The 115,343-nt window shown below is 70.9% G+C and carries 100 protein-coding genes, 1 pseudogene and 2 CRISPR repeat arrays (1 of these 103 only partly in view); of the genes and pseudogenes, 28 read left to right on the top strand and 73 right to left on the bottom strand.

The genetic code is table 11. The features are described 5' to 3' along the window. On the top strand, positions 1 to 592 hold the 3' portion of the coding sequence (locus tag BLS56_RS09500; protein WP_091449690.1) for a hypothetical protein. 107 nt of this gene lie to the left of the window's left edge; only the last 592 of its 699 coding nucleotides appear in the window; its start codon lies off the left edge, out of view; the stop codon is at positions 590 to 592. A 25-nt stretch (positions 593 to 617) separates the two neighbouring features. Here the strand turns inward: BLS56_RS09500 and map are convergent, their stop codons facing one another. The 8 genes from map to dxr all read right to left on the bottom strand — a co-directional run bounded on the left by map (position 618) and on the right by dxr (position 10,098). After that, positions 618 to 1,475 carry a type I methionyl aminopeptidase gene (gene map, locus BLS56_RS09495; RefSeq protein WP_091449588.1) on the bottom strand — a complete coding sequence of 286 codons (858 nt, stop codon included), beginning with the start codon at positions 1,473 to 1,475 and terminating at the stop codon, positions 618 to 620. A gap of 82 nt (positions 1,476 to 1,557) precedes the next feature. After that, complete coding sequence (locus BLS56_RS09490) at positions 1,558 to 3,366, bottom strand: penicillin-binding transpeptidase domain-containing protein (RefSeq protein WP_091449587.1); 1,809 nt, start codon at positions 3,364 to 3,366, stop codon at positions 1,558 to 1,560. A gap of 44 nt (positions 3,367 to 3,410) precedes the next feature. Further along, on the bottom strand, positions 3,411 to 4,268 hold the full coding sequence (locus BLS56_RS09485) for a GNAT family N-acetyltransferase (protein WP_175482744.1): 858 nt from the start codon (positions 4,266 to 4,268) through the stop codon (positions 3,411 to 3,413). A 55-nt stretch (positions 4,269 to 4,323) separates the two neighbouring features. After that, positions 4,324 to 4,899 (bottom strand): HNH endonuclease, encoded by a 576-nt coding sequence (locus tag BLS56_RS09480; RefSeq protein ID WP_175482743.1) that lies wholly within the window; start codon positions 4,897 to 4,899, stop codon positions 4,324 to 4,326. Between the two features lie 156 nt (positions 4,900 to 5,055). Further along, positions 5,056 to 6,408: an AAA family ATPase gene (locus tag BLS56_RS09475; RefSeq protein ID WP_228771502.1), complete on the bottom strand. Its 1,353-nt coding sequence runs from the start codon at positions 6,406 to 6,408 to the stop codon at positions 5,056 to 5,058. A 19-nt stretch (positions 6,409 to 6,427) separates the two neighbouring features. Beyond that, complete coding sequence (gene ispG, locus BLS56_RS09470; RefSeq protein ID WP_091449585.1) at positions 6,428 to 7,588, bottom strand: flavodoxin-dependent (E)-4-hydroxy-3-methylbut-2-enyl-diphosphate synthase; 1,161 nt, start codon at positions 7,586 to 7,588, stop codon at positions 6,428 to 6,430. A gap of 21 nt (positions 7,589 to 7,609) precedes the next feature. Continuing rightward, the gene (locus BLS56_RS09465; RefSeq protein WP_091449584.1) at positions 7,610 to 8,833 is read right to left on the bottom strand and encodes a M50 family metallopeptidase; all 1,224 of its coding nucleotides are present in this window, start codon (positions 8,831 to 8,833) and stop codon (positions 7,610 to 7,612) included. Between the two features lie 2 nt (positions 8,834 to 8,835). Further along, positions 8,836 to 10,098: a 1-deoxy-D-xylulose-5-phosphate reductoisomerase gene (gene dxr / locus BLS56_RS09460; RefSeq protein ID WP_091449688.1), complete on the bottom strand. Its 1,263-nt coding sequence runs from the start codon at positions 10,096 to 10,098 to the stop codon at positions 8,836 to 8,838. A gap of 182 nt (positions 10,099 to 10,280) precedes the next feature. On the opposite strand from dxr, the gene BLS56_RS09455 reads away from it, so the two are divergent. Together BLS56_RS09455 and BLS56_RS09450 are read left to right on the top strand one after the other, a co-directional pair. Further along, positions 10,281 to 10,550, top strand: a complete 270-nt coding sequence (locus BLS56_RS09455) for a GlsB/YeaQ/YmgE family stress response membrane protein (protein ID WP_091449583.1) — start codon at positions 10,281 to 10,283, stop codon at positions 10,548 to 10,550. A 106-nt stretch (positions 10,551 to 10,656) separates the two neighbouring features. After that, on the top strand, positions 10,657 to 10,926 hold the full coding sequence (locus BLS56_RS09450; protein ID WP_091449582.1) for a DUF2631 domain-containing protein: 270 nt from the start codon (positions 10,657 to 10,659) through the stop codon (positions 10,924 to 10,926). Between the two features lie 287 nt (positions 10,927 to 11,213). Here the strand turns inward: BLS56_RS09450 and rlmN are convergent, their stop codons facing one another. Then, positions 11,214 to 12,317: a 23S rRNA (adenine(2503)-C(2))-methyltransferase RlmN gene (gene rlmN / locus BLS56_RS09445; RefSeq protein WP_091449581.1), complete on the bottom strand. Its 1,104-nt coding sequence runs from the start codon at positions 12,315 to 12,317 to the stop codon at positions 11,214 to 11,216. A 177-nt stretch (positions 12,318 to 12,494) separates the two neighbouring features. Between rlmN and BLS56_RS09440 the strand changes: the two genes are divergently transcribed. Beyond that, positions 12,495 to 13,181, top strand: coding sequence for a PadR family transcriptional regulator (locus BLS56_RS09440; protein WP_091449580.1), 687 nt, complete (start codon positions 12,495 to 12,497; stop codon positions 13,179 to 13,181). A 51-nt stretch (positions 13,182 to 13,232) separates the two neighbouring features. Here BLS56_RS09440 and BLS56_RS09435 read toward each other — a convergent pair whose 3' ends face one another. After that, the gene (locus BLS56_RS09435; protein ID WP_091449579.1) at positions 13,233 to 13,985 is read right to left on the bottom strand and encodes a class I SAM-dependent methyltransferase; all 753 of its coding nucleotides are present in this window, start codon (positions 13,983 to 13,985) and stop codon (positions 13,233 to 13,235) included. A gap of 112 nt (positions 13,986 to 14,097) precedes the next feature. On the opposite strand from BLS56_RS09435, the gene BLS56_RS09430 reads away from it, so the two are divergent. Further along, positions 14,098 to 14,307 (top strand): VOC family protein, encoded by a 210-nt coding sequence (locus BLS56_RS09430; protein ID WP_091449578.1) that lies wholly within the window; start codon positions 14,098 to 14,100, stop codon positions 14,305 to 14,307. A 583-nt stretch (positions 14,308 to 14,890) separates the two neighbouring features. Next, complete coding sequence (locus tag BLS56_RS09425; RefSeq protein WP_228771501.1) at positions 14,891 to 18,259, top strand: fibronectin type III domain-containing protein; 3,369 nt, start codon at positions 14,891 to 14,893, stop codon at positions 18,257 to 18,259. Between the two features lie 445 nt (positions 18,260 to 18,704). Here the strand turns inward: BLS56_RS09425 and BLS56_RS09415 are convergent, their stop codons facing one another. The 5 genes from BLS56_RS09415 to rpsB form a co-directional block, all read right to left on the bottom strand. Then, positions 18,705 to 19,547: a phosphatidate cytidylyltransferase gene (locus BLS56_RS09415; RefSeq protein WP_228771500.1), complete on the bottom strand. Its 843-nt coding sequence runs from the start codon at positions 19,545 to 19,547 to the stop codon at positions 18,705 to 18,707. A 78-nt stretch (positions 19,548 to 19,625) separates the two neighbouring features. After that, positions 19,626 to 20,183: a ribosome recycling factor gene (gene frr / locus BLS56_RS09410; protein ID WP_091449575.1), complete on the bottom strand. Its 558-nt coding sequence runs from the start codon at positions 20,181 to 20,183 to the stop codon at positions 19,626 to 19,628. Positions 20,184 to 20,227: 44 nt separating this feature from the next. Next, positions 20,228 to 20,959, bottom strand: coding sequence for a UMP kinase (pyrH, locus tag BLS56_RS09405; protein ID WP_091449574.1), 732 nt, complete (start codon positions 20,957 to 20,959; stop codon positions 20,228 to 20,230). A gap of 83 nt (positions 20,960 to 21,042) precedes the next feature. Next, the gene (gene tsf / locus BLS56_RS09400) at positions 21,043 to 21,861 is read right to left on the bottom strand and encodes a translation elongation factor Ts (protein ID WP_091449573.1); all 819 of its coding nucleotides are present in this window, start codon (positions 21,859 to 21,861) and stop codon (positions 21,043 to 21,045) included. Between the two features lie 94 nt (positions 21,862 to 21,955). Then, positions 21,956 to 22,804 (bottom strand): 30S ribosomal protein S2, encoded by an 849-nt coding sequence (gene rpsB, locus BLS56_RS09395; protein WP_091449572.1) that lies wholly within the window; start codon positions 22,802 to 22,804, stop codon positions 21,956 to 21,958. A gap of 351 nt (positions 22,805 to 23,155) precedes the next feature. Between rpsB and BLS56_RS32895 the strand changes: the two genes are divergently transcribed. Further along, positions 23,156 to 24,253 (top strand): M23 family metallopeptidase, encoded by a 1,098-nt coding sequence (locus tag BLS56_RS32895; protein ID WP_091449571.1) that lies wholly within the window; start codon positions 23,156 to 23,158, stop codon positions 24,251 to 24,253. A 213-nt stretch (positions 24,254 to 24,466) separates the two neighbouring features. Here BLS56_RS32895 and BLS56_RS09385 read toward each other — a convergent pair whose 3' ends face one another. From BLS56_RS09385 to BLS56_RS09360, 5 genes are all read right to left on the bottom strand, one after another. After that, positions 24,467 to 25,402, bottom strand: coding sequence for a FliA/WhiG family RNA polymerase sigma factor (locus BLS56_RS09385; RefSeq protein ID WP_091449570.1), 936 nt, complete (start codon positions 25,400 to 25,402; stop codon positions 24,467 to 24,469). Next, complete coding sequence (locus BLS56_RS09380; RefSeq protein ID WP_407640501.1) at positions 25,374 to 26,300, bottom strand: tyrosine recombinase XerC; 927 nt, start codon at positions 26,298 to 26,300, stop codon at positions 25,374 to 25,376. Before BLS56_RS09380 ends, BLS56_RS09385 begins: the two co-directional genes overlap by 29 nt. Before the next feature lie 763 nt (positions 26,301 to 27,063). Further along, entirely contained in the window at positions 27,064 to 27,897 is an 834-nt protein-coding gene (gene dprA / locus BLS56_RS09370) for a DNA-processing protein DprA (protein ID WP_324187507.1), read from the bottom strand. Positions 27,898 to 28,069: 172 nt separating this feature from the next. Continuing rightward, positions 28,070 to 28,852: a DUF5677 domain-containing protein gene (locus BLS56_RS09365; protein WP_139190579.1), complete on the bottom strand. Its 783-nt coding sequence runs from the start codon at positions 28,850 to 28,852 to the stop codon at positions 28,070 to 28,072. A gap of 59 nt (positions 28,853 to 28,911) precedes the next feature. Continuing rightward, positions 28,912 to 29,352, bottom strand: coding sequence for a hypothetical protein (locus BLS56_RS09360; RefSeq protein WP_139190578.1), 441 nt, complete (start codon positions 29,350 to 29,352; stop codon positions 28,912 to 28,914). A gap of 171 nt (positions 29,353 to 29,523) precedes the next feature. On the opposite strand from BLS56_RS09360, the gene BLS56_RS09355 reads away from it, so the two are divergent. Further along, the gene (locus tag BLS56_RS09355; RefSeq protein ID WP_091449566.1) at positions 29,524 to 29,790 is read left to right on the top strand and encodes a hypothetical protein; all 267 of its coding nucleotides are present in this window, start codon (positions 29,524 to 29,526) and stop codon (positions 29,788 to 29,790) included. 187 nt (positions 29,791 to 29,977) lie between these two features. Here BLS56_RS09355 and BLS56_RS09350 read toward each other — a convergent pair whose 3' ends face one another. From BLS56_RS09350 to BLS56_RS09235, 23 genes are all read right to left on the bottom strand, one after another. Next, on the bottom strand, positions 29,978 to 30,487 hold the full coding sequence (locus tag BLS56_RS09350; RefSeq protein WP_228771499.1) for a hypothetical protein: 510 nt from the start codon (positions 30,485 to 30,487) through the stop codon (positions 29,978 to 29,980). Continuing rightward, positions 30,484 to 32,688 carry an integrase gene (locus BLS56_RS09345; protein WP_139190577.1) on the bottom strand — a complete coding sequence of 735 codons (2,205 nt, stop codon included), beginning with the start codon at positions 32,686 to 32,688 and terminating at the stop codon, positions 30,484 to 30,486. Before BLS56_RS09345 ends, BLS56_RS09350 begins: the two co-directional genes overlap by 4 nt. Beyond that, positions 32,685 to 34,493 (bottom strand): hypothetical protein, encoded by a 1,809-nt coding sequence (locus BLS56_RS09340; protein ID WP_091449564.1) that lies wholly within the window; start codon positions 34,491 to 34,493, stop codon positions 32,685 to 32,687. The genes BLS56_RS09345 and BLS56_RS09340 overlap by 4 nt, the downstream gene beginning before the upstream one ends. After that, a complete protein-coding gene (locus BLS56_RS09335) occupies positions 34,490 to 35,959 on the bottom strand; it encodes a site-specific integrase (protein ID WP_091449563.1) in 1,470 nt (489 codons plus the stop codon). Before BLS56_RS09335 ends, BLS56_RS09340 begins: the two co-directional genes overlap by 4 nt. Positions 35,960 to 36,801: 842 nt before the next feature. Further along, on the bottom strand, positions 36,802 to 38,316 hold the full coding sequence (locus tag BLS56_RS09325; protein WP_091449562.1) for a YifB family Mg chelatase-like AAA ATPase: 1,515 nt from the start codon (positions 38,314 to 38,316) through the stop codon (positions 36,802 to 36,804). Then, on the bottom strand, positions 38,316 to 38,672 hold the full coding sequence (locus BLS56_RS09320; RefSeq protein ID WP_091449561.1) for a YraN family protein: 357 nt from the start codon (positions 38,670 to 38,672) through the stop codon (positions 38,316 to 38,318). The genes BLS56_RS09325 and BLS56_RS09320 overlap by 1 nt, the downstream gene beginning before the upstream one ends. Before the next feature lie 171 nt (positions 38,673 to 38,843). Then, positions 38,844 to 39,167, bottom strand: a complete 324-nt coding sequence (locus BLS56_RS09315; RefSeq protein ID WP_018682033.1) for a DUF2469 domain-containing protein — start codon at positions 39,165 to 39,167, stop codon at positions 38,844 to 38,846. A gap of 39 nt (positions 39,168 to 39,206) precedes the next feature. Continuing rightward, on the bottom strand, positions 39,207 to 39,935 hold the full coding sequence (locus tag BLS56_RS09310; protein WP_091449560.1) for a ribonuclease HII: 729 nt from the start codon (positions 39,933 to 39,935) through the stop codon (positions 39,207 to 39,209). An 11-nt stretch (positions 39,936 to 39,946) separates the two neighbouring features. After that, complete coding sequence (gene lepB, locus BLS56_RS09305; protein ID WP_091449559.1) at positions 39,947 to 40,822, bottom strand: signal peptidase I; 876 nt, start codon at positions 40,820 to 40,822, stop codon at positions 39,947 to 39,949. Positions 40,823 to 40,831: 9 nt separating this feature from the next. Next, positions 40,832 to 41,737 (bottom strand): signal peptidase I, encoded by a 906-nt coding sequence (gene lepB, locus BLS56_RS09300; protein ID WP_091449685.1) that lies wholly within the window; start codon positions 41,735 to 41,737, stop codon positions 40,832 to 40,834. Between the two features lie 183 nt (positions 41,738 to 41,920). Beyond that, on the bottom strand, positions 41,921 to 43,540 hold the full coding sequence (gene lepB, locus BLS56_RS32890; protein ID WP_324187506.1) for a signal peptidase I: 1,620 nt from the start codon (positions 43,538 to 43,540) through the stop codon (positions 41,921 to 41,923). A gap of 198 nt (positions 43,541 to 43,738) precedes the next feature. Continuing rightward, positions 43,739 to 44,098, bottom strand: coding sequence for a 50S ribosomal protein L19 (gene rplS / locus BLS56_RS09290; RefSeq protein ID WP_018682038.1), 360 nt, complete (start codon positions 44,096 to 44,098; stop codon positions 43,739 to 43,741). A 131-nt stretch (positions 44,099 to 44,229) separates the two neighbouring features. Beyond that, positions 44,230 to 45,009 carry a tRNA (guanosine(37)-N1)-methyltransferase TrmD gene (trmD, locus tag BLS56_RS09285; protein ID WP_091449557.1) on the bottom strand — a complete coding sequence of 260 codons (780 nt, stop codon included), beginning with the start codon at positions 45,007 to 45,009 and terminating at the stop codon, positions 44,230 to 44,232. A gap of 2 nt (positions 45,010 to 45,011) precedes the next feature. Further along, on the bottom strand, positions 45,012 to 45,536 hold the full coding sequence (rimM, locus tag BLS56_RS09280; protein WP_091449556.1) for a ribosome maturation factor RimM: 525 nt from the start codon (positions 45,534 to 45,536) through the stop codon (positions 45,012 to 45,014). Between the two features lie 25 nt (positions 45,537 to 45,561). Further along, positions 45,562 to 45,801, bottom strand: coding sequence for an RNA-binding protein (locus BLS56_RS09275; RefSeq protein ID WP_091449555.1), 240 nt, complete (start codon positions 45,799 to 45,801; stop codon positions 45,562 to 45,564). Then, on the bottom strand, positions 45,798 to 46,244 hold the full coding sequence (gene rpsP / locus BLS56_RS09270) for a 30S ribosomal protein S16 (protein WP_091449554.1): 447 nt from the start codon (positions 46,242 to 46,244) through the stop codon (positions 45,798 to 45,800). Before rpsP ends, BLS56_RS09275 begins: the two co-directional genes overlap by 4 nt. A 172-nt stretch (positions 46,245 to 46,416) precedes the next feature. Further along, positions 46,417 to 47,172: a LamB/YcsF family protein gene (locus BLS56_RS09265; protein WP_091449553.1), complete on the bottom strand. Its 756-nt coding sequence runs from the start codon at positions 47,170 to 47,172 to the stop codon at positions 46,417 to 46,419. Continuing rightward, on the bottom strand, positions 47,169 to 47,933 hold the full coding sequence (locus BLS56_RS09260; protein ID WP_091449552.1) for a CPBP family intramembrane glutamic endopeptidase: 765 nt from the start codon (positions 47,931 to 47,933) through the stop codon (positions 47,169 to 47,171). The genes BLS56_RS09265 and BLS56_RS09260 overlap by 4 nt, the downstream gene beginning before the upstream one ends. Before the next feature lie 63 nt (positions 47,934 to 47,996). After that, a complete protein-coding gene (locus BLS56_RS09255; protein WP_091449551.1) occupies positions 47,997 to 49,067 on the bottom strand; it encodes an amidohydrolase family protein in 1,071 nt (356 codons plus the stop codon). Beyond that, positions 49,064 to 50,608, bottom strand: a complete 1,545-nt coding sequence (gene ffh, locus BLS56_RS09250; RefSeq protein WP_091449684.1) for a signal recognition particle protein — start codon at positions 50,606 to 50,608, stop codon at positions 49,064 to 49,066. The genes BLS56_RS09255 and ffh overlap by 4 nt, the downstream gene beginning before the upstream one ends. Positions 50,609 to 51,466: 858 nt before the next feature. Beyond that, the gene (locus BLS56_RS09245) at positions 51,467 to 53,848 is read right to left on the bottom strand and encodes a [protein-PII] uridylyltransferase (RefSeq protein WP_091449550.1); all 2,382 of its coding nucleotides are present in this window, start codon (positions 53,846 to 53,848) and stop codon (positions 51,467 to 51,469) included. Between the two features lie 3 nt (positions 53,849 to 53,851). Beyond that, on the bottom strand, positions 53,852 to 54,190 hold the full coding sequence (locus BLS56_RS09240; protein WP_091449549.1) for a P-II family nitrogen regulator: 339 nt from the start codon (positions 54,188 to 54,190) through the stop codon (positions 53,852 to 53,854). Between the two features lie 4 nt (positions 54,191 to 54,194). Further along, entirely contained in the window at positions 54,195 to 55,517 is a 1,323-nt protein-coding gene (locus tag BLS56_RS09235; RefSeq protein ID WP_407640500.1) for an ammonium transporter, read from the bottom strand. Between the two features lie 222 nt (positions 55,518 to 55,739). Between BLS56_RS09235 and BLS56_RS09230 the strand changes: the two genes are divergently transcribed. Continuing rightward, on the top strand, positions 55,740 to 56,402 hold the full coding sequence (locus tag BLS56_RS09230) for a (2Fe-2S)-binding protein (protein ID WP_091449547.1): 663 nt from the start codon (positions 55,740 to 55,742) through the stop codon (positions 56,400 to 56,402). A gap of 9 nt (positions 56,403 to 56,411) precedes the next feature. On the opposite strand, the gene alc is transcribed toward BLS56_RS09230, so the two are convergent. From alc to ftsY, 5 genes are all read right to left on the bottom strand, one after another. Next, positions 56,412 to 57,446, bottom strand: coding sequence for an allantoicase (gene alc, locus BLS56_RS09225; protein ID WP_091449546.1), 1,035 nt, complete (start codon positions 57,444 to 57,446; stop codon positions 56,412 to 56,414). Beyond that, complete coding sequence (allB, locus tag BLS56_RS09220) at positions 57,443 to 58,765, bottom strand: allantoinase AllB (protein WP_091449545.1); 1,323 nt, start codon at positions 58,763 to 58,765, stop codon at positions 57,443 to 57,445. Before allB ends, alc begins: the two co-directional genes overlap by 4 nt. Then, positions 58,762 to 59,991, bottom strand: coding sequence for a DUF6986 family protein (locus BLS56_RS09215; RefSeq protein ID WP_228771497.1), 1,230 nt, complete (start codon positions 59,989 to 59,991; stop codon positions 58,762 to 58,764). The genes allB and BLS56_RS09215 overlap by 4 nt, the downstream gene beginning before the upstream one ends. A gap of 1 nt (position 59,992) precedes the next feature. Further along, positions 59,993 to 61,567: a malate synthase A gene (gene aceB, locus BLS56_RS09210; protein WP_091449544.1), complete on the bottom strand. Its 1,575-nt coding sequence runs from the start codon at positions 61,565 to 61,567 to the stop codon at positions 59,993 to 59,995. 66 nt (positions 61,568 to 61,633) lie between these two features. After that, positions 61,634 to 63,202, bottom strand: a complete 1,569-nt coding sequence (ftsY, locus tag BLS56_RS09205; RefSeq protein WP_091449543.1) for a signal recognition particle-docking protein FtsY — start codon at positions 63,200 to 63,202, stop codon at positions 61,634 to 61,636. A gap of 136 nt (positions 63,203 to 63,338) precedes the next feature. On the opposite strand from ftsY, the gene BLS56_RS09200 reads away from it, so the two are divergent. Next, a complete protein-coding gene (locus tag BLS56_RS09200) occupies positions 63,339 to 64,535 on the top strand; it encodes an anhydro-N-acetylmuramic acid kinase (RefSeq protein WP_091449542.1) in 1,197 nt (398 codons plus the stop codon). After that, positions 64,522 to 66,057: a sodium:solute symporter gene (locus BLS56_RS09195; RefSeq protein ID WP_091449541.1), complete on the top strand. Its 1,536-nt coding sequence runs from the start codon at positions 64,522 to 64,524 to the stop codon at positions 66,055 to 66,057. The genes BLS56_RS09200 and BLS56_RS09195 overlap by 14 nt, the downstream gene beginning before the upstream one ends. A 136-nt stretch (positions 66,058 to 66,193) precedes the next feature. Here the strand turns inward: BLS56_RS09195 and BLS56_RS09190 are convergent, their stop codons facing one another. Together BLS56_RS09190 and BLS56_RS09185 are read right to left on the bottom strand one after the other, a co-directional pair. Further along, positions 66,194 to 67,636, bottom strand: coding sequence for an FAD-binding protein (locus BLS56_RS09190; protein ID WP_091449540.1), 1,443 nt, complete (start codon positions 67,634 to 67,636; stop codon positions 66,194 to 66,196). 73 nt (positions 67,637 to 67,709) lie between these two features. Continuing rightward, complete coding sequence (locus BLS56_RS09185) at positions 67,710 to 68,627, bottom strand: GNAT family N-acetyltransferase (RefSeq protein WP_091449539.1); 918 nt, start codon at positions 68,625 to 68,627, stop codon at positions 67,710 to 67,712. A 73-nt stretch (positions 68,628 to 68,700) separates the two neighbouring features. Here BLS56_RS09185 and BLS56_RS09180 point away from each other — a divergent pair, with 73 nt between their 5' ends. Then, positions 68,701 to 69,018, top strand: a complete 318-nt coding sequence (locus BLS56_RS09180) for a GNAT family N-acetyltransferase (protein ID WP_228771496.1) — start codon at positions 68,701 to 68,703, stop codon at positions 69,016 to 69,018. A gap of 13 nt (positions 69,019 to 69,031) precedes the next feature. Here BLS56_RS09180 and smc read toward each other — a convergent pair whose 3' ends face one another. From smc to BLS56_RS09155, 5 genes are all read right to left on the bottom strand, one after another. Beyond that, positions 69,032 to 72,760 (bottom strand): chromosome segregation protein SMC, encoded by a 3,729-nt coding sequence (gene smc / locus BLS56_RS09175; RefSeq protein ID WP_091449537.1) that lies wholly within the window; start codon positions 72,758 to 72,760, stop codon positions 69,032 to 69,034. A gap of 99 nt (positions 72,761 to 72,859) precedes the next feature. Next, positions 72,860 to 73,666, bottom strand: a complete 807-nt coding sequence (locus BLS56_RS32170; protein WP_091449536.1) for an anti-sigma factor family protein — start codon at positions 73,664 to 73,666, stop codon at positions 72,860 to 72,862. Continuing rightward, positions 73,663 to 74,181, bottom strand: a complete 519-nt coding sequence (locus BLS56_RS09165) for a sigma-70 family RNA polymerase sigma factor (protein ID WP_091449535.1) — start codon at positions 74,179 to 74,181, stop codon at positions 73,663 to 73,665. The genes BLS56_RS32170 and BLS56_RS09165 overlap by 4 nt, the downstream gene beginning before the upstream one ends. A 57-nt stretch (positions 74,182 to 74,238) precedes the next feature. Beyond that, positions 74,239 to 74,553, bottom strand: coding sequence for an acylphosphatase (locus BLS56_RS09160; protein ID WP_228771495.1), 315 nt, complete (start codon positions 74,551 to 74,553; stop codon positions 74,239 to 74,241). Positions 74,554 to 74,758: 205 nt separating this feature from the next. Next, positions 74,759 to 75,247, bottom strand: coding sequence for a hypothetical protein (locus tag BLS56_RS09155; protein ID WP_139190576.1), 489 nt, complete (start codon positions 75,245 to 75,247; stop codon positions 74,759 to 74,761). Positions 75,248 to 75,272: 25 nt separating this feature from the next. Here BLS56_RS09155 and BLS56_RS09150 point away from each other — a divergent pair, with 25 nt between their 5' ends. Beyond that, the gene (locus BLS56_RS09150; protein WP_228771494.1) at positions 75,273 to 75,989 is read left to right on the top strand and encodes a CAP domain-containing protein; all 717 of its coding nucleotides are present in this window, start codon (positions 75,273 to 75,275) and stop codon (positions 75,987 to 75,989) included. On the opposite strand, the gene BLS56_RS09145 is transcribed toward BLS56_RS09150, so the two are convergent. From BLS56_RS09145 to kdpF, 6 genes are read right to left on the bottom strand one after another with little or no spacing between them, the layout of a single operon-like run. After that, a complete protein-coding gene (locus BLS56_RS09145; RefSeq protein WP_091449532.1) occupies positions 75,986 to 76,669 on the bottom strand; it encodes a response regulator in 684 nt (227 codons plus the stop codon). The genes BLS56_RS09150 and BLS56_RS09145 overlap by 4 nt on opposite strands. After that, a complete protein-coding gene (locus BLS56_RS09140) occupies positions 76,666 to 79,182 on the bottom strand; it encodes a sensor histidine kinase (protein ID WP_324187505.1) in 2,517 nt (838 codons plus the stop codon). The genes BLS56_RS09145 and BLS56_RS09140 overlap by 4 nt, the downstream gene beginning before the upstream one ends. A gap of 14 nt (positions 79,183 to 79,196) precedes the next feature. Further along, the gene (kdpC, locus tag BLS56_RS09135) at positions 79,197 to 79,805 is read right to left on the bottom strand and encodes a K(+)-transporting ATPase subunit C (RefSeq protein ID WP_091449530.1); all 609 of its coding nucleotides are present in this window, start codon (positions 79,803 to 79,805) and stop codon (positions 79,197 to 79,199) included. A gap of 1 nt (position 79,806) precedes the next feature. Further along, positions 79,807 to 81,846 carry a potassium-transporting ATPase subunit KdpB gene (gene kdpB / locus BLS56_RS09130; RefSeq protein WP_091449529.1) on the bottom strand — a complete coding sequence of 680 codons (2,040 nt, stop codon included), beginning with the start codon at positions 81,844 to 81,846 and terminating at the stop codon, positions 79,807 to 79,809. Further along, the gene (kdpA, locus tag BLS56_RS09125) at positions 81,843 to 83,492 is read right to left on the bottom strand and encodes a potassium-transporting ATPase subunit KdpA (protein WP_091449528.1); all 1,650 of its coding nucleotides are present in this window, start codon (positions 83,490 to 83,492) and stop codon (positions 81,843 to 81,845) included. Before kdpA ends, kdpB begins: the two co-directional genes overlap by 4 nt. Beyond that, a complete protein-coding gene (gene kdpF / locus BLS56_RS30520) occupies positions 83,492 to 83,578 on the bottom strand; it encodes a K(+)-transporting ATPase subunit F (protein WP_139190583.1) in 87 nt (28 codons plus the stop codon). The genes kdpA and kdpF overlap by 1 nt, the downstream gene beginning before the upstream one ends. Before the next feature lie 427 nt (positions 83,579 to 84,005). Here kdpF and BLS56_RS09115 point away from each other — a divergent pair, with 427 nt between their 5' ends. The 11 genes and pseudogenes from BLS56_RS09115 to cas2e all read left to right on the top strand — a co-directional run bounded on the left by BLS56_RS09115 (position 84,006) and on the right by cas2e (position 93,761). Then, positions 84,006 to 84,308: a hypothetical protein gene (locus tag BLS56_RS09115; protein ID WP_091449526.1), complete on the top strand. Its 303-nt coding sequence runs from the start codon at positions 84,006 to 84,008 to the stop codon at positions 84,306 to 84,308. Further along, the gene (locus BLS56_RS09110) at positions 84,305 to 84,715 is read left to right on the top strand and encodes a ribbon-helix-helix protein, CopG family (protein WP_091449525.1); all 411 of its coding nucleotides are present in this window, start codon (positions 84,305 to 84,307) and stop codon (positions 84,713 to 84,715) included. Before BLS56_RS09115 ends, BLS56_RS09110 begins: the two co-directional genes overlap by 4 nt. A 336-nt stretch (positions 84,716 to 85,051) precedes the next feature. Beyond that, a complete protein-coding gene (locus tag BLS56_RS09105; protein ID WP_091449524.1) occupies positions 85,052 to 87,838 on the top strand; it encodes a CRISPR-associated helicase/endonuclease Cas3 in 2,787 nt (928 codons plus the stop codon). After that, positions 87,825 to 89,447, top strand: a complete 1,623-nt coding sequence (gene casA / locus BLS56_RS09100; protein WP_091449523.1) for a type I-E CRISPR-associated protein Cse1/CasA — start codon at positions 87,825 to 87,827, stop codon at positions 89,445 to 89,447. The genes BLS56_RS09105 and casA overlap by 14 nt, the downstream gene beginning before the upstream one ends. A gap of 20 nt (positions 89,448 to 89,467) precedes the next feature. Beyond that, a complete protein-coding gene (casB, locus tag BLS56_RS09095) occupies positions 89,468 to 90,058 on the top strand; it encodes a type I-E CRISPR-associated protein Cse2/CasB (RefSeq protein ID WP_228771493.1) in 591 nt (196 codons plus the stop codon). Between the two features lie 9 nt (positions 90,059 to 90,067). After that, entirely contained in the window at positions 90,068 to 91,204 is a 1,137-nt protein-coding gene (cas7e, locus tag BLS56_RS09090) for a type I-E CRISPR-associated protein Cas7/Cse4/CasC (RefSeq protein ID WP_091449521.1), read from the top strand. Continuing rightward, positions 91,201 to 91,920 carry a type I-E CRISPR-associated protein Cas5/CasD gene (gene cas5e, locus BLS56_RS09085; RefSeq protein WP_091449520.1) on the top strand — a complete coding sequence of 240 codons (720 nt, stop codon included), beginning with the start codon at positions 91,201 to 91,203 and terminating at the stop codon, positions 91,918 to 91,920. The genes cas7e and cas5e overlap by 4 nt, the downstream gene beginning before the upstream one ends. Beyond that, positions 91,920 to 92,582: a type I-E CRISPR-associated protein Cas6/Cse3/CasE gene (cas6e, locus tag BLS56_RS09080; RefSeq protein WP_091449519.1), complete on the top strand. Its 663-nt coding sequence runs from the start codon at positions 91,920 to 91,922 to the stop codon at positions 92,580 to 92,582. Before cas5e ends, cas6e begins: the two co-directional genes overlap by 1 nt. 2 nt (positions 92,583 to 92,584) lie before the next feature. After that, positions 92,585 to 93,325 (top strand): annotated as a pseudogene (gene cas1e / locus BLS56_RS09075) (type I-E CRISPR-associated endonuclease Cas1e); the annotation flags it as partial. An 86-nt stretch (positions 93,326 to 93,411) separates the two neighbouring features. Beyond that, on the top strand, positions 93,412 to 93,543 hold the full coding sequence (locus BLS56_RS32725) for a hypothetical protein (RefSeq protein WP_267463899.1): 132 nt from the start codon (positions 93,412 to 93,414) through the stop codon (positions 93,541 to 93,543). Then, positions 93,540 to 93,761, top strand: a complete 222-nt coding sequence (gene cas2e, locus BLS56_RS31340) for a type I-E CRISPR-associated endoribonuclease Cas2e (protein WP_175482742.1) — start codon at positions 93,540 to 93,542, stop codon at positions 93,759 to 93,761. The genes BLS56_RS32725 and cas2e overlap by 4 nt, the downstream gene beginning before the upstream one ends. Before the next feature lie 187 nt (positions 93,762 to 93,948). After that, a CRISPR array of direct repeats spans positions 93,949 to 94,712; the repeat unit is 28 nt; unit sequence GTCTTCCCCGCGCATGCGGGGCTGTTCC. An 86-nt stretch (positions 94,713 to 94,798) separates the two neighbouring features. Here the strand turns inward: cas2e and BLS56_RS09065 are convergent. The 7 genes from BLS56_RS09065 to BLS56_RS09035 all read right to left on the bottom strand — a co-directional run bounded on the left by BLS56_RS09065 (position 94,799) and on the right by BLS56_RS09035 (position 99,914). Next, positions 94,799 to 95,986 carry a DUF1700 domain-containing protein gene (locus BLS56_RS09065; RefSeq protein WP_091449518.1) on the bottom strand — a complete coding sequence of 396 codons (1,188 nt, stop codon included), beginning with the start codon at positions 95,984 to 95,986 and terminating at the stop codon, positions 94,799 to 94,801. Beyond that, complete coding sequence (locus tag BLS56_RS09060) at positions 95,983 to 96,312, bottom strand: PadR family transcriptional regulator (protein ID WP_091449517.1); 330 nt, start codon at positions 96,310 to 96,312, stop codon at positions 95,983 to 95,985. Before BLS56_RS09060 ends, BLS56_RS09065 begins: the two co-directional genes overlap by 4 nt. Before the next feature lie 307 nt (positions 96,313 to 96,619). Further along, positions 96,620 to 97,486 carry a bifunctional DNA-formamidopyrimidine glycosylase/DNA-(apurinic or apyrimidinic site) lyase gene (mutM, locus tag BLS56_RS09055; protein WP_091449516.1) on the bottom strand — a complete coding sequence of 289 codons (867 nt, stop codon included), beginning with the start codon at positions 97,484 to 97,486 and terminating at the stop codon, positions 96,620 to 96,622. A 3-nt stretch (positions 97,487 to 97,489) separates the two neighbouring features. Next, positions 97,490 to 98,245: a ribonuclease III gene (gene rnc / locus BLS56_RS09050; protein WP_091449515.1), complete on the bottom strand. Its 756-nt coding sequence runs from the start codon at positions 98,243 to 98,245 to the stop codon at positions 97,490 to 97,492. A 26-nt stretch (positions 98,246 to 98,271) separates the two neighbouring features. Further along, positions 98,272 to 98,454: a 50S ribosomal protein L32 gene (gene rpmF / locus BLS56_RS09045; RefSeq protein ID WP_091449514.1), complete on the bottom strand. Its 183-nt coding sequence runs from the start codon at positions 98,452 to 98,454 to the stop codon at positions 98,272 to 98,274. Between the two features lie 63 nt (positions 98,455 to 98,517). Then, on the bottom strand, positions 98,518 to 99,093 hold the full coding sequence (locus tag BLS56_RS09040) for a YceD family protein (RefSeq protein ID WP_091449681.1): 576 nt from the start codon (positions 99,091 to 99,093) through the stop codon (positions 98,518 to 98,520). Positions 99,094 to 99,188: 95 nt separating this feature from the next. Continuing rightward, complete coding sequence (locus BLS56_RS09035; RefSeq protein ID WP_091449513.1) at positions 99,189 to 99,914, bottom strand: DivIVA domain-containing protein; 726 nt, start codon at positions 99,912 to 99,914, stop codon at positions 99,189 to 99,191. A gap of 161 nt (positions 99,915 to 100,075) precedes the next feature. Between BLS56_RS09035 and BLS56_RS09030 the strand changes: the two genes are divergently transcribed. After that, positions 100,076 to 101,284, top strand: coding sequence for an MFS transporter (locus tag BLS56_RS09030; RefSeq protein ID WP_228771492.1), 1,209 nt, complete (start codon positions 100,076 to 100,078; stop codon positions 101,282 to 101,284). Here the strand turns inward: BLS56_RS09030 and BLS56_RS09025 are convergent. Next, a complete protein-coding gene (locus tag BLS56_RS09025) occupies positions 101,274 to 101,696 on the bottom strand; it encodes a ribonuclease domain-containing protein (protein WP_091449512.1) in 423 nt (140 codons plus the stop codon). The two genes, BLS56_RS09030 and BLS56_RS09025, sit on opposite strands and share 11 nt — an antisense overlap. A gap of 71 nt (positions 101,697 to 101,767) precedes the next feature. On the opposite strand from BLS56_RS09025, the gene BLS56_RS09020 reads away from it, so the two are divergent. Next, a complete protein-coding gene (locus BLS56_RS09020) occupies positions 101,768 to 102,208 on the top strand; it encodes a GNAT family N-acetyltransferase (RefSeq protein WP_228771491.1) in 441 nt (146 codons plus the stop codon). Here the strand turns inward: BLS56_RS09020 and coaD are convergent. Both coaD and rsmD read right to left on the bottom strand, forming a co-directional pair. Continuing rightward, positions 102,205 to 102,702: a pantetheine-phosphate adenylyltransferase gene (gene coaD / locus BLS56_RS09015; protein WP_091449511.1), complete on the bottom strand. Its 498-nt coding sequence runs from the start codon at positions 102,700 to 102,702 to the stop codon at positions 102,205 to 102,207. The two genes, BLS56_RS09020 and coaD, sit on opposite strands and share 4 nt — an antisense overlap. A gap of 54 nt (positions 102,703 to 102,756) precedes the next feature. After that, positions 102,757 to 103,317 (bottom strand): 16S rRNA (guanine(966)-N(2))-methyltransferase RsmD, encoded by a 561-nt coding sequence (gene rsmD / locus BLS56_RS09010; RefSeq protein WP_091449510.1) that lies wholly within the window; start codon positions 103,315 to 103,317, stop codon positions 102,757 to 102,759. A gap of 139 nt (positions 103,318 to 103,456) precedes the next feature. On the opposite strand from rsmD, the gene BLS56_RS09005 reads away from it, so the two are divergent. Then, positions 103,457 to 105,586 (top strand): HelD family protein, encoded by a 2,130-nt coding sequence (locus BLS56_RS09005; protein WP_091449509.1) that lies wholly within the window; start codon positions 103,457 to 103,459, stop codon positions 105,584 to 105,586. A 113-nt stretch (positions 105,587 to 105,699) separates the two neighbouring features. Beyond that, positions 105,700 to 106,094: a CRISPR direct-repeat array (repeat unit 28 nt; unit sequence GTCTTCCCCGCGCACGCGGGGGTGTTCC). Positions 106,095 to 106,290: 196 nt separating this feature from the next. Here the strand turns inward: BLS56_RS09005 and BLS56_RS09000 are convergent. Next, positions 106,291 to 108,609 (bottom strand): ATP-binding protein, encoded by a 2,319-nt coding sequence (locus BLS56_RS09000; protein ID WP_091449508.1) that lies wholly within the window; start codon positions 108,607 to 108,609, stop codon positions 106,291 to 106,293. A 355-nt stretch (positions 108,610 to 108,964) separates the two neighbouring features. Next, positions 108,965 to 112,339 carry a pyruvate carboxylase gene (locus BLS56_RS08995; protein ID WP_091449507.1) on the bottom strand — a complete coding sequence of 1,125 codons (3,375 nt, stop codon included), beginning with the start codon at positions 112,337 to 112,339 and terminating at the stop codon, positions 108,965 to 108,967. A gap of 727 nt (positions 112,340 to 113,066) precedes the next feature. On the opposite strand from BLS56_RS08995, the gene BLS56_RS08990 reads away from it, so the two are divergent. Next, positions 113,067 to 114,638 carry a hypothetical protein gene (locus BLS56_RS08990; RefSeq protein ID WP_091449506.1) on the top strand — a complete coding sequence of 524 codons (1,572 nt, stop codon included), beginning with the start codon at positions 113,067 to 113,069 and terminating at the stop codon, positions 114,636 to 114,638. Positions 114,639 to 115,343 lie beyond the last annotated feature (705 nt).

Genomic DNA, 115,343 nt, shown 5'->3' with positions numbered 1-115,343 from the left:
CGTCCTCGACCTGCTGCCCAGCGTCGTCACCCCGCCGGTCCACCAGCGCCTGATCGGCGCGTTCGCCGACGCGATGTCCGACACCGCGGTCACCGGCCCGCTGATGCTCGTCGGCCACAGCGGCGCCGGGCCGCTGCTGCCCGCCTTCGCCGACGAGCTCGAAGACGTGCGCGGCCTGCTCTACCTCGACGCCGGTCTGCCCACCCCGGGCAAGAGCTGGCGGGACACCGCGCCCGCGAAGCTGTACGAGCGGCTGCGGGAGCGCAGCCGCGACGGCCAGCTTCCGCGCTGGCACCACTGGTTCGACACCGACCCGCTGCCCGAGCTCGTGGCCGACGCCGCGCTGCGCGCCGAGATCGCCGACGAGGCCCCCGAGGTGCCGCTGGCGTTCCTCTCCGAGCCCCGCCCCAGCGTCGAGTGGGACGGACCGGCCGGGTACGTCGCCCTCTCGGCGGCCCACCGCGACGACCTCGCCGCCGCCCGCGCGCTGGGCTGGCCTGCCCGCGAACTCGACACCCACCACCTGGCCTGCGCGACCGACCCGAAGCCGGTCGCCGTCGCGGTGCTGGAGGTGCTGCTCGACCTGGCCTGAGCGCTCAGGGCTGGTCCAGGACCGCTCAGGGCAGAGTCAGGATCTCCGCGCCGGTCTCGGTCACCAGCAGGGTGTGCTCGAACTGGGCGGTCCACTTCTTGTCCTTGGTGGTGGCCGTCCAGTCGTCGTCCCACATGTCGTAGTCGATGGTCCCGAGAGTGATCATCGGCTCGATCGTGAAGGTCATGCCGGGCTCGATGACGGTCTTGTCGTTGAGGTCCTCGTAGTGCAGCACCACCAGGCCGCTGTGGAACGCGCGGCCGATGCCGTGGCCGGTGAACGCGCGCACCACGCCGTAGTCGAACCGCTTGGCGTACTTCTCGATCACCCGGCCGATGACGTTGAACTCGCGGCCGGGGCGCACCGCGTTGATCGCGCGCATGGTCGCCTCATGGGTGCGCTCCACCAGCAGCCGGGCCTCCTCGCTGACCTCGCCCGCGAGGAAGGTGGCGTTGGTGTCGCCGTGCACGCCGCCGATGTAGGCGGTGACGTCGATGTTGACGATGTCGCCGTCCTCGATGACCGTCGAGTCCGGGATGCCGTGGCAGATGACCTCGTTGAGCGAGACGCAGCAGGACTTCGGGAAGCCCCGGTACCCCAGCGTCGACGGGTAGGCGCGGTGGTCGATCAGGAACTCGTGGACGACCGCGTCGACGTCGTCGGTCGTCGCTCCCGGCTTGGCCGCCTTGCCGCCCTCCTGGAGCGCCTGCGCGGCGATCTTCCCCGCCACCCGCATGGCCTCGACGACCTCCGGCGGCTGCACCCACGGGTCGGTGCTGCGCGCGGGCGCGGGACGGTCCACGTACTCGGGACGGACGATGGTGGACGGCACGACCCGGCGGGGAGACTGCTTGCCGGGTGTCAACGGGGCGCGGACGGACATGCCTTCCACCCTAGGCCCTGTCTCGAAGCACCGGCACACGCCAGCCGCGCCGGTGCTTCGCCACAGGACCTGGACCCTCCGGTCAGCCGAGGGCGGCCAGGAACCTCCCCGCGGCCTGCACGGCGGTGCCGGACTGGCCGACATCGGTGAGCAGCACCGCGAACGCGAGGTCGCCGCGGTACCCGACGAACCACCCGTGCGAGTGGGTGCCGTCGCCGAACTGGGCGGTCCCGGTCTTGCCGCGCACGTCGCCGTAGGCCTGCAACGCGCCCGCGGTGCCGCCAGCGACCACCTCGGCCATCATCGCGCGCACCGACTCCAGCACCGCCCCGGGAACCGGCTCCGGGACGGCGTCGGCCTTGGTCTCCACGCCGCGCACCAGCACCGGCTTGGGCACGCTGCCCGCGGCGACCGCGGCCACCACGACGGCCATGCCGAACGGGCTGGCCACGACCTTGCCCTGGCCGAAGCCGTCCTCGGCGCGCTCGACCTTGTTCGCCGCTGGCGGCACCGACCCGGTGATGGTCGTCGCGCCGGGCATGACGTAGTCGATCCCGAGGCCGAGCCGCTTGGCCATGCCGGTCAGCTCGTCCGGAGCCATGGTGACGGCGAGGTCGGCGAAGGTGGTGTTGCAGGAGAACGCGAAAGCGCTGCGCAGCGGGACGACGCCCTTGTCGAACTTGCCGCTGTTGGGGATCTCCCTGCCGTCGACGACGGTGGTGGGCGGGCAGCCCAGCGGCGTCTCCGCGCCGGCCTTCCCGGACGACAGCGCGGCGGCGGCGGTGACGATCTTGAAGGTCGAGCCGGGCGGGTACCGGCCGGTCAGCGCGAGCTGCCCCTGCTTGTCGGCGGGCTCGTTCTGCGCGACGGCGAGCACTTCGCCGCTGGAGGGCTCGATGGCCACGATCATCGACGGCGTCTGCTCGCCCGCGATGGCGCCCTGCGCCGCGTCCTGCACGCGCTTGCTCAGCGCGACCTGCACCGCCTTCGCGGGCTGGGCGGCCTTGGCGAACAGCTCCTCGCCCTCGGCTCCCGCGCTGTCGACGGTGTGCACCCGCCAGCCCGACTTGCCCTCGACCTGGTCCTCGACCAGCTTGCGGATGCCCGGCATCAGCGTCGGGGCGAGCTTGCGGTCGGCGGCCAGCAGCCGCGACTCCGCGGTGAACCGGACGCCCTGAAGCTCGTAGATCAGCGGGCGCACCTTCTGGTAGTCGGGGTCGCGGAGAGCGACCACCTGGTAAGGCTGCCCGTTCACCTTGGCCGCGCCGTCGAGGATGCTCTGCGCGGTGATCGAGGCGTCGATGCCCGACAGCGCCTGGGCGAGCTGCCCGGCGATGGCGTCGGCGTCGCCTGCCTTCGCTGGCTCGAACAGCACCGAGACCACCCGTTCCGGCTGGAGCACCGGCACGCCCTCACGGTCGAGCACCGGCGCCAGCGCGGCCTCGATGCCCCGCACCGCGAGGGTCTGGCCGACGCCGAGCTTCGGGTGCAGCACCGCGGGCTCCCAGTGCACCTTCCAGACGTCGTCCTCGGCGCGCAGGTCGAACGCGCTGTCGTAGGTCCACAACCTGCCCCGGCCGAGGTCCCAGGTGATCTGGAACGCCGCCTTCGCGTTGCGCTGGCCCTCGGCGGCATCGACGTGGCTCACCTGCGCGCTGACCGTCGACGGCTTGAGCGCGCCGCGCACCTTGTCCATCAGCGCCTTCGCCGACTCCGCCGAGTCGGTCTGGGCAGCGGCGGTGCCGGTGTCGCCGCCCGCGAACGCGGCCACGAACTGCGCGGCGGCGTCCTCCGGCGTCGGGTCGGAGCCGAACACGCCGCAGGCGGACAGGGGAAGGAAAGTCACCAGCGCGGCGAGCAGCGCCGCGGGACGACGAAGAGAGGCACGCACGGCCGCAGTATGCCCGCAGACGGGCGGCCGGGGGCGGAATCCGATCAGAACAGCACAGTCGCGTACTGCCCGACCTGGGTGAACCCGACCCGCTCGTACGCGGCCCGAGCGGGAGCGTTGTAGCCGTTGACGTACAGGCTCGCGGTGCGGCCCATGGACGTCACCAGCCGCTGCACCACCGCCGCCGTGCCCGCGGCGCCCAGGCCGTGCCCGCGCCGGTCCGGGTGCACCCACACCCCCTGGATCTGGCCGACCGTGCTCGACATCGCGCCGATCTCGGCCTTGAACACCACATCGCCGCCCTCGAACCGGGCGAACGCGCGTCCCGCCGCGATCAGCTCGGCCACCCGGGCGCGGTAGCTCGCGCCGCCGTCGCCCAGCCGGGGATCGATGCCGACCTCCTCGATGAACATGTTCACCGCGGCGGGCAGGTAGCGGTCAAGCTCGTCCGGCCGCACCGGCCGCACCAGCGAGTCCGGGGTGACCAGCGGCGCGGTCGAGACCGCCATCAGCGGCTGGTCGTCGCGCACCTCACGGGCCGGGCCCCAGTCGGTCTCCAGCTCAGCCCACAACCCCAGCACCTGCTCGGCGGGGCCGACCATGGACGAGCACATCCGCCTGCGGCGCAACGCCCGGTCGGCGAACGCGCGCAACGCGGACCTCTTGCCACGGAGAGGAATCAGGTTCGGCCCCGCGAAGCAGAGCGCGTCGAGCCTGCCGACGGTGCGCAGGCCCCGGATGTCGCAACCCCACACCTCGCCGCCCAGCCGCCACGGGTCCAACCCGACGGACTCGATCCTCGACGCCACCATGCAGGACGCCACGGGATCGGCGGTGAGCACGGCGCGCACCGCCTGACCGTCCCGTTCGTCGAGCAGCCGCGCTCCTGCAAGCCGCAACACGCCCCTAGCGTGCCAGATCACAACCCGCTCGGAAAACCGAGCTTGCCCGTTAGGCCTAGCGCCAAGTAGTCAGCAGGCCGCGCATCTCCGGGTTCCGCAACGGCCCCACCAGGTCCTCATCCTGACCGAAGACGATCTGCGCCCGCTTGGTCGACGCCAGCCGCACCATCGCCTGACACACGTCAGCGAGCGGCTGCTCGCGAATGCAGAGCAGCGCTTCTTCCACGGCCTTCTCGTCACCTCGGCCAAGAGCGCGCCACAGCTCACGCAAGCTCCGACTCACGACCCGCCGGGCCTGCTGCCTGCCTCGGGCGAGCAGTGGCCTGTTCAAGCCGAACACCTCGATGGTCACACGTCCCTTGTCGCTGAGCGGCTGGTACTCGCCAACCGACAGCGCGAGCAGCAAGTGATCGAAGGGATCTTCAGCAGTCGGATCGATCAGCAGCGGATTCCCCTCGGAGTCCACCGGAAAACGATCCCGTTTATGGTGGCTGTTACAGGCGGAACAGGCCAACAAGTGATTCAACCAGTCGAAGGTCCGCCGTGGACTGCGGGACATCGGGTCGAAATGATCGATATCGGTGCCCAGATTATCGCCGCAATACATGCAGTACTGCCGCCCCGGTGCCATCCTCGCCAACGTATCGTGAAGCGATGTCCGCACCGCCGGGTTGGCACGCCAAACCGCCCGCGCCGCCCCGGGCCCGGGGTGCCGCAACGATCTTGGTGGTGCGTTCGGTCAGGCGATTCGCGACACTGGGAGCCAGTTCCAGTCTGGTAATCGAGATCACTCGCTGTTTGCCCCGCCGCGGTCGAGGCGCGCGGTGATCTCACCCAGCCTGGCCACCGGTGAACTGGTCAGGAGTTCCCGCAACTGCTCGTAACGGCGTTCCTGAGCCGCGTCCGCCATGTCCCCGATCACCGCGACTTCGAGTTCGACCAACTCCCGCCGCAGCGACTGCGCCTTCTCCGAGTACGGAGTGTCGAGCCCGAAGAGGTCCGAGAGCACCGCGTCGTCGCCGCTGCCGAACACGATCCGATCATACAGGTCCTGCGGCACCACCACCGGCGGTTCCTGCTGGTCCGGCCCAGGGAGCCGAATAAGTCCACCTGGGTCCGCCGCTTGACAGATATAGGGGCTGTGCGTGGTCACGATGAACTGAATGTTCGGAAAATGCGTCTTAAGCCAGCCACCGATGCGCTTCTGCCACGACACATGCAGATGGGCGTCTACTTCATCGATAATCACGACACCGGGCACAGTGACAGCCACAATACCGTCGCGTTCGTCCACCGGAATGGAACCGAAGGCGTCGTTTATCTGCTTGAGCAGATCGACCACGAGGGCCGCGACAGTTCGGTACCCGTCACTCATCTCCCGCAGCGGAAAGCGGTTCGCGCCATTGCGGACCCACAATCCGTCCGAATCGACGCCTTCGATGTGGTAGTTGTCCGGCAGCAATCCGTCCGACAGGATGGAGAGCGCGACGGATTTGAGTTCCTCAGCCCCTGGGCGCCGCTCCAGCGACCGCAGGTGCTGCTCGATGAGCCAGGCAACGCCCTCCGCCAGGGAAGCGTCCTCGTGGAACAGGCAGACCAGGCGCGCGACTGGACCAGGGCTCGACATCAGCCGCTGGGCGTCACCGGCTCCGCCGACCAACCGGCGGAATGGGCCGTAGGCCGCACAGAACCACCCAGCCAGGTTGTCCTGCCATGGGCCGCGCGCGGCCAGATTCTGGCTTCGAGTAGAGCCGTGCGCGGTGATGGAAGGCTGAACATTGCGGCGAACGATATCGCCCGTGTCGTCGGGGATATGCCAGGCGAGCGCGGCACTGAACTCCCCCTTGCTCGGCGGGAACCCCTTGCTGGCAAACCGATCGTGCGTGGAGTCGAAGGCGACTCTCACGGAAGCAATCGCCTGGCGGTGACCGGAGGCGATCCAGGTGTCGAAATCAGCCACGAGGCTACGCGCGACCCCCGGACCGCTGACGGCCAGGGCGATCGCGCGCAGCAGCGAGGTCTTCCCCGAGCCGTTGCGCCCCGCGATGACCGTCCACCCGGCGTGTGACTGGTCGGGCCGAGTCAGCACGAGGTCCACGTCGCGGGCGCCGTTGAAGCCACGAATGTTCTGCAACGTCACCCGCGACAGGTACATGGCGTCAACTCACCGTGACGATCGGGGCCGTGGCCGCGCCGTCGTCGGGAACCTCCATGTCCTCGGCGATGCGGAGGGCTTCCTCGATGAGGGTTTCGACAATCTGGTGTTCGGGAACGGTCTTGATGACCTTGCCCTTGACGAAGATCTGGCCCTTGCCATTGCCCGAGGCCACACCGAGGTCGGCTTCGCGGGCTTCGCCGGGGCCGTTGACGACGCAGCCCATGACCGCGACCCGCAGCGGGACCTCCATGCCTTCCAGTCCGGCCGTGACCTGTTCGGCGAGGGTGTAGACGTCGACTTGGGCGCGGCCGCAGGACGGGCAGGAGACGATCTCCAGTTTGCGGGGGCGCAGGTTGAGCGACTGGAGGATCTGCGCGCCGACCTTGACCTCCTCCACCGGCGGGGCCGAGAGCGACACGCGGATGGTGTCGCCGATGCCTTGGCGCAGCAGCGCCCCGAACGCGACCGCGGACTTGATGGTGCCCTGGAACGCGGGCCCGGCCTCGGTCACTCCGAGGTGCAGGGGGTAGTCGCACTGCTCGGCGAGCAGTTCGTAGGCGCGGACCATGACCACCGGGTCGTTGTGCTTGACGCTGATCTTGATGTCGTGGAAGTCGTGCTCGGCGAACAGCGACGCCTCCCACATGGCCGACTCGGCCAGCGCCTCCGGGGTCGCCTTGCCGTACTTCGCCAGCAGCCTGGGGTCCAGCGAACCGGCGTTGACCCCGATCCGGATCGGCGTCCCCCGGTCGCGGGCGGCGTGGGCGATCTGCTTGACCTGGTCGTCGAACTTGCGGATGTTGCCCGGGTTCACCCGCACCGCCGCGCACCCGGCCTCGATCGCGGCGAACACGTACTTCGGTTGGAAGTGGATGTCGGCGATCACCGGAATCTGCGACTTCGCCGCGATCGCGGCCAACGCCTCCGCGTCGTCCTGCGACGGGCACGCCACCCGCACGATGTCGCAGCCCGCTGCGGTCAACTCCGCGATCTGCTGCAACGTCGCATTCACATCCGCGGTCACCGTCGTGGTCATCGACTGCACCGAGATCGGGTGCTCGCTGCCCACGCCCACCGACCCCACCCGCAACTGCCTCGTCTTACGGCGCTCACCGAGCACCGGCGGCGGCAGCGTCGGCATGCCGAGCATCACGTCGGGCATCTACTCAAACCTCTCAGGAAATCAACGGCTAATTCGAATGGGGTTCACGATGTCCGCCGTCACGGTGAGCAGCACGACCGCGCCGCCGAGGACGACGAGCACCATGGTGACGCCCGCCAGTTTGTTGTAGTCCACCGGGCCGCCCGGCGCCTTCCCGCGGACCTTGCGCAGGGCGTCGCGGACCTTCTCGTACAGCGTGATGGCGATGTGGCCGCCGTCGAGCGGGAGCAGCGGCAGCAGGTTGAACACGCCGACGAAGAAGTTCAGCGCGGCCAGCATGAGCACGAAGATCTCCCACAGGCCCTGCTCGGCCGCGTCCGCGCCGATGACGCTGGCGCCGACGACGCTGACCGGCCGCTCGGGGTCGTTTTCCGCGCCGCCGATAGCGCGCACCACCGCCGGGATCTTCTCCGGGAAGCGCATGAGCCCTTCCCAGGTCTTGGCGAACATCTCGCCGGTGAAGGAGACCGTGCCGCCGACCGCGGACAGCGCGCCGAACTGCACCATGCCGCCGGGGGCGATCCCGACCGCGCCGACCTCCACGACCTTGTTGTCGTCGCGGTCGGGCACGGACCCGACGGCGGCGCGCCGCACCTGGGCCACGTCGACGGTGACCGTGCGCCGCTCGTCGCCGCGCTGGACGACGAAGGTGTTCTCGCCGCGCAGGTCGCGGACTTTGGTGACCAGTTCGGTCCAGGTCGCCACCGGCTGCCCGTTGACGGCCACGATCTCGTCGCCCGCGGTGATCCCCGCGGCGGCGGCGGGCGAGGGGTCGTTCGGGGAGCACGGGGTGAGCTTGAAGGACTTGGGGTCCTGGCTGGCCGCGGCGCAGTCGGTGCCGCCGACCAGCGGGCGGTCTGTGTAGTTCGGCAGGCCGAGGGTGACGGCCATCAGGTAGAGGATGACGAAGCCGAGGATGAAGTGGGTGATGGAGCCTGCCGAGAGCACCACCACGCGCTTCCACACCGCGTGCCGCCACATCGCCCGCGGCGCCTCGTCCGGGGTCACCGGGTCCAGCGCGGTCATGCCCGCGATGTCGCAGAACCCGCCCGCGGGAATCGCCTTGAGCCCGTACTCGGTCTCCCCCCTGCGGAAGGAGAACAGGGTCGGGCCGAAGCCGATGAAGTACCGCCGGACCTTCATGCCGAACGCCTTCGCGGTCAGCATGTGCCCCGCCTCGTGCAGTGCGACGGACACGCAGATGCCCAGCGCGAAGAGCACGAGGTACAGGAGCCAAACGACCACGGTCAGTTCCTTCCCGGCCCGGCGGAGTCCCGCGAGCCAGTTGTCACCGCGAGGAGTTCTCGCGCTCGAACTCGGGCCCAGTGCTCGGCGGCGAGCACTTCCTCGACGTCCCGCGGCTCGCCGTGCCAGGCGCCTGCGTCGTCGAGTACCCGCCCAATAGTGTCCACAATGGCTGTGAAGGTGGTGTCGCCTCGCAGGAACGCGGCGACCGCCTCCTCGTTCGCCGCGTTGAGCACCGCGGGCAGGCAGCCGCCGGTCTCCCCCGCCGCGCGGGCCAGCCGCACCGCAGGGAACGTGTCCTCGTCCAGCGGCTCGAACGTCCACTGGGTCGCGGTGCTCCAGTCGCACGGGCGGGCCGCGCCGGGCACCCGCTCCGGCCAGGCCAGGGCGAGCGCGATGGGCAGCCGCATGTCCGGCGGGCTCGCCTGGGCCAGCGTCGAGCCGTCGGTGAAGGTGACCATGGAGTGCACGATCGACTGCGGGTGCACCACCACGTCGATGCGGTCGTAGGGCACGTCGAACAGCAGCCGCGCCTCGATCAGCTCCAGCGCCTTGTTGACCAGCGTCGCCGAGTTGACCGTGATGACCGGCCCCATCGCCCAGGTGGGGTGCGCGAGCGCGTCCTTGGCGGTGACCTCGGCCAATTCGGCGCGGACCTTGCCGCGGAACGGGCCGCCCGACGCGGTCAGGACCAGCCGGTCGACCTCGTCGCCCCGGCCGCCGCGCAGCGCCTGCGCCATCGCGGAGTGCTCCGAGTCGACCGGCACCAGCTGCCCCGGCTTGGCCGCGGCCAGCACCAGGGAGCCGCCCGCGATGAGGGACTCCTTGTTGGCCAGCGCCAGCGTGGCCCCGACCTTGAGCGCCGTGAGCGTCGGGACCAGCCCCCGCGAACCGGTGACGGAGTTGAGCACGACGTCGGCCGGGACCGCCTCGATCAGGTCGGTGACCGCGTCCGGCCCGGCGAACACCCTGGGCAGCCGGAACCGCCCCTGCGGGTAGCCCGCCCGCTGGGCGGCGGCGTAGAGCGCGAGTTGGAGGTCTTCGGCAGCGGTCGCCCTGGTCACGGCGACGGCGGACACGCCGAAGCGCAGGGCCTGCTCGGCGAGCAGGGCCGGGTCCGCGCCGCCAGCGGCCAGACCCGCGACAGTGAACCGGTCGGGATTCGCGGCGACCACGTCGAGGGCCTGGGTCCCCACGGACCCGGTGGAGCCGAGCACCAGCAGTGAGCGCCGACGGCTGTCGCCGTGTGCTGTGAAGTCAGTCATCACCGCCATTGTCCCCGACGCCGTGACCAGCCCGGCAGCCGCAGGGGTGCCAGGCTCGGCTGTTCGGCCCAACCCGGAAAAAGTTCCCGCGCGCAGGAGTGAAACAGGGCCGTCCAGGGAATGTCCTCAGCAGCGCGAAAGACCCCCACGAGAGAGGCGGGGGTCATGAGGAAGGAGCTTCGATGGGCATTATCGGCTGGATCGTTCTCGGTTTGGTCGCCGGACTCATCGCCAAGGCCATCATGCCTGGTAACGACCCGGGCGGCGTCATCGTGACCATCTTGATCGGCATTGTCGGCGCCATTCTCGGCGGCTTCATCGGCAATGCGATTTTCGGTGGCGGACTGGGCAACTTCTTCGACCTGCGGACCTGGCTGCTGGCCATTCTCGGCTCGATCATCTTGCTCGCCATCTACCGGGCGGTCACCGGGCGCGGCAGGGCCCGAGTCTGACAAGCGAGACCTGTCACACCGAGGGCGCCGTGGACACCACGGCGCCCTCGGCATGAGCGGGATGTGAAACTATTGACCGCCCCGACCGAACGCCCCAGGAGGACACGTGGCGAGCACCGAGCTCGAGAAGCGGAAGGCCACCGCGCCAGGAGCCGTGAACCCGCAGGACGAGCCGTCGGCCGAGTGGGGCTGGCACGGCTCCTTCCCCAAGGGCACCCTGATCGCCGGTGTGCTGGTCGGGCTCGCCATGTTCGCCATGCTGATCGGCAACCACACCGGGGCCACCGAGGACCTGTGGCTCATCGGCGTCGGCGCGGGGCTGCTGCTCGGCGTGGGCTGGAAGATCCACAAGAACCGCACCGCTTGGCGCAAGTAGGCGCTTGATCCCGCTTGGCCGGGCCTTGGCTGTGTTGGCTGGCTCGATGGGGTGGAGTGGCTTCTTCGGGGCCCCTACGAAGGAAGATCCCGTCGCGGGGAAAGACGGGTGGGGAGCCTTCGGCCCCACGACCACGGCAAGTTCAGGGATCTTCCCTTCACCCCCGAAGAAACCACTCCACCCATCGAGCACCTGGCAGGGCCGGTGCGGTCTGTGGGGGGCGGGTTTGCCGCTCCGCTCCCATCGAGCACTGGGCGAGCGCTGGTGCCGCCTGGCAGGTGCTCCGGTCAGCCCTCAGCGGCTAGCTGGCCGCAGGCCGCCGCGATCTCCTGGCCTCGGGTGTCGCGCACTGTGCAGGAGACGCCCTGGGCGTTGACGCGGCGCACGAATTCGCGTTCGACTGGTTTGGGGCTGGCGTCCCACTTGCTGCCCGGGGTGGGGTTCAGTGGGATCACGTTCACGTGCGCCAGCTGGCCCAGGTGTTTGCGCAGCAGCTTGCCCAGCAGGTCCGCGCGCCAAGGGTGGTCGTTGACGTCGCGGATCAGGGCGTATTCGATCGAGACGCGCCTGCCGGTCTTGTCGGCGTAGGCGCGGGCCGCTGCCAGGACCTCGGCGACCTTCCAGCGGGTGTTGACCGGGACCAGGGTGTCGCGCAGCTCGTCGTCGGGGGTGTGCAGGGAGACGGCCAGGCGGACGCTCAGGCCCTCTTCGGCCATCTTGTGGATCGCGGGGACCAGGCCGACCGTCGAGACGGTGACCGAGCGCTGGGATATGCCCAGACCGTCGGGGGCCGGGTCGCAGATGCGGTGGACGGCGTCGATGACCCTGCGGTAGTTCGCCAGCGGCTCGCCCATGCCCATGAAGACGATGTTGGACAGCCTGCCGGGCTCGCCCAGCGCGCCGTCGCGCAGGTCGGCGGCGGCGCTGCGGACTTGGTCGACGATCTCGGCGGTGGACAGGTTCCGCTGCAGGCCGCCCTGGCCGGTCGCGCAGAACGGGCAGGCCATGCCGCAGCCCGCCTGGCTGGACACGCACAGCGTCACCCGGTCCGGGTAGCGCATGAGGACGCTCTCCAGGAGCGTGCCGTCGTGCGCCTTCCAGAGGGTCTTGCGGGTGGAGCCGTCGTCGCAGGCGACGTGCCGGACCACCGACAGCAGTGGGGGCAGCAGCTCGTCTGCGAGGCGGTCGCGGCTGGCGGCCGGGATGTCGGTCATCGCGGCCCGGTCGGCGGTGAGCCTGCCGAAGTAGTGGGTGGAGAGCTGGTTCGCCCGGAACGCCTTCTCCCCCAACTCGGTCACCGCGGCCCGGCGCTGCTCGGCGGTGAGGTCGGCGAGGTGCCGGGGCGGCAGGCCGCGGCGGGGGGCGTCGAAGACGAGCGGGAGTGAGGTCATGGCCGCTCCATTCTCCCATGCCCGCGTGGGTGCTCCCGCCCGCTCCACCGCAGCGCCCACGGTCGGTTCCGACTATGAACATTGCCCGACTATCGCTGTTGCATCGCGATACGTTCCGATATATCGTTGAGCTATCGCGAGCGTCCGCTTGCGACACCGAACACCTAGGAGTGAAGAATGCGTGTCTCACCTGAGCACCGGCGCGGACCTTGGCGCCGACACGACCGACAGCACCACGGCAGGCCCGGCTTCGCGGGCCACGACCTCGAGTTCCACCCGCGCGAGTTCCACCCGGAGGACCCCATGACCCCACCCTTCCCGCAGGTGCCGCCATTCGGCTTCGGCAGGCACGGGCACGGGCCCGGCCGGGGAGTCCGGGGCCACGGCGGCCCCCGCGGCGGTGGCAGGCAGCGCCGCGGCGACGTGCGCGCCGCCCTGCTCGCGCTGCTCACCGAACGCCCCATGCACGGCTACGAGATGATCCAGGAGATCGCCGCGCGCAGCGGCGGGTTCTGGAAGCCGAGCCCCGGCTCGGTCTACCCCACCCTGCAGCTGCTCGCCGACGAGGGACTCGTCCGCGGCGTCGACGGCGAGGGCGGCAAGCGCCTGTTCGAGCTGACCGAGGACGGCGCGGCCACCGCGGCCCGGCAAGACGGCGCGCCGCCGTGGGAGCAGGTCACCGCCGACGTCGACCCCACCGAGGTCGACCTGCGCACGGCCATGGGCCAGCTCGCGAGCGCGGCGATGACCGTCTCGCAGGCCGCCAGCCCGCAGCAGAAGGCGCGGGCGGTGGACATCCTCAATGAGGCGAGGCGCGCGCTGTACGCCCTGCTCGGCGAGGCGAACACCGCGAGCGATGACTGAGTGTCGACCGGCCGCGCCCAGGGCCCGGGCGCGGCCGGTCGACCAGCGGCCTCAGCCGAGGATCAGACCGGCGGGCTTGCGCCGCACCAGCACCCGGTACCCGACCGGGAACTCCAGACCGGGCACATCGGCGATCGCCCGCGCGGCGACCGGCGCGGAGAACTCGATGCGCAGCACCGCCTCAAGCGTCGCCCGGTCCTCGAACCGCCAGACGGTGGACACCCGGTGCCGGTCGAACCCCTTCAGCTCGAAGAACCGGTCCACCTCGGCGGAGTCGTAGGCGGGCAGGTCCGCCCGCATCCAGCGCCCGTACGGCGGCCGGGCGGCGTCGAGGTCGACGATCACCAGCGTGCCGCCGGGGCGCAGCGCCCGGTCGGCCTCGCGCAGCCCCGGCTCGCAGCCGGGGCCGAAGAAGTAGGCGGTGCGGGCGTGCACCACGTCGAAACTGGCGTCCGCCACCGGCAGCGCCTGCGCCGACCCGAGCCGCACCGCGACGCCCGCCAGCCCAGCGACCCGGGCCTGCCCCCGCTCGACCAGCGGCGGGTGCGGCTCGACGCCGAGCACCGAGGCCGCCCGCTCGGCGAAGCGCGGCAGGTGGAACCCGTCGCCGCAGCCGATGTCGAGGACGTCGCCGGTCCAGTCGCCCAGCCCGGCCAGCAGCCGCCAGATGGCCCCGTCGGCGTCCTGCGCGCGGTTCTCCGCCTCGTAGAGGTCGGGCCAGTGCCAGATGTTGGGACTGGGCAGCACCTCCGCCGCGCGCAGCGAGGTGATCAGCCGCTCCCGCACTCTCGACACCAGCCCCATACCCGCCAGCAAAGCACAGGCCACGCCCCCTTCGCCGCCGCGCCAAACGCGGTGTAGATCACCACCGGCCTGCGGCTGACGAGACCGCCCGATCGGGTTAGCGTCGGTCCCCATGACACCGTCGGACGCGATCAGCGGCTTAGCCGGGCTTCCCGGAGGCACGCCGGAACTCGCCACCCCAGATCCGCTGGCGAGCGGCGAGTTCTACCGGGGTCCGTTCGGCTGGACCTACCGGGAAGACGGCGACGGCTACCGGATGGCCTACGTCGAGGACGCCCCTTCGACTCGCCGTTCGGGCGCGCCGCGGTGCTCCAGGACGTGACCGGCGCGGCGTTCACCGTGCCCGACCGGTCACTGTTGGTGACGGTCGTGCCGGAAGAGGAGATCGGCGCCGAGGTCGACGATCCCTACGCCGATTAACCAACATTCCGTCCGCCTCGTTAATTAATGACCCGCGGACCGCGACGCGGCGAAACAGTACGGACACCCTATCGGCACGGCACCAAAGGCCCACTTTCGCGGAAAATGAGAACAGCGGCCGAAAAAATGTGGTTCCTGTGACAAGAGTCAATCGCCCAGCGCTGCGCTCCTACGCCGTTCGGCGTAGCGGCGGCCGCCCCGGGGAGCAACCAACACCGCGCTGACCAGTCGTTATACCGCCGTTGGCAGAATTGCGGCGCTGACAATCGATCATGCCCAAGTTGACCTGGAATGACAATTTTCAAGTCGCCCAAAACGATACAAAGAAAACTCTTGTCCCCGGGTTCGCCGAGTGGTTGATTTAGCCTTCCGTAGCGTGCTTGTAACACACCTTTCCGCGCGGTGCCGAATTGGGGCAAGCGGCCAGTGAGCCGTAGCCGTGTTCGTCGCGCCCGGGTGTGTGATCGTCAGGGAGGAAGAGTCTCTTGAGACCCAGAAGACCAACCAGAAGGCTGACCACCGGGGTCGCCGTTCTGGGCACCGCGGCGATGGTGGCCGCAGGCATCATGATCGGCTCGGGGACCAGCTCCGCCGCCCAGGGCGAGCTGGCCCAGACTTATAGCTGTCCTCTCCCGCTGATCGGTAACCAGAACGTCAGCGTGAACATCAAGACGACCCAGCCTTCGACGATCACCACGGGCAAGTTCACCCCCCAGATCGAGATCACGGCTGTGTCGAACGCGGGCTCCACCGCCACCCAGGGCCTGCGGCTCGTCGGCGCCGAGAGCATCAAGGGCGTGGCGCGGGCCACCTCGACCGTGAAGCTGCCGGGCAGCCAGGGCGAGCTGACCGTCCAGGTCCCGACCGAGATTCCCAACCAGCCCATCCCCGCGGTCGGCAACGACCTCGTCCTCAACGCCGTGGGCTCCGCCCCGGCGCTGCGGTTCGACGAGCCCGGCACCGCCTCCCTCTCGGTGGACGACCTGGTGCTGGAGATGACCCCGCTGCGGGCCGACGGCACCCCCACCGACCTGGGCACCTTCACCGCCGACTGCACCCCGGCCCCGGGCCAGGACACCCTCTTGCAGACCTACGAGGTGACCGGCCCGTCCGTGGCGCCGGAAGCCACTGTCGGCGTGGGCAACGTCCCGCCGCTCAAGCAGGTCTACTCCTGCCCGTTCCCGCTGATCGGCAACCAGACGGTCACGGTGGACATCAACACCAACGCGCTGCCCACCAAGGTCAAGGCAGGCGAGTTCACCCCGGCGATCGACATCACCGCGGTGTCGAACGCGGGCTCGACCGCCACCCAGGGCCTGCGGCTCGTCGGCGCCGAGACCATCCAGGGCACCGCCCTGGCCACCTCGCTGGTGAGCGCCCCGCAGGGCCACCTCGCCGTCGGCGTGTCGACCGCGGTGCCGAACCAGCCGATCCCTCCCACGGGCAACGACCTGGTCGTCAACGCGAAGGGCGCCGCCCCCGCGCTGCAGTTCACCAAGCCGGGCACCGCGACCCTGTCGGTGCACGACCTGGTGCTGACCATGACCCCGCTGCGCGCCAACGGCACCCCCACGGACCTGGGCACCTTCGTCGCGGACTGCACCCCGACCGACGGCCAGAACAACGTCCTGCACACCTTCACCGTCGAGGGGGCCGCGGACACCGTGGCGCCCACGCAGGTGACCGGGGTGACCGTGGGTGAGACCACCGAGAACAGCATCGCGCTCTCGTGGGCCCCCTCCACCGACGCCGTCGGCGTCACCGGCTACGAGGTCCGCTACGGCAACGGCCAGACCAAGGCGGTCACCGGCACCTCGGCGACCATCGACGGCCTCACCGAGGACACCGAGTACACCTTCACCGTCGTCGCCAAGGACGCCGCCGGGAACGTCTCGGACCCGAGCGCCGCGGTCGTCGGCAAGACCAAGGCAGGCGTTGACGGCGTCAAGCCGACCACGCCCGGCAACCTGCACTCGACCAACGTCACCCAGACCAGCGTCGCGCTGGCCTGGGACGCCTCCAGCGACAACGTGGGCGTCACCGGCTACGACGTGCTCTACGGCAACGGCCAGACCAAGAGCGTCACCGAGCCCTCGGCGACCATCGAGGGCCTGACCGCGAAGACCGAGTACAGCTTCACGGTCGTCGCCAAGGACGCCGCGGGCAACGTCTCCGACGCCAGCGCCCCGCTGGCCGTCACCACCCTGGAAGCCCCGGACACCGAGGCCCCCTCGGCGCCCGCTGGCCTGAACTCCACCGGCGCCTCCGACACCAGCATCGGCCTGGCCTGGGACGCGTCCACCGACAACGTGGCCGTCACCGGCTACGAGGTCCGCTACGGCAACGGCCAGACCAAGGCCGTCACCGAGACCTCGACGACCATCGAGGGCCTCACCGAGGACACCGAGTACACCTTCACCGTCGTCGCCAAGGACGCCGCGGGCAACGTCTCCGAGGCCAGCGCCCCGCTGACCGTCAAGACCAAGCTCGGCCCGGACACCGTCAAGCCCAGCGTTCCCACGGGCCTGAGCGTCACCGGCGTCACCCAGTCCAGTGTCTCCCTCGCGTGGGTCGCCTCGACCGACAACGTGGGCGTCACCGGCTACGACGTGCTCTACGGCAACGGCCAGACCAAGAGCGTCGAGGGCACCGAGGCCACGGTCGACGGCCTCCAGCCCGGCACCGACTACAGCTTCACGGTCGTGGCCAAGGACGCCGCGGGCAACAAGTCCGACCCGAGCGCGGCGGCCAACACCCGCACCGAGCCCACGCCGGACATCACCGCCCCGACCGCGCCGAGCAACGTCCGCTCGACCGACGTGACCGAGACCAGCGTCGCGCTGGCCTGGGACGCGTCGTCCGACGACACCGGCGTCACCGGCTACGAGGTGTTCAACGGCGCCAACTCGGTCGCCACGGTCACCGGCACCTCGGCCACGGTGAGCGGCCTCACCGCCGACACCGAGTACACCTTCACCGTCAAGGCGAAGGACGCCGCGGGCAACGTCTCCGACCCGAGCGCGGGCTTCACGGTCCGCACCGACAAGGAGGCGGACATCGTCAAGCCCACCGCCCCCACCAACCTGACGGCTACCGGCACCACGGACAGCAGTGTCTCGCTGGTGTGGGACGCGGCGACCGACAACGTCGGCGTCACCGGCTACCAGGTGTTCAGCGGCACCGCTCCGGTCGCCAGCGGCGCGGGCACGGCGGCGACGGTGGCGGGCCTGAACCCCGACACCGAGTACACCTTCACCGTCGTGGCCAAGGACGCCGCGGGCAACGTCTCCGAGGCCAGCGCCCCGCTGACCGTCAAGACCAAGGCGCGCGAGATCCCGGACGTCATCAAGTACGGGTACGACCTCAGCGGCAAGACCGTCCTCAAGAAGCTCCCGGGGACCGTCAAGCTGTCGGGCGGCGTCGCGGCGTCGGTGAACCCGGCGACCGGCGCGTTCGAGGCGGACCTGGCGCTCAACCCGACCCACGGCAACTTCCGCATCTGGGGCATCTTCCCGGTCAGCGCGAAGGTCGAGTTCCTCCCGGTCGGCAAGACCACCGGCGCCCTCACCGGCGGCGTGCTCAAGTCGACCTCCAACGTGACCGTCAAGCTGTCGAGGCTCACCCTCCTCGGCTTCCCGATCACCACGGGCTCGACCTGCCAGACCAAGACCCCGGTCAACGTCCCGCTGCAGTCCAAGCCGGGCTTCGACCCGACGGTCGGCGGTCTGCTCACCGGCACCTACACCCTGCCCCCGCTGCAGGGCTGTGGCTCGGTGACCAGCGCGCTCACCGACCTGACCGCCGGTCCCGGCAACACCATCGAGGTGAACCTGAAGGCCAAGCCGACCAGCTGACCTTCACCAGGTAAACCCTGACCTCGTGGCCCCCGCCGCTCTCGCGGCGGGGGCCACTTGGCTTTTCCGGGACCGCTACACGGGCAGGGGCACCCGACAGCTCGCCCGGTCGGCCGCCACCAGCCCGCCCAGACCGGCGAGGTTGTACCCGAGGCCCGCGCTGACGTCACCCCGCCGAGCCACGCGCCCAGGGCGTTGCCGATGTTGAACGCGGCCGCGCTGTCCGGCGGCGCCACGACCCGCCTGGTGAACCGCCTGGAACCGGGGCCTGGTCAGCAGGCACCCGCGCCGGGACGACCGGCGGGGGATCTACACCGAACTCACCGAGGCCGGTTTCGCACTGCTCGACGCCGCACGGCCCACCTACGACCGGGTGCTGGAGGCGACCCTGGCCGAGGCGGAGCGGACACCGGAGCGGACACCGGGTGCCCGCCGGTACTCCGAGCTAGGCGGCGGGAACGAACAGGCCGAGCAACAGGTACGACACCACGGCCGAGGGCAGCAGCGAGTCCATCCGGTCCATCAGGCCGCCGTGGCCGGGCAGCAGCGTGCCCATGTCCTTGATGCCCAGGTCGCGCTTCATCACCGACTCGACCAGGTCGCCCAGGGTGGCCACGCACACCAGGGCCAGCCCAAACAGCACACCCTGCCACCACTGGCCGTCGAGAACGAGCGAGACGGTCAGCGCGCCCGCGATGACACCGGCGACCAGCGAACCGGAGAAGCCCTCCCAGGACTTCTTCGGGCTGATCGTCGGTGCCATCGGGTGCTTGCCGAACAGGACGCCCGCGATGTAGCCGCCGGTGTCGGAGCTGACGACGAGGATGAGAAAGCACAGCACCCGGTTGGCGCCGTCGTCGGGCAGCACGAGCATCGCGGCGAACGAGGCGAACAGCGGCACGTACGCCGCGGTGAACACCGACGCGCTGGCGTCACGCAGGTAGCCCTCGACACCACCGCGCAACCGCCACAGCAGGCACACCAGGATCGTCACCACGAACGCGGCGAGTACCCCGTCGCGGCCGAACGGCCACGACAGCCACACCATCGCCTGGCCGCCCAGCAGCACCGGCCAGCGCGCCACCCCGATGCCCGCGCCGCGCCGCAGCGCCCCGGTCAGCTCCCACGTCGCGACCGCGACCGCGACCGCGACGATGCCGACGAACACGTGCCGGGCGGTCAGCAGGGCCAGCAGCACGCCGCCGCCCAGCAAGACGCCCACGCCGATCGCCGCGGGCAGGTCACGCCCGGCGCGCGAGGCCTTCACCGGCGCGCCGTCGCTCGTCACCAGGGATTCCCCGACAGATCCATGCTCCAGCTCCCCCACGGGCCCGGCCACCATATGCGTTCCTCTTGCGAGCCGAGGTCAGACCTCGAGCAGCTCGGCTTCCTTGTGCTTGACCAGCTCGTCGACCGCGGCGACGTACTTGTCGGTCAGGTTCTGCAGTTCCTTCTCCGCGCGCGTGACGTCGTCCTCGCCGGACTCGCCGTCCTTGACCAGGCGGTCAAGCTCTTCCTTGGCCTTGCGGCGCACGTTGCGGATCGAGATCTTGGCGTCCTCGCCCTTGGTCTTGGCGACCTTCACCATCTCCCGGCGGCGCTCCTCGGAGAGCTGCGGGATGACCACGCGGATGATCGAGCCGTCGTTGCTCGGGTTGACCCCGAGGTCGGAGTCCCGGATGGCCTTCTCGATGGCGTTGAGCTGAGTGACGTCGTAGGGCTTGACGACCGCCATCCGCGCCTCGGGGATCGCGACGCTCGCCAACTGGTTCAGCGGGGTCATCGCGCCGTAGTACTCGACGTGGATCCGGGAGAACATGGCGGGCGAGGCGCGGCCAGTGCGGACCGCGGAAAGCTCGTCTTTGGCCACCGACACCGCTTTTTCCATCTTCTCCTCGGCATCGAGGAGTGTCTCGTCGATCAAGGGTGCTCCTTGTTCCTTCGCCCCGGCGGACCCGCTCCGCCGGGTCACGCTGTGGGCGTACTGACCAGCGTGCCGATCCTCTCACCACGCACGGCGCGGGCGATGTTCCCCTCCGTCAGGAGGTTGAACACGATGATCGGCATGTTGTTGTCCATGCACAGGCTGAACGCGGTCGCGTCCGCCACCTTGAGGTCGCGCTCGAGCACCTCGCGGTGGGTGATGTCGGTGAACATCTTCGCCTCGGGGTTCACCCGGGGGTCGGAGTCGTAGACGCCGTCTACCGCCTTGGCCATCAGCACCACGTCGCAGCCGATCTCCAGCGCCCGCTGGGCGGCCGCGGTGTCGGTGGAGAAGTAGGGCATCCCCACCCCGCAGCCGAAGATGACCACACGGCCCTTCTCCAGGTGCCGCTCGGCGCGGCGCGGGATGTAGGGCTCGGCGACCTGGCCCATGGTGATGGCGGTCTGCACGCGGGTGTCGATGCCTTCCTTCTCCAGGAAGTCCTGCAGCGCCAGGCAGTTCATCACGGTGCCGAGCATGGCCATGTAGTCGGCGCGGTCGCGGTCCATGCCGCGCTGGCTCAGCTCCGCGCCGCGGAAGAAGTTGCCGCCGCCGATGACGATGGAGGTCTGCACGCCGCCGCGGACCACGTCGGCGATCTGGCGGGCGACGGCGAAGACCACGTTCGGGTCGACGCCGACCTCGCCGCCGCCGAACATCTCGCCGCCGAGTTTGAGCAGCACCCGACGGAAGCTGCCGTTAGCGTTCTGAGTCACCGTAGACCCCTCCTCGTGACTATGCCCCGCCCTCGGAAAGCCGAAGGCGGGGCATAACCCTCATCACTGTGTCCCGGCGCGGGTCAGGACTGGCCGACCTCGAACCGCGCGAAGCGGGTCACGGTCACACCGGCCTCGTCCAGAACGGCCTTGACGGTCTTCTTCGAGTCCAGCACCGAGGACTGCTCCAGCAGGACGACGTCCTTGTAGAAGCCGTTGACGCGGCCCTCGACGATCCTGGGCAGCGCGGCCTCCGGCTTGCCCTCCTCGCGGGCGGTCTCCTCGGCGATGCGCTTCTCGCTCGCCACCACGTCCTCGGGGACCTCGTCGCGGGTCACGTAGCGCGGCTTCATCGCGGCGATCTGCATGGCGGCGGCGCGGGCCGCCTCCTCGCCGTTCTCGCCGGTGTACTCGACCAGCACGCCCACCGCGGGCGGCAGGTCGGAGGAGCGGCGGTGCAGGTAGGTGCTGACGGTGCCGGTGAAGGCCACCGCGCGACGCAGCTCCAGCTTCTCGCCGATCTTGGCCGAGAGCGCCTGCACGGCGCCGTCGACCGTGGTGCCGTCGAGGGGGGCGGCCTTGAGCGCGTCCAGCTCGACGGTCCCGGTCGCCTTGACGACACCGGTGATCTTGTTCGCCAACTCCTGGAACTCGTCGTTCTTGGCGACGAAGTCGGTCTCGCAGTTCAGCTCGACCATGACGCCGCTGTCCGCGGCGACCAGGCCCTGCGCGGTGGCGCGCTCGGCGCGCTTGCCCACGTCCTTGGCGCCCTTGATGCGCAGGATCTCGACGGCCTTCTCGAAGTCGCCGTCGGCCTCTTCCAGCGCCTTCTTGCAGTCCATCATGCCGGAACCGGTCAGGTCCCGGAGCTTCTTGACGTCGGCCGCGGTGAAGTTCGACATCGTGCGTTTTCCGTCCTTCTTCGGGTATACGCGCGTGGGTTGCTTGGGTGCCGTGCCGCCGCCCGGACAGCCCGGGCGGCGGCACGGCGGAAGATCAGGACTCGGCCGGGGTGTCGGTCGCGGCGTCCACCGCTGCCACGGCCTGCTCGCCGTCGGCCGCAGCGGTCTCGGCGCCGACGAGCAGCTCCTTCTCCCACTCGGCCAGCGGCTCGCTGCCCGCGCCCACCTCGGGCTTGTCAGCACCGTTGCGCGCACCGGACCGCGCCATCAGACCGGCGGCGGCGGCCTCGGCCACCACCTTGGTCAGCAGCGCGGCGGAGCGGATCGCGTCGTCGTTGCCCGGAATCGGGTAGTCGACCTCGTCCGGGTCGCAGTTCGTGTCGAGGATCGCCACGATCGGGATGTGCAGCTTGCGCGCCTCGCCGACGGCGATGTGCTCCTTCTTGGTGTCCACGATCCAGATGGCGGAGGGGACCTTCGCCATGTCGCGGATACCGCCGAGGGTGCGGTCGAGCTTGTCCTTCTCACGGGTGAGCATCAGGATCTCCTTCTTGGTGAGACCCTGGAAGCCACCGGTCTGCTCCATCGCCTCAAGCTCCTTGAGGCGCTGCAGGCGCTTGTGCACGGTGGAGAAGTTGGTGAGCATCCCGCCCAGCCAGCGCTGGTTGACGAACGGCATACCGACGCGGAGCGCCTCGTTGGCGATGGCCTCCTGCGCCTGCTTCTTGGTGCCGACGAACAGAATCGAACCGCCGTGCGCGACCGTCTCCTTGACGAACTCGTACGCGCGGTCGATGTAGGTCAGCGTCTGCCGCAGGTCGATGATGTAGATACCGTTGCGGTCGGTGAGGATGTAGCGCTTCATCTTCGGGTTCCAGCGGCGGGTCTGGTGCCCGAAGTGCACGCCGGAATCCAACAGCTGCTTCATGGTGACGACGGCCATGGCCGGGTTCGCACCTTTGCTTTCGGGCGTACCGGGCGGGTGAGGCCTGGCACGCGGTGTCGGTTTGTCGCCGCGGACCGGTGGCCCGCCGCCCTGGTGCCGTGCAGACGCCCGGACCCGCTGGTCAAGTGCACCATCGAGACCGCCGGGCGTCGGTGGCCGCGGTCTGAGAACCACGGACGCGCACTGGCACGCGAAGTCGTCCGATGTCGCCACGGGACGCGGGCATAGTGTACGCCCAGGTCCGCCCGGGCAGAGAATCGGAGCCCGAGTTGTCAACAGGCGGCTGGATTCATCCACAGGTCCGAGCACTCCCTGGCACCACCCCACCGCCCCCGGCACAGTCGGGTTATGCCCACAGACCAGCGCGAACACCGAATCCGGACCACCGCCACCAGCACCATCGCGGCGTTGACAGCCGCCTTCCTGACGGTCGTGGCCGCCCCACCCGCCCCCGCCTCGTCACGCCATGGCCCCCAGCACCCCCAGCACCGGCCGCCCACCGGCGTCACGCTCGCCCAGAACCCCGACCCGCCACCGCTGCCCGGCGCGCCCGTTCCCGGCGTCCGGTTCTCCTGGCCGCCGCTGCTGCCCGGCCCGCCCGTTTTCGGCCCGCGGTTCTCTTGGCCGCCGCTGCTGCCCGGCCCGCCCGTTCCCGGGCCGCGGTTCTCTTGGCCGCTGTTCCCACCCAGACCGGTCGCCCGCCCCTTCCGACCGCCCACCACCCCCTACGGCCCCGGCCACCGCGGCGTCGACCTCCCCGGCACCCCCGGCGAACCAGTCCACGCGGCCGCGGACGGCGTGATCGCCTTCGCGGGCCAGGTGGCCACCCGGGGCGTGGTGTCGATCGAGCACGCCCCAGGCCTGCGCACCACCTACGAGCCCCTGACCCCCACCGTCACTCAAGGAACCCGAGTCCGCCGCGGCGACCGGATCGGCCTGCTGGCCCCAGGCCATCCCGGCTGCCCCCAAACCCCCGCGTGCCTGCACTGGGGCCTACGTCGAGGCCAGGAGTACCTCGACCCCCTGATGCTGCTGACAACTCACCACCACGTCCGTCTCCTCCCGCCCCACCCAGGGCCACTCCCCCCACCCGACCCGACCCGCCATCGGCCGAACCCGACTCACATTCCGCCCCACCATGCCGACCCCCGACTCCATCCAACCGACACCCACCTCGCCCCGACCCCTTCTTACTCACCCAACCCAGCCGACACCCACCCGGCTCCACCTCTGCTCACCCAGCCCAGCCGACACCCATCCCGATCCGACCTCTTACTCGCCCGGCCCGGCGAACATCCACCCCGGCCCAAACCCGCTACCCGCCCAGCAAGCACCGCTGTGCGGCGACTGCCTGTTTCACCACCAGCGCGCGGCTCGCCACCCAGCCGCAGCACTCGTTCGTCCGGGTGTCGCTGTGGCCGTCCGCCTTGGCCTCCGGTGGCCTAACCCGCCGCCGGTTGGTGACCGGGCGGACAGGCAGGCGCGTGCGGCAGCGCCTGCGATGGGCCGATGCCACCAGGTCAGAGGTGACTTGGCGGCGCGGCGATGGTGGGCGCGGGCAGGGTGGACAGGGGTGCCCAGCCGGTCCCGCTGGGGCTCGGGCGGCGGTGTGCCGTCGCGGGCGGCTGGTGGTGGGAGGGTCGGTGGTGCTGCGGTGGGTCAGACCTCGGCGGTTTCCATCAGCTTGGCCCGCAGGCGCAGGACGGCCCGGGTGTGCAGCTGGCAGACCCGCGACTCGGTCACGCCGAGGACGCGGCCGATCTCGGCGAGGGTGAGGTTCTCGAAGTAGTAGAGGGTGACCACGACCCGGTCTCGCTCGACGAGCAGGCCGATGGCCTCGGCCAGCTGGCGGCGGTTGTCCTGGTCGACCAGGAGGGCCACGGGGTCTTCCGCGGTCTCGTCTTCGAGGATGTCGGCGAGAGAGTTCGCGCCGCGGCCCGCGGCGGCCAGCTCGTCCAGGGCGACGACGCTGGTGAGCTGGAGCTGGGCGTAGACGTCGCGGAGTTCGCTGACGGTGAGGCCGAGTTCCGCGGCGAGTTCGGCGTCGTTGGGGGTGCGCTGGAGTTTGGCGCCGAGGCGTTCGATGCCGCGTTCGACCTCGCGGGCGCGGCCGCGCACCGTGCGCGGCACCCAGTCCTGGGCGCGCAGGTCGTCGAGGATGGCGCCGCGGATGCGCTGCATGGCGTACGTCTCGAACTTGAGGCCGCGCTCGGGCTCGAACTTCTCGATCGCGTCGACCAGGCCGAAGATGCCGGACTGGATCAGGTCGGAGACGTCCACGTGCGAGGGCAGCCCGGTGCCGACACGGCCCGCGACGTACTTGACCAGCGGCGCGTAGTGCAGGACGAGCCGGTCGCGCAGCGACTGCTCACGCTGCTCGCCGAATCTTCGCCACAGCGCGACGATGCCCGCCTCGACGTCGTCGGCGGTGCGTTGGTCCCCGGGCAGCACGCCGTCCGGCCTGCCTGCCCTGGACAGGGCGGCGTGGCCGTTCACCTGGTTCGCCGGGTCAACCGGTGCGGGCGCCTGGGACGGCCCCGCCGGTGCCCGAGAGCCATCCCCGGCGCTATCGGGAACGGGGGTGGGTTCGGTCATGGATCGCCTTCAGCCGTTCGACGGTCACGTGGGTGTAAAGCTGCGTTGTCGAGAGCGTAGCGTGACCGAGTAACTCCTGGACGCTACGAAGATCAGCACCCCCTTCGAGCAGGTGTGTCGCCGCTGAGTGACGGAGCCCGTGCGGCCCGACGTCCGGGGCCCCGGGCACCGCGGCCACGGCCTGGTGCACGATACGTCGCACGGCGGCCTGATGGAGCCGTCCGCCGCGAACGCCTAACCACACTGCCGGCGGTGAATCGTCCCGGACAAGTGACGGACGGCCCTGACGCAACCACGCTTCGACCGCTATGGCGGCCGGAACACCGAACGGGACTGTCCGCTCTTTGCGCCCCTTGCCCAGCACGCGCACGACTCGGGCACCCAGGTCGACGTCGTCCACATCCAGCCCGCAGAACTCCGACACCCGGACCCCCGTCGCGTACAGCAACTCCACCACAGCATGATCACGCAGCGCGACCGGGTCTTCCTCCCGAGCCCCGGACTCCGCCGCCCGCATCACCTCGCCCGCCTGGTCCTGCCGCAACACCGAGGGCAACGCCCGGTGCCGCCTGGGCGCCATCAGCCGAAGGCCCGGGTCGACCGCCAGCCGCCCCCGCCGGTGCGCCCACGCGGTGAACGTCCGAGCCGCCGCCACCCGCCGAGCCAAGGTCGTCCTCCCCGCACCCGTGGCGCGCTGCGCGGCCAACCAGCCGCGCATGGCGGTCAGATCGAGCCCGACTCCGTCCAGGCTCCCCGCACCCGCGCCTTCGTCTTCCCCTACACCGGAATCCCCCTCGCCGGACCGCCCCAAACGACGTCCCGCCCCGGCATCGGCAAGCGGTGGCCCCGCCGCCCCGCCACCGGGCAGCCCGGAGGAACCCGCCCCGCCCAGGCCCACCCCGTCCCGGGCGAGGTCGTCGGCACCCGACTCCCCTGGGCCCAAGCCGCCGCGGCCCGCTCCCCCGGGCGCCGAGCCGCCCGCGGTCACACCGCCAAAGCCCGCGTCCAGACCCGAGCCGCCGGAGCCCGCCGACCCCGCATCCGACTCGAATCCGCCCGAGCCTGTCAGGCCCGAACCCCGCGCACCAGCGCCAGTCGGCCCAAGACCGCCCGCGCCCACGGGCCCCATGCCCGACGCGCCCGCGCCGGCCGGGTCCGAACCGTCCGGACCGCCAACACCAGCCAGGCCGAGGCCGCTGCCCGAACCCTGACCACCCTGCGCATGGCCGCGCCCAATCAGAGCGGCCTCGCCCACGGGATCGGCGTTCGCGCGCTCGAGGCCCTGTTGGGCGGCGGTCGGGACGGCCGAGGATGGGCCGCCCGGGTGTGGCTGGTCGAGATGCCGTAGCCCGGAAAGCGTTTCCTCTGGCAGGTCAGATTCACCCGATCGTGCCGTCTCTGAACCGGGCAGGACGCCTGGAACGCCGTGCAGGAAGCCCAGCAGGGACACCGCGTCGCCGAGGTAGGCGCGGACTGTGTGGTCGGACAGGTCGCGTTCCAGGGCGAGATGCCGTTCGTACTCGGTCAGGACCGCGCGGACGTGGGCGGGCAGCACGGCGCGGACCCGGTGGAGGTCGGCTCGGGTGATGCGGGTGGACGCGTGCGGCACGCCCTTGACGCTGGGGCACCGAGGGCCCTTGGTCAAGCATCGCCACGCGGTTTCATGATCGGACTCTCGTCCAGCCCTCCTCTCCCCGGGCGGCCAGGCCGGTCAGTTCGAGTTCGGGCAGGAGCGCGCGGACCCGGTCCAGGGGCACGCCGGACTCCGCCGCCACCTGCTCGGGGCTGCGCCCGGCGCGGCCGCTGAGGGCGTCGTGGACGCGCAGCGCCTGCTCGCCGAGTCCGTCGGTCGGCCGCTTCGGCGCGGCGGCGACCGGGGCCAGCTCGCCGATCTGGCCGACCGCCTCCAAGATCTCCGGCACCGAGCACGCGAGCGTCGCGGCCCCGGTGCGCAGCAGTTCATGGCAGCCGTGGGACATCGCCGAGGCGACCGAGCCGGGCACGGCCAGCAGGATCTTGCCCAGCGCAGTGGCTGAGCCTGCCGTGTTGCGGGCTCCGCTGCGCACCCCGGCCTCCACGACCACCGTGCCCAAGCCCATGGCCGCGATCAACCGGTTCCGAACCAGAAATCTGTGCTTCGCGGGCGGTGTGCCCGGGGCGTACTCGCTCACGACCGCGCCCTCCTTGGCGATCCGGTCGAGCAGGGCGGTGTGCGCGGCCGGGTAGCTGAGGTCGACGCCGCACGCGAGGACCGCGACGGTCGTCCCGTGCCCCGCCAACGCCCCTCGGTGCGCCGCGCCGTCGATGCCGTACGCGGCGCCGGAAACCACGGTCACGGACTCCTCGGCCAGCCCGTACCCGAACTCGCTCGCCACGTGTTCGCCGTACGCCGTGGCCGATCTGGCTCCCACCACCGACACCGCGCGCCGGAGCGCGTCGTCCAGCAGCGCGGGGCCGCGCACCCACAGGGCCAGTGGCGGCGCGGCCCACCGCAGGCCGCGGCCGAGGGCGTTGGTCAGGCACAGCAGCGGCCAGGCGGGCCACTCCGGTTCCGCGTCAAGTCTGAGCGTGTTGCGTTGCGATCAGAGGGGCTGGCGGCGTGACAGAGCACAGACCTGGTCCAAGGCGAGGGGCTCGTTGGGCTAACTCTGGTGTGGACCGTTGCGGTCAGGTCCTGTTGTGAAGAACCGGGCGCTCGATGTTGTGGCCGATGTGGTTGCGAGCCAGGGTGATGGCTTCGGTAAGTGGTTGCTCGACGGCAAGCGAGTTGATCGTCAACGCGGCGTGGATCACGCAGACGGCGACGAGCACGAGGTCTGCGTCGGCTGACCTCGTGGCGTGGCTGTGGAGGACGTCGGTCGTGCGATCGACGTGGACGGCCGCACCCTGCGCCGTGGGGTGAATGTGGGCGGACAGCATCCGGTAGGCAATGTAGAAGTTGTGGGCGCCGTAGGCGGTGCAGAGTGAGGAGAAGTCGAGCATCGCCTGCGTGGGGGACTTCGACGGATTAAAGTCTTCTGGGATCGACCAGTGCTGGTCCCGCAGATCGTTGAAGAGCTTGCGGCTGCTCTCGTCTGCCTTCGCCCCGACGGCCGCCATGGCCTCGTCGCCGAGATCGGCGACCCACTGCATGACAAGTGTGTGTTCGAGGATCGAGCGGACGTTCGGGGCGGCTTCGTGGCCCAAGCCCGCGTCGTGGGCAAGCAGGACGAGCTTGCTGCTGCGAGTGATCCACGCCCACCAGCCGAAGACCGACTGGACCAGGTGCTCCTTGTCCGGGTTGACGGCCAACCGCCCGGTTTCGGCCAGTTGACCGAAGGCATCGACGAGAGCCGTGATCGCTCCGCGCGCCTGGTCGTTGGTGACCTCGTTCAGCCTTGCTGTCGCCTGAGCATCCGGTTCCATGGTGGTCCTCTGTCGCTGTTGCGTGGCGCCGTCCAGTTCTTGCATGACAGAGCCGGGCGAGTGTGACCGGGCGAGTGTGACCGGGCTCGTTGAGCCGGCGCTCGTCATCGAGAGTTCTCGATGGCGTCCTCGCCGGATGGGTTCTCGGGCCATGCGTCGAAGTTGGCGTAGATGTAGTCGAGGAGGTCCTCGAAGTTCCCCTCTGGCCCAGCGAACTCGGTGATGCCTTTGGCCACTCGGTCGTAACGGTGGTGCGCTGCCTGCTTGGTGAGGGCGAGCTGGCGACCGATCTCCGACCAACTGGCACCCTCGTGACGTGCCTGCGCGATCAGTACCGCACGTTCGAGTTCGAGTCCCATTTCGATCCAGCGCAAGGCTTCGAGCGCCAGCATGGGGGTCCGTGGCTGGTCGTGGAACTTGAGGTAGTCGTCGCCGAACAAGTAGTTGACGGCCACGCGAAGGGCTTCGCCCCCAGCCGAGTGACTCGCATTGGCCCAGCCTGGGTCGGCAGGCCAGTAGAGGCTCCAGTCGTCACCATGGTTCACCCGGTCAAATGTATTTGACGACTTGCCGTGGGTGGTGTGCGACCCTCTTTGACGAGGACGGCGTGGCTCGTGTGCCGAGAAGGCAAACGGCCCCCGTGTCAGCGGGAGCCGTCTTCGCCCAGTTCCTGTGGTTGGCAGAAAGGGCCGCCTATGACTGTAGGTGTTTCTCACGTGCGGAACAAACCGAATCCCGAACGAGAGAGTCCGGACGACCTGGACTCGCTGTTCGGGTTGCGCACTCTGGTGATCGTCGCTCTGGCGGCCATGGTCGGGCTGTTCGTCGGCCTGGCAGCGGGAGTTCCCGCGGGTTTGGCGGCGGCCGCGGTCAGTCCCGCGACCGGGTTGGTGGTCGGACTGGCCAGCGGCATCGCGGCGGCCTTGCTCGGTGGCTTGACCGCCGCCGGAGCGCTTCACGGACTGGTCCGGCGCGGGCGGTGATGAGGTCCGGGACGCCGCCCTCGTGGCGGCGTCCCGGCCGGATCCTCTCGGCAGCCGGTCAACTGCAACAACTCGTCTCCCTCGCCTGAGGCTCGTCAGTGTGATCGAGACGACTCTTCCAGGCGAGCACGTGGTTCGATCGTGCTCGAATCGCCAGAGGATCGAGACGCTCGTGACGAGCTGCCTGTCAAGGGGGGACCGGGGACGAACGTCGGAGTGCACGGACGTTGCCGTGTTCCTCAGCTGAGGTTCGGAGTTGGTGGTTCTCGACTTCCAGGACGTGGACAACGCGGGCGAAGTGCGCGTTGGCCGTTTTCAGCTCGTTTCGTTCGTGGGTGATCTTCGCGAGGCGAGCGCGGAGTTCGTCGTTGTCGCGATGGAGGTCCTCGGTGAGCGCGGGCCGTGTGTTCTGGGCTATGACCAGGGCGTTGAACAAGTCTTTGAGACCGGTGTGCTTGTGGGTGAGCTTGTTGCGTAGCAGCCCGGCCTCGGCGGCGAGGGACTTGACGGTCAACTTGCCGTCCGAGCGCAGCGGCGTCCCGGCGAGCAGGCGCACCATGGCGTCGGTGATCGCGGTGATCTCCTTGGCGTCGGTCGCGCCGCGGTCGCCCGACGCGTCGGCTGCCTGCGCCAGCAGCCTGCCGACGCTGTCGGCGATCGACCCGGTGCGCGGGCCCGGTTGGTCGAGGTCGGTCACTGTGCAGGCTCCGGACGATCGTGGGGGTCGGGTCGGCCGCGTTCGTGCTGGTCGATGATGCGCAGGAGGGTAAGGCGGCGCTGTCGGTGGCGTTCTCGTATGGGGTGTGGATCGAGACCGGTGTCGATCTCGTCCTGTAGGTGCTCGACCTCGCGGCGGACGCGGTCGATATGAGTGTCGGTGCGGGCGACGTTGACGCAGGCGGTGTTGCAGCGGTCGAAGCTGGGTGTGGCCGTCGAGCGGCCGGGGGTGGCCCTGTCGGGGTCACAGAGCGCGGTCAGTGGGTTGTGGTTGCAGGCGAGCAACGCTTCGTCGTGGTCGAACACGCGCAACCGATGGTTGCCGAGTAGCGCCTTGTGCTGCCGTTCAGTCAGGTGACCACCCTGGTATGTGGCGGTGAACTCGGAAGCCCCGGCGGCATAGCGGTCCGCGGCGGGGCCACTGACGTGTTCCCCCTGGCGCAGGCGCTCGGCGGCCTGGCCGAGGGTATCGACCAGGGTGCGGGCCCGTTCCAGATCGAGGATTTCCATCATGTCCATGCCTGCGCGGGAGCCATAAGCCTCCGACATCGTCAATTGCAGGTGGCCATACTGGATTCCGAGGGCTACTCGGCCGCCGGGCAGGCGGTTGACGAACCACCCGATGGTCTGCCGGAACCGTGACAGACTTATCGGCCCGGCCGGGTCCTCGGGAACGAGTTCGTGGTCGCGAGCGTGGTCACGGGCCAATTCGTTGGCGAAGGCGATGAATCTGCCGACTCGGAAGGCCGCGGTCCTCGTGGTCAGACCGGCGCCCCGCCAGGCTGTGACTCCGCCGGACCTCGCTCCGTGTCCGTCGATCGCGACCGGGAACAAGAGTCCGCCGGGCTCGGTGAGCCGTTCCAGGACGGTGATAGCCGCGGCGACGGGTGCGATGACCGTCCAGGGCTGATCGCGAAGCTCACCAGCGGGGGCGCTGTTGCCCTCGTCGTCGTTGACGCCTTTGAAGTGCAGCCCGGTGACGTGATAGCGGACGATGCCGTCCTCGGAACTCTCGGTTGGAGCACAGCACCCCTGCCGCAGGTGCAGCACTTCCTCGGGCCTCATCCCGGACAGGTAGGCGATCACGATCAGGCAGGCTGTGCTCAGGTGCATGACGAGCATCGGAGCTTGATCGAAGTCGATTCCCCGCATCCACGGTCGATCGCCAAGACGAGCGGTGAGCTCGACGTCGAGATCGGACCGGGAGGAGATAGGAAGCTCGCGGAGTCGGGGACGCAGGCGGTCGATCGCGGCGGTGACCGCCGGTGCCGAGATACCGAGCGTGGCCGCGATGTAGCGGCCGCTGATGGCCGTGCCTGCGTTGTGTGGACGATCAGCGAGCAGGCGTCCGCGGGCACCGAACCACGTGGTGCCGGGAAGGGGCTGGCCGGTGGTCCTGAGGTGCTCGAAGTAGGCGGTCAGGACCGCGTCCTCGCCGGGGCTTCTGACCTGTGGGACGTTGGCGAGCAGCCTGATGGACTCCTCGCGGGCGGCGAGGATGTCGGGGGCGAGGTCGGTGACGAACCGGATCGCCCAGACCAGCAGCGGCGACATGGTCGCCGGGTGGATCGGGACGCGGCGGTTGCGCCCCCTGCTTCCCTGCGGGGCGCCCAGGTAATCGTCCACGCCGTGCTCGTCCCAGGGCGGCATGGGAAGCCGATCTCCGGGCAGCATGTAGGGCGCGTAGGCCCAGATCCTGGTCAGCGCCAAGAGCTGGCGAGCGGAATAATTGCGGGTTCGCTTGGCCTCGCGCAGGGAGACTGCGTAGTCGGCCAGGGTCGAGGCGGTGACGTCGGACAACCTGGTGATCCGCCTGGTGATCAGCCACGCGGCGAACGCCTTCCAAGCCTTGACGGTGTGCGTGAGGCTGCTGCCCCTCAGCCGGGCGCGGCTGGTGGAACCGGGACGAGCGAGGATGGCCTCGGGGGTGTCGATGTTGATCACAGCCCAGGCGAGACGTTTGAAGTTGTCGCGGAACACGGCCGGAAACTTGTCCCATCGCAGCGCGGAACTGGTGGTGGTGTCCTTGCCGATGAGGAAGGCCAGTTGCCAGATGTCGTCGCCGAAGCGCGGCAACCCCTCGGGAGACACGCCCGGGCGCACTGATGTCGCGGGCAGGACCACGACGGTGGGGTCGGGATCGACCAGTACCACCCCGGCTTCCGTGAAAGGCCCGGTCACGAGTCCAGCCTGCGGTCGAGGACCTGGTCGATCAGCACGCGGTCGCGGTCGGTCAGCCGACCGCGCAGGGCGGAACGCTCGGCGGGTGTGGTGCAAGCGGCCAGCAGGTCGCCGACCCGCGAGTAATGCCGTGCCCAGTCCGCGGTCCAGGCCGCCCCGCTCACCACCGACCTCAAACCGGCGAGGGCGTCGTGCAGGTAGACGATGCGGGGCAGGTGCCGCGGAGTGGCCAGGGCGTTGTCGCAGGCGAAACACATCAGAAAGGACACCGAGCACGGCCCGTCGGGGGTGAACGGGCTGTGGGCGAAGTCTCGGCAGGCGCCGGTGGCGGTGTCGAGGTCTCCGCGCACCAACTCCTGGACCTGGCGCAGCGGTATCCCCGCCTGCTCCGCCAACTGGGCGAGTTCGCTCTCGTCCGGAGTGGGCGAGGCCCGAAGCAGGCGCATTCTCACCGTCGCGGTGGCGTGATCGACCGCGCCCTGCAGGCCGGCGGCGACCACGTCGGCTGACTCGGCGCGCACCTGGGCGTTGCGCAGCAGGTAGACGTCCTCGTGGGTGCGCAGGGTGTTCTGCCGGGGACCGCCGAACAACGCTTGGTGGGTTTGCCTGAGCCGCGCGGCCCCCACCTTCAACACCCCGCCACTCGGCGACTCCAGCGCCAAGTACTCACACCACATGTCGATGACGTGCTTGGGCGCACCGATCAACCACGGGCCGCGGCCGTCTCGCCGGCGTCGGACCCGATGCCCGACCAGCAGCCGACGAGTCGGAGTGCCTGCGCGCCCCAGGCAGGCCCGCGCCTCGGCGGTGATACCCACAACCTTCCGCAATGCTTGCCCCGCAGAGCCGTCACCGAGATCCACCAGGTTGTTGCTCGCGTGCTTGCTCCCGACCGGGCGGCGATGCTTCAAAGTGGACACGCGGTGAATCTCGACATCGCCGATCCCGCCGTCGGGACGAAAGTCCGGAACATCCATCGACTCCAGCACCGACAGGTTCCAGCCCTCCTCGCAGACGAGCAAAGCCGCCAGTGCCCCGATCTCGGTCGCCGACGGGAACAACATCTTCATCACGCCCCGGTAGCCACCTGGAACCAACCGACAGACCTCCCGAACACGCTCGTGAAGCTGCCCGTCGCCGTATCGGTCGACGTCACCGGTCCACGACACTTGATCCAACAGAGCTCCCAACCGGGCCTCGTAGCTCCCAGCGGGAAACTCGCCACCGCGGTAGCGGGCCAACAAGGTCAGCCCGGCGGCGACGCGGCGCTCGATCCGCGTCGCCTCCCGCCGCGCCGTCGCCCGGACCAGCTTGAACTCGGCCAGGGTGTATGCCTCGACCTGCTTGGACGGTTTCCGTCGCCCCGAACGAACCGCGATGACCGCCGTGGTCTCAGCCGGGAGGGCACCGGTGTCCACCAGGATCTTCCGCACGATCAAACGCGCCGAATGGCCCCGTCCCTGCCCGGACAGCAGCCACTGCGACCATATCCCCGGCGTGATCTGGCCGACCTCCGCTGGCGGTGTGTCCAGGTCAGCAACGAACACCAGGAAGCGCTTGAGCAGGCCGCCGTAATTCTCGCAGGTCGAGTAACGGGTCCAGGTGCCCGTCGACGAGCACGCCTTGGCGAAGGCCGCCACCACCTGCAAGCGCAACTTCTCCGGCCCCCGCGCGGCCTGAAAATCTACCTCACCCAACTCCTCGCCGTCCTCCGCGACCACGCTCACGGTCAAACCATCGGAGGACAGGTTGCTCGGCCGCGCGTAGCCCGCAGGAGGCAGGACGGCCCGCTTGCCCGGGCTCACGCGCCGATCTCCCGCGGGACGTCCAGGACCAGGCCGGTCTGTTCGGCCAACCGGGTAAGCAACTCGTCGGCGCTTTCCTCACCGACGTCGTTGAGCAAGGTGTCCAGTTGCAGTCCCCTGACCGGTTCCAGGTAGACGGACTTGGTGGTCTCCTCCGAGGCATGGCCCAACAAGTCCCTCACCATCGACCAGACGTTGCCGTAGACCTGTTCGTAGTACTTGCGATCGGCCGGAGACAGCCCCAACCTTCGATCGAGCGCATAGTGCAACGAGATCAGCATCTGCAACGCGTACGAATGCCTCAGCATGTGCGGCGAACAAAACAACCCCAGTCCCTGCGCCGCGCACCGCGCGTTCGCCAACCCGAAGACCCGATTCCACGAGCGATAGCGCATCGGCGTGCCGGACTCGGTCAACCAGACCGCCATCGGCTCCAGCCCATGCTCACCCTCGTAGTAGAGGTCCAGCCGGTCCAAGTCGTCGAGATTGTCCAACATCGCCGCGCCGGGACGTCCTCGTTCATCGACCCACCGCACCCGGCCCCGGCCAGAGACGTCCTGAACCACCTTGCGGACCGGAAGCGCCTCGTAAACCCCGGCCCGCTGTGCCCGCGCCACCGCCGCGGCGCGAGTGCTGAGACGGTACGCCTGCACCGCCTTGAGCGCGCCGCGCCCGACGTAGTAAAATCGTCCCTCCCGCTTGGCCACCTCCTTCGCGACCTGAGCCGGGTAGTAGCGCTGCACCACAGTGGTGTCCGGCAACTCCACCAACAACAGGCACCCAGCCTCCCGCCTGCGCAGACCGCTGCTGAGCACGAAATCAGCGAACGCGGCGTCACGCCCGTCGTTACGGCCACGCCACCTCACATCCGGAAGGTTGTCCGCGGTGTAACCACGCAACCCGACGTCCCGCCACATCCGGTAGGCCCGTGGTGTCAACCACTTGACGTTGTAGCTGCGAGTGTCGGTCGGCGCCAGCTCCGGAACCTCCACCGAACTCCCGTCAGGAAGCTGCTTCCTGCGCATCACGACCGGACTGCCCGCCATATGCTTGTGCTTGACCGCCCAGTCGTAGAGCAAGCGGAACGCCGCCAACTCCCGGCCCCACTTCGCGCCGCCGATCCGGCCCGGGTTATACCTGTCGCGTCGCCGCCAATACTCATAACTCTCCAGATCCTCAGAGGTGATCTGGTCCCAGTTCCGCCCGCGCTGGCGCAGGAACGTGAACAACAACCGATAGTCCAGCACGTAGGACTCCTGCGTCCCACGCGCCTTGACCGCGAACCGCGACCGCCGAAAGAACTCACTCAGCCGCGGATCCACCCGATAGTCCGGGCCCACCAAGATCGGCTGCCGATCACGGAACCCCAGCAGCTCCTCACGCTCCGGAAGATCAGCCCACACCCCATCCCCACCCAGAGACCGCAGCCTCACACCGACCCAGAACAACATCCACTCGTCGGACATCCAGCTCCATCACGCAACACGACCATGGGCAACACGCGAACCGTATACGGAATTCGATGTCTTCCGGCACCACGAGCCGCGCCCCCACAGCAGCGGCGGCGGCCAGGTCGTGGGCGGCGAGGTCCTGCTCCCGCCGCGCGGACGTCTCGTCCCGCACCGCGTCGGGAACGCGTCCCGCCCGCACCAGCGCCGCGGCCCGCACCGGCCCGCACTCCGCGACAAGCGCCCCCAGCGCGGGCGCGGGCGGCTCCGCGACCCGGACCAGGTACGCCCGGGCAAGTCGGATGTCATCCATGACCGTGCCCCCAGCCGGACATGCCCGGCCGCCACGCTCTCCGGCCAGGACATGTGGGCGGAGAACCTGGCTGCCGAAAAGAACCTGATCGTGAGATCAGTGAGCGGCCGGGTGAAGTCGGACGCGGATAGAAGCAGTGGTCAGCGAACACAGTGAGAACTCCTCGCTTGGTAACGGACTGTGGGTTTGCCAACGTTGGTCGCATGGCACGCGGTTCGCGGAACTCGCGGACAGTGGCAGTGGGCACGGGGGGCACTTACCGGATCAGTGCGGACGCGGGCGGCTCCGCACCCGGAACGGGGGCGCGACAGCAAGGCGGATGTCATTCGCAGCCGCGCCGCCAACCGAAGACGCCTGACGACCGCGTTCTCCGGCAGGACCGTGTGGGCGGCGGACCTGGTGACCGACAAGAGCCTGGTCGTGGAGTCGATGTGGGGGCTGGTGAGGTGGGACGTGGATAGAAGCGGTGGTCAGCGAGCACGGTCGGTAGTCCTCTCTCGGTAGGCGGTTGTGGGACTGGTAGTCGGTTGGGGCTCGCAAACGGTTGTCATGCGGCGCGCCGTTCACGGAACTCGAGTGCGGTGGCGACGTGGTCCGCGGTGGGCGCGGGGGCTCCTGCCAGGTCGGCGAGTGTCCAGGCGACGCGCAGGCAGCGGTCGGCGCCGCGGGCGGTCACGGCTCCGGTGTTGAGGCCGCGGTCGAGCAGGGCGGTGACCTCCCGGGGGAGGGAGAAGTCGCGGCGCAGCGCGGGACCGGGCGCTTCCGCGTTGGTTTGCCAGCCGTGTGGGGACCAGCGGCAAGCCGCTCGGGCTCTGGCCTCTTCGACCCGGGCCCGGACCGTCGCGGTGCACTCCGGGGTGACGTCGCCCGCGCGGGACATGGCGGTGATGGGGCGCATCCGGACCCGGAGGTCGACCCGGTCCAAGAGCGGGCCGGAAAGGCGCGCGAGGTAGCGGCGGCGGGCGTACGGGGCGCAGGTGCAGTCGGCCTCGCGTGGCGGGGCGCAGGGGCAGGTGTTGGTCGCGAGGACGAGTTGGAACCGGGCCGGATAGTGGACGACGGCGTCGCGGCGGGCCAGCCGGATCTCGCCTTCCTCCAGCGCGGTGCGGAGAGCCTCCAGGCGGTCGGCATGGAACTCGGCTGCCTCGTCGAGAAAGAGGATGCCGCGGTGGGCCTTGCTGATCGCGCCGGGTTTGGCCACGCCGACGCCGCCGCCGACGAGGGCGGGAACCGAGGTCGTGTGGTGGGGCGCGATGAAGGGCGGCACGGTGATCAGCGGAGACTCCGCCGCGAGGTCGCCCGCGACCGAGTGGATGGCGGTGACCTCCAGCGCGTGCTCCCGCGGCAGCGGCGGAAGCAGGCCGGGAAGTCGTTTGGCCAGCATCGTCTTACCGGTGCCCGGTGGGCCCAACAGCAAGATGTGGTGGCTCCCCGCCGCGGCGACCTCCAGTGCCCAGCGGGCCTCGGGCTGGCCCACCACGTCCACCAGGTCCGGCGGAGCGGCCGCCTGCGCGACGGCGGCTTCCCCTGGTCGCGCCAGCGCCTCGGTGTCGCCGCGGGCCCAGGCGAGCACCTGGGACAGGGTGGCGGCTCCGTGCACGTCCAGGCCGCTGACCAGGGACGCCTCGGCGAGCGCGCGCTCCGGGACGATCGCGCGACGCAACCCGGCCCGGCGGGCGGCGAGCAGGCACGGGAGGACGCCCCGGACCGTGCGGAGGCGGCCGTCGAGGGCCAACTCGCCGAGCAGGACCGTGTCGGCGAAGGCGTCCGGCGGGATCTTGCGGTCGGCGACGAGCACGGCGGTGGCCAGCGCCAGGTCGTAGCCGGAGCCGCCCTTGGGCAGGGCCGCCGGGGACAGGGCCAGGGTGACCAACTGGTCCGGCCACTGGATGCCGCTGTTGCGCACGGCCGCGCGCACGCGGTCCTTGGCCTCGTTGAGCGCGGCGTCGGGCAGGCCGACGATCTGGGTCCGGGGTTTGCCGCCGCCGATGTCCGCCTCGATCTCGACGGTGATGCCGTCGACGCCGAACAGGGCCACCGACCAGGCGCGGGCGAGGACCATCAGAACGCTCCGCGCAGGTGGCGGATCTGGGGCTCACCGTGTGGCGGCAGGACAACCGAGACGATGTCGAACCGGATCTCGCCCGGCGGGATGCCGTGGTCGACGCGCCAGCGGGTGGCGAGTCTGCGGATGCGGGTCGCCTTGCCGTCGGTGACCGACTCCGCCGGGGTGCCGAAGCCGGTGCCTGAGCGCGTCTTCACTTCGCAGACGACCAGGCGGGACCCGTCCTCGCAGACGAGGTCGAGTTCGCCGAGTTCGCACCGCCAGTTCCGACCGAGAATCACATAGCCGGAGTTCTCGAGGTAGCGCGCCGCGATGTCCTCGCCGCGCCTGCCGAGCAGCAGGTGTGCCGTCATGACCGCTCCTGTCGGGGATCGTGGCACGGCGGGTGCCGTGTCCGATTTCGACAGTGCCGTCAGGAGCGGGGGTGTCGCCAGGGGTGGTCGCGACCTGTGGACGACTCCCGCGATTGGGGACAACCCGGCTCGCGATGACCTTCGCGAGCCGGGGTTTGTCGGTGGGCTGTGCTAGCCGCTGAACGGGCCGTCCTCTGGCAGCCTCAGGTCCGGTTTGTCGAGCTCTTCGACGTTCACGTCCTTGAACGTGATCACCCGGACGTTCTTGACGAACCGGGCGGGCCGGTACATGTCCCACACCCAGGCGTCGGACATCCGCACCTCGAAGTAGACCTCGCCGTCGGCGTCGCGCACCTGCACGTCGACGCCGTTGGCGAGGTAGAACCGCCGCTCGGTCTCCACCACGTACGCGAACTGCCCCACGATGTCGCGGTACTCCCGGTAGAGCTGCAGCTCCATCTCGGTCTCGTACTTCTCGAGATCCTCCGCGCTCATCTGCCGCGCGCCCCTCCTGGTAGTGACCTGTGCCGCCCGCTACTGCGGGGGTTCACCATTCTGGACCACGGCCGATGCCGCGACACTCAGCGCCACCCGATGTGGCGCCCGAAGACCGTGCGCGACCCCCGCCGCGGCGACGTTCACATACGACCAGCGGTGCTCGTGGCTGGGCCCGTGCTCGCGCAGCGCCCGGCTGTGCAAGCCGGTGCAGTAGCCCTTGTGCACATCGAACCGGTAGACGGGCAGCGTCTCGTGCAGCTCCGCCATGATCCGGTCGCGGGTGACCTTGGCCAGCACCGACGCCGCCGCGACGCACGCCGCGGCCTGGTCGCCCTTGAGCACCGGCATACTCGGCGCGGTCAGCCCCGGCACCCGGAACCCGTCGACAAGCACGTACCCGGGATGGGTGGTCAACCGGGCCACCGCCCGCCGCATTCCCTCGATGTTGGCCACGTGCACGCCCATCAGGTCGACCTCCGCCGTCGGCACGACCACGACGGAGTAGTCGACGGCGCGCTCGGTGACCAGGTCGAACATCCGCTCGCGCGCGGCGGCGGTCATGAGCTTGGAGTCGGTCAGCCCGTCGAGCCGGGCGGCGTCGCCTTGGCGCAGCACGCAGGAGGCGATCACCAGCGGGCCCGCGCACGCGCCTCGGCCCGCCTCGTCGACGCCCGCGACCGGGCCGAGGCCGCGCCGGTGCAGCGCGGCCTGCAGGCTCCAGGTGCCCGCGTCGCGGCGCACCACCGCGCGTGGCGGCATCAGCATCGCTCCCCCTTTCAGCACCGCTCCCCCGTCCCGCGCCGGACCAGCGAGCGCACGCGCCTGCCCAGCCACAGCGTCGGCCACGCCGCCGCGACACCCACACCAGCCGGAATACCCGCCTGCCACGCCGGAGCCGACAACGCCTGCGGATTGTGATCACCCACGCCCCGCCACCGCGACGGCGGCAAAATAATCGCCCGCGCCTTGCCGATCACGTTGTCGACCGGGACGAGGCCGTTGAGCCCGCCGTTGCCCTGGGTGCGTGAGTCGCCCGAGTTGTTGCGGTTGTCGCCCATCACGAACAACAGTCCCTCCGGCACCGCGACCGGTGAGAACTCTTCTTGTTGGTTGCTTGTCCCAGGATCCCAGTGGATGTAAGGCTCGTCGAGCGGTTTGCCGTCGACCAGCACGCGGTTCCGCTCGTCGCAGCACCGCACGGTCTGCCCGCCGATGGCGATGATCCGCTTCACCACGTCGTCCTCGTCCGGGGCGGCGAGGCCGAACTGCGCGCCGATGCCCTGGAGCCACCGGACGACCTCGTTGTCGGAGCGGTTCGCCCGGAACTCCGACCGGTTCCATGTGCCGGGCCGCTCGAACACGATCACGTCGCCCGCCTGCGGCTCGGTGAACCGATAGGTGAGCTTGTCGACCAGGATGCGGTCGCCGTAGCAGCCGGGACAGCCGTGCAGGGTCTGTTCCATCGACTCGGACGGGATGACGAAGACCCGCGCGATGAACGTGTGGATCAGGAACGTCAGCACCAGGGCGATGCCGATGAGAATCGGCAGTTCCTGCCAGAACGGCCGCTTCTTCTTGGGTGATCCGGGGTCCCGCTCGGGCCGGTCGACGTCGTCCTGGTCGCCGTCTGGGGCGGTTGATCCGTCGGACACTGGGGCAGCCTACCGGGGCGTTCTCTTGCCATCGCGCGTCAGGATGCCGCGCACGCGCCTGCCCAGCCACAGCGTCGGCCACGCCGCCGCGACACCCACACCAGCCGGAATACCCGCCTGCCACGCCGGAGCCGACAACGCCTGCGGATTGTGATCACCCACGCCCCGCCACCGCGACGGCGGCAAAATAATCGCCCGCGCCTTGCCGATCACGTTGTCGACCGGGACGAGGCCGTTCTCCCCGCCGCCGCCCTGCTTGCGCGAGTCGAGGGAGTTGTTGCGGTTGTCGCCCATCACGAACAGCTTCCCGGGCGGGACGGTGACGGCGCCGAAGTCCTCTTGCGTCGCGTCCGAGTACATGCGGTAGAGGTACGGCTCGTCCAGCGGTTCGCCGTCCACCAGCACTCGGTTCTGGTCGTCGCAGCACTCGACGGTCTGCCCGCCCACCGCGATCACCCGCTTGACGACGTCTTCCTCGCTCGGGTCGGCCAGGCCGAACTGCGCGCCGAGATCCTGGAACCAGGACACCAGGGGGTTGCCGGAGCGGCCGTCGAGGCCGGTGTGGTCCCAGGTGCCGGGGCGCTCGAACACGACGACGTCGCCGGGCGCGGGATCACGGAAGTAGTAGACGACCCGGTCGACGAGGACCCGGTCACCGGTGCAGCCCGCACAGCCGTGCAGGGTCTGCTCCATCGATTCGGACGGGATGACGAACACCCGGGCGAGGAACGACTGGATGAGGAAGGTCAGCAGCAGGGCGAGGGCGATGAGGATCGGCAGTTCGACCCAGAACGGGCGCTTCTTCTTCGCCTGCTTGGCCTTGACGGCCACGTCGTCGCCGTCGGCAGCGCCGTCCACTGCCCCACTGCCCACTGTCCCACTGTCCACTGTGGGCGCGGTCTCGGCTTGGGCCATGGCGTCGACCTTGGCGATGGCGGCGTTCTTGTCCTGGGCGTCGATTTCGGCGGGGGCGGTCTCGGCGTCGGCTTTGGTCTTGGTGTCGACCTCGGCCGAGGACTGCGTGGAGTCCCGGTCGGAGACGTCGAGATGGTCGGCGCCACGTCCATCCCCTGGCACGGCGCCGTGTGGGTCCGACAACTATTCAGCCTTCCTGGGTGTGAGGACATCCTTCACGCGGCGGCTGAGCCAGAGCACTGGCCAGGCCGCGGTCAGCCCGATACCCATCGGGATCCCCTGATGCCAGCCCGCCGCCGCGAGGTCTGGGCTTTCCTGTGGGTTGTGGTCGCCGATTCCGCGCCAACGGGACGGCGGCAACACGATGTAGCGCGCCTTGCCGATGACCTTGCCGAGCGGAACCACACCGCGAACACCGCCACCCCCCTGGAACCGGGAGTCCGACGAGTTCGCTCGGTTATCACCCATCACCCACAGTGTGCCCTCGGGCACGGTAACGCGTGAGAACTTCTGGCGCTCGTCGGGGCCGCCGTTTTCCCAGTACACGTAAGGCTCGTCCAACGGCTTGCCGTTGACCAGAACCCGGTTCTGCTCGTCGCAGCACTCGACGGTCTGCCCGCCGACCGCGATGACGCGCTTGACGAAGTCCCGTTCGTTGGGCGGGGCGATGCCGATGAACGCCCCGACGTAGCGCAGGCCGCGGGTGAAGGCGTTGCCTTCGTCGGTCTTGACGTCGTTCTCGGTCCAGGTGTTGGGCCCCTCGAAGACGATGACGTCGCCCGGCTCGGGGTCGCGGAACGAGTAAATGATCTTGTCGACGAAGACCCGGTCGCCCGTGCAGCCGGGGCAGCCGTGCAGCGTCTCCTCCATCGAGCCGGACGGGATCGAGTACACGCGTCCGACGAAGTGCTGGATGACGAACGTCAGCAGGAGCGCGACGCCGATCAGCACCAGGATCTCGCGCCAGAGCGGCTGACGGCGCGGCGGCCTGCGGTGCTTACCGCGCTTCGGACGGTCCTCGACCTCTTCCGCGCTGTCAACGCTGTCGCGCTGAACGGGCGTCTCGTCGGAAGTCTCCGCGGGCGGTGCCACCGACGGCTTCGCGGGCGGGTACGCCCGGACGCGCGGGATGAGGTCGGTGAGGTCGGAGTCGGCGCTGGCGACCGGCTCACGCCTGCGCGAGATCGGCTCGGTGAGATGCCGCGCGGCCGGGTCGGCAGGCTCGGCGTCCGGGGTGTCGGCGGGCCCGGTGCGCGGCGAGGCCGCCCTGGGCGGCTCCGGGTCAGGAGATTGCGCGCGTCCGGCGGACTCCGGCGCGGCGGGACGCAAGACCGGGTCGGTGTCGGGGTCCGGGTCGGGCCGGAAGAGAACGTCCGTCGAATGGGTGACCGGCGGACCCGCGGGCGGGCTGTCCGGCGACAACCGCGGCGCCGACAGGTCGTCCACCCGGAGGCCGGGGTTGTCCTGCGGCGATGTCGGCGCGGGGGTGATGCCCAACCGGGCGTAGGTGTCTACCGGCGGCTCGGTAGCCGAGGCCGGGAACCAGTCGGACGGATCGGACGGCGGCTCAGGTTCACCCGAACGAGTGGGGCGCGCGACGGGCGGCGGAGCGACCGGCGTCCACCCCTCCGCGGGCGGAAGCGAGTCCTCCGGCAGCGGCGGGCCGAACCAGAACTCCGGTTCGGCGGGCTCCACCTCCGGCAACTCCGGGATCTCGGGGAGCAGCGGCGGCTTGCGCGGGATGGCGTCGGTGTAGGCGGTCTCGCCGTTGGCGGTGACGCCGTTGGCCGAGGCCCCGTTCACGTGGTGACCATTGGTCTTGGTGCCGTTGACCGCACGACGGCTAATCGGTTCGGTGTACTGAACCTCGCCCTGATCATGCGAATGGTCGACCGCCTCCTGACGCCGCTGCTCCGGATCTGCCACGGCGTCCGGCGGCATACGATGAAAGGGACGGTCGACCACGCACGTCAGACTACGTGAGCCGGTGTGCTGACCGCGTCAGGAAGCGGTCTGCGGCTCGCGCTTCTCCTTGATCTTCGCGGCCTTGCCGCGGAGCTCGCGGAGGTAGTACAGCTTGGCGCGGCGCACGTCGCCGCGGCGGGCGACCTCGATCTCGGCGATGTTCGGGGTGTGCACCGGGAAGGTGCGCTCGACGCCGACGCCGAACGAGACCTTGCGCACGGTGAAGGTCTCCCGGATGCCGCCGCCCTGACGACGGATCACGACGCCCTGGAAGACCTGAACGCGCGAGCGCGAGCCCTCGATGACGCGAACGTGGACCTTCAGCGTGTCACCCGGGCGGAAGTCCGGGATGTCGGAACGCAGCGACTTGGCGTCCAGGGCATCCAGGGTGTTCATCGGTAGTCCGTCCTCGTCTTTGGAGAGATTTCTTCGTGCCTCCCGACCGGAGGCGGCCTGCCGCCGAACAGTCCAGCCTGGGAGTGGGCTTGTGAGCCGCGCTCTGGGGGCGCGTCAACCCGGAAAGTATGTCAGACGCCGTCGGGGGATCGGAAATCGGCCCCCGCCGCCCGCTCCAGCCGGTCGAGCAGCGCCCGGTCGTGCTTGTCGAGCGCGTCCGGTGGCAGCGCGGCGAGCAGGTCGGGCCTGCGCTCGAAAGTGCGCTCGATGGCCCGGTCGCGCCGCCAGCGGGTGATGGCCGCGTGGTTGCCCGAGCGCAGCACATCGGGGACGGCGCGGTCGCGCCACACCTCTGGCCGGGTGAAGCTCGGGCCTTCCAAGAGGCCGTCGGAAAACGAGTCCTGTTGGGCGGAGGCGGGGTTGCCCAGCACGCCGGGAAGCAGCCGGGCCACCGCCTCGACGATGACCATGACCGCGACCTCGCCGCCGACGAGCACGTAGTCGCCGATGGAGACCTCGTCCACGCGCATCCGGGTGGCGGCGTCGTCCACGACGCGCTGGTCGATGCCCTCGTAGCGGCCGCAGGCGAACACCAGGTGCGGCTCCGCGGCGTACTCGTGCGCCATGGCCTGGGTGAACGGCCTGCCCGCAGGCGTGGGCACCACCAGGCGCGGCGCGGGGTCGCCCGCGCACACCTCGTCCAGCGCCTCGCCCCACACCTGGGGCTTCATGACCATGCCGGGGCCGCCGCCGTAGGGGCTGTCGTCGACGCCCTTGTGCACGTCGTAGGTCCACCTGCGCAGGTCGTGCACGCCCAGGCTGAGCAGGCCGCGCTCGATGGCCCGCCCGAGCAGCGCGGCCCGCAGCGGTTCGAGGTATTCGGGGAAGATGGTGACGACGTCGATGCGCACGGCTACTCGATCAGGCCTTCCGGCGGGTCGAGGACGACCCTGCCGCCGCGCACGTCGACCTCGGGGACGATCTCGCGGACGAACGGCACCAGCACCTCGCCGCCGCCGTCGCGGTCGAGGACCAGCAGCTCACCGCCGGGACCGTGGGTGATCTCGCGGACCGTGCCCACGCGGGTGCCGTCGACCAGGAAAGCGGCCAGGCCCTCAAGCTCGTGGTCGTAGAACTCGTCCGGGTCGCCCGTTGGCGGCAGGGCGGCGGTGTCGGCGAGCAGGAGCGCGCCGCGCATCGTCTCGGCCACGTCGCGGTCGGGGACCTCGGTGAAACGCACGAGCAGCCGCCCGGAATGCTTCCGGGCGGCTTCCACGGTGAGCGTGCGTTCGACGCCGTCGCGCGGCCGGGCGGTCACCCTCGCCCCGAGCGCGAACCGCCGCTCGGGAGAGTCGGTGCGCACGTCGACGGCGAGTTCGCCGGTGATGCCGTGCGCCTTGGCCACCCGGCCGACGACAACGAGATTCACTGCGTTCATGGATGTGCTTCGCCGATCAGTGTGATCAGTGATCGGTGTCCACCACGTCCACGCGGATGCCGCGACCGCCGACACCGGCCATCACGGTCCGGAGCGCGGTCGCGGTGCGGCCACCCCGGCCGATCACCTTGCCGAGGTCCTCCGGGTTGACGTGCACTTCGAGCGTGCGACCACGACGCGTCGTGATCAGCTCGACCTGCACGTCGTCGGGGTTGTCGACGATGCCGCGCACCAGGTGCTCGAGGGCGTCCGCGAGGGCACTCACTCGGCCGCGGCCTCGGTCTCGGCGGCCTCGGCGGGCTTGTCCTCGGCCTTCTTGGGCGCGGACTTCTTCTTCGGGGTCGTCGCGTCGGTGGCGGGCTCCTCGCCCGCGGCCTTCAGCGCGGCCTCGAACAGCTCCTGCTTCGAGGGCTTGGGCTCCTTGACCTTCAAGGTGCCCTCGGTGCCCGGCAGGCCCTTGAACTTCTGCCAGTCGCCGGTGACCTCGAACAGGTGCTTCACCGAGTCGGTCGGCTGCGCGCCGACACCCAGCCAGTACTGGGCCCGCTCGGAGTCGACCTCGATGAGGCTCGGCTCCTCCTTCGGGCTGTACCGGCCGATCGTCTCGATCGCCTTGCCGTCGCGGCGGGTGCGCGCGTCGGCGACGACAATGCGGTAGAACGGCGCACGGATCTTTCCGAGCCGCTGCAGCTTGATCTTGACAGCCACGGGTTGGGGTGCTCCTCAAAGCTCTCGGTATCGCGGGGGTGAGCGCGGCTGGCCCGAGTGGGGTCAGGTCGCCGAGCCCGAAGGTTCAGGCGTCATGGCGCGGTGAGAGGGTCCGGCCACGACGGACAGCCGCCAATTGTGCCAGACCCGCTCCCGCGCCTCGACTCGCGGGTCAGCCAGCGAAGGCGGCGACGGCGATTCCGGCGGCGTCGAGGGCCGCGCGGACGGCGCGCGCGTGGCCGACCGCGCCGGGCGTGTCGCCGTGCAGGCACAGCGACCGGGCGGGCATGGGCAGGACCGAGCCGTCCACCGCGACCACCTCGCCCGCCTCGGCCAGGCGCACGGCCCGCGCGACCACGGCGTCGGTCTCGGTGAGCAGCGCGCCCGGCTCGCCGCGCGGCACGAGCGAGCCTTCGGGGGTGTAGCCGCGGTCGGCGAACGCTTCCCGGACCGCCGGTAGCCCGGCTGCCTCGGCGGCGGTAAGCAGGCGCGATCCGGGTAGACCGAGGATCGGTAGCTCGCCGAACGCGCGGACACCGTCGACCACCGCGCCCGCTTGCGCGTCGTGGTGGACGGTGGCGTTGTAGAGGGCGCCGTGCGGCTTCACGTAGACCACACGGGTCCCCGCGGCGCGGGCGCACGCGTCGAGCGCGCCGATCTGGTAGAGCACCTCGTCGGCCAGGCGGGCGGGCTCGACGTCGATGAACCGCCGCCCGAAGCCCGCGAGGTCGCGGTAGGACACCTGCGCGCCGACGGCCACTCCCCTGGCCGTGGCCGACACGCACACCGCGCGCATCGTGGACGCGTCGCCCGCGTGGAAGCCGCAGGCCACGTTGGCCGAGGTGACCACGTCGAGCAGCGCGTCGTCGTCGCCGAGGCGCCAGACGCCGAAGCCCTCGCCGAGGTCGCTGTTGAGGTCGATGCTCACGGCTGCATCACGCCCAGGCTGATGAGCAGCACGGCCAGCGCGGGCAGGAAGTTGTTGACCTGGTGGGCGACCACGCTCGCGCCGAGGCGCCCGGTGACGAGCCGGGCCAGGCCGATCGGCACGCCGATGACCAGCAGCAGCGAGGTGCGCAGGGGTTCGAGGTGGCTGACGGCGAAGATGACGGTGGTGAGGGTGAACACCACCCAGCGGCCCCACTCCAGCCGTTCGAGGGCGCCCCAGAGCAGGCCGCGGTAGATGATCTCCTCCAGTAGCGGGCCGATCAGCCACACGTAGAGGAACAGCAGGACCGCGGCCGCCACGGGCATGGCCTGGTTGTCGACCAGCCTGCCGAGCGAGGACGTCGCGTTGTCCTCGCCGACGACACGCGTCCAGATGGCGGCGGCGACGGTCGTGCACACCAGGCCGATGAGCCCGAACTTGAGGCCGACCCGCAGGTCCTCGCGGTTGTAGGACCAGCGGAGATCGATCTTGGGGCCGTTTCCGCGCAGTTTGGTCACCAGGAGCGCGGCCGCGGTGGCGAGCATGGTGGGGACCATCGTGCCCACCAGGATCGCCGCGACCGAGTCGGTCGACTTCGGGGAGGCCAGGCCTATCAGCGCCCCGATAAGCACCGCCGAGAGCACGAAGACCGCGAAGACCAGCAGGAAAGCACCGAAACCCCATCTGTGATCGCGCGCGGGCGGCGAGGCGGCCGCGTCGGTGATCGGTGCGGCGGTGGGCTCCCCGGGAAGCGGGGTCATCACGCGCCTCCCCCCTGTCCGATAACTGCTGTGTCGACGAGACTATCGGCCCGCGAAACGGGATCAGCCGACTACTCGCCCTCTCAGGATGATTCTGGTCGGCGCGCGCAACACGTCGAGATCCAAGCGCGGATCGCGGTCGAAGGCGAGCAGATCCGCCGCCGAGCCCTCCTCCAGGCCGGACCAGCCGAGCCAGCCGCGGGCCGACCAGGATGCCGCGCCTATCGCCTGCTCGGCGGTCATACCCGCGCGGCGCAACGCGACGATCTCGTCCACGATCCGGCCGTGCGCGATGCCGCCGCCCGCGTCCGTGCCCGCGTAGACGGGCACGCCCGCGGCGACCGCCTCCGCGACCATCGCGCCCGCCCTGGCGTGCAGGTCGAGCATGTGCTTGGCGTAGCCGGGGAACCGGCCCGCGCCTGCGGCGATGTCCGGGAAGTTCTCGATGTTGATCAAGGTGGGCACCAGCGCCGTGCCGCGCGCGGCCATCTCGGCGATGACGTCCGCGGTCAGGCCGGTGCCGTGCTCGATGCAGTCGATGCCCGCGTTGACCAGGCCGGGCAGGGCGTCCTCGCCGAAGACGTGCGCGGTGACCCGGGCGCCCGCGTCGTGCGCGACAGAGATCGCCTTGGCCAGCACGTCGTCGGACCAGAGCGGGGCCAGGTCGCCCTGGTCGCGGTCGATCCAGTCGCCGACCAGCTTGACCCACCCGTCGCCGTAGGCCACCTGCTCGGCGACGGCCTCCGGAAGCCGCTCCGGCTCGATCTCCACGCCCAGGTGCCGGATGTAGCGGCGCGGGCGGGCCAGGTGCCTGCCCGCGCGGATGATGCGCGGCAGGTCCAGCCGCTCTTGCAGCGGCCGGGTGTCGATGGGCGCGCCGCAGTCGCGGATGAGCAGGGTGCCCGCGTCGCGGTCGGTCTCGGCCTGCGTCGCCGCGGTGTCGAGGTCGACCGGGCCGCCCGGTCCGATGCCGACGTGGCAGTGCGCGTCGACCAGACCGGGCAGCAGGTAGCCGCCGTCGACAACGGTCTCCGCGTTCGGCACCGGCTGGGTGCGCACGCGGCCGTTGACCACCCACAGATCGCGTTCGTCGTGGCCGGGCAGGACCACGCCGCGCAGGTGCAGCGCGGTCATTTGCTCTTGGGGAACTTCAGCTTCGACGGGTCGAAGCCGGGTGGGAGGCCGTCGAGACCGCCGAAACCGGGCGGCATGCCTGCGGGGTTCTGCGGCATTCCGGACAGGTCGGGCATACCGCCGGGGAAGCCGGGCAGCCCGCCGCGCACGCGGGGCGGCGTCGGGCCGCGGCCCTTGCCCTTCTTCCCCTTCTTGCCCTTCTGCTTGCGCTGGTTGGCCCGGTTGCCGCCGGGCATCCCGAACCGGCCCGCCATCTGCTGCATCATCTTGCGGGCCTCGTAGAACCGGTTCACCAGGTCGTTGACCTCGCGGACCTCCACGCCGGAGCCCTTGGCGATGCGCAGCCTGCGGGAGGCGTTGATGATCTTCGGGTCCTGCCGCTCGCCCGGCGTCATGCCGCGGATGATCGCCTGCAGCCGGTCGATGTGCTTCTCGTCGACCTGCGCGAGCGCGTCCTTCATCTGGCCCGCGCCGGGAAGCATGCCGAGCAGGTTCGCGATCGGGCCCATCTTGCGCACGGCGAGCATCTGCTCGAGGAAGTCCTCCAGCGTCAGCTCGCCGCTGCCGATCTTCGCCGCGGCCTTCTCGGCCTGCTCCTGGTCGAAGTGCTGCTCGGCCTGCTCGATCAGGGTGAGGACGTCGCCCATGCCGAGGATGCGCGAGGCCATCCGGTCGGGGTGGAACGCGTCGAAGTCCTCGAGCTTCTCGCCGTTGGAGGCGAACATGATCGGGGCGCCGGTGACCTCGCGGACCGAGAGCGCAGCGCCGCCGCGCGCGTCGCCGTCGAGCTTGGTCAGCACCACGCCGGTGAAGCCGACGCCGTCGCGGAACGCCTCGGCGGTGGTCACCGCGTCCTGGCCGATCATCGCGTCCACGACGAAGAGGACCTCGTCGGCCGCGACCGCGGCCTTGATGTCGGCCGCTTGCCGCATCAGCTCCTCGTCCACGCCGAGGCGGCCCGCGGTGTCCACCACGACGATGTCGTGCTGGCTGCGGCGGGCCTCATCGATGCTGCGCCGGGCCACGTCGACCGGGTCGCCGACGCCGTTGCCCGGCTCGGGGGCGAACACGGACACGCCCGCGCGCTCCGCGACGACCTGGAGCTGGGTGACGGCGTTGGGGCGCTGGAGGTCGCAGGCGACCAGCAGCGGCGCGTGCCCCTGGCCCTTGAGCCAGCGGGCCAGCTTGCCCGCGAGCGTCGTCTTACCGGCGCCCTGGAGACCGGCGAGCATGATGACCGTCGGCGGGGTCTTGGCCAGATTGAGCCGCCGGGTCTCACCGCCGAGGATGCCGATGAGCTCCTCGTTCACGATCTTGACGACCTGCTGCGCGGGGTTCAGCGCTGCGGAGACCTCCGCGCCCTTCGCGCGCTCCTTGATCCGCGCGATGAACGTGCGCACGACCGGCAGCGCGACGTCGGCCTCCAGCAGCGCGATCCGGATCTCGCGCGCGGTGGCATCGATGTCGGCGTCGGTCAGGCGTCCTTTGCCCCGCAGGTTCTGCAGGACCGAGGTGAGCCGATCGGAGAGGGTGTCGAACATCGGGTGCGGCACTCCAGCCATGCGGTGTCGTCGTCGGACGGCCGCACGCGGTGCGGCTACTGGTCGAGGGTAGTCGCCCCGGGAACCCGACCGCTCGGACCTCCGCCGATCAGCCTGTGGATAACTTCGGATGGCGGTCTCCGCCCGGTGCTAGCTTCGGCTCATAGACCCACTACGACCAGGGGAGACGCAAGGTGATCGGGATCAAGGCGGGCGAACGGGGCGGGGGCCCGGTGCAGGCTGGGCCTGCCGTTGCCGCGCTGCTGGCCTTCCGCGCGGCCGCGATCACGGTCTTCGCCGCGCTGCCCGGTTTCGGGCTACTGCTGGCCGTGGTCGCGCCAGGGTGGGCTGGGGCGCTGCCCGCGGGCGGCCGCGCGGGGCGGCACGAGAGGGAAGGGTGGGAGCCGAAGAACACAGGCCGCAGGTGGGCGGGGACGCCGAAGCGAGTGCGCACCGGGTGGAAGCCAGACGCCGGACGAACGGGAGTCAGAAAACCCGAGCCAGCACGCACGGGATTGGAACTGGACATCCACCGCGGGCGGTTGCGGACGCCGGGGCGAGCGCGGACCGGGTGGGCGCTGGGTCGGTGGGTCGACTCCGTGCGGTCGCGGTGCGTCGCCAGGATGGGGCCCGACCCCTCGACGGGCCCCTTCCCGGCAGCTGTCTCGCCGAGCAGGGTGGTCCCTCTCCCGCTGATCCGCCCGACCCCCCGGTCCGAGCGGGCCCCCGAACCGGGTCCCCTGTCCGCCCTGCTCGGCGTGACAGGACAAAGAATGCCCTGGTTAGCGGGGCGGTCCCAGCGTGATGGCCCGTGAGTGGGGCTGAGTAGCACTACTCAACCCCGCCCGGGGGCGTTCCTCACCGGCTGGCGCGCAGGACCGCTGTCTCGACTGTTCGGCGCCAGCCCGCGGTGGCCCCGGGGGCGAAGCCGAACGAGTCCACCGCGGAACCGCCCATGGTGGCCACCCGCGCCCACAGCACGTCCACACCGCACTTCTCCAGCGCCGCGGCGACGCTGTGCAGGAGGCCGATGCGGTCCGCCGCGCGGAGTTCCATGACCACGGCTCCGGAGTCGGGGCCGCCCGCCTCGTGGTCGAACCAGAGGACCTTGGGGGCCGGGGCGTCTTCGGCGCGGCCGCCGTAGTCGCGTTCCTTGGCGGCCAGCTTCTCGGCCAGGGGCAGGGAACCGGCGATGACTCGGGCGTACTGCTCGCGCAGGAGGGCCGGGTCGGGCATGGAGCCGAAGCGGGGGGTCACCGAGAACACCCCGACGGCGACGCCCTGGTGGGTGGCGACGGACGCGGCGTGGACCTCCAGCGAGTTGAGCGCCAGCACGCCAGCGGACTGCGACAGCACGCCGGGGCGGTCCTTGGTGACCAGGGTGACCATGGAGAGCCGGTCCACCGTGTCGACCAGCACGTCCGGCTTTCCGGATTCCGCTGTGGACTCCGCGAGGGCGCGTTGGGCCGCGTCCAGGGGCACCGGCTCCGGCAGGGGGCCGCCCGCCATCGCGGTGCGGCAGCGGGAAACCAGGTCGGCGGTGAGGCGGGCCTTCCAGTCCGTCCACACGCCGGGGCCGGTGGCCAGCGAGTCCGCCTCGGTGAGGGCGTGCAGCAGTTCCAGCAGGACCGGGTCGCCGTCCACGGTGTCCACGACGCGGCGGACGGTGTTCTCGTCCTCGATGTCGCGGCGGGTGGCGGTGTGCGGGAGGAGCAGGTGGTGGCGGACCATCGCCGAGAGCGTGTCCACGTCCTGTTTGGACAGCCCGAGCCGGTGGCCGACCTGGGTGGCCAGGGCGGCGCCGACGACCGAGTGGTCCTGGTCGCGGCCCTTGCCGATGTCGTGCAGCAGCGCGCCGATGAGCAGCAGGTCCGGGCGGGACACCGAGGTCACCAGGCGCGCGGCGTTGACCGTGGTCTGCACGAGGTGGCGGTCGACTGTCCACACGTGCGCCGCGTCGCGCGGCGGGAGGTCGCGGACCGCGCCCCACTCGGGGAACAGCCGCGCCCACAAGCCAGTGCGGTCCAGAGCCTCCACCACGTCGGTGAGGCCTTCGCCCGCGCCGAGCAGCGCCACCAGGTCTTGGCGGACCTCGGTGGGCCACGGGGCGCGCGGCTCCGGGGCGGACTCGCCGAGTCGGGTGAGCGCGGCTGGCGCGATGGGGTGGCCGGTGCGGCCCGCGGCGGCGGCGACGCGCAGCAGCAGGCCGGGGTCCTTGCCGGGGTCCGCGTCGCGGGCGAGGGCGACCTCGGCGCCGTGCAGCACCACGCCCTCGTCCAGGGGACGGCGCTCGGGGGCCCGGCGCAGGACGCCGAGCACCTTGCGGGCCGGGGCCGCCGCGCCGGTCGAGCGCAGGGCCACGTCCAGCGCGTAGGCGACCGCGCGGCCAGCGCCGGACAGCGCGCGGGCGAGAGCGAACCGGTCGCCGAGGCCGAGGACGGCGGCGATCTCGTCGCCGTCCTGCGGGCGCAGCACGTCACGGGCGCGCCCGGCGATGCGGCGCAGTTCGGTGCGGGTGTCGAGCAGCAGCGTGTGCGCCTGGGCCACCTCGCCGCCGGGGCGGTCGACGAGCTGAGCCAACGCCAGCGCGTCGAGGATGGCCAGGTCGCGCAGGCCGCCGCGGCCGTGCTTGAGGTCCGGCTCGACCCAGTGCGCGACCTCGCCCGCGCGCTGCCAGCGTTTGCGCACGGACTCGATCAGCTCGCCGAGGCGCTTGCGGACCCCGACGCGCCACTGGTCGCGGGCCGCCGTGGCGAGCCGGACGGTGATCTCGGCGTCGCCAGCCATGTGCCGGGCGTCGAGCAGGCCCATCGCGGTGCGCAGGTCGCTGGCGGCGACGTCCAGCGCCTCGCCGACCGTGCGCACCGAGTGGTCCAGTCCCACGCCGGAGTTCCACAGCGGGTACCACAGCTTCTCGGCGATGCCGTCGACGGCTTTGCGGCCGTCGTGCACCAGCACCAGGTCGAGATCCGAGAACGGGACCAGCTCCCGCCTGCCCAGCCCCCCGACGGCCAGCAGGGCGACCCCCTCGCCGCGACCGCCGACCCCGGCCTGCGCCGCGTGCGCGGTGAGCCAGAACTCGTGCAGGTCGGCCAGCGCTTCCCGCAGGGCCGCCGGGCCCAGACGGTGCCCCGACGGGCCGGACCTGGCCCCCATGCCCGCGCCGAGCAAACGGTCGCGGGCGAGGACCAGGTCCGCCGCTGTCGGGGTTGCGGGTGTTCCGCGTTCCCCCTTTGTCATGTGCTAGATCGCGTCCGTGCCGCGCTCTCCGGTGCGAACCCGGACAACGGTCTCCACCGGCGTGACCCAGACCTTGCCGTCGCCGATCTTGCCCGTGCGGGCGGCCTCGACGACCGCGTCCACGACCTTGTCGCCGTTGGTGTCGTCGGCGAGGACCTCGATGCGGATCTTCGGCACGAAGTCGACCGAGTACTCCGCGCCGCGGTAGACCTCGGTGTGGCCCTTCTGCCTGCCGTAGCCCTGGACCTCGCTGACGGTCATGCCGAGCACGCCGATCTGTTCGAGCGCGGCCTTCACGTCGTCAAGGGTGAACGGCTTGATGATCGCCGTAACCAGCTTCATGACCTCAGCCTTCCTTGCCTGCGTTAGCGGAGACCTTCTGGGCGTTCGCGTCGGCGGTCTTGCCCGTGACGCCGCCGCCACGGAGGCTGGAGAACTCGTAACCGCTCTCGGCGTGCTCCGCCTCGTCGATGCCGGTGGCCTCGGCTTCGGCGGAGACCCGGAAACCGATCGTCTTCTGAATGATAAAGGCGATGATCAGCGTAAGCACGAACGAATAGGCCATGACCGCGGCCGCGGCGATCACCTGCTTGCCCAGCAGACCCAGGCCGCCGCCGTAGAACAGGCCCTCCTTGCCCGCGGGGTTCACGCTGGTGGTGGCGAAGAAGCCGATCGCGACGGTGCCGATCAGACCGCCGACGAGGTGGACGCCCACGACGTCGAGGGAGTCGTCATAGCCCAGCTTGTACTTGAGGCTGACCGACAGCGCGCAGACCGCGCCCGCGATGAGGCCGATGGCCAGCGCGCCCAGCGGGGACACGAAGCCCGCCGCCGGGGTGATCGCGACCAGACCGGCGACCGCGCCGGAGGCCGCGCCCAGAGTGGTGGGCTTGCCGTCGCGGATCTGCTCCACGATCAGCCAGCCGAGCACCGCGGCCGCGGTCGCCGCGGTCGTGGTCACGAACGCCACGCCCGCGAGGTCACCGGCGCTGAGGGCGGAACCGGCGTTGAAGCCGTACCAGCCGAACCACAGCAGACCCGCGCCCAGCAGGACGAACGGCAGGTTGTGCGGGCGCATGGGCTCGCGCGGCCAGCCCTTGCGCTTGCCCAGGACGAGGACGAGGGCCAGCGCCGCGGCGCCCGCGTTGATGTGGACCGCGGTGCCACCGGCGAAGTCGAGCGCGCCGAGCTTGTTGGCGATCCAGCCGCCGACGAAGTCGGTGCCGGTGGCCCCGTCGAAGTTGAACACCCAGTGCGCCACCGGGAAGTACACGATCGTGGCCCACACCGCGATGAAGATCGTCCAGGCCCAGAACTTGGCGCGGTCGGCGATGGCGCCGGAGATCAGCGCCGCCGTGATGATCGCGAACATCAGCTGGAAGACGAGGAAAACGAGGTGCGGGATCTGGTGGCCGTCGACCCACGGCGCGTTCGGGTCGGCGGGCGCGGTGCCGAACAGGCCGCCGACGGTGCCCTTGAGTCCGGTGAAGTCGAGGCCGCCGAGAAGGCCGCCCCCGAGGTCGTTGCCGAAGGCGAGGCTGTAGCCGTAAAGCACCCACAGCACCGTCACGACGGCCAAAGAGATGAAGCTCATCATGAGCATGTTGAGCACGCTCTTAGCGCGCACCATGCCACCGTAGAAGAATGCGAGGCCGGGGGTCATGAGCATGACAAGAGCCGCACTCACCAGCACCCAGGCTGTATCTCCTGCGTTCACATCGTCCTCCCGTGAACCTGTTGATTGCCGGGAAGCATCGAGCCGCCCTGTTTCACGGGATCGCGTGCCAGGTTTCGGCCCGGTGAACTACCGGCCAGGACGTGTTACAGCCGTGTTTCCCACACGGCTCGTAAACGATCGACTACAGAAGCGCACCTGTAACTTGACTTCCCGATGACCGACGTGCGCCACGTGTACCGACTCCTCGACGCCCGGCTGCCCCACCACGCGGGCGCGAGCACCGCCGGACTGGCCCCGACCTCGGTGGACGCGCTCGGCGACCGCCGGTGGCTCGCGGCGCAGATCGCGGCGGCGGGACGGCTCTACCGGTGCGGGGACCAGACTGTCCTCGGCGTCCTGTGGTGGTACTCGGCGAGTTCGGTCCTGGTGGCCCCGACGGTGGAGTCGCTCCTGGTGACCGGATTCGCGCTGGATCCCGCCAGAGTGCGGCTGTACCTGCACCCGGACGGGCGACTGCTCGCGGCCCGATCGGACGCGGTGTGCCCGGCTCCCGGCCCGGCGCTGCGGGCAGTGCTGTCGGCGGCGATCGACTGTGTTTCCGAGTTAACCGGAGCGCGGGGCCGCGCGCTGTGGGCCGTCGCGGGCGACTCGCTGTCCAACCGGGTGCTGTGGGCAGGGGGTTCGCCCGCCGACGCGGTGGAGTTGGCCGCGGCCATCGGCCCGATGCCGGTTCCGCGTTTCGTTTCCGTCGGCGGGCGAAATGTCGTCCGCCGGGCGTCCTGCTGCTTGATCTACGCGGCGACCGGCGCCGAGAAGTGCGTTTCCTGCCCTAGGCAGCCGCCAGCGGAACGGATGCGTCGGCTGCGCGGCCTGTGATCGCCCCGCTCATTTCGCACTCGACTCGGTGAACCGGGCGCGGAAATCCGCTTGGCCCGCCGCGGTGAGCGCGCCGTGGAGGCGGAGGCGGGCCATGCCGCCGTCGGGGTGGATGTCGAGGCGCACGTGCGTGGTTTCCCGGGTGTCGGTAAGCGGGAAGCGGTGGCGGGTGTCCGGTTGCAGGCGCGTGCGGGGCAGCAGCGAAAACCACGCCTCCGGGTCTTCGAGGTTCCCGCTCGTCGTGTCGCAGCCGGTCAGGGTCGCCCAGCCGGGGGCGTTGCCCTTGAAGTGCGTGGTGTCGAGTTCGGCGAAGCGCACCACGCCCGCCGCGGCGAGGGCGACGACCACCCAGTCGTTGCCGCCGTCGCGGCGGCGGGCGGTCTCCCAGCCCTCACCCATGACGATCGCCTGTCCGGGGGCCAACAGGTTGCTGGGCGTCGAGTAGAACATGTTGCTGCACCCGACGATGTGGCCGCCGTTCTCCAGAGCGGCGAGGTCCATCGCGGTCAGGTCGAGCAGCGCCGGGTCGGCCACCGGCTCACCGTGCGCGCGCAGCCTGGCCACACCGCCGTCGGGGTGGATCGTCAGCCGCAGGTGGGTGTAGCGCCGCCGCGCGAGGGGGCCGGGGACGTCGAAGAGGTTGCGCGAGTCCCCCCTGAGCTCGGCGTGCTCGACCAGGACGTCCCACGCCGCGGCCTGCAACTCTTCCGGGCTCGGGTACCCGGTCGCGGCGCAGGCCGAGACAGTGCAGGCGGGCGGGTAGTTGCCGGTGAAGAACGCGGTGTCCACCACGACGCCCCGGACGCGGCCGGACATGCCCAGCCGGATCACGGCGTGGTCGTCGCCGGGCTCGCGCCGCCGCCGGGTCTCCCAGCCGTCGTAGACCTGGCCCTTGTGGCCGAAGGTCGACGGGCGGAACTCGGGCGCCGCCGGGGTGATCAGGTTCTCCCGCTCGGCGAAGGTCTCGTCGTCGGCCCACACCACCGACCCGCCGAACCGGCGCGAGGCAAGATCCGGCAGGCTCACCCAGGCTCGCTCGGTCACGCGTGGCCCCTCTCCAGCAGTCGGCCGCGCGGGTGGTCTCCGGTCACCGGCGCGCCGCGCAGCCAGGTGGACCGGACGGCGCCGCGCAGGCGGGCGCCGTGGTAGGCGGTGACCGGGTTGCGGTGGCGCAGCCGGGCGGCGTCCACAATGAACTCTTCGTCCGGCGCGAACACGCACAAGTCCGCGTCGTTCCCCGGTCGGATGCGGCCCTTGCGGCGCAGGCCGACCAGGTCGGCCGGGCCCGCCGCCATCCAGCGCGCCACCTCGGGCAGGCCGATTCCCCGGTCGCGCGCGGCCATCCAGACCGCGGGCAGCCCCAGCTGCAGGCTCGCGATGCCGCCCCAGGCCGCGGCGAAGTCGCCGGTGTCCAGGCGCTTGAGCTCGGGCGCGCACGGCGAGTGGTCGCTCACCACGATGTCGATCAGGCCGTCGACCAGGCCCTGCCAGAGCCCGTCGCGGTTGGCCGCCTCGCGGATCGGCGGGCAGCACTTGAACTGGGTCGCGCCGTCGGGAACGTCCTCGGCGGCGAACGACAGGTAGTGCGGGCAGGTCTCGACGGTCAGCCGCACGCCGTCGCGGCGGGCCGCCTCGACCAGCGGCAGAGCGTCCGAAGAGGACAGATGGACCACGTGGACCCGGCCGCCGGTGGCGCGGGCAGCCTCGATGAGCAGCCCGATCGCGGCGTCTTCCGCCGCTCTCGGCCGGGAGGCGAGGAAATCCGCGTAGGCGCGGCCGGACGGGGGGTCGGTGATCGCGGTCGCGTCCTCGGCGTGCGCGATCAGCAGCGCGTCCAAGCCCGCGAGCACGCCCAGGTGCTCGCGCAGCTCAGCGGGGTCGAGGTGGCCGAACTCGGCCACGCCGGAGTCGAGCAGGAAGCACTTGAAGCCGAACACGCCCGCCGCGTGCAGCCCCGCCAGATCCGCCGCGTTTCCCGGGACCGCGCCGCCCCAGAACCCCACGTCCACATGGGCCCGGCCCTCGGCGGCGGCGCGCTTGGCGGCCAGCGCGGGCAGGTCCGTGGTCGGCGGGACGCTGTTGAGCGGCATGTCCACGATCGTGGTCACCCCGCCCGCGGCCGCGGCGCTGGTCGCGGTCGGGAAGCCCTCCCACTCGGCGCGGCCGGGGTCGTTGACGTGCACGTGCGTGTCGACCAGGCCGGGCAGCAGCACCTCGTCGTCGGCCAGGTCGATCACCTGGGCGTCGCCGACCGGAGCGTCGAACGGGTCGACCGCGACGACGCGGCCCGCGCGCACCCGGACGCAGGCGGCGGTCTCGCGGTCGGTGATCACCCGGGCCGCGCGGAAAACCAGGTCGGTCACGGCACTATTCTCCGGCGCTCGATCAACGCGGTCAGGTCGTCTGCGCTCAGCCCCGAGTAATCGGCGGCCTCTTCCGCGCTCAGCGCGCCGCAGTCGACGGCCCGGCGCAGCGACAAGGCGAGCGCGGCGGCGGTGGCGGGCTCGTCGAGGACCGCGCCGCCGGTCCGGGCGACGTAGGCGGCGAGCCTGCGGCCGTCGGCCTCGGCGGACTCCAGGTGGTAGGCGTACACGGCGGCGTAGCGGGTGACCAGCTGCGCCGGGTGCAGGTCCCAGCCCTGGAAGAAGCCGTGCTCCAGCGACCGCCGCACCAGCCGGTAGTGCGTGCGCCAGCCGTGCGCGACGGCGTCGCCTACCGGGAGCACGTTGGTCGAGCCGTCGGAAAGGCGCACGCCGGTGCCCGCCGCGCCGACCTGCATGGCGTGCCGGGCGAAGTCACAGGCCGGGTGGGCGAGGTGCTGCTGGGCCGCGCCGAGCCCGCAGGCCGCGGTGTAGTCGTAGGTGCCGAAGTGCAAGCCGGACACCCGGCCCCGACCGGCGGCGATGAGGCCGGGGACGGCGAACCGGCCGGTGTGGTCGATGACGGCCTGGGTGGTCTCGATCTGGATCTCGAAGCGCAGCACCCCCTCGGCCAGGCCGAGCCGTGTCTCCAGCACCTCCAGCGCCTGCGCGAGCGCGGAGACCTGCTCGGGCGCGGTCACCTTGGGGAAGGTAAGCGCGGGCGCGCGACCGAGGGCGGTGATGACGAGGTCGAGGGTGCGCAGGCCGCGGCGCAGCAGGTCGGGGGTGTCGAACGACTTCATCCGGAGTCCCGAGCTGGCCAAGGGCCACGCGCCCAACAGCCGGGCGGCGCGCTCGGCGTCGGCGTCCTCGATGTCGTCGTGGCGGACACCGTAGCCGTCCTCGAAGTCGACCCGCAGGTCCTCGACGGGCTCGGCGGCCAGCTTCGCGCGCACCCGGTCGTGGACGGCGCCCGCGAGCGGCACGGGCAGCCCGACGATCGCGGCGAGGGCGGCGGGGTCGGGGGCGTGCTCGTCCAGCGCGGCGAGCGCCTCGGCTCCCCACCGCGCGGGCAGGTCGTCGGTGATCCGGTCGGCGGGGACGTAGCAGGTGTGCACGGCCTGGCGGGCGGCCGGGTCCCCGGGGTAGCGGCCTGCGCGGGCGTGGTCCGATTCGGCCAGGTCCGCCAAGAGCCCGGTGACCAGCGCGCCGTCGAGGGTCGTCCGCACGTCAGATCCGCTCGTACGCGGGAATGGTGAGGAAGTCCGGATAGTCGTCGGCGAGCGCCACGTCCGCGAAGAGGTCCACGGCGATGTCTACCGTGTCCTGGGGAAGATCGGTCAGCGATGCTCGGACGTCCGCGAGGACCGTGCGCACCAGATCGGCGGTGACCTTGTCGCCGGTGTCCAAGACGACCCCGTTGTGCGCCCACTGCCAAATCTGGGAGCGGGAGATCTCGGCCGTGGCGGCGTCCTCCATCAGGTTGTGGATGGCGGCGGCGCCGTTGCCCGACAGCCACGAGACCAGGTACCGCACGCCCACGTCCACGGCCGCGCGCAGTCCTTCCGCCGTGGCCCTGCCGAGGGTGGACGCCACGTCGAGCAGGTCGGCGGCCGCGACCGACACATCCTCGCGCAGGCGGTCGAGCTGGTTGGGGCGGTGGCCGAGCACGGCGTCGAACATCTCCCGGCACACCGGGACCAGGTCGGGGTGGGCGACCCACGAGCCGTCGAACCCGTCGTTCGCCTCGCGGCCCTTGTCTTCGCGGACCTTGGCCAGCGCCCGCGCGGTGACCTCCGGGTCGCGGCGGTTCGGGATGAAGGCGGCCATGCCGCCCATGGCGAACGCGCCCCGGCGGTGGCAGGTCTTGACCAGCAGCTCGGTGTAGGCGCGCATGAACGGCGCGGTCATGGTCACGCTGTTGCGGTCAGGCAGCACGAATCGCGAACCGGCGTCGCGGAAGTACTTGATAAGACTGAACAGGTAGTCCCAACGGCCCGCGTTAAGACCCGAAGCGTGGTCGCGCAGCTCGTAGAGGATCTCGTCCATCTCGAACGCGGCCGGGATGGTCTCGATGAGCACGGTGGCCCGGACGGTCCCGCGCGGGATGCCCAGTTCGCGCTGGGCCTGGGTGAACACGTCGTCCCACAGCCGCGCCTCCCGGTGGCCCTCCATCTTCGGCAGGTAGTAGTACGGCCCGGCGCCGCGGGCGAGGGCGGCCCGCGCGTTGTGGAAGAAGTGCAGCCCGAAGTCGACCAGCGCGCCGACCGCGCGCTTGCCGTCGAACAGGATGTGCTTCTCGTCCAGGTGCCAGCCGCGCGGCCGGACGACGATCACCGCGGGCCGGACCCTCTGGTCCACCGCGTAGCGCTTGCCCTGGGGCGAGGTGAACGCGATCTCGCCGCGCACGGCGTCGTAGAGGTTCACCTGCCCGGAGACGACGTTGTGCCAGTGCGGGGTGTTGGCGTCCTCCAGGTCGGCCAGCCAGACGCGGGCGCCGGAGTTGAGCGCGTTGATCGCCATCTTGCGCTCGGTGGGGCCGGTGATCTCGACGCGGCGGTCGGTCAGCGCGGGCGGGGCCTGCGCCACCCGCCACTCGGACGCACGGATCTCGCGCGTCTCCGGGAGGAAATCGAGCCCGCCGTCGCGGGCTGCGCGCTCCCGGCGCTCGGCGCGGGCGGCCAGCAGCTCGGCGCGCCGGTCGGCGAAGGCCGCGTGCAGCCGGGCCACGAACGCCAGCGCGCCGGGTGTGAGGATCTCCGCGTCCCGCTCGACCGGCCCGCCCAGCACCTCGATCTCGGCCATGGGGACCATAGTGGCCCCCCGGCCGCGAGTTTTGGTAACAAGCGTGTGCTGACCTGGCCGCGGGGCTCAGCCGAGCAGGGCGTCCACGAACGCGGCCGGGTCGAACGGCGCCAGGTCGTCGGCGCCCTCGCCCAGGCCCACCAGCTTCACCGGGACGCCAAGCTCGCGCTGGACCTGGAAGACGATGCCGCCCTTGGCCGTGCCGTCGAGCTTGGTGAGCACGATCCCGGTCACGTCGACCACCTCGCCGAACACGCGGGCCTGGGTGAGGCCGTTCTGGCCGGTGGTGGCGTCGAGGACGAGCAGCACCTCGTCCACCTTGGTCTGCTTCTCCACCACGCGCTTGACCTTGCCCAGCTCGTCCATCAGGCCGGTCTTGGTGTGCAGCCTGCCCGCGGTGTCGACCAGCACGGCGTCCACGCCAGCGCCCCGGCCGCGCTTGACCGCGTCGAACGCCACGGCCGCCGGGTCGGCGCCCTCCTTGCCGCGCACGACCTCGGCGCCCACCCGGTCGGCCCAGGTCTGCAACTGGTCGGCGGCCGCGGCGCGGAAGGTGTCGGCCGCGCCGAGGACGACCGTGCGGCCGTCGGCGACCAGGACGCGGGCGAGCTTGCCCGTGGTGGTGGTCTTGCCGGTGCCGTTGACGCCCGCGATCAGCACCACGGCGGGCAGCCGGTCCTCGCCGACGCCGTGCGGGAGCGCGCGGACGGCCCGGTCCATCTCCGGGTGCAGCGCGTCGATCAGCACCTCGCGCAGCAGGGCGCGGGCCTGCCCTGCGGTCCGCACGGCGCGCGCGACCAGTTCGGTGCGCAGCCGGTCCACGATCTCCTGGGTGGTGGCCGCGCCGAGGTCGGCGAGCAGCAGGGTGTCCTCGACGTCGGTCCAGGAGTCCTCGTCCAGGTCGCCCGCGCCGAGCAGGCCGAGCAGGCCCTGGCCGAGGGTCGACCGGGAGCGCGAGAGCCTGCCGCGCAGCCGCTCCAACCGGCCCGCGGTGGGCTCGATCGGCTCGGCTGGCTCGATCGGCTCGGCTGGCTCCGGTTCCCGCTGCGCGGGGATGCGCTCGGTCTCGGGTTCCGCCTGGGCGGGGATGCGCTCGGTCTCCGGCTCGGCCTGGACCGGGATGCGCTCGGTCTCGGACTCGGCGGCCCCCGGCTCACCGGTCGTGGGCTCAGCGGGCTCGGCTGTCCTGGGCTCGGCTGTCCTGGGCTCGGCGATCTTGGGCTCGGTGGGCGCGGGCTCAGCGGTCGACGGCTCGCTGGGCGCGGGCTCGGTGACGCCCGGCGCGGCGCCGGACAGGGTGGCGTCGGGGAGGGTCACATCGACGATGCCGCGCTTCTCGGAGTCGCGCGGGACCGCGGCGTCGTCGCCGACGCCGGGCTGCCCGTCGACCTCGGTGCGCTCGCCCGCCGGGTGGACCGGCGGCGCTGTCGGGGCGTCCTTGGGCCCGCCTGGGGCGAGGCTGATGCCCCCGCCCGCCTGGTAGCCGCCGCCCTTGGGCTTGGGCTTCTCGGTGATCTCGGGCTTGGGCTCGCCGAGGCTGATCCGCCTGCGCCGGGCCAGCACGACCCCGGTGACCAGGGCGGCGACCAGCAGCGCCAGGGCGACGACGAGGATGACGATCACGGTGTCCGACACCCGGCCATCCTCGCATCCCCGCTGAACGCCCCGCTTGCCGCCGCGCACAGTGGGAGAGAAACCAAGTGGAGTAAATCTTGGTCAATAACCAACTTAAGCCTTGCGCGGGCGGCCAGTGTGCAATAAACCACAGATCATGGGCTGGCAGCGGGTGGTCGGGTTGATCTCCGGCACGTCGATGGACGGCGTGGACGCGGCCGTCGCCGACCTGCGGTTGCGCGGCGGGGTGGTCGAGATGGTCCCGGTGCGCCACCGCGTGACCCCCTACCCCGGGTCGCTGGGCGCCGACCTGCGGGCGGCGCTGCCGCCCAACGTCTGCACCGCCGAGCGGCTGTGCAGGCTCGACACCGAGGTCGGCCACGCGTTCGCCGCCGCGGCGGTGGCCGCCATCGGCGCGGGCGGCGCCGACCTGGTCTCCTCACTCGGGCAGACGGTGTTCCACTGGGTCGAGGCGGGCACGTGCCGCGGGACGCTGCAACTGGGCCAACCCGCGTGGATCGCCGAGGCGACCGGCCTGCCGGTGGTGGCCGACCTGCGGGCCCGCGACGTCGCCGCGGGCGGGCACGGCGCGCCGCTCGCGGTCGTCCTGGACCGACTGCTGCTCGCCGACCCGGACACCACGACCGCCGCGCTCAACCTCGGCGGCATCGCCAACGTGACGATCCTGGCGCCGGGCCTGCCCGCGCTCGCCTTCGACACCGGCCCGGCGAACGCCCTGCTCGACGCCGCGACCCGGTTGCGCACCGGCGCCGACCGCGACACCGGCGGCGCGCTGGCCGCGCGCGGCTCCGTCCGCCATGACCTGCTCGACGTGCTGCTTGCCGACCCGTACTACGCCGCGCCGCCGCCGAAGTCGACCGGCAAGGAGCACTTCCACGCCCACTACCTCGCCGACGCGCTCGCCCGCGTCCCCGACGTCGGCGACGCGGACCTGCTGGCGACCCTGGTGGCGCTGACCGCGACGACGGTGGCGCGGGTGTGCCGCCCGCACGGCGTGCGCCGGGTGCTGGCCTCCGGCGGCGGGGTGCGCAACCCGGTCCTGATGTCCGCGCTCGCCGCGGCGCTCGCGCCTGCCGAGCTGACCACGACCGACGCGCTGGGGCTGCCCGCCGACGCCAAAGAGGCCTACCTCGCCGCCCTGCTGGGGTTCCTGACCTGGCACGGTGTGCCCGCGGACCCGGCGTCGGGGGCGGACGGGCCGCGCCTGCTGGGCAGCATCACTCCCGGCCGCTTCCCGGCGCGCTGGCCTGACCCGGTCGCGGGTCCGGTGCGCGGCCTGCGGATCGTCGACCCCGTCCCCGAACCGGCTGGAGGCTCCCGTGCGCGCCCTTGACCTCGCGATCATCGTGGTGTTCCTGGTCGGTATGCCGCTGCTGGGCGTGCTGATCGCCGGGCGGCAGAAGTCGGCGAACGACTACTTCGTTGGCGAGGGCAAGATCTCCTGGTGGGTCGCCTGCCTGTCGGTGGTGTCGGCGGAGACCTCGACGTTGACCGTGCTCAGCGTGCCTACCGTCGCCTATCTTGGCGCGTTTACCTATCTCCAGTTAGCGATTGGCTATGTGCTGGGCCGGATAGTCGTGTCGTTCGTGCTCTTGCCGCGTTATGTCGCGGGCGACATGACCACCGCGTACAACTTCCTCGGCAAGCGGTTCGGCGCGGGTTTGCAGGGCACGGCGTCGGTGACGTTCCTGTTCACCCGGCTGCTCGCCGACGGCGTGCGGCTGTTCGCCACCGCGATCCCGATCAAGGTCGTGCTCGCCGCGTACGGGGTGAACGCGGCGTACTGGCAGATCGTGGCGGTCCTCGGGGTCGCGATGGTGGTCTACACGTTCTTCGGCGGCGTCCGCGCGGTCGTGTGGGTCGACGCCATCCAGATGCTCTGGTACGTCCTCGGCGGTGTCGCGGTCATCGTGGTGCTTTCCGGGAAGCTGCCCGACGGCTGGTTCACGACGGCGGTCGACGCGGGCAAGACGCAGCTGTTCGACTTCACCAGCGGGCCGTTGAGCAACCCGTACTCGGTCGTCACCGCGGTTATCGGCGGCGCGGTGCTGTCGATGGCCTCGCACGGCGCCGACCAGCTCATCGTGCAGCGGCTGATGGCGTGCAACGACGTGAAGGCCAGCCAGAAGGCGCTCATCGCCAGCGGCGTCGTGGTCTTCTTGCAGTTCGCGCTGTTCCTGTTCATCGGCACGATGCTGTGGGCGTTCTACCGCGGGCTCGACCCGGTCGAGGACCTCGGGCTCACGGCCAACGACGAGCTGTTCGCCTCGTTCATCGTCACCGAGCTGCCCAGCGGCCTGTCCGGGTTCGTCATCGCGGGCATCCTCGCCGCCGCGCTGAGCTCGTCGCTGGGCGCTCTGGCGTCCTCGACGGTCACCGACGTCTACCAGCGGGTCGTCCGGCGGCCGCTGTCCGACCGGGAGCTGCTGCGGCAGGGTCGCTTGTGGACAGTGGTGTGGGCGGGCGCGCTGATCGTGTTCGCGTCCCTGTTCACCACGACCAAGAACCCGATTGTCGAGACAGCGTTGGCGATCACCGGTTACACCTACGGCGCGCTCTTGGGCGCGTTCCTGCTCGGGCTCTTGGTGCGCAAGGCGCGGCAGACGGACGCGATCATCGCTTTCCTGGCCACGGTCGCGGTGATGGCGTTCGTGATCCTCGGGCTGAAGTTCAGCAAGAGCACCGGAGCGTTCCTCGGCGTCGACTTCGCCAAGGCTTCCGGTGACTCGGTCGCGCTGGCCTTCCCCTGGTACACGCCGCTTGGCGTGCTGGTGACCCTGGTCGTCGGCGGGCTGCTCGCCCTCCGGCACCGCACCCGGTCGCTGGCGGCGAGCACCGTGGCGGACCGCCGGTGAGCTGGCGGAATACAGCCCCTTCGCCACTCCATCAACGTCACGCTGGACGGGTGCTGAGTTCGTGGTGCATCCCCGGCTCGGGGGCGGTGGCGATGCGGTGCGAGCCGAAGAGGTAGCCGAGCCTGAAGCGACACCGCTAGCCGAAGACGCCTTGCTCTGGGGCGAGGACGCCGCGCGGGTCGAAGCGGGACTTGGCGAGCCGGGCGCGGCGGTACTCGGCGCCGTAGTGCGTGGGCCAGTCCGCGAATCGGGTGGGGATGGCGCTGATCGGGTACTGCTTACCGCCCATCGCGACAGCGCGGTCGTACGCGGCCCGGTTATCGGCCAAGAGCCTGCTGACCGTGGTCTCGTCAGGCGGGGCGACCATGCGCAGGATCGCGAAGAGGAAGACGACAGCGCTGTCTGGCACGGCGACCAGTGGACGGGTCAGCAGAGACCGCGGCATCGGGTAGAGCAGGATCGGGCCGCCCCCGGTGTCCGCCGGGGTGAGCGTGGCGAGCAGATCGTCGACAAAGGGTTCCACGACCGCGTCCGGGAGGAACAGGTTCAGCCACGGGCTGGGGAACTTCAGCGCCTTGAGCTGCTCGACCAGGTCGTAGATCCGGTTCAGCCAGTCGAAATACGGCAACGCGGAGATCTCGGCGGTATCCGGGGCGGGCAGGCCGCGCTGAATCTCGGCGTCGTCCGGGACGTCGGCGCCGGAGTAGTAGACCGCGCCTTCGAGCAGGTAGCCCCAACCGCTGTCGGTCTGCACTACCTGGCCTTCCAAGTAGTCGAACCGGCCATCAGCCAGCGCTATCCGCTGGGCGTTAGTCAGGTCGGTCAGCCGGGAGTAGCCGAGGCGGTAGACGCGGGCGGTCGTCTCGGCGGGGACGAGCCGGATGATGGCCCGGACAATGATCGCGTACTGGCCCAGGCCGCCGAGGACGACCTCGAACAGGTCCCGGTTCACCTGCGGCGAGCAGCGCACCCGCTTGCCCTCGCCGGTCACCACGTCGAGTTCCAGCACGTTGTCGACCTGGAAGCCGTGCCGCGAGCTGGCGCCGCCGACCCCGCCCACCGACAGCGTGCCGCCGACCGACAGCCCCAGGTAGTCGGTGGCCACCGACGGGGTGAGGCCCGCGGCGGTGGCGGCCCGGAACAGGTCGAGCCAGGTGACGCCCGCGTCGACGACAGCGCCGCGCGGGGTGAGCTCGTGGATCTCGGCCAGGGTGCGGGAGTCGATCACCACGCCCGCCGGGGCCTGCGCCTGGCCGAAGGTGGAATGGGCCTGCCCGCGCATGGCGACGGCGACGCCGTGCGCACCCGCGAAGCGCACGATCCGCTCGATGTCCTCGACCGACCCCGGCCGCAGCACCGCGCGCGGCCTGCGGTGCGCGATCTGGCCGTAGTCCTCGGCCGCCTCGGCGAGCGCGGCGTCGTCGGTCACCAGCTCGCCGTCGAGGCCGGGGACCGCGACGCCGCCCGTGCCGGTCTCGGCCTGCGCCCGGGTCACCCAGCCCAGGCCCGCCGGGTCGAAGGCGACGACGGCCGCTGCTGCGCCAGCGGCGAGGAATCGGCGGCGGTCGACGTCGGCCATCGGGGCACTCCTCGCAAGCGGATGATCACACCGGGGTGGTCACCCTAACGAGTGAGAGGGGCGCGAGCCACCCTTACTTGCGGCGGTAGCCGACCAGCTCCAGGTGCAGGTCGAAGCCCAGGGCGGTGAACATCCGCTCCGAGGCGTCGTTGCCCAGCGCGATCACCGCCGCCGCCCGCTGCCGCGCGCCGTGCCGGGCGGCGAGGGCGCGCAGCAGGGACCGGACCAGCGCCCGGCCCGCCCCGGCGTCGCGCATGTTCGGGTCGACGGCGACGTAGTCCAGATACAGCTCGTCCTCGGCGACGAAGCCCGCGGCGTAGCCGATCAGCCCGTCGACCCCGGTCAGCACGACCACGGTGTGCCCGCGCTCCCCGTCGACCAACTGCCTGCCGCTTACCGTGCGCTGCGGGAAACACCGCTCGTGCAGCTCGACTACCTGCGCGCGGATAGCGGGTTCGGCCCCGAGCACGCGCGGGCCCTCCCCCGCGTCGACAGCGGACACCAGCACCGACCGCAGCGCCGAGCCGGTCAGGGTGAACACCCGGCTCGCCGCGCCAGCCGAGAAGCCCTGCCGGGCGGCGAAGTCGCCCAGCCTGCGGTTGCGGCGGTGCCCGTAGAGCTCCAGGTCGTCGATGCCCTTGAGGCGGGGCAGCGCGAGGGCGGCGTCGAACAGGTCGTCCGCGGTGTTGTGCCACACCTGCCTGCCCGCGGGATGGGCGGCGGGCACGTCCACGAACGGGCCGTGCAGCCAGGCGCGGCCGGTCTCGGCGTCGGCGTCCACACTCAGCACCGCGCGCACCGCGCCGCTGTCGTCGGTGCCGAGCACCGCCCCCGAGACCCAGTCCGGGGCGAACCGCCCGAACTCCTCGGCCACTTCCTCGGCGGTCACGCCGTGGTAGCCGATGTGGTGCTCGGGGTCGGCCTGCAGCCGGACGAGCAGGGCGACGACGGCGGGCTGATCCGCGACGGTCGCGGGACGGATGGCGTACATGCCCGAAATCGTGAACTCTGGGGATGGCCCCGCGCGAGCGGATTACGAGCGGGCCACGACGGAAGGAGACCCGGTGAGCGGTGCGGACAGGGTGAAGTCGCTCGACCTGCGCGACGAGCCCGCCAAAAGCCAGTACGAAGGCTGGCACGACGGTCAGCTGGCGGGCTACGTCCAGTACAACCGGCTGGACGGCTCGGTCGCGCTCATGCACACCCAGGTGACCGAGGCGTTCGAGGGCCGCGGCGTCGGCGGGGTGCTGGCCCGCGCCGTCCTGGACGACATCCGGGCCAAGGGGCACACCGTGCGGCCGTACTGCCCGTTTCTGAAGGGGTGGATCGACAAGCACCCCGAGTACCAGGACCTGCTGGCCGCGGACACCCCGGCGGGCTGAGCCGCACCCGCTGTCATTCTGCGGAAGGTTCCGCCTCGGGCGTGGCGTCAGGAGCCGCCTGCTCGGCCGCCGGGGTCTCGTCCGCAGTCGGCTCGGCAGCCTCGTCGGGGTCGCTGTCGGCGGGTTCGCGGTGCGGGGAGACCCGGGGGCCCACCGGGTCGCGGTCGGCGCGCGCGAGGCGCTGGGAGATCACCTGGGTGATGCCGTCGCCGCGCATGCTGACGCCGTAGAGGGCGTCGGCGATCTCCATCGTCGGCTTCTGGTGGGTGATGATGATCAGCTGGGAGCTGGCCCGAAGCTGCTCCAGCAGGCCGATCAGCCGACGCATGTTCGTGTCGTCCAGCGCGGCCTCGACCTCGTCCATCACGTAGAACGGCGACGGGCGGGCGCGGAAGATCGCGACCAGCATCGCCACCGCCACCAGGGACTTCTCCCCGCCGGAGAGCAGCGACAGGCGCTTGACCTTCTTGCCGGGCGGGCGCGCCTCGACGTCGACGCCGGTGGCGAGCATGTCGTCCGGCTCGGTGAGGATCATCCGGCCCTCGCCGCCGGGGAACAGGACGTCGAAGACGGTCTCGAACTCGCGGGCGACGTCGTAGTAGGCCGAGGTGAAGACCTCCAGGATCTTGTCGTCGACCTCCTTGATCACGGTGAGCAGGTCGCGGCGGGTGTCCTTGAGGTCTTCGAGCTGGGTGGAGAGGAACTTGTAGCGCTCCTCCAGCGCCGCGAACTCCTCCAGCGCCAGCGGGTTGACCTTGCCGAGCTGCGCCAGGTCGCGCTCGGCCCGCTTGGCACGACGGGCCTGGGTGTCCCGGTCGTACGGGGTGGGCGGGGGCATACTGACGTCCTCGCCGCGCTCCTTGGCCTGCTCGTACTCGGCCAGCTCGGCCGGGCTCGGCGGCACCGGCACGTCCGGGCCGTACTCGGCCACCAGGTCGTCCAGGCCGATGCCGAACGACTCGGCGATCTTGGTCTCCAGCTGCTCCAGCCGCAGCCGCTGCTCGGCGCGCAGCACCTCGTCGCGGTGCACGGCGTCGGTCAGCTTCTCCAGCTCCGTCGACAGCTCGCGCACCTTTCCGCGCACGTCGGCCAGCACCCGCTCGTGGTCGGCGCGCTGGGCCTGCACGACGTCGCGTTCCTCGGCGGCGCGGGCCAGCGACTGGGCGATGCGCTCCAATGCGAGCTCGCCGCCTTCGACCACGGCCTGGGCGATCGTGGCGCCGCGCTTGCGGGCGGCCATCGCCCGGGACGCGCGCTCGCGGGCCTCCCGCTCGGCGCGGGCGGCGCGGCGGAGCTGGTCGGCCTTGCCCTGCAGCGCGCGGTGCCGTTCCTCGGCGGTGCGCAGCGCCAGCCGCGCCTCCATCTCCTCCTGGCGGGCCGAGGCCAGCGCGGCGGTGTACTCGTCGCGCTCGGCGGAGTCCGGCTCGGACTCCAGCGGCTCTTCCTGGACGACGGCCAGGCGTTCTTCCAGGTCGGCGAGCTTGGTCAACGCCTCTTCGCGGGCCTGCTCGACCTTGGCGCGCTGGTTGACCGCGCGCTCCACCTCGGCCTCGGCCGAGCGCAGCGCCTGCCGGAGCCGGTTCAGCCGCTCCGTCGAGCGCGCCGCGCGCACCTTGGCCTCGTTCATCGCCTCCTTGACCGCGCCGACCTCGATCCGGCGCGCCTGCTGCTCGGCCCGCGCGCCCTCCAGCGCGGCCGACGAGTGCTCCAGCGCCCGCTCGGCCGCGGCGAGCTTGGCGTTGGCCTCGTCCACGGCGGCCTGCACCTCGATGACGCTCTGCGCCCGCTCGGAGCCGCCGATCGCCCAGTACGCGCCGAGCACGTCCCCCTCTGGGGTGACCGCGCGCAGCTCAGGGTGCTCGCCCACCAGCGCCTTCGCGGCGGGCAGCCCCTCGACCACGGCGACCCGGTCGAGGGCGCGGTGCACGGCGGGCAGCAGCGCCTCGGGCGCGCGCACCAGGTCGACGGCCCACCGGGCGTTCGGCGGCAGCGGCGGCCAGCTCGCCCGGTCGAGCGGGACAGCCGGTCCGCCGACGAGCATCCCGGCCCGGCCCGCGTCGCCCGCGCGCAGCATCCGCAGCGCCTCGACGGCGCCGTCCGGGTCGGCCACGGCCACCGCGTCGGCGACCGGGCCCAAGGCGGCGGCCAGCGCCGCCTCGTTGCCCGGCTCGACGGTCAGCAGCGCGGCGACCGACCCGAGCAGTCCGGGCAGCCGGTCGGCCGCGGCGAGCAGCGCGCCCGCGCCGTCCTTGCGGGACAGGCCCAGCGACAGCGCGTCGACCCGGGCCCGCCAGGACGCGATGTCGCGTTCGGCCTGCCGCTCGGCGCGGACCAGTTCCTCGACCCTGGCCTTGGCCGCGTCGTTGGCCTCGACGGCGTGCCGGTGGCGCTCGGTTAGGCCCGCGTCGTCGGTGTCCTCGACGCCGGTCTCGGCCTGCGCCTCGGCCAGTTCCTCCGCGGCGACCTCGGCGCGCTCACTGGCCTCGTTCAGTGCCACCGAGAGCCGGTCGATCTCCTCGGCGGTGGCGTTGGTCTTGCTGCGCAGCGCCTCGACCTGCCCGGCGAGCCGGGCCAGGCCCTCGCGGCGGTCGGCGATGGCCCGGACCGCCGCCAGGTGCGCCTTCTCCGCGGCCTGGACCATGCGCTCCAGCTCGGCACGGCGCTCGGTGGACTCGGCCAGCGCGTAACGGGCCTCGGCGACGGCCTCGCCCAGCTCCGCCTCCCGCATCGCGGTGTGCTCGGCCTCTTCGTCGAGCTCGTCGGGGTCGCGGCCGCCGCGCGGGGCCTCGACCGACGCCGACAGGTGCCGGGCGCGCTCGACGGCGAGCCGGACCGTGCCGCGCAGCCGCTCTTCCAGCGCGGAGAGCCGGTACCAGGTCTCCTGGGCCGCGGCGAGCTTCGGCGCGTCGACCGAGAGCAGGTCCTCCAGCTCGGTCTGCCGCGACTGGCAGATCTCCAGCGCCTGCTCCACCTCGGAGCGCTTGCGCCGCGCGGTGGCCTCGTCGGCTTCCTCGCGGGCGATGTCGGCGCGCTGGGTGACCAGGTCGTCGGCGTGCAGCCGCAGCCGGGCGTCGCGCAGCTCCGACTGCACGGTCTGCGCCCTGCGGGCGATCTCGGCCTGCTTGCCCAGCGGCTTGAGCTGGCGGCGCAGCTCGGCGGTGAGGTCGTTGAGGCGGGTGAGGTTGGCCTGCATCGCGTCGAGCTTGCGGATGGCCTTCTCTTTGCGCTTGCGGTGCTTGAGGACGCCAGCGGCCTCCTCGATGAACGCGCGGCGCTCCTCGGGCTTGGACTCCAGGATCGCCGAGAGCTGCCCCTGCCCGACGATCACGTGCATCTCGCGGCCGATGCCGGAGTCCGACAGCAGCTCCTGGACGTCCATGAGCCTGCAGCCCTGGCCGTTGATCTCGTACTCGCTGGCCCCGTCGCGGAACATCCGCCGCGTGATGGAGACCTCGGCGTACTCGATGGGCAGCGCGCCGTCGGCGTTGTCGATGGTGAGGGTCACCTCGGCGCGGCCGAGCGCAGCGCGGCCGGAGGTGCCCGCGAAGATGACGTCCTCCATCTTGCCGCCGCGCAGGCCCTTGGCGCTGCCCTCGCCCATGACCCAGCGCAGCGCGTCGAGCACGTTGGACTTGCCGGACCCGTTGGGCCCCACCACACAGGTGATGCCTGGCTCGAACTTCAGCGTCGTCGCCGAGGCGAAGGACTTGAACCCCTTCAGCGTCAGACTCTTGAGGTGCACGAGGCAGGGACCCTTCCGGGGGAGGCGAAAGCTGCCGTTATCCGGCTGAGACTACCTGTGGCCGCTCCGCGTCCGGCGCAGGTGGGGCCGCGCGTCGGGTCAGGACGGCGCGGGAACGTCGACCAGGACGATGTCGTCGTCGGTGATCACCTCAAGGCGGGCGATCTTGGCCAGATCGATCGACGTGCTGCCGGGAATCCGCTCCCCCTGGGCGTAGCCGGTGTCCCACCAGCCCGCGATCTCGCGGTTGCCGTGGCGGTCGCGCACGACCAGCTTGCACGGCTTGCCCGGCGGCACGTCGTGCAGGCGGATCGCGACCTCGGTGCCCCACGCGCGGTCGGTGAGGTCGACGTCGGCGCGCACGCCGCTGGCCGCGTCGGTCGCCGACCAGCTCACCGCGACCGGCTGGGGGGCGGTGGGGACGCGCAGCGCCTGGTAGCCCAGGACGCCGCCGACGCACAGCGCCACGACGGCGGCCGCGGCGGCGGCCATGAGCCCGAGGCGGCGCGGCTTCTTCCGCCGGTCGGCGATGGGAACGACCTTCGCCTGCCCGGCGGGCGCGGCGAGCCGCTGCTCCGCGTCCGCCTCGCGAGCAGGGTCCGAGTAGGCAGAGTCCGAGAAGACCGGGTCGGTGAAAGCAGAGTCGGTGAACGCGGAGTCGGTGAACGCGGAGCCTTCGGCCGCGGCGAGGTCGGCGGCGGTGACCTCGAAGGGGATGTCCTCGACGCCGTCCTCGAAGTCCTCCGGCGAGATGCGGTGCAAGAGGCCGGGCAGCGGGGCGAGCTGCACGAGCTCGCCGCGGCAAGCCGCGCAGCCGGTCAGGTGCGCCTCGAACGCCGAGCGCTCGGCCGGGTCCAGCGCCCCCAGCAGGTAGGCGCCGAGGGACAGGGTGTGCTTGCAGGTCACAGCTCGGTCACCCCCCGTTCCTCCAGTGCGCCCCGCAGGGCGCGCAGCGCGTAGAACGACCGCGACTTGACCGTGCCCGGGGGGACCCCGAGCACCTGGGCGGCCTCGGCGACGGTGCGGCGGCGGTAGAACAGCTCGGCGATCACCGCGCGGTGGTCGCGGGAGAGCGCCCGCATCGCCTCGGCGACCTGCCAGCCCTGCAGCACCTGCTCGAACTCGTCGCCAGCGCGCGGCCAGTCGTCACCGTCGATCGGGACCTCGGCCACCCGGGCGCTCTGCCTGCGGTAACCGGAGATCACCAGGTTCTTCGCGACCGTGTAGAGCCACGGCCCCGCTTTCTCCGCCTCCAGCGAGTCGGCGTTCCGCCACGCTCGCAACAGTGTTTCCTGCACGACATCCTCGGCGCGCTGATGGTCGCCGCCGACCGCGCGCAGCACATAGCCGAGCAACGGCCGCCGGTAACGGCTGTAGAGCTCTCGGACGAACTCGTCGTCCCGCTCCGGGGTTCTCCCCACGTCAGGCTCTACGCCTCCCGGGTCCAGGCGGTTCAGTCACCCCGGTCACAGCCGGGCTCACCGCTCGGCGAACCCGTCGACGCCGCCCTTGGCGGGGCCCCACTGCTCGACAACGGCGTCCACCGCGCCCGGGGTGCGGCCGGAGCGCAGCGCGGCCAGCAGCCGGTCGCACCGGTCCCGGGCGCCCTCGGCGACCACCTCGACGCGGCCGTCGGCGGTGTTGCGCGCCCAGCCCGCGAGCCCCAGTTCCAGCGCCCTGGCCCGGGTCCACCAGCGGAAGCCGACGCCCTGCACTTGGCCGCGCACCCACGCGGTCAACCGGACCTCGTCGGCCCTCGACTCCCCCGACGACTCCCCGGACACCTCAGCCACCCGCCTATCGTGCCGCAGACCCGGTTCCCGCGGGCTGGGAGGTGCGGCCGTCGTTGCCGGACTCCGGTGGGGCACCTGGTAATTTCCCCCTTCGTGGCCGCCGGGATTCGGCGAGTCAGGGAGGTAAGACCTGCATGTCCGAACCAGACGACCGGGTTGAGGAATCACCGCCAGAAGAGGACCGCCCCGGTCTGCGCCGAGCGCCCTACGCCATTCTCGGCGTCGCGGGCGTGGTGCTGTCCACGGTGTTCGCGGCGGTCGCCGCGCTGGCCACCGGCGACGTCGACGGCGCGAACTCCCCCGGCAACCAGCGGGTCCAGGTCAGCCAGACGCGGACCTCCACGTCCAGCCCGGCGGCGACCAGCAGCCTCGACCCGACCACGTCGGAGTCGAGCACCGAGTCCTCCACCACGTCGTCCGAGTCGGCTGAGTCGTCGCTGACCACGACGACCTCGTCGAAGAAGACGACCCGAGCGACCACCACGACCACTCTGCCGCAGCCCCCGGCAGGCGGCGAGCCGACCACGACCAACCAGCCCCCGGTCTCGAACACCCCCAGGCCGCAGCCCCCGTCGAGCAGTTCCACGATCATCACGCCGACGGACCCGACGACCTCGAGCAGCCAAGAGCCCCCCACCACTTCGTAGAGCCGCCAGCCGTAGCGCCACCCTCGGTAGTGTGATCCACATCTCACCCGAAAGGTGCTACGTTGCCGAGCCGTGACACCTGGACGGGGACGCGGCGGCTGGCTGCCCGCCGTGCTCGTGGCGCTCGCGGTGGGCGCGGGCACGGCCGGGATCGGCTCCGTCCTGGCAACCGAGCCCCCGACCGTGGTCAGCGCGCCCCACCGGGTGACGGCAGTTCTGCCGCCTTCCCCAGAGCCGTTGCTGCCGCCCGCGCCGCCGCGAACCCGCAAGCCGGTCCGGCCCACGACGGCCCCGGCGCGGGTCACCAGGACGAGCGCCCCGGCTCCGCCCACGGTTACCTCAAACCCGGCCACCACCCCGCTGTCCAGCACCCCGCCGTCGGTTTCCCCATCGAAGCCGCCGACCACAGTGCCCACCGACCAGCCGGTCGCCGCCCAGGTCCTCGCGCTGACCAACGCGGAACGGGCCGCCGCAGGCTGCGCGCCGCTCACCCCGGACGCCCGGCTCGACCGGGCCGCGCGGACGCACAGCGCGGACATGGCCGCCCGGGACTACTTCTCCCACGTCAGCCTCGACGGGCGCACGTTCGTCGACCGCGTCGTGGCCGCCGGTTACGCGAACCCGGGCGCGGAGAACATCGCGTTCGGACAGCGCACCGCCGCGCAGGTCATGGACGCGTGGATGGCCTCGGCAGGCCACCGGGCGCACATCCTCGACTGCGAGCTGAAGACCATGGGCCTGGGTCTGGACACCGACGGCTACTACTGGACCCAGCTCTTCGGGCGCTAAAGCTCGAACCGGTAGCCCATCCCCGCCTCGGTGATGAGGTGCCGGGGCCGGGACGGCTGCGGCTCCAGCTTGCGCCGTAGCTGCGCCAGGTAAACCCGCAGGTAGTGCGTCTCGGCTCCGTACGCCGGTCCCCACACGTCCTGCAAGAGCTGCTTCTGCGCGACCAGGCGGCCCCGGTTGCGGACCAGCACCTCCAGCACCCCCCACTCGGTGGGCGTCAGGTGGACCTCGGCGCCGTCGCGGTGGACCTTCTTGGCCGCCAGGTCGACGGTGAACGACGCGGTCTCGACCACGGCCTCTTCCACGCCGGGCGCGGCGGCCGCGCCCCTGCGGACGGCGGCGCGCAGCCGGGCGAGCAGCTCGTCCATGCCGAACGGCTTGGTGACGTAGTCGTCCGCGCCCGCGTCGAGCGCGCGGACCTTGTCGCCGCTGTCGGTGCGGGCGGACAGCACGATGATCGGCACCGCCGTCCACCCGCGCAGCCCCTCGATCACCTCGGCGCCGTCGATGTCGGGCAGCCCCAGGTCGAGGACGACGACGTCGGGGCGGCCCTCGGCGGCGGCGCGCAGGGCGGCTGCCCCGTCGTGCGCGGTGAGCACCTCGTAGCCGCGCGCGGCGAGGTTGATCCGCAGCGCGCGCACGATCTGCGGTTCGTCGTCCACGACGAGCACTCTGGTCACGGTGCGGCCTCCCCAGCCGAGGTGTACAGGGGCAACGAGATGACGACGGTGAGCCCGCCGCCGGGGGTGTCCTCTGCGCGGATGTCGCCGCCCATCGCCTCGGTGAATCCCTTCGCGACGGACAGTCCCAATCCGACCCCGGGGGTGGCGTCCCGGTCGCCGAGCCGCTGGAACGGCGCGAACGCGGTCTCGGCCGCGCCCCGGGGCAGGCCCGGTCCGTGGTCGACCACGCGCAGCTCGACGCGCTCGGCGTGCGCGCTCGCCCGGATCGCCACGTCCGGGCCGCCGTGGCGCAAGGCGTTGTCGACCACGTTGGCGATGACCCGCTCCAGCAGGCCCGCGTCGCCGACCACCGGCGGCAGGTCCTCGTCCACGTCCAGCTCCACCGCCGACCACCCGTCGAGCCCGGCCAGCGCCCGGGAGACGGCCTCGTCGAAGGTGACCGCGCGCAGGGCCGGGGCGACCGCGCCGGTGGCCAGCCGGGACGAGTCGAGCAGGTTGTCGACCAGCCCGGCGAGCCGGTCGGCGGACTCCTCGACGGTGGCGAGCAGTTCCTCGGTGTCCTGTTCGGACAGCTCGATGTCGGTGGCGCGCAGGCTGCTCGCCGCCGCCTTGATCGAGGTGAGCGGGGTGCGCAGGTCGTGGCCGACGGCCGAGAGCAGCGCGGTGCGCAGCTCGGTGGTCTCCGCGCGGCGGCGGGCGAGGTCGGCCTCGGCGGCCATCCGCTGCTGGCGCAGGGCCAGCAGCGCCTGCCCGGCGGCCGCCTCCAGCACCCTGCGGTCGGATGCGGGCAGCTTGCGCCCGCGCAGGGACAGGTGCACCTGCGGGGTGACCGCGATGTCCACATCGGCCTCGTCCGGCTCCGTGCACGGCCCGGGGCCGACGCAGGCGACCCGCTGCCACTGCCCGTCGGTGCGCTCCAGCAGGGCCACCGAGGTCAGCGCGAAGTTCTCCCGCACCTTCTCCAGCAGCCGGGCCAGCGGATAGGGGTGGGTGAGGACGGTGCGCGCGTACGAGGCGAGCAGCGCCGCCTCGGTGCGGGCGCGCGCGGCCTGCTCGGCGCGGCGGGCCGCCCGGTCGACCACGAGGGCGACCAGCACCGCGACGACGACCATGGCGACCAGGGTGACCACGTTCTGCGGCGCCTCGATGGTGAGGGTGTGGAAGGGCGGGGTGAAGAACCAGTTGAGCAGCAGTGCCGAGAGCACCGAGGCGAGCAGCGCGGGCCCCAGCCCGCCGACCAGCGCCACCACGACGGTGGCCAGGACGTAGTCGACCACATCGGTGGACAGGGTCAGCTCGTCGCGCAGCAGCACGCCGACCAGGGTGGCCAGCGCGGGCGCGACCACGGCCAGCACCCAGCCCGCGATCCGCCGCGACCGCCGGTGCGGGCTGCGGCCGACCGGGACGCGCACGCCGCTGTTGGCCTGCTCGTGGGTGACCATGTGCACGTCGATCGGGCCGGACCGGCGCACGACGCTCGCGCCGATGCCCTCGTCGAACAGCCGGGCCAGCCGGGAGCGGCGGGAGGTCCCGATGACGAGCTGGGTCGCGTTGACCCCTTGGGCGAAGTCGAGCATCGCGGTCGGCACGTCCTCGCCGACGACGGAGTGGAACGTGGCGCCGACGTCCTCGGCGAGGGTGCGGTAGCGGGCGGTCTCCTGCGGCGCGATGCCCGCCAGCCCGTCGCCGCGCAGCACCGTGAGCACCATCAGCTCCGCGCCCGCGCGGGCGGCGATGCGCCTGCCCCGCCGGATCAGCGTCTCGCTTTCCGGGCCGCCGGTAATGGCGACCACTACCCGTTCCCGCGCTTCCCAGGTGTCGGTGATGCTCTGCTCGGCCCGGTAGCGCTGGAGCGCGACGTCGACCTGGTCGGCGACCCACAGCAGCGCCAGCTCGCGCAGCGCGGTCAGGTTGCCGGGCCGGAAGTAGTTGGCCAGGGCGGCGTCGACGCGCCGGGCCGGGTAGACGTTGCCGTGCGCGAGCCTGCGGCGCAGCGCCTCCGGGGTGATGTCGACCAGCTCGACCTGCTCGGCGCGGCGCACCACCTCGTCGGGCACGGTCTCCTGCTGCGGCACCCCGGTGATGCGTTCCACCACGTCGTTGAGGCTCTCCAGGTGCTGCACGTTGACCGTGGAGAGCACGTCGATGCCCGCGTCGAGCAGCTCGGCGACGTCCTGCCAGCGCTTGGCGTTGCGGGAGCCGGGCACGTTGGTGTGCGCGAGCTCGTCGACCAGGGCGACCTGCGGGGCCCTGGCCAGCACGGCGTCGAGGTCCAGCTCGGCGAACACGTGGCCGCGGTGCTCCGCGCGCCGGGGCGGCACGGCCTCCAGCCCCTCCAGCAGCGCCGCGGTCTTCTCCCTGCCGTGCGTCTCGACCAGCCCGACCACGACGTCGGTGCCGCGTTCGACTCGGCGGCGCGCCTCGCCCAGCATGGCGAAGGTCTTGCCGACGCCCGGCGCCGCGCCGAGGTAGATGCGCAGCTCACCCCGGCGCGCCGCCCGTTGCCCCACGATCCTCCCTCAGCTCATCTGGCGGCCTGGACCGCCAGGTTCAGGCTCAGCACGGTCACGGTCGGCTCCCCGAGGAAGCCGAGCGCGCGCCCGTCGGTGTGCTCGGCCACCAGTCTCCGCACCCGATCCTCAGTCAGGCCGCTCGCCCGCGCCACCCGCGGGACCTGGATCTCGGCGTAGGCGGGGCTGATGTGCGGGTCGAGGCCGGAGCCGGACGCGGTCACCGCGTCCACCGGGACCTGGGCCGGGTCGACGTTCTCCCGCAGGGAGACCAGCTCGACGCGGCGGCGGACACGGCCGTTGAGGTCGTCGTTCGACGCGCCCTTGTTGGACCCGCCGGAGTTCGACGGGTCCCCGGGACCGAGCGGGTCGGCCGAGCCAGCCGAGGGGCGGGTGTGGAACCACGGGTCGTTCGCCGGGTCGGCGGCGACCGGGTCGACGCCGATCAGCTCGGAGCCGACGGGGAAGCCGTCGACGGTGACGATCGAGCCCTCGGCGTTGTCCCGCAGGCCGGGGGCCCGGCTGACCGTCCACACCGCGAGCGGGTAGACGATTCCGGTGAGGACGGTCAGCACGAGCAGTGCCCGCAGTCCCGCCGCGGTCTGGGTGAGCAGTCGTTTCATGTCACATCCCCGGGATCAGTCGGACGAGCAGGTCGATGAGCCAGATGCCCGCGAACGGGGTCACGATGCCGCCGAGTCCGTAGACCAGCAGGTTGCGCCGCAGCAGCGACTGGGCGCCCGCGGGCCGGTAGCGCACTCCCCGCAGGGCCAGCGGGATCAGGCCCACGATGACCAGCGCGTTGAAGACCACCGCGGACAGGATCGCCGAGTCCGGCGAGTGCAGGTGCATGATGTTGAGCCGGTCGAGCTGCGGGTAGACCGCGGCGAACATCGCGGGCAGGATCGCGAAGTACTTCGCCAGGTCGTTGGCGATGCTGAAGGTGGTCAGCGCGCCGCGGGTGATGAGCAGCTGCTTGCCGATCTCGACGATCTCGATGAGCTTGGTGGGATCGGAGTCGAGGTCGACCATGTTGCCCGCCTCCTTGGCGGCCATGGTCCCGGTGTTCATCGCGACCCCGACGTCGGCCTGGGCGAGCGCGGGCGCGTCGTTGGTGCCGTCGCCGGTCATCGCGACCAGCCGCCCGCCCTCCTGCTCCGCGCGGATCAGGGCCATCTTGTCCTCGGGTTTGGCGTCGGCGAGGTAGTCGTCCACGCCCGCCTCCTCGGCGATGGCGCGGGCCGTGAGCGGGTTGTCGCCGGTGATCATGACCGTCTTGATGCCCATGGCGCGCAGCTCGCCGAACCGCTGCCGCATCCCCGGTTTGACCACATCGGACAGTCGGATGACGCCGCGGACGATCCGGCCCTCCGCGCACACCAGCGGCGTGCCGCCCTCGGCGCCGATCCGGTCGACCACATCGCGCACCTCGTCGGGCACCAGGCCGCCCTGGTCGACGACCCACTCCCGCACCGCGCTCGCCGCGCCCTTGCGCACCCGGCGGCCGTCGAGGTCGATGCCGCTCATCCGGGTCTGCGCGGTGAACGGCACGAACTTCGCGGCCCGCTCCCGGTCCGTCGCCCCCTTGAGCAACCCGTGCTCCTTGGCGCACAGCGCCACGATGCTGCGGCCTTCCGGCGTCTCGTCGGCCAGGCTCGACAGCCGCGCGGCGACGGCAAGCTCGTGCACGGTGGTGACGCCGATCGGGATCAGCTCGGTGGCCTGGCGGTTGCCGAAGGTGATGGTGCCGGTCTTGTCCAGCAGCAGCGTGCTCACATCGCCGGCGGCCTCGACCGCGCGGCCGGAGGTGGCCAGGACATTGCGCTGCACCAACCGGTCCATGCCCGCGATGCCGATCGCCGAGAGCAGCGCGCCGATGGTCGTGGGGATCAGGCAGACCAGCAGCGCGGTCAGCACGGTCACCGACTGCCGCGCGCCGGAGTAGGCCGACATCGGCTGCAGGGCCACGACGGCGAGCAGGAAGATGATCGTCAGGGTGGCGAGCAGGATCGTGAGCGCGACCTCGTTCGGGGTCTTCTGCCGCCGCGCGCCCTCCACGAGCGCGATCATCCGATCCACAAAGGACTCACCGGGCTTGGTCGCGATCCGCACCACGATCCGGTCGGACAGCACGGTGGTGCCGCCGGTCACCGCGGACCGGTCGCCGCCGGACTCGCGGATCACCGGGGCCGACTCGCCGGTGATGGCCGACTCGTCCACCGTCGCGATGCCCTCGACCACGTCGCCGTCGCCCGGGATCACCTCGCCCGCCTCGACCACCACCAGGTCGCCGACGCGCAAGTCCGCCCCCGGCACGCGTTCCCGGCTGCCATCGGCCACAATCCGCTGCGCCACGGTGTCGCGTTTGGCGCGGCGCAACGACTCCGCCTGCGCCTTGCCCCGGCCCTCGGCGACCGCCTCGGCCAGGTTCGCGAACAGCACGGTGAACCACAGCCACACGGCCACCGCGACGGAGAACACGCTCGGGTCCGCCACGGCGAACACCGTGACCAGCACCGAACCCGCCCACACCACGAACAGCACCGGGTTGCGCACCTGGTGGCGCGGGTCGAGCTTGCGCAAGGCGTCCGGCAGCGAGGTAAGTAGCTGCCGAGGCGCGAACACCCCTGCGCCCACCCGCTTCGGCTCGGTCAGGACCGTCACGCCAGTGCCTCCGCGATCGGGCCGAGCGCGAGCGCCGGGACGAAGGTGAGGGCGGCGACCAGCACGACGGTGCCGCCCAGCATCGTGGCGAACAGCGGTCCCGTGGTCGGCAGCGTGCCCGCGGTCTGCGGCACTTTCCGTTGCTCGGCAAGGGAACCCGCCAGGCACAGCACGGCGAGAATCGGCACGAACCGGCCGAACAACATGCACAGCCCCAAACTCGTCTGGAACCAGTCACTGGTCACGGTGATACCGGCGAACGCGCTGCCGTTGTTGTTGCCCGCGGAGGCGTAGGCGTAGAGGACTTCGGACAGCCCGTGCGCGCCCGGGTTGTTCAGCGCGGCGGCGGTCCCCGGCAGCAGCAGGGCGGCGCCCGCGCCGAGCAGGACCACGGTCGGCATGGCCAGCATCGCGATCGCCGCGCAGGTGACCTCGCGCTTGCCGAGCTTCTTGCCCAGGTACTCCGGCGTCCGCCCGACCATGAGCCCGGCGAGGAACATGGCGATCATGGCCATGATCAGGATGCTGTAGAGGCCGGAGCCGACGCCGCCGGGCGTCATCTCGCCGAAGAGCATGTTGAGCAGCGCCCCGCCGCCGCCGAGCCCGCTGAAGCTGTCGTGCATGGCGTTGACCGCGCCCGTGGAAGTCCCGGTCGTGCTGTTGGCGAACAACGCGGACCCGGCGATGCCGAACCGCTGCTCCTTTCCTTCCAGGCCACCGCCCGCGAGCAGCGCGGCGGTCCCGTGCTGGTGCGCCTCCGCCCACCAGATGACCGCGAGCATGGCGCTCCACAGCACACCCATGACCGACAGCAGGACGTAACCCTGCCGCCGGTTGCCCACCAGCGTGCCGAACGTCCTGGTGAGACAGACGGGAATGAGCAGGATCAGGAAGATCTCGACCAGGTTGCTCCACGCCCCCGGGTTCTCGAACGGGTGCGCGGAGTTGGCGTTGAACACGCCGCCGCCGTTGGTGCCAAGCTGTTTGATCGCCTCCTGGCTCGCCGCCGGGGCCAGCGCGATCGTGCTCTGGGACCCGTCCGGGTTCACGACGTCCACACCGGACTTGAGGCTCATCACCACGCCCAGCCCGACCAACACGATCGCCGACACAAAGGCGAGTGGCACCAGAATCCGGACCGTGCCCCGCACCAGATCGACCCAGAAGTTCCCGATCCGGTCGGCGCCCGACCGCGCGAACCCGCGCACCAGCCCCATCGCCACGGCCATGCCCACCGCGGCGGACAGGAAGTTCTGCACGGTGAGCCCGGCCATCTGCACCGTGTGCCCCATGACCGCTTCCGGCACATAGGACTGCCAGTTGGTGTTGGTCACGAAGCTGATGGCGGTGTTGAACGCGATTCCGGTGGGCACCGGCCCGCGCCCCAGGTCCAGCGGCAACAGACTTTGCAACCGCTGCAACAGGAACAGGAAAATCACCGACACAGCCGAGAACCCCAGCACCGCGGACGCGTAGGTCTTCCAGTGCTGCCCGGTCTTCGGCTCCACCCGCACGATCCGATAGAGGAAAGCCTCGACCCGCCAGTGCTTCTCGTCGGAGTAGACCCGGGCCATGTGGTCCCCCAGCGGCCGGTACACGACCGCGAGAGCGACCAACAGCAGAACCACCTGCAGCAGACCCGCCATCAGAACTTCTCCGGCCGAATCAACGCCACGAAGAGGTACACGATGAGCACCAGGGCGAGAACGCCCCCCACGACGTCCTCGGTCACAGCTTCTCCAACCCGCGCAGGGCCAGCGCGAGCACCAGGAAGCCGACGATCAACAGGGCGGCGTAGGCCAAGTCGGCCATGGTTTCCCTCTCTCCACGAGCCACCCCACCGGCGGCCCGACTCACGAGAGCGTGCCCCCGCGACCACCCCGTCTTCAGTGGACCTGACAGTCCCTTGACGCGGTGACCAGCCGTTTTTACGCCATCCTGACGCCCCGGTGACCGCCATCTCGCCCCGATCCCGACGACCCACCTCAGCAGTTGAGGAGCAGACGACAATCAGACCCCAGAGACGCCGATGCACCCGACGAAGTGCGCCGAAGCCAGTTACTGACCGGTAGATTGCCAGGTCAGCAAGGTCTTCCCTGGGCACACAGGGCAGTTCCACCTCGGTCGACTTGCGTAGTCATTTGTGTGACAATGTAGTCATGGAGGATTTGTGGTGGTCTGATGAGCAGGCGGAGTACATCCGCCTGCGTGATCAGCGCTACCCGGGCGCTCAGAACATCGAGCCTGGCTGGACGGTGGAAGCGGCGCAAGATCCACGCCGGGTGGTTCGGGACCCGGACCCGAAGAGTAGAAACCGACAGGCGATGCGGATCATCGGCTACTCGCACACGGCGGGATGCGTGCTCACGGTGATCTGCACCCGAGATGAGCACGCCGGGGTGACGGCGTGGCGAACCAGCGGGGCGGACCTGCGGGCGTACTTGGAAGGAGAGGGCCAATGACGAATCCTAAACTGAACCAGAGGATCGCGGCGATCCGGGACGAGTACGCCGAGGAAGAAGCCGAGGCAGCCGCGGTCGAGGTCGCGGTGTCCCGCGCGGCTGAGCAGACCACAATGTCGGTTCGGGTGCCCGCGACCCTGGCCGCTCAACTCAAACAGCACGCCGAGGCCCAGCACACGTCCACGTCGGCGCTGGTGCGGCAACTCCTCATGACGATGATGGACGCGATGACCCGCGCGCCCGCCCAGCGCGTCGACACGGTGACGGCCGAACAAATCGGAGCGCTCGCCATCCGCGAGCACTCGCCCCAGGGAGGGCAGGTCGACGCCAGGGCACTCACACCTGACCAGGTGGCGGAGGTGGAGCGGATCGCGCGCCGAGTCGCTGAAGAGGTCGCGGCAGGCTGACGATGCACGCCCCGGCCTTTCACACCCAATAGAACTGTTGTCCTGCTCGTCGTATTGCCCACCGCCGCACTCGCTGCCTTGAGCACCGGACTGACTGTCTGGCTGGTGCCTGTCTCGGTCAGCGCTCCCTTGCGAGTCCTTGTGTCGCTGGCTGCCTCCGGGACGACTTTCCCTTGGCCCTGTTCAGAGTTGCCGAACGAGTCGAGCGATTCCTGACGCGACACACCCGGGATTGCGCCATTCGGGGGTATCTCCTGGTCCGTTTGAAACAAACTCGAGCGCTCCGCAGATTCCTATGACCTAGGGCCACGGACCGACTACGACGGAAGCGAGTGCATGCTCAACCGGAACACCTGGCTGTCGGCCTGGGCCAAGTCGGACCGCGATGAACACAACGCCGTCGTCGCCTGGTTGCCGTTGCACCAGCACCTTGACGACACGGCCGCCGTGGCAGGTCGGTTGGTCGATGACTGGTTGTCTCCACAGGTGATCGCGCGGATTGCCCGCGACCTTCCCGACGGCTCGGCCGGTGTGCGAAAGCTCGCCTGCTGGTTGGCGGGCGTCCACGACGTCGGCAAAGCCTCGCCTGCGTTCGCCGTGCAGGTGCCGAAACTGTTCGATCACATGGGAGAGCACGGTCTTGTCGCTTCACCGCGAGTCGCCGACAGCCCGGATCGGCGGAGGGCGAAACATGCTCTGGTCGGTCACTGTGTGGTGCAGGACTGGCTGGTCGAGGAGATGGGCTTCGCGAAGCGGCATGGGGCCAGGCAGTTGGGGGCGATCGTCGGCAGCCACCACGGTGTGCCTCCTGAGCAGACCGAGCCGTCCTGGCTTCGCGGCCATCCCGACCTCGTCGGCACCGGGACGTGGGCCGAGGTGCGCGCCCACCTCCTGGAACGCGCCACAATCGGGATCGGCGGCCGGGAAACGCTCGCGGCGTACCGGGACGTCGTGCTCGGCAAGCCGGCTCAGGTGCTGCTCACCGCAATCGTGATCGTCGCCGACTGGATCGCCTCCAACACTGGCCTGTTCCCCCTGCGGCCGATCGCCACGCTCGCCGAGCCACCGCCGCCGCCAGATGTCGATGAGACCGCGGAGCGCTTGCGGCAGGCGTGGAAACAGCTCGACTTTCCGCCGCGCTGGGCCGCCCAGCCTCTCGGCGAGGACTTGGACCAGGTGTTTCGACACCGGTTCCGCAAGCCAACCGGAACTGTCAGGCCGGTGCAGGTCGCCGCGGTAGACATGGCTCGGGCGCAAACCAGGCCGGGTCTGATCATCATCGAGGCGCCGATGGGCTCGGGCAAGACCGAGGCCGCGCTGATGGCCGCCGAGCGGCTCGCGCACGCGTCCGGGGCGGACGGCTGTTTCCTCGCGCTGCCGACCCGGGCGACCTCGGACGCGATGTTCAGCCGCGTGCACGACTGGCTGGAAGTGTTGCCCGGACGCGCCGACGACCGTCCGGTTTCGGTGAACCTCGCGCACGGCAAGGCCCATCTCAACGACCAGTATGCCGGGCTCGTCCGGAAGTCGCGGTTCGCGAGGATCGGCGACGACGACCTCGGCGCCTTGATCGCGCACCAATGGCTCAGTGGAAGCAAGAAGTCCGGTCTGGCCTCGTTCGTGGTCGGCACGATCGACCAGGCGCTCTTCTCCGCGCTCAAGAGCAGGCACGTCATGCTGCGGCACCTGGGCCTGGCCGGGAAAGTCGTGATCATCGACGAGGTCCACGCCTACGACGTCTATATGTCCCAGTATCTGCACCGAACGCTGCACTGGCTGGGCGCGTACGGGGTCCCGGTGGTCCTGCTTTCGGCGACCCTGCCGAACCGGCGGCGCGCGGAACTGGTGCACGCCTACGACTCGGGAAGCGGCGCGCTGTCCGCGCAGACGAGCGAAGACTTGGGCTATCCGGTAGTCGTCGGGTCGGGAGGCGTCGAGCCTCAGGTGCTCGACCTTCCACCTCCCGGCACGGAGGTGACCATCGACCACCTGTCCGACGACCTCGACACGCTGGTGGCGTATCTGCGCGAGCACTTGGCCGACGGTGGCTGCGCGGTGATCGTGCGCAACACGGTCAGCCGAGCACAGGAAACCGCGGACCGATTGACCCAGGAGTTCGGCGAGGAGGATGTCACCATCAACCACTCCCGGTTCCTGGCTTGCGACCGCGCGCGACTCGACCGGGAACTGATCGGCAAGTTCGGTCCTCCCACAGCAGACACCAGCAGGCCGACCCGGCATATCGTGGTCGCCTCACAGGTTGTCGAGCAATCGCTTGACGTCGACTTCGACCTGATGGTCACCGATCTCGCTCCGGCCGACCTGGTGCTGCAACGACTCGGCCGACTGCATCGGCACGAGCGCACTCGACCCGCCTCGGTCCGCCTTCCGCGCTGCGCTCTGGTCGGCGTGGCGGACTGGACCGCGGCGCCGGTGACGGCGGTGCGGGGCTCGCGGGCCGTCTACGGCGAACACACGCTGCTGAGGTCCGCCGCACTGCTCGCCGCGCGGGCGCGGATCAGGCTGCCGCACGACATCGCGCCGCTGGTCGAAGCCGCTTACGGTGAGGCACCTCTCGGACCTGACACCTGGCAGCCCGCGATGGCCGCCGCCGCCCGCGCCGCGGCCGCCACATCCCGCAAGCGCACCGAGAACGCGCGGAACTTCCTCCTGGGAAAGGCCACCGGGGCGGGCAACCTGATCGGCTGGCTCAGCGCGGGGGTGGGCGACGTGGACGACGGTCCGAAGGGACTCGCTCAGGTGCGTGACGGTGGTGAGTCACTTGAGGTCCTGGTCGTCCAGCGAGACCAGGACGGCGGTTTGCTCACCCCGGACTGGATCGAGAGCGGCGGTGAGCAGATCCCCCTCGACCAGCCGGTGCCCCACAAGCAGGCGTGCGTAATCGCGGCCTGCGCGCTGCGACTGCCACCCGCGCTGTGCCACGCAGGCGTGATCGACCAGGTGATCGCCGAACTGGAACGCGAGCAGATCACCAGCTTCGCCCAGACCCACCTGCTCAAGGGGCAACTCGTCCTCGTGCTCGACCTGGAACGCACCACTGTCCTGCACGGATTCCACCTGACCTACGACATCCGCCGAGGACTGCTGCATGACCGAGTCTGACCCGCACTCCTTCGACCTGATCGACCAACCCTGGCTGCTTGTCCGTCGACTCGATGGCAGCGTGACCGAACTGTCCCTGCTGGAAACCTTCCGGCAGTCGGGCGACCTGGCCGGACTGGTCGGCGAAGTCCCGACTCAGGTTTTCGCGCTCACCCGGATACTGCTGGCCGTGGTCCACGATGTGACCGAAGGACCGCGCGACCTCGATGAGTGGAGCGAGCTGTGGAGCGCGGACGAGTTGCCTGTCGAGGACATCGCGGCGTATCTGGACCGCTGCCGGGACCGCTTCGACCTGTTCCACCCGCGGACGCCGTTCCTCCAAGTCGCCGGACTCCGCACGGCGAAGGGCGAGGTCTCCGGGCTTGACAAGATCATCGCGGACATCCCCAACGGAAAGCCGTTCTTCTCCACCCGCCTCGGCTCGGACCAAGCGCTGACCTTCGCCGAGGCCGCGCGGTGGGTGGTGCACTGCCACGCGTTCGATCCGTCCGGCATCAAGTCCGGCGCGGTCGGCGACGATCGGGTCAAGGGCGGCAAGGGTTACCCGATCGGCACCGGTTGGTCCGGCTACCTGGGCGGTGTGCTCCCCGAGGGCGCGAACCTGCGGGAAACGCTGCTGCTCAACCTCATCGCGCGCGATTTCGACCTCACGGCGGCCGACGCCTGCGTCGACCGCCCCGCCTGGCGCCGTGCGCCGGTGACCGCGGGCGTCGAAGACCCGGACGGACGGGCGCCGACCGGGCCGGTCGACCTGTTCACCTGGCAGAGCAGGCGAATCCGGCTGGTGCCGCAGGGCGACAAGGTGGTCGGTGTGCTGGTCTGCAACGGCGACCGTGTCATGCCGCAGAACAAGTTCCGCTTCGAGCCGCACTCCGCGTGGCGGCGCAGCCAGGCGCAGGAGAAGAAGCTGCGCGAACCGACTGTCTACATGCCACTGGAGCATGACCCCGAACGTGCCATCTGGCGCGGCTTGCAGGCCCTGCTTCCGCAGGCAGCGGCGGTCGGACAGAGCTCGGAAGCCAGTGCGAGGCTGGCGCCTGGCGTGCTCAAGTGGCTGGCGCTGCTCGGCGATGACGTGATCGGGCCGGACTTCCCCATCCGACTGCGCACGATCGGCATGACCTACGGCAGCCAAAGCTCCACCACCGCCGAGATCATCGATGACGCGCTCTCCATCCAGTCGATCCTGCTCAGCCAGTCCGCGGCGGAGTTGCGGGGAAAGGTCCTGTCGTGCGTCGAAGCGGCCGAGAACGGCGCGAAGGCGTTGGGATCGCTCGCGGCGAATCTGACCGCGGCCAGCGGCGGTGACCCCGCCGGATCTCGGGAGCGGGCCAAGGAATCGGCGTATGCCGAACTCGACGGGCCGTTCCGCGACTGGGTGAGCAGGCTCGGCCCGAACTCCGACGCGATCGAGCAACAGGTCCTCTGGCACCGGCTCGCCGGCCAGGTGGTTCGCGGGCTTGGCCAAGACCTGTTGGACAGGGCCTCGCCGTCGTCGTGGACCGGACGCGTGGTGAAGAACCGGCTCGTCACCTCCAGCCACGCCGACATCTGGTTTCACCGCGAGCTGCGCGAGGCGTTCCGACTGGCGTATCCGGACATCACATGACGATTCAGAAAGGGCACACCGTGACAGCCTCGACCAAGACGAACGCCGAGGTGGTGCGCGACATCGTGAGCAAGCGCATCGGCTCGCTCCAGGCGAACTACCTCGCCAACCGACCCGCGGGCGTCGCCGGGTTGGCCCGGCTCCGACGCGGCGTGGGCAAACCGGCGGGCAGCGTCCCGGACATCCTCGAATACACGCTGGCCGCCGAGTTCGTCGGCGACCCCACCGACGACGAGGCCACCGCACTCGAAGTGGCCGCGCACATCGCGATGACGCTCTACGCCACGCATCAGCAGTCCCAGCCCCGGCGGATGCACGAGAAGGGACGCCGGTTCGGCCAAGCCGTTCGCGGACTCGCGCCGGACAAAGGCAAGGACACGGCGGTGTCCCGCCGATTCGCCCTTCTCGGCTCCGCTGACGAACTGGACGAGCTGACCCACCACCTGCGCGGAATGGTCCAGCTCATGCGTGGCGCGCGGATCTCCCTGGACTACGGGCTGCTCGCCGCGCAACTCGTGCGGTGGCAGGAGCCCGGGGGACCGACCATCGTGCGCCGCGTGTGGGGCCGGGACTTCCACGCGGTCACCTCCACCAAGAACCCCACTTCCTGAGAGGAAATCATGCCCCGCACCATCATCGACCTGCACGTCATCCAGACTGTGCCGCCCAGCAATCTCAACCGCGACGACACCGGCAGCCCCAAGTCCGCTGTCTACGGCGGAAAACGGCGGGCGAGGGTGTCCAGCCAGGCATGGAAGCGCGCCACCCGGGACGCGTTCGACACGCTGCTCGACCGAGAAGAACTCGGGGTGCGCACCAAGCGGGTCGTGGAGCTGCTCCAGGAGGAGATCACCAAGCAGAACCCCGCATTCGGCGAGCGCTCGGCGGAGCTGGCCAAGGCGGTGTTGGACGCGGCGGGCATCAAGGTCAAGGCCGCTCGCAAAGCCGGTGAGCCGGACGAGGCGGGCTATCTGCTGTTCCTCAGCAACCGGCAGGTGTCCGGCTTGGCCGAACTCGCCATCAACGCCGCCCAAGACGCGGGCGAGGGCAAGCTGTCCATCGACAAAAGCGCGGCGAAAGCGCGGGCCGACCGGGAGCACTCGGTCGACGTGTCGCTGTTCGGGCGGATGGTGGCGGACACGACCGACCTGAACGTCGAAGCCGCCGCGCAGGTGGCGCACGCGCTGAGCGTGCACGCGGTGTCGAACGAGTACGACTTCTTCACCGCGGTGGACGACCACAAGAACGACGACGCTGAGGAGGACGCGGGCGCGGGGATGATCGGCACGGTCGAGTTCAACTCGTCCACCCTGTACCGCTACGCCACCGTCGACGTGGACCGGCTGCACGAGAACCTGGGCGACGCGGAGGCGACGCGGCGGGCCGTGGAGGCGTTCGTGCGCGCGTTCGTGTCGAGTATGCCGACCGGGAAGCAGAACACCTTCGCCAACCGGACGCTGCCGGACGCGGTGCTGATCTTCGCCCGCGAGTCGCAGTCGATCAACTTCGTCGGAGCGTTCGAGGACACCGTCCCGGACGGAGTCGCCGGGGGACGAATCGTGGAGTCGGTCAGGCGGCTGGCCGACCACGGTCGCGAACTGCACCTCGCCTTCGACGAGCGCCCGGTGGCGGCGTGGAGTTTCGGTGTCGGCGAGAAAGTCGCGCCGCTGGCCGAGTTCGGCGAGCGGTCCACCTTCGACGCCACGGTCCGCTCCCTCGGCGCGATGGTCACCGAACGGTTGGCGGTCGCGCCGTGACCGTGCTGCTGCTCCGGTTCGCGGCGCCGATGCAGTCCTGGGGAACCAGCAGCCGGTTCGTGCGCCGCAACACCGATCGGATGCCGAGCAAGAGCGGTGTCATCGGCTTGCTGGCCGCCGCGCAGGGGCGGCGGCGGGTGGACCCGATCGAGGACCTGGTTGGCCTGCGCGTCGGCGTGCGGGTGGACCAGCCCGGCCGGGTCGAGCGCGACTTCCAGACCGCCCGCACCAGGGACGGCTCCCAGTCGATGCCGCTGTCGTACCGGTTCTACCTGGCTGACGCCGTGTTCGCGGTCGCGGTCGAAGGCGAGGCCACCTTGGTGGAGGGGTTGCGTGAAGCGCTGCGCCGACCGGTGTTCCCCCTGTTTCTCGGTCGCCGCTCCTGTCCCCCGGTGGGCAGGCTGGACCACGAGCTGTATGAGGGCGGAGTGGAGCAAGTGCTCAGCAAGACACCTTGGCTGGCGGCCAAGTGGACGCAGCGCGCGCACGCGGATCACCACGTCCGGCTGGCCACGGTGATCGACTGCCCGCCGGGCACACCGGGCAGCGACGTGGTGCGCGACGAGCCGATCAGCTTCGACCCGCGCAGACGCGAATACGGCTGGCGCTCGGTCATCCACGGCCGCGTGACTGTGCCGAATCCGGCTTATGACGGCGGATTCACCCCCGGGCCGGACCCGCACGACCCGATGGGCCCGTTGGGGGATGGGAACTGATGTACCTGACACGCTTCGAGGTCAACATGGCTCGACGGGGTGCGCGGGAGTTGCTGGCATCGCCGCAGCGGATGCACGCCGCCGTCCTCGCGGGCTTCCCCGCCCACCAGCGAACGGGCACCGACCAGGGCCGCCTGCTGTGGCGAGTGGACCAACGGGAGCACCAGACGCTGCTGTACCTCGTCAGCCCGCATCGGCCGGATTTGACCCACCTGGTCGAAAGCGCGGGCTGGCCCGCGACCCAAGGCTGGGAGACACGCGACTACACCTGTCTGCTCGACTCACTGGAAGTCGGCGCCGTCTGGGCGTTCCGACTCACGTCGAACCCGGTCACCAGCAGGCCGAAGACCGCGGGCGCGCCCCGAACGCAGCGGTTCGGCCATGTCACCGTGGCGCAGCAGACCGCGTGGCTGCTGAATCGGGCCGAGCGCAACGGCTTCACGGTTCCCGTCGGCGTGCACAAGGAACCGGACGTGGCGGTGCACGGCCGCCGCACCTGGCGATTCACCCGGCAGGGCAGCACAGTCACCCTGGCAACAGCGGTGTTCGAGGGACGGCTCGAAGTGACCGATCCCCAAGCCCTGCGCGCCGCGCTGACCCACGGCATCGGACCGGCCAAAGGCTACGGCTGCGGCTTGCTCACGCTGGCGAAACCGGTGTAGCCGTGGCCGACATCCCCGGTGCGAAGCCGGTCCCGATCTCGCAGCTCGCCCGTGCGCAGGACCGGCTGACCTTCGTCTACCTGGAACACTGCGTCATCCACCGCGACGCGAACGCGATCACGGCCCGCGACGCCAGGGGAACCGTCCACATCCCGGCCGCGACCTTGGGCGCCCTCCTGCTCGGGCCGGGAACCAACGTCAGCCAACAGGCCATGGTCCTGCTCGCCGAGAGCGGTTCCACCGCGGTCTGGGTCGGCGAACACGGTGTGCGCTGCTACGCCCACGGCCGCACACTGGCCCGCTCGTCGCGGCTTTTGGAACGGCAAGCGGAACTGGTGTCCAACCGCACATCGCGGCTGCGGGTCGCCCGCGAGATGTATGCGATTCGGTTCCCTGGCGAAGACACGAGCGGGTTGACCATGCAGCAACTCCGCGGCCGGGAAGGCGCGCGCGTGCGACGGCTCTACCGCGCGCACGCCGAACGGACCGGCATTCCCTGGGAACGCCGCGACTACGACCCTGGCGACTTCGCAGGCGGAACCCCGGTCAACCAGGCGCTTTCCGCGGCCAACACCAGCCTGTACGGGGTCGCGCACGCGGTCATCGTCGCCCTCGGCTGCGCACCCGGGCTCGGTTTCGTCCACACCGGACACGTCAAGTCGTTCGTCTACGACATCGCCGACCTCTACAAAGCCGAGATCAGCATCCCCATCGCCTTCGACATCGCCGCCCGCGAGGTCGCCGACATCGGGGCCGAGACCCGTCGCGCCGTCCGCGACCACACGAAGGACGGGGCGTTCCTGGAACCTGCGTCCGCGACATCAAGGCTTTGTTCGCGGAGGAAGACGACACCATCGAATACGGCCCGGAGGCATTCGAAGACCCGGACGTGGTCATGCTCTGGGACTACAACGGGCGCAACGTGGCGGGCGGAACCGCATACGGCGAGGACGACGAATGACTGTCATCGTCGTCGCCGCGTGCCCGGTCGGCCTCCGAGGCCACCTCACCCGCTGGCTGCTGGAGATATCACCGGGGGTGTTCGTCGGCAAGGTCAGCGCCCGGGTACGCGGCTTGATGTGGCAGCGCGTGACCGAGATGGCCATGACTGGACGAGCGATCATGGTCTACGGAGCGGACAACGAACAGGGTTTGGCCTTCGCCGTCCACTCCCACTAGTGGGTGCCGGTCGACTTCGAGGGCGTCAACCTCATGCTCCGCCCCGCTCAACGGTCCGACAACGAGTCACCACGGAAGAACGGGTGGAGCAACGCCAGCAAACGAAGACGCTTCGGCAACCGCTGACTTGACAACGAAAGTGAATGCAAAACACCGTTTCGGTTCACAAACCCGCAGGTCAACAAGTGTCTTCCCCGCGCATGCGGGGCTGTTCCCCCCAGCCTCGGCACCGGTGCCTACGCCCTGGACGTCTTCCCCGCGCATGCGGGGCTGTTCCAAGGCAGCGGAAGGCGTATCGGAAGGAGGTGTAGTCTTCCCCGCGCATGCGGGGCTGTTCCCACGGCGGGCCGGTGGTCCATCGCGTGGACGACGTCTTCCCCGCGCATGCGGGGCTGTTCCCGGCGGCAGCCCCTCAGCTGGGTTCTCCCGACCAGTCTTCCCCGCGCATGCGGGGCTGTTCCCCCGGCGACCGGCTGGCGGGCCTTGCCCAGCTCGTCTTCCCCGCGCATGCGGGGCTGTTCCCCGGACCCGATCCGCCTCGTAGCGGCCCTGCCCGTCTTCCCCGCGCATGCGGGGCTGTTCCCCCATGCGGACATCTGGATCTCGTGCACGAGCTGTCTTCCCCGCGCATGCGGGGCTGTTTCCGGCGGATCTGGAGGCCGCCATCGCACGGCTGGAGTCTTCTCCGCGCATGCGGGGCTGTTCCGTGCTGGTACTCCTTGGCTTTCCCCTCGGAGTGCGTCTTCCCCGCGCATGCGGGGCTGTTCCCCTGGCCGCCGCCGTACGCGAGTGGGCCACCGCGTCTTCCCCGCGTATGCGGGGCTGTTCCGTCGCGGCATGCACGTTCTGTGACCGTAATTCCGTCTTCCCCGCGCATGCGGGGCTGTTCCGGTCTGCGGGTCCGTCCATCCGATTCCCCGGCCGTCTTCCCCGCGCACGCGGGGCTGTTCCGAGACGGTCGCCGAGCTTGAGGTTCTGACGCAGCGAAGCGGGAGCGGGCCCCCGATGCCCGCTCCCGCTTCTCTCCCGCCCCCGGCCTACTGGGTGGTCGTCGTCACCGGTGGAGTCGTCGTCACCGGTGGGGTGGTGGTCGCAGGCGGGGCCGTTGTCGTGGTCGGCGCCGGTCCCGTGGGGGTCGTGGTGGTGGGTGCTGTCGTGGTCACGCTGCCCGAGATGGGGGGCAGGGGCATGAACGGCAGGTCAGCGCGCTCCCTGCACACGCCCGCCTGGTAGTCGACCCTGGGCAGCGGGAACCGGTTCCGGTGTTCGGTGCTCTCGCCGTAGTGGGTGTCGCAACTGGGGCGGTAGACGTTGAGGGGCTTGCCCTCCTCGTCGTAGAGGTAGAACTCCGGGATCGCCTTGCCCTCGGCGTCCACCGCGTAGACGTTGGCGAGGTGGGAACCGTCGTAGGTCAGGCCCGATTGGCTGTAGCCGGTCGGGTAGTACGCGTTGCCGCGGTCCGCTCCGGACACCGCCGCCGAGGCCAGTGCCACGGCGAGACCCACCACGAAAGCGTTGGCGGGCACCATGACCAGCAGCAGCCTGCGGTCCGTGCGCACCCTGGCCCCGCCCCACACCAGCAGCCCGATCAACCCGAGGATGATCACCAGGCCGCTCGACCGCGACTCCAGCGCGGCGAGGAAACCCAGCGCCAGCAGCACGATCCGGATCAACCACCAAGCCGGTCGCAGGGACACCAGGTATGCCACCGGCTTGTCCGGCAGCGTCGCCAGCGCCGACTTGCCGAGCTTGCGCGCCAACCCGTACTCCGGCAGCGTCTCGATGTCCGAGCGGCGCACACCGCCGCTGAACACCAGCCACAGCCCGGGAATCAGGAGAAACCCGAACACCACCAGCGCCCCGAACCGCTCGGCGGAATAACCCTCCACTGTGGACAGCCCGGTCGCCGCTGCGACGCCCACCGTCAACCCGGTCATCCAGAAGACATACCGCCCCCGCCAGGTGCGCCGCCGGTCCCCCGGCGTCGCGGCGGTGGGCGGCGGGTACCCGCCCGCGGCGCGCAGTTCCGCCGCGTAAGCCTCCGGAGTGCCCAGCCTGCGCGTGACTTCCTCGGCCGATTCCGCCTCACCGAAGACCTCGGTGACGTGCGGCTCGACGTCCTCCATCACCTCGGCCAACTCTTCTGGCGGCAGATCCGCCAGCGCGGCCCGCACCCGGTTGAGGTAGTCCGCCAACTCCGGGCGCGTGTCGATGTCCCCGCTCACGCCGCCGCCCCTTTCCGAAGAATCCCGTCCAACGTCTCGGCGAAGGCCCGCCAAGCCTTCTCCGACTCGACCAACCGCTCCCGGCCCGCGTCGTTCATGCCGTAGTACTTGCGGTGCGGCCCTTCGTCACTGGGCACCACATACGAGGTGAGATACCCCGCCCGATACAGCCGCCGCAGCGTCCCGTACACCGACGCGTCGCCGACCTCGTCCATCCCCCCGTGCCGCAGTCTCCTGAGCACGTCGTAGCCGTAGCCGTCCTCGTCCTTGAGCACGGCGAGCACAGCAAGGTCCAGCACTCCCTTGAGCAACTGACTCGTGTCCACGCACCCTCCCCGCTATCGCGCTACGGACACTATTGCGCATTGCGCACTACCGCGCAAGGTGGGGTTGCTGGGCTGGCTGTGTGTGACGTGGCTGGGGGTTGCTCGATGGGGCTTCTGGGGTGGCTGGGTTGCGGGGGTTGGCTCGATGGGGTGGAGTGGTTTTCTTCGGGGGAGAAGGAAGATCGCTAAGCTGGCTTCGCGCGTGTGCGGCCGAAGGCTTCCCACCCGTCTTTCACACGGCGATCTTCCTTCGTAGGGGCCCCGAAGAAACCACTCCACCCGATCCAGCCCACCCAGAGAACCCAGCTCAGCCAGAGAACCCAGGCGGATGCGGTTGGCAACGGGGACAAGAGAACGACGACCGGTTCATGAACGGCTCCCGCCGAATCGGACGACCGCAGCGCGGGCAGGGCTTGCCCTCCTGGCCGTAAGCCGCCAGGGACCGATCAAAGTAGCCAGACTGGCCGTTGATGTTCACATACAGCGCGTCGAACGAGGTGCCGCCGACTTCCAGAGCCTCGTTCATCACGTCAGCAGCGGCCGACAACAACGAATGCGCCTTCGCGGCCGACAGCTTGTCTGTGGCGCGGGCCCAGTGCAGTCGGGTCCGCCACAGAGCCTCGTCCGCGTAGATGTTGCCGATACCCGAAACGAGAGTCTGGTCCAGGAGGGCGCGCTTGACCTCGGTGCGCTTGCGGCGCAGGGCGTGGGCCGCCGCGTCTTGATCGAAAGCCGGGTCCATCGGGTCCCGAGCGATATGAGCGACCGGCTCAGGCAGGGAAACGCCGTCGACTTCGACCATTTCCTCGACGGAGAGGCCGCCGAAGGTGCGTTGGTCCACGAAGCGGAGTTCGGGACCGCCGTCAGCGAAGGTGAAGCGGACCCGGAGGTGTTTCTCGTCGGGGGCGCCGGGAGGCTGGACGAGCATCTGGCCGCTCATCCCGAGGTGAGCCAACACAGCCTCGCCCGAGCCAAGGTCGACCCACAGGTACTTGCCTCGGCGGCGGGCCGCCACCATCTCGCGGCCGACCAGGCGGCCTGCGAAGTCCAGGGCGCCGGGGAGGTGGCGGCGGATGGAGCGGGGGTGGAAGACCTCCACCTGGGAGATCTTCCGCCCCGCGACATGGTTCTGCAGGCCGCGTCGGACGACTTCGACCTCGGGGAGTTCCGGCACGAGTCAGGAGTTGTCGGCCGCCGCGTCCGCGGACTCGGCGTTGATCTTCTCTGAGAGTTCGCGCCAGGCCGCCTCGGCCGCCTTCTGCTCGGCTTCCTTCTTCGTGCGGCCGTCGCCGTTGCCGTAGCCCTGGCCGTTCACCACGACGATGGCGGTGAACTCCTTGCGGTGGTCGGGGCCCTCTTCGCGCACCCGGTACTCGGGCACGCCGAGTCCGGCCGACGCGGTGAGCTCCTGGAGGCTGGTCTTCCAGTCCAGGCCCGCCCCGCGCAGCGGCGCCTCGGCCAGCAGCGGGTCGAAGTGCCGGTGGACGACGTCGCGGGCGGTGTCGATGCCGTGCTGGAGGTAGACCGCGCCGATCACGGCCTCCATGCCGTCGGCCAGGATGCTGGCCTTGTCCCGGCCGCCGGTCAGCTCCTCGCCCTTGCCCAGCAGCAGGTGAGCGCCGAGGCCGCCGTCGCCGAGGCCGCGGGCGACGCCCGCGAGGGCGTGCATGTTGACCACGCTGGCGCGCAGCTTCGCGAGTTGACCCTCCGGCAGGTCCGGGTGCGTGCGGTACAGGTGGTCGGTGACCACGAGTCCGAGCACCGCGTCGCCGAGGAACTCCAGCCGCTCGTTGGGCGGCAGACCACCGTTCTCGTAGGCGTACGAGCGGTGAGTCAGCGCGAGCACGAGCAACTCGGCGTCCAAGCGGACGCCGAGCGCGTCGAGCAGCGTTTCCGGGTCCGAGGTGGGGCCTCGGGACGCCTTACCCCCCATGCCGTGGTTCTACTTCCGCCGTTGGGTCACGCGGGCTGCGTGACCTGGCGACCGTCGTACTGGCCACAGGTGGGGCAGGCGATGTGCTGCGGCTTGGGCGCGCGGCAGGCCTTGTTCGAGCAGCTCACCAGGTGCACGGCAGTGGTCTTCCACTGCGAGCGGCGCGAGCGGGTGTTAGAACGCGACATCTTCCGCTTGGGGACGGCCACGACTGAATCTCCTCTGACGAGCTGTTGAGCAGGATCGGATGGTGACAAGAAAGCTGTGCTGTCTCAACCATCACCCTGTTGGAACCGCTCTTGCAGCGCGGCCCACCGAGGATCAATGGTCTCATGCCTATGTTTCGGGCCGAGATCGGCCCACTTGCCGCCGCACTCCGAGCACAGTCCGGCGCAGTCCTCCGCGCACAGCGGCACGTGCGGCAGGGCCAGCACGACCGCGTCGCGGACGACCGGCTCCAGGTCGATGAGGTCGTCGACCAGCCTGCTGACCTCGTCTTCGTCGGTGGTCTCGTCGGTCGCGCTGTCCGGGTAGGCGAACAGCTCGGTGATCTGGACCTCGATCTCGTCGGTGACCGGGTCGAGGCAGCGCGAGCACTCCCCCGCCAGCGGCCCCGACGCGGTGCCCGAGACCAGCACGCCCTCGACCACCGACTCCAGCAGGACGTCGAGGTCGACCTCCGCGCCGATGGGCACGGCGATGACGCCCTCCAGCCCGAGGGCGTAGTTCGCCGCGGCCTTGCGGCGCACGTGCCTGCTCGACCCCGGCCGCCTGCCGAGCTCCCGGGTGTCGATGACCCAGGGACTGGTGAGCACCGGGCGGTCCGTGCTCTTGCGCTTGGAGGACATGGTGGGTTCGGTCAGCAACTTTCAACGGGTTTCCGGTCCGACGCTTATGCGTGGCCAGCCATAACAGGGTACGCGATGCGCGCCGAGACCGAAAATCAGCCGCCGTTGTAGTCGAAGGGCACCGCGCCTGCCGGGACGCCGCTCATCGGGCCGCGCAGGTGCGTGCGGCCCTTGCCCACCGTGCGCAGCGTGTGCGCGAGCAGGTCCTCGAACTCGGCGAGCTTGCCGTCGACGTAGGCGTCGCACTCCGCGCGCTGCCGGGCGGCCTCGTCGGCGGTGGCGTCGAGGATGCGGGTCGACTCGGCGTGCGCGGCCTGCACGACCTCGGTCTGCGAGACCAGCCGGGCCTGCTCGAAGCGGCCCTCCTCGATGGCGCGCTCGTAGGACTCGCGGCCCGCCTGGATCATCCGGTCGGCCTCGGCCTGCGAGCGGCCGACGAGGCTGTCGTACTCGGCGCGGCCCGCCGCGACGAGCCGGTCGGCCTCGTGCTGGGCGTCGGCGACGAGCCGGTCGGCGTGCGCGGTGGCCTCGGCGACCATCCGCTCGGCGTGCGCGCGGGCCTCGGCGAGGGTCTTCTCCGCGTCCAGGGTCGCCTTGCTCAGGGTCTGCTCGGCCTGGTGCTCGGCGGCACCGACGATCTCGTCCTTGCGGTCGAGCACGTCCTGGGCGTCGTCGATCTCGGCGGGCAGCGCGTCGCGGACCTCGTCGAGCAGTTCGAGGACGTCGCCCCTGGGCACGACGCAGCCCGAGGTCATCGGCACCCCCCGCGCCTCCTCCAGGATGGTCACCAGCTCATCGATGGCCTCGAAGACCTTGTACACAGCTCCTCCTCCGCCGGTCGCCGAGAACGGGCGCGACAGGCTCCCGGCAGATGATTCTGCCCGTTCACCTGGTCGTGGGGGTGGACCTGGGCGGGCGTGTCCGCTTGCGGTGTGCGGATATTCGGTACTCGCCGGGCGGGGCTCGTCCCTAGGCTGCGCCGGTGGACCGGGGTGGGACCGCGCTGCTACGCGCGAACGGGCAGTTGCGGACGCTGGTGGCGGCGCGGGTCGTGTCGACCGTCGGCGACTCGCTGACCCTGGTCGCCCTGATGCTGTTCGTGGCGGACACCACCGGCCAGGCCATGGCCATCGCGCTGCTGCTACTCGTGGTGGACTTCGCGCCGTCGCTGTTCGGGCCGCTGACCGGGGTCGTCGGCGACCGGTTCGACCTGCGCCGGGTGATGGTCTGGTGCGAGGTGGCCCAGGGCGCGCTGGTGCTGCTGATCGCGCTGGCGCTGCCGCCATTGCCGCTGCTGCTGGCGCTGGCCGGGGTCCGCGCGCTGGCCGCGCAGGTGTTCCTGCCCGCGTCCAGGGCCGCGGTGCCCGCGGTCGTGGGGCCGGGCGACCTGGAGAGCGCGAACGCGCTGCTGGGGTTCGGGACGAACGGGGCCGAGGCGTTCGGGCCGCTGGCCGCCGCGGCGCTGCTGCCGGTGCTCGGGCTGCGCGGTGTGCTGGTCGCCGACGTCGCGACGTTCGCGGTCTCGGCGCTGCTCATCGGCAGGCTCAAGCCGATTCCGCCGTCTACCGGGGCGACGGAAAGCGGCGTGTTCAAGCAGGCCAGGGTTGGCTTGGGCTACATCGCGCGGACCCCGGCGGTCCGGGTGGTCGCGCTCGGGTTCTGCGGGGTGGTGCTGTGCAACGGCGTGGACGACGTGGCGCTGGTGCTGCTGGCCAAGGACACCCTCGCCGCCGGGGACTCGGCGGTCGGGCTGCTGCTCGCGGCGGTGGGCGCGGGTCTGCTCGCCGGATACGCGCTGCTGAGCCGGTTCGCGCAGAAGACCTCGATGGCCGTGCTGCTGGTCGGCGGGTTCCTGGTGAGCAGCGCGGGCAACCTGCTCACCGGGTTCGCCTGGGCGGTGGCCGCGGCGTTCACCGTGCAGGCCGTGCGCGGGCTGGGCATCGCGGCGATGGACGTCGGGGTCAACACGCTGCTCCAGCGGCTCGTCCCGGCCGAGTTGCTGGGGCGGGTGTTCGGCAACCTCTACGGGGCGGTCGGCGTCGCCGCCGCGCTGTCCTACCTCGGCGGCGGGCTGCTGCTGGACGCCACCGACGCCCCCACCACGTTCCTGGTCGCGGGCGGCGGCGGGGTCGTGGTGACCGTCTTGGTCGCCATCACGCTGCCGAGGGCGGACCGCCCGGTCAGAAGGTGATCAGGCGGAAGCTCTCGTAGTGGTCGGCGGTGTAGAAGTACTCGCCGCCGTCGCCGGTGACGATGCGGCGGGCGCCGCGGGTGCTCGAACCGGGGGTCTGCACGGTGTACTCGTGGTAGTAGCCTGCGGGGCAGGCGGGCAGGATGCGCTCGCGGTTCTGGAAGACCGTGCCGTCCTGGGAATAGGGGAACGGCCCGTCGGTCTGGATGAGCCGGTAGGTGTCGGTCGCCTGCGACGGCAGGCTGGACAGGGCGACCCGGGTGTAGGTCGAGGTGTCGCCGCAGGCGGGCTGGGCGATGGCCGCGGGCGCCGGGACAGCGGCGGGGGCGGCGGTGGACAGGCCGACGAAGCCGAGCGTCGCGACGACCACGACGAGCAGTCCCCGCAGACCCCGGAAGGTGATGTTGCTCATTTTCCGACCGTATGGGCAGCGCGTGATCATGCGTTGACGCTGCCGTTAACCCGCTGTGGCAGGCTGGCGACGTGCAGATCCGTGCCGCCCGCGCCGACGACGTCCCCGCGATCGTGGCGATGCTCGCCGACGACCCGATCGGCGCCGCCCGCGAGACGCCCGGCGACCCGCGCTACGCCGAGGCGTTCGCCGAGATCGACGCCGACCCGAACCAGGTGCTCGTGGTGGCCGAGACCGGCGGCGAGGTCGTGGGCACCCTGCAGCTCACCTTCACCGCGGGCCTGTCCAGGATCGGGGCGACCCGGGCCACGATCGAGGGCGTGCGGGTCCGCGCCGACCAGCGCGGCGGCGGTGTCGGGCAGCGGCTGTTCGAGTGGGCCATCGAGCGGGCGCGGGACCGGGGCGCGGCGCTGGTGCAGCTCACCACCGAGGCCTCCCGCCGGGACGCGCACCGCTTCTACCAGCGGCTGGGCTTCGTGGCCAGCCACATCGGCATGAAGCTCCCGCTCTAGGAATCCGCGCTTCTGGCGTTCTCGGCCAGCCGCTGGACGAGTCGCTTGTGGACATTCGGCGGGAGCAGGTGGGAGACCTCGCCGCCGTAGGTCGCGACCTCCTTGACCAGCGAGCTGGACAGGAAGCTGTTGAGCGGCTTGGTCGGCATGAACATCGTCTCCACGCCGGTCAGCCCCTGGTTCATCTGGGCCATCTGCAACTCGTAGTCGAAGTCGCTCACCGCGCGCAAGCCTTTGACGATGGCTTGGACGTCGTTCTGCGCGCAGTAGTCGACCAGCAGGCCGTGCCAGGAGTCCACCCGGACGTTGGGGACGTGCGCGATGGTCTCGGCCAGCAGGTCCATCCGCTCTTCGACGGTGAACAGGCCGCGCTTGCTCTTGTTGATCATGACCGCGACGACGACCTCGTCGAACAGCGCGGCGGCGCGTTCGATGATGTCGAGGTGGCCGTTGGTGGGCGGGTCGTACGAGCCTGGACACACTGCGCGCGTCATGGACCCGGACCGTAGCAGCCAGGCGGGGTGATCACGGGAGGACTGTCGCGGCCCTCACGCGGGGCCGTGCGTGGCCCAGTGCAGCTGGGTCTCCCCGTACTTGCGGGTGCGCACGGGCGTCAGCGGCGCGGGCCAGTCCGGCTCACCCGAACGGGCGCCGCGCTCCACGACGACCGTCGTACCGGGGGCGGTCCAGCCGTTGCCGACGAGCGCCGTGAGGACGGCGGTCAGCTCCGCGTCGCCGAGGGCGTAGGGCGGGTCGGCGAAGACCACGTCGTAGGGCGCGTCCGGGGTGGTCGCGAGGACCTTGTCGACCTTGGCGGCGCGGACGTCGGCCCCCGCCATGCCCAGGGCGGCCGCGTTGCCGCGCAGGACGCCGACGGCGGCCCGGTCCGACTCGACCAGCGTGGCGAGCACGGCGCCCCGCGACAGCGCCTCGAACCCCAGCGCGCCCGAGCCAGCGTAGAGGTCGAGCACGCGCGCGCCGTCGAGGCCCGCCGCGGCCTCCAGCGCGCTGAACAACGCCTCCCGCACCCGGTCCGACGTGGGGCGGGTCCCCTTCGGGGGGACGGCGAGCCTGCGGCCGCCAGCCGCGCCCGCCACGATCCTGGTCACCGGCCCATGGTGCCCGACACCCCGGTGGGACCCCCGGACAGGGGTGAGGCAGAGCACATCCGCCACGCGGCCGATTCCCGCCTGACGCAAAGCGCGTAATCTCGCTTGTCCCGTCCGTGAACAACCGTGGGAGCGCTGCGTGTCGGAAACCTCTGTGAGAGAGGCCGAGATCGCGGTCGAGCAGAAGCACGTCGACATCGTGTACGCCCGAGTGGCGGAGATGCGGGACGAGGCCGAGGCGATGCGGACGCGGGGCGACCAGCTCGCCCACGGCGCGCGCGACGAGGCCGTCTTCGAGCAGGCCGCGATGCTGTTCGAGCGCGACGTCATGGTCCGCCACGCCAACCAGATCCTGCGCTCGCTCGACGCCGAGCACGAGGGGCTGGTGTTCGGGCGGCTCGACACCACCGAGGGCGAGACGATGTACGTCGGGCGCCTCGGGGTGCGCGACACCGAGTTCGACAACCTGGTCACCGACTGGCGCGCGCCCGCCGCCGCGCCGTTCTACCAGGCCACCGCCGAGATGCCGATGGAGGTCATCCGGCGCCGGGTCATCCGCTCCACCGGCCAGGCGGTCGTGGACATCGACGACGACCTGCTGATGCCAGAGGCCCGGCTGGACAACATGCCGGTCGTCGGCGAGGGCGCGCTGATGGCGAGCCTGACCCGGGCGCGCGGCGAGAACATGCGCGACATCGTGGCCACCATCCAGCGCGAGCAGGACGAGGCGATCCGCGCCCCGTGGCGCGGGGTCACCGAGATCACCGGCGGGCCCGGCACCGGCAAGACCGCCGTGGCGCTGCACCGGGTCGCGTACCTGCTCTACCGCGACCGGCGGCGGATGGGCGGCTCCGGCGTGCTCGTCGTCGGCCCGTCCCCCGCGTTCACCTCCTACATCTCCCGGGTCCTGCCGTCGATGGGCGAGGACAGCGTGGAACTGCGCTCGCTCAGCGACATCCTCGACGAAGTCAAGGCGACCAGGGTCGACCCGGCGCCGGTGGCCGCGGTCAAGGGGTCGCTGCGGATGCGGCGGGTGCTGAAGAAGGCCATCCGGGAAGCGCCCGCGGACGCCCCGACGGAGCTGCGCATCGTCTACAAGGGCGAAGTCCTCAAACTCGACGCGCGTGAACTCGCCGCCGTGCGCAACGCCGTCCACAACGGCCGCAAACCGCCGAACCAGTCCCGCGTCGACGCGGCCGAGGCGCTGCTGGAGGCGCTGTGGCGCAAGGCTGACTCCTATGAGGACTTCCCGGTCAAGCGGTCCGAGCTGATCACCGAACTGGGCGAGCGGATCGACTTCCACCGGTTCGTGGTCGTCTGGTGGCAGCTGCTCACCCCCGCCGAGGTCCTGCACGGCCTGTCGGACCGCAGGCGCCTCGCCCGCGCGTCCGGCCGCGTCCTCACCCGCGCCGAAGTCGACCTGCTCGCCGACTCCTGGGCCGACCCGGCGGCTGGCCCGTCGGTCGCGGACGTCGCCCTGCTGGACGAGCTGCGCGTGCTGCTCGGCAAACCCCCGAAACGCCGAGTCCGCAAGACCGACACTTCCTCGGCGGAACTGCGCACCTGGTCGGAACGCCAGACCGGCCCCGGCTACCACCGCCCCGACAACTACGACGAGTACTCGCACATCGTGGTGGACGAGGCCCAAGACCTGTCCCCCATGCAGTGGCGGATGGTCGGCAGGCGCGGGAAGTACGCGAGCTGGACCGTGGTCGGCGACCCGGTGCAGAGCTCCTGGCCGGACCCAGCGGAAGCACGGCAGGCCCAGACAGCCGCGTTCGGCGGCCCGCGCACCCAGCACCGGCGGTTCGCCCTGCGCACCAACTACCGGAACTCCGCGGAGATCTTCGACTTGGCGGGCCGGGTCGTGACCGACGTGGCCACCGCGGACCAACTGCCGCACGCGGTCCGCAGCACCGGCATCGACCCCCTGGTGCGGGTCTGCACGGAACCGGACCTGACCCCGGGCGCGTTGACGGCGGCGACCGAGTTGTTGAGGCAGGTGGACGGCACGGTCGGCATCATCACCGCGACAAGCCGAGTCGGCGAGATGCGGAGCGCGGTCCTCGGCCTGTCCGAAGACCGCCTGCGGGTCGTGGACGGCTTGGAGTCCAAGGGCCTGGAGTACGACGCGGTCGTCCTGGTCGAACCCGGCGAACTGATCCGCGAGTCGACAACTGGACCGCGGACTCTGTACGTCGCCCTGACCCGCGCGACCCAGCGACTGACAGTCCTGACCACCGATCCCAAGTGGCCCGACGCTCGGTAGTCCCTACGCTGGTAGGACTCGGTGCGTGGATGGTCAAGCACCCGGGAGTGCCCGCCATCAAAGAAGTGAATTCAAAACGCCGTTTCCGCCGACAAACGCGCAGGTCAACAAGTGTCTTCCCCGCGCACGCGGGGGTGTTCCCTCGTCGACACCCAGCCACACCGCGTCCCAGTCGTCTTCCCCGCGCACGCGGGGGTGTTCCGGACCCGACCGTTTTCGTGGTCGGGGGCACAATGTCTTCCCCGCGCACGCGGGGGTGTTCCGCCCGCGGGTGTGGGTCGGTGGTGGGCGTGGTCGTCTTCCCCGCGCACGCGGGGGTGTTCCCGAGGGTCGGCGACTCATCGCTACCGCGTTGGAGTCTTCCCCGCGCACGCGGGGGTGTTCCCCATCCCCCCAGGACCCGCCCCCCGCGGCCCCCGTCTTTCCCCGCGCACGCGGGGGTGTTCCCCCGCGAGGTGAGTCGTCGGGATCGGTGGCGACGTCTTCCCCGCGCACGCGGGGGGTGTTCCAGTAGCCGCGATTGCCCAAGCTGTCGGATTTGGTCGCCCTCGCGCGCGACGGCAAACCCCACCCTCCCCGGGGGGCCGCCCCGCTCCAGTCTATCGGCGATGAAGGCCAAGAGAAGGGGGCCGCGAAAGCTGTGGATGACTCGGGGCTATGTGGATGGGCGGCTGCGGAAAGCCGGCCGAAGCGTGTAGTGCGGGTCAGGAAGGTGGGAAGGCCGCGGCTTTGGCGGCCCAGTGGCCCAGTTGGGCGCGGCGGCGGAGGCCGAGTTTGGGCAGCAGCCTGCGGACGTGGGTCTCCACCGTGCGGATGCCGATGTTCAGCTTCTCGGCGATCTCGCGGTTGCTCAGGCCCTCGGCCGCGAGTTCGGCGACCTCGCGTTCGCGGGCGGTGAGGGGGTGCCAGGGGTCGGGGGTGGGGTCGGGGAGGTCCATGCCCAAGGCCAGGGCGTAGCCGTCGGAAACCGACAGGGCCGCGCCTTTCTCGAAGGCCGCTCGGTAGGCCTCGGTGCCCAGGGCGCGCAGGCAGGTTCGCTCGGTCGCGACGTGTTGGTCGCCGAAGGGGCCGAGGTTGGCGATCTGGATGCCGGTGACGACGCGCAGGGTGCGGACGGCGCCGAGGATGCGGGCGGCGTCGGTGGTCTTGCCCGCGGCGGCCAGGGCCCAGGCGACGCCGTGGGCGCTCCACGCCGAGCCCCAGTTGTCGGCCAGGTCGACCTGTTGGGCGAGTGATTCCCGGAACAGGGCGACCGCGGCCACCGGGGAGCCGTACCGCAGTTCGGTGAGGCCGCGCACCCACCTGGTCCACGTGAGCGCCCACAGCGCGCGGTGGGAGCGGGCTTCCTCGTCTATCTCGCGGCTCACCTGCTGCGACTCGGCGGGGGTGCCGAAGAAGGCCAGGGCCATGCCCCAGAGCATCCCGGCCATGTGGCCGTCGCCGATGTTGCCCGCCGCGATGAGCGCGCGGCGGGCTCTGGCGAGTTGGTGGACGGCGGCTGAGTCGCTGTGGATGATCATCCGCCGACAGCCCTCGACCACCACGACCGCGGGGTGGTTGGGGTCGAGGGCGCGGCATTCGGCGATGGCGGCGTCGGCGCGGGCGTGGTCGCCCATGCACACCGCGATCCAGCAGGCCCTGGCGAGCGCCTCCACCCGCAACTCGCGCGGCGAACAGGACGGCTGCGCGTCGAGGAGGCGGCGCAGCCAGTAGTAGCCCTCGCGGAAGGGGCCGCGGAAGAACCAGATGCGCAGCGCGCCCAGGCTCACCGCGATGCCCAGGCCCGTGATGGCGTGGTCGCCGCCCGCGTCGGCGGCGTGCTGCATGGCGGCGCGGACGTTGGGGAGTTCGGCTTGGACGCGGCGCAGCCAGTCCAGTTCCCGCTGCCCGGGGGCGAACCACTGGCGCACCGCGAGGCTGGTGAGCCCGTGGTAGTGGGCCAGGTGCCGTTCGCGGACGGCGTCGGTCTCGCCGCGTTCGGCCAGCCGCGCTGCGCCGTACTGGCGGGTGGTTTCCATCATCCGGTAGCGGGCGAGGTTGCCGTCGGCGCCGACGACCAGGATCGACTTCTGGATGAGGCCGTCGACCAGGTCGAGCACCTGCTCGCGGGCGATCGGGCCGCCCGCGCACACCGCTTCGGCGGCGTCGAGGTCGAAACCGGCCTCGAACACCGAGCAGCGCTCCCAGACCAGCCGTTCGTCCTCGTCGCAGAGCTGGTGGCTCCAGTCGATGACCGCGGAGAGCGTGCGGTGGTGCGGGGCGAGGGCGCGGGTGTCCGCCGCCAGCACGGAGAAGGCGCGGTCGAGCCGGTCGACGAGCTGGGTCACGGTCAGCGTGCGCAGCCGCGCCGCGGCCAGGGTGATGGCCAGCGGCAGGCCGTCGAGCCTGCGGACCAGCCGCACGACGTCGTCCTGGTTGTCCGCGGTGACCTCGAAGGACGGGGTGGCCGCCGCCGCGCGGTCGAGCAGGAGCCGGACGGCGTCGTTGGCCAGCACGTCGTCCAGGGTGGTCCGCTGGTCGGGCGGCACCGGCAGCGGGTCGAGCCGGTGCAGCCGCTCGTCGGGGATGTGCAGCGGCGCGAGCCTGCTGGTGGCGACCACGCGCAGCCGGGGCGCGGCGTCGAGCAGGACGGTCGCGAGGTCGGCGACGGCGGCGGCGACGTGCTCGCAGTTGTCGAGGACCAGCAGCGCGGGCCGGTCGCGGAAGAAGTCGACCAGGGAGTCCAGGACCGGGCGGGCGGACTGGTCGCGCACGCCGACGGCGTCGGCCACGTGGGTGACCAGCAGGGCCGGGTCGCTGACGGCGGTGAGGTCGGCGAACCAGAGGCCGCCGGGGTTGTCCTCGGCGAGGTGGCGGCCCAGCCGCAGCGCGAGCTGCGTCTTGCCGACGCCGCCGGGTCCGTGGATGGTGAGCATCCGGGTTTCCCGCAGTCGGGCGGGAATCGAGCGCAGCTCGGCGGCCCGGCCGACGAACGCCGAGACCGGGACGGGCAGGTTGCCGACTCTCTCCCCTCCTGGGACCACCCGGTCACCCTAAGGCGGGTTGCCCCGGGGCCGCCCGTCGCCCAGCCCACCCCCAGGTGGCACGTTCGCGGGCTGGGAGCGGACGGCCCCGCCCCCCAGGGTCGAGATTGTCTACTTCCGCCGCGCCGCCAATCCACGATCAATACCCTCCGCACGGCTCTGACCTGCGGTTTCTTTGCCGATCTTCACCGAAAAGGCTTGCGGTGTACGTACTTTCGCGGAGATATCGGCGACAACCGACCGCCACCGCACGCACTCACGGAGTAGTCCATGTGGTTTAGATCCCACTAATAGCCCGAGGGCCCGTTTCCACTGTGGAAACGGGCCCTCGGGTCGCAAACCGGAGCGAAAGCACTCAGTCGAGCACGACCAGGAGGTCGCCGCCCTCGACCTGCTGCACCGAGCCGATCGCCAGCCGGGACACCTTGCCCGCCTTGGGCGCGGTGATCGCGGCCTCCATCTTCATGGCCTCGATGGTGGCCACGGTCGCGCCCGCCTCGACCTCGTCGCCCTCGGCGACCGCGAGGGTGACCACGCCCGCGAACGGGGCGGCGACGTGGCTGTTGTTGGCGCGGTCGGCCTTCTCCGCCGCGGGCAGCGCCGAGGCGACCGAGCGGTCGCGCACCTGGATCGGGCGGAGCTGGCCGTTGAGCGTGGCCATGACCGTGCGCATACCGCGCTCGTCCGCCTCGCCGATGGCTTCCAGCTCGATGAGCAGCGTGACGCCCTTGTCCAGCGAGACCGCGTACTCCTTGCCCTGCTGCAGGCCGAAGAAGAAGTCCTTGCTGGCCAGCACGCTGGTGTCGCCGAACTGGTCGCGGTGGGCCTGGAACTCCCGGGTGGGACCGGGGAACAGCAGCCGGTTGAGGGTCGCGCGGCGCGCCGTCGCCAGGCCCTTGCGGTCGTCCTCGGTCAGCTCCGCGACGCCCTTGGGAGCCGCCCGGCCCTTGAGGGCCTTGCTGCGGAAGGGCTCCGGCCAGCCGCCCGCCGGGTCGCCGAGCTCGCCGTGCAGGAAGCCGATCACCGAGTCGGGCACGTCGAAGCGGCCCGGCTCGGTCTCGAACTCCTTGGGGTCGACGCCCGCGCCGACCAGGTGCAGGGCGAGGTCGCCGACGACCTTGGACGACGGCGTGACCTTCACCAGCCGCCCGAGCATCCGGTCGGCGGCGGCGTACATGGTCTCGATCTCCTCGAACCGGTCGCCGAGGCCGAGGGCGACGGCCTGGGTGCGCAGGTTCGACAGCTGTCCGCCGGGGATCTCGTGGTGGTAGACCCGACCCGTCGGCGACGGGAGGCCCGCCTCGAACGGCCGGTAGACCCGGCGCACGATCTCCCAGTACGGCTCCAGGTCCGACACCGCCTGCAGCGACAGGCCGGTCTCGCGCTCGCTGTGGTCGGTGGCGGCCACGATCGCCGACAGCGACGGCTGCGACGTGGTGCCCGACATCGACGCGACCGCGCCGTCCACGGCGTCCACACCGGACTGGATGGCCGCGAGGTAGGTCGCGAGCTGGCCACCGGCGGTGTCGTGGGTGTGCAGGTGGACCGGGAGGTCGAACTCCCGGCGCAGCGCCGTGATCAGCTTCGCGGCCGCGGGCGGGCGCAGCAGGCCAGCCATGTCCTTCACCGCGAGCACGTGCGCGCCCGCGTTGACGATCTGCTCGGCCAGCCGCAGGTAGTAGTCGAGGGTGTAGAGCTTCTCGGCCGGGTCGGACAGGTCGGCGGTGTAGCAGAGGGCGACCTCGGCGACGGCCTTCCCGGTCTCGCGCACGGCCTCGATCGCGGGCCGCATCTGCTCGACGTCGTTGAGGGCGTCGAAGATCCGGAAGATGTCGATGCCGGTGGCCGTCGCCTCCTTGACGAACGCGTCGGTCACCTCCGTCGGGTACGGGGTGTAGCCGACGGTGTTGCGGCCGCGCAGGAGCATCTGCAGACAGATGTTCGGCACCGCCTCGCGCAGCGCGGCCAGCCGCTCCCACGGGTCCTCGGCGAGGAAGCGCAGCGCCACGTCGTAGGTCGCGCCGCCCCAGCACTCCACCGAGAACAGCTCCGAGGTCGTCCGCGCGACGTGCGGGGCGACGGCGAGCAGGTCCTTGGTGCGCACCCGGGTGGCCAGCAGCGACTGGTGCGCGTCGCGGAAGGTGGTGTCGGTGACCCCGACCCGGTTGTTCTCACGCGTCCAGCGGGCGAAGCCCTCCGGGCCGAGTTCGACCAGCTTCTGCTTGGTGCCCGCGGGCGGCTCGGCGGCCAAGTCGATCGGGGGCAGCTTCTCGCGCGGGTCGATCACCTTCGGCCGGTCGCCGTGCGGCTTGTTCACCGTCACGTCGGCGAGGTAGGTCAGCAGGCGGGTGCCGCGGTCGGCGGAGTGCCGCGCGGTCAGCAGATGCGGGCGCTGCTCGATGAACGCCGTGGTGACCCGGCCCTCGACGAAGTCGGGGTCGACCAGGACGGCCTGCAGGAACGGGATGTTCGACGCGACGCCGCGGATGCGGAACTCCGCGACGGCCCGCCTCGCCCTGCGCACGGCCGCGGTGAAGTCGCGGCCCCGGCAGGTCAGCTTGACCAGCATGGAGTCGAAGTGCGCGCTGACCTCGGCGCCCGCGGCGGTGCCGCCGTCGAGCCGGATGCCGCTGCCGCCCGGGGAGCGGTAGGCGCTGATCATGCCGGTGTCGGGGCGGAACCCGTTGGCCGGGTCCTCGGTGGTGATGCGGCACTGCAGGGCGGCGCCGCGCAGGTAGATGTCGTCCTGGCTCAGTCCGAGGTCGGCCAGTGTCTCGCCGCCCGCGATGCGCAGCTGCGACTGCACGAGGTCGACGTCGGTGACCTCCTCGGTCACCGTGTGCTCGACCTGGATGCGCGGGTTCATCTCGATGAACACGTGGTTGCCCCGGGTGTCGAGCAGGAACTCGACGGTGCCCGCGTTGCGGTAGCCGATGTGCCGGGCGAACTTCACCGCGTCGGCGCAGATTCGGTCGCGCAGCTCGGCGGGCAGGTTCGGCGCGGGCGCGATCTCGATGACCTTCTGGTGGCGGCGCTGCAGAGAGCAGTCCCGCTCGTAGAGGTGGATCACGTTGCCCTCGCCGTCGGCGAGGATCTGCACCTCGATGTGGCGTGGGTCGAGCACGGCCTGCTCAAGGAACACGGTGGCGTCGCCGAAGGCGGACTCGGCCTCGCGCATCGCCGCCTCCAGCGACTCGCGCAGCGCCTTGGGCTCCTCGACGCGGCGCATACCGCGCCCGCCGCCGCCCGCGACGGCCTTGACGAAGATCGGGAAGCCGATGTCCTCCGCCGCGGCGAGCAGCCCCTCGACGTCGGTCGATGGCTGCGACGAGCGCAGCACCGGCAGCCCGGCCTCCTGCGCGGCGGCGATGGCCCGCGCCTTGTTGCCGGTCAGCTCCAGGATCTCGGCCGTCGGGCCGACGAAGGTGATCCCCGCCTCGGCGCACGCCGTGGCGAGTTCCGGGTTCTCGGACAGGAAGCCGTACCCCGGGTAAACGGCGTCGGCGCCTGCCTTCTTGGCGGCCTTGACGATCTCCTCGACGGAGAGATAGGCGCGCACCGGGTGGCCGGGCTCACCGATCTCGTACGCCTCGTCGGCCTTCATCCGGTGCTGGGAGTTGCGGTCCTCATAGGGGAAGACGGCGACCGTGCCGAGGCCGAGTTCGTACCCGGCCCGGAACGCCCGGATGGCGATCTCGCCTCGGTTGGCGACGAGCACCTTGCGGAACATGCCCGGTTACCTCCTGCTACCTCAGAGTCGGTTGCAGGAGGTTACCGTGAATGTCTCGCCAGTCGGGAGCATCGTCCCACGTGACGGACGCCATCCTGATCGATACTTCTCCTGGTCCGCTCGCTCGCGGCCGGTGTTTTCCTGCTATACGAACAAGTCCGCGCGTACTGTTTACGCGCGGCCGCCCGCCCGGCCGAACTCACGATCCCACGCTCCGCGCACCCGCACCACCGGCCGATCGGCTTAGGACGGGAACGCGCGGCCGAGGCCCGCGCGGACCCCGGCGGGGGTGGACGCGGGATAGCGGGCGCGGCAGGCAGGCCGGATAACCGGAGACGGGTTCGTGTTCGACCGCCGCACTCCCCGGAACGGTCATGATCGCCATCGTGACGAAGCGTGGTCGTTAACCGCGGTCGGTTGCTCCCGCTTTTTCCGTTCCGTTCAACTGTCGGCGGTTATGTGGTTAACGCCGTGCCCGACCGCGGGCACGGCGCGCCCGGTGACGGCAGTCGGAACCGAGCGTCGCCACGCCCGTCGTCGAAGATCAAGACGTGTCCACAGAGGAGGTGGTCGTCGCGGGATTCCGACAGTGAGGACGGATGCGCGCGCATGCATGTTGCAGCCAGGGAATGCACCCCACAGAGGGACGCCAGGGGCAAACCTCAATACAGAGAATTAACCTATCCCCCTCGGTTCACTCCAGAGAGCGACATACTAAAGTGAGGCAATGCCCTCTGGTGACGCCGAGTCCACCGCCGACCGTCTTCCGCACTTCGACACCGTTCTCCGCGGGTACAACCCCCGCCAGGTGAATGAACGGGTCACCCGCCTCACCTACGACCTGCGCCATGCGACCAAGGGTCGCGACGACGCAGCGTCGAAGGTCGCCGAGCTGACCAAGTCACTCGGCTCGCTCCAGCAGCAGCTGCTGGAGACGACCACGCGCCTCAACCGGATCAGCGCCAACCCCAACAGCACCGAGGGCATGACCGAGCGCGTCCGGTTGATGATGCAGCTCGCCGAAGAGGAGATCGCCGAGTTCAAGCGGCAGGCCGACGAGTACGGCAAGTCGACCCGCTCGGAGGCCGAGGCCTACTCGGCGGCGACCCGCAAGGACGCCGACACCTACGCCAGCACGACCAGCACCGCGGCGGACGACTACGCGGCGCAGACCCGGCTGAACGCCGAGGCGTACGCGGCGAAGACGGCGAGCCAGGCGGACGAGGCGGCCGCGGCCGTGCGCGCCGAGGCAAACGCCTACGCCAAGGACCTCAAGGCCAAGCACGACAAGATGATCCTCGACCTCGAAGAGCGGCGTAAGCAGCTCGAGGCCGACTACACGCGCAACCACGCCGAGCTGGACTCCGAGTACGAGTCCATGCGCGCCACGCTGGCCGCCGAGCACAAGAAGCTCATGGCCGACGCCCGCGCCGAGATCGAACGCCAGACCAAGGCGAACGAGGCGCGCATCGCCCAGCTCTACGACGACGCCGCCGCGCACCGCGACCAGCTCGACGCCGAGGCCCTGCGGGTCCGCGAGCAGCTCGACGCCGAGTCCGCCCGCAAGCGCGCCGACGCCGAAGACCAGGCCAACCGCGAACTCGCCGCCAAGCGCGCCGACGCGGAAGCCGCCCTGGCCAAGCGAACCGAAGAGGTCGAGACCTCGCTCACCGCCCGCACCCGGGAAGTCGAGCGCACCCTGGCGGACAAGACCGCCGACGTCGAAGCCACCCTCGCCGCCCAGACCTCCGACACGGAGAAGGCCCTCGCCGCCGCCCGCGCCAAGGCCGACGCCGAGATCGCGGCGCAGCGGGAGACCGCGGAGAAGGCCGCGGCGAAGCTCGTCGCCGACACCGAGCGCCAGAAGGCCGAAACCGAGCGCGCCCTGGCCGCCGAACGCAAGAAGACCGAAACCGAGCTTGCCGCCCAGCGGGAAACCGCCGAGAAGGCCGCCGCGAAGCTCGTCGCCGACGCCGAACGCCAGAAGGCCGAAACCGAGCGCGCCCTGGCCGCCGAACGCAAGAAGACCGAAACCGAGCTTGCCACTCAGCGGGAAACCGCAGAGAAGCGCGCGGCGAAGCTGCTCACCGACGCCGAGGCCAAACTGGTTGACGCTACTGAGAAGCACGAGAAGGCCGACGCCTTCGAGCGCCGGGTCGCGGAGCAGGTCACGAACACGTTCGCGATCCTGGAAGAGGCGAAGAAGCACTTCGCCGAGACGATGGGCAAGGTCAAGACGGAGACCGCGGGCAAGGCCCAGTCCAACGGGACTCCGGCCAAGTCTGGCGCTGGCCGGTAGGTCGCTTGACTCTTGGGGGCGTCTGGCTTCGGCTGGGCGCCCCCTTTGGCGTTCCTGCGGGGGGCTCGATGGGGCTCCTGTTGGTTGCTCTCGTGGGGTTGCTCGATGGGTGGAGTGGTTTCTTCGGGGCCCCTACGAAGGAAGATCCCGTCGCGGGGAAAGACGGGTGGGGAGCCTTCGGCCCCACGACCACGGCGAGTTCAGGGATCTTCCTTCACCCCCGAAGAAACCACTCCACCCCATCGAGCACTGGGCGAGCCTCGGTTCAGCCTGGCGGGTGCTCGGGTTTGGTGCACCGGCCCATCGAGCACGTGACAGGGTTGGCGCGGCCTGGGCGGGGCGGTTGGCCGGTTGCGCCCTATTGGTTCGGTTCGGGAGTGGGAGGGCGCGGGCGCCGTAGAGCACCTGGCAGGGGCAGGTGCGGCAGGCAAGGTGGGTGGGCTCGCGAGCAGGCCCTACAAGAGCACTCGACCTGCCCGACCAAGTCTTCAAACAACCCACTGGCGGCTGTTTTCGCCGCCCCAAGCCCCCACAACAAAGCCCCACCCACCCTGGGGGCTGACCCCGCTCCAGTCTATCGCCGCAGGTCAGCCTGGGGAAGAGAGCCGCCGCGCCTGTGGATAACTCGCCGGGGCAGGGGGGCGACACGCCGGGGTGTTCCCCCGAAAGTGGTCGCGAGAAAGGCGAAGTCCTGGGGGCCGGACA

It is taken from the genome of Actinokineospora iranica (genome assembly GCF_900101685.1).
GTDB lineage: Bacteria > Actinomycetota > Actinomycetes > Mycobacteriales > Pseudonocardiaceae > Actinokineospora > Actinokineospora iranica.
The sequence above is the reverse complement of the archived record's forward strand: the minus strand, read 5'-3'. Positions and strand labels throughout refer to the sequence as shown.

Bases quoted from the DNA above. Each gene is read 5' to 3' on its own strand.
- map (WP_091449588.1), bottom strand. From the start codon at position 1,475: ATGTCCGTCCGCGCCCCGTTGACACCCGGCAAGCAGTCTCCCCGCCGG.
- BLS56_RS09480 (WP_175482743.1), bottom strand. From the start codon at position 4,899: ATGGCACCGGGGCGGCAGTACTGCATGTATTGCGGCGATAATCTGGGC.
- ispG (WP_091449585.1), bottom strand. From the start codon at position 7,588: ATGCCCGACGTGATGCTCGGCATGCCGACGCTGCCGCCGCCGGTGCTC.
- dxr (WP_091449688.1), bottom strand. From the start codon at position 10,098: ATGACTGACTTCACAGCACACGGCGACAGCCGTCGGCGCTCACTGCTG.
- BLS56_RS09455 (WP_091449583.1), top strand. From the start codon at position 10,281: ATGGGCATTATCGGCTGGATCGTTCTCGGTTTGGTCGCCGGACTCATC.
- rlmN (WP_091449581.1), bottom strand. From the start codon at position 12,317: ATGACCTCACTCCCGCTCGTCTTCGACGCCCCCCGCCGCGGCCTGCCG.
- BLS56_RS09440 (WP_091449580.1), top strand. From the start codon at position 12,495: ATGCGTGTCTCACCTGAGCACCGGCGCGGACCTTGGCGCCGACACGAC.
- BLS56_RS09435 (WP_091449579.1), bottom strand. From the start codon at position 13,985: ATGGGGCTGGTGTCGAGAGTGCGGGAGCGGCTGATCACCTCGCTGCGC.
- BLS56_RS09430 (WP_091449578.1), top strand. From the start codon at position 14,098: ATGACACCGTCGGACGCGATCAGCGGCTTAGCCGGGCTTCCCGGAGGC.
- tsf (WP_091449573.1), bottom strand. From the start codon at position 21,861: ATGTCGAACTTCACCGCGGCCGACGTCAAGAAGCTCCGGGACCTGACC.
- rpsB (WP_091449572.1), bottom strand. From the start codon at position 22,804: ATGGCCGTCGTCACCATGAAGCAGCTGTTGGATTCCGGCGTGCACTTC.
- BLS56_RS32895 (WP_091449571.1), top strand. From the start codon at position 23,156: ATGCCCACAGACCAGCGCGAACACCGAATCCGGACCACCGCCACCAGC.
- BLS56_RS09385 (WP_091449570.1), bottom strand. From the start codon at position 25,402: ATGACCGAACCCACCCCCGTTCCCGATAGCGCCGGGGATGGCTCTCGG.
- BLS56_RS09365 (WP_139190579.1), bottom strand. From the start codon at position 28,852: ATGCAAGAACTGGACGGCGCCACGCAACAGCGACAGAGGACCACCATG.
- BLS56_RS09335 (WP_091449563.1), bottom strand. From the start codon at position 35,959: ATGTCCGACGAGTGGATGTTGTTCTGGGTCGGTGTGAGGCTGCGGTCT.
- BLS56_RS09325 (WP_091449562.1), bottom strand. From the start codon at position 38,316: ATGGTCCTCGCCCGCGCCTGGTCGGTGGCCCTGTTCGGCGTCGACGGC.
- BLS56_RS09320 (WP_091449561.1), bottom strand. From the start codon at position 38,672: ATGACGGCACACCTGCTGCTCGGCAGGCGCGGCGAGGACATCGCGGCG.
- BLS56_RS09315 (WP_018682033.1), bottom strand. From the start codon at position 39,167: ATGAGCGCGGAGGATCTCGAGAAGTACGAGACCGAGATGGAGCTGCAG.
- BLS56_RS09310 (WP_091449560.1), bottom strand. From the start codon at position 39,935: ATGCTGATGCCGCCACGCGCGGTGGTGCGCCGCGACGCGGGCACCTGG.
- lepB (WP_091449685.1), bottom strand. From the start codon at position 41,737: ATGGCCCAAGCCGAGACCGCGCCCACAGTGGACAGTGGGACAGTGGGC.
- rplS (WP_018682038.1), bottom strand. From the start codon at position 44,098: ATGAACACCCTGGATGCCCTGGACGCCAAGTCGCTGCGTTCCGACATC.
- rimM (WP_091449556.1), bottom strand. From the start codon at position 45,536: ATGAACGCAGTGAATCTCGTTGTCGTCGGCCGGGTGGCCAAGGCGCAC.
- BLS56_RS09260 (WP_091449552.1), bottom strand. From the start codon at position 47,933: ATGACCCCGCTTCCCGGGGAGCCCACCGCCGCACCGATCACCGACGCG.
- BLS56_RS09255 (WP_091449551.1), bottom strand. From the start codon at position 49,067: ATGACCGCGCTGCACCTGCGCGGCGTGGTCCTGCCCGGCCACGACGAA.
- ffh (WP_091449684.1), bottom strand. From the start codon at position 50,608: ATGTTCGACACCCTCTCCGATCGGCTCACCTCGGTCCTGCAGAACCTG.
- BLS56_RS09245 (WP_091449550.1), bottom strand. From the start codon at position 53,848: ATGACAAAGGGGGAACGCGGAACACCCGCAACCCCGACAGCGGCGGAC.
- BLS56_RS09240 (WP_091449549.1), bottom strand. From the start codon at position 54,190: ATGAAGCTGGTTACGGCGATCATCAAGCCGTTCACCCTTGACGACGTG.
- BLS56_RS09235 (WP_407640500.1), bottom strand. From the start codon at position 55,517: ATGCTCATGACCCCCGGCCTCGCATTCTTCTACGGTGGCATGGTGCGC.
- BLS56_RS09230 (WP_091449547.1), top strand. From the start codon at position 55,740: ATGACCGACGTGCGCCACGTGTACCGACTCCTCGACGCCCGGCTGCCC.
- aceB (WP_091449544.1), bottom strand. From the start codon at position 61,567: ATGGCCGAGATCGAGGTGCTGGGCGGGCCGGTCGAGCGGGACGCGGAG.
- BLS56_RS09200 (WP_091449542.1), top strand. From the start codon at position 63,339: ATGGGCTGGCAGCGGGTGGTCGGGTTGATCTCCGGCACGTCGATGGAC.
- BLS56_RS09190 (WP_091449540.1), bottom strand. From the start codon at position 67,636: ATGGCCGACGTCGACCGCCGCCGATTCCTCGCCGCTGGCGCAGCAGCG.
- BLS56_RS09185 (WP_091449539.1), bottom strand. From the start codon at position 68,627: ATGTACGCCATCCGTCCCGCGACCGTCGCGGATCAGCCCGCCGTCGTC.
- kdpC (WP_091449530.1), bottom strand. From the start codon at position 79,805: ATGAAACGACTGCTCACCCAGACCGCGGCGGGACTGCGGGCACTGCTC.
- kdpA (WP_091449528.1), bottom strand. From the start codon at position 83,492: ATGGCGGGTCTGCTGCAGGTGGTTCTGCTGTTGGTCGCTCTCGCGGTC.
- BLS56_RS09115 (WP_091449526.1), top strand. From the start codon at position 84,006: ATGGAGGATTTGTGGTGGTCTGATGAGCAGGCGGAGTACATCCGCCTG.
- BLS56_RS09110 (WP_091449525.1), top strand. From the start codon at position 84,305: ATGACGAATCCTAAACTGAACCAGAGGATCGCGGCGATCCGGGACGAG.
- BLS56_RS09105 (WP_091449524.1), top strand. From the start codon at position 85,052: ATGCTCAACCGGAACACCTGGCTGTCGGCCTGGGCCAAGTCGGACCGC.
- casA (WP_091449523.1), top strand. From the start codon at position 87,825: ATGACCGAGTCTGACCCGCACTCCTTCGACCTGATCGACCAACCCTGG.
- cas7e (WP_091449521.1), top strand. From the start codon at position 90,068: ATGCCCCGCACCATCATCGACCTGCACGTCATCCAGACTGTGCCGCCC.
- cas6e (WP_091449519.1), top strand. From the start codon at position 91,920: ATGTACCTGACACGCTTCGAGGTCAACATGGCTCGACGGGGTGCGCGG.
- cas2e (WP_175482742.1), top strand. From the start codon at position 93,540: ATGACTGTCATCGTCGTCGCCGCGTGCCCGGTCGGCCTCCGAGGCCAC.
- rnc (WP_091449515.1), bottom strand. From the start codon at position 98,245: ATGGGGGGTAAGGCGTCCCGAGGCCCCACCTCGGACCCGGAAACGCTG.
- BLS56_RS09040 (WP_091449681.1), bottom strand. From the start codon at position 99,093: ATGTCCTCCAAGCGCAAGAGCACGGACCGCCCGGTGCTCACCAGTCCC.
- BLS56_RS09025 (WP_091449512.1), bottom strand. From the start codon at position 101,696: ATGAGCAACATCACCTTCCGGGGTCTGCGGGGACTGCTCGTCGTGGTC.
- coaD (WP_091449511.1), bottom strand. From the start codon at position 102,702: ATGACGCGCGCAGTGTGTCCAGGCTCGTACGACCCGCCCACCAACGGC.
- BLS56_RS08995 (WP_091449507.1), bottom strand. From the start codon at position 112,339: ATGTTCCGCAAGGTGCTCGTCGCCAACCGAGGCGAGATCGCCATCCGG.
- BLS56_RS08990 (WP_091449506.1), top strand. From the start codon at position 113,067: ATGCCCTCTGGTGACGCCGAGTCCACCGCCGACCGTCTTCCGCACTTC.